At 42.6% G+C, this 115,343-nt stretch carries 123 protein-coding genes and 1 tRNA gene (2 of these 124 cut by a window edge); 68 read left to right on the top strand and 56 right to left on the bottom strand.

The features are described 5' to 3' along the window. From LLW17_RS02005 to LLW17_RS01995, 3 genes are all read right to left on the bottom strand, one after another. A protein-coding gene (locus tag LLW17_RS02005) for a HesB/IscA family protein (protein WP_228228593.1) crosses the window boundary here: on the bottom strand, positions 1-176 show its 5' portion. It extends 154 nt beyond the left edge of the window; 176 of the gene's 330 nt are visible here — the first part of the coding sequence; the start codon lies at positions 174-176; its stop codon lies off the left edge, out of view. A gap of 144 nt (positions 177-320) precedes the next feature. Further along, positions 321-1,655: a hypothetical protein gene (locus LLW17_RS02000; protein WP_228228592.1), complete on the bottom strand. Its 1,335-nt coding sequence runs from the start codon at positions 1,653-1,655 to the stop codon at positions 321-323. Position 1,656: 1 nt separating this feature from the next. Next, the gene (locus tag LLW17_RS01995) at positions 1,657-2,889 is read right to left on the bottom strand and encodes a choice-of-anchor B family protein (RefSeq protein ID WP_228228591.1); all 1,233 of its coding nucleotides are present in this window, start codon (positions 2,887-2,889) and stop codon (positions 1,657-1,659) included. A 129-nt stretch (positions 2,890-3,018) separates the two neighbouring features. Between LLW17_RS01995 and thiL the strand changes: the two genes are divergently transcribed. Next, positions 3,019-4,071: a thiamine-phosphate kinase gene (gene thiL, locus LLW17_RS01990; RefSeq protein WP_228228590.1), complete on the top strand. Its 1,053-nt coding sequence runs from the start codon at positions 3,019-3,021 to the stop codon at positions 4,069-4,071. On the opposite strand, the gene LLW17_RS01985 is transcribed toward thiL, so the two are convergent. Then, positions 4,072-4,314, bottom strand: coding sequence for a DUF1660 family phage protein (locus LLW17_RS01985; protein WP_228228589.1), 243 nt, complete (start codon positions 4,312-4,314; stop codon positions 4,072-4,074). Positions 4,315-4,513: 199 nt separating this feature from the next. Then, a complete protein-coding gene (locus LLW17_RS01980; protein ID WP_228228588.1) occupies positions 4,514-5,281 on the bottom strand; it encodes an alpha/beta fold hydrolase in 768 nt (255 codons plus the stop codon). Positions 5,282-5,317: 36 nt separating this feature from the next. Between LLW17_RS01980 and brnQ the strand changes: the two genes are divergently transcribed. From brnQ to LLW17_RS01965, 3 genes are all read left to right on the top strand, one after another. Continuing rightward, entirely contained in the window at positions 5,318-6,610 is a 1,293-nt protein-coding gene (gene brnQ, locus LLW17_RS01975) for a branched-chain amino acid transport system II carrier protein (protein ID WP_228228587.1), read from the top strand. Beyond that, the gene (locus LLW17_RS01970; protein ID WP_228228586.1) at positions 6,610-6,759 is read left to right on the top strand and encodes a hypothetical protein; all 150 of its coding nucleotides are present in this window, start codon (positions 6,610-6,612) and stop codon (positions 6,757-6,759) included. The genes brnQ and LLW17_RS01970 overlap by 1 nt, the downstream gene beginning before the upstream one ends. A gap of 63 nt (positions 6,760-6,822) precedes the next feature. Continuing rightward, positions 6,823-7,422 (top strand): DUF2652 domain-containing protein, encoded by a 600-nt coding sequence (locus LLW17_RS01965; protein ID WP_228228585.1) that lies wholly within the window; start codon positions 6,823-6,825, stop codon positions 7,420-7,422. A 21-nt stretch (positions 7,423-7,443) separates the two neighbouring features. Here LLW17_RS01965 and LLW17_RS01960 read toward each other — a convergent pair whose 3' ends face one another. The 4 genes from LLW17_RS01960 to LLW17_RS01945 all read right to left on the bottom strand — a co-directional run bounded on the left by LLW17_RS01960 (position 7,444) and on the right by LLW17_RS01945 (position 10,466). Beyond that, the gene (locus tag LLW17_RS01960) at positions 7,444-8,910 is read right to left on the bottom strand and encodes an MFS transporter (protein ID WP_228228584.1); all 1,467 of its coding nucleotides are present in this window, start codon (positions 8,908-8,910) and stop codon (positions 7,444-7,446) included. 264 nt (positions 8,911-9,174) lie between these two features. Then, positions 9,175-9,681 (bottom strand): GreA/GreB family elongation factor, encoded by a 507-nt coding sequence (locus LLW17_RS01955; protein ID WP_228228583.1) that lies wholly within the window; start codon positions 9,679-9,681, stop codon positions 9,175-9,177. Between the two features lie 73 nt (positions 9,682-9,754). Further along, positions 9,755-10,315, bottom strand: coding sequence for a DUF427 domain-containing protein (locus LLW17_RS01950; RefSeq protein WP_228228582.1), 561 nt, complete (start codon positions 10,313-10,315; stop codon positions 9,755-9,757). A gap of 71 nt (positions 10,316-10,386) precedes the next feature. Then, positions 10,387-10,466 (bottom strand) — tRNA-Leu (locus LLW17_RS01945). A gap of 132 nt (positions 10,467-10,598) precedes the next feature. Here LLW17_RS01945 and LLW17_RS01940 point away from each other — a divergent pair. From LLW17_RS01940 to LLW17_RS01865, 16 genes are all read left to right on the top strand, one after another. Then, a complete protein-coding gene (locus LLW17_RS01940) occupies positions 10,599-11,540 on the top strand; it encodes a ribose-phosphate pyrophosphokinase (protein WP_099644507.1) in 942 nt (313 codons plus the stop codon). A gap of 26 nt (positions 11,541-11,566) precedes the next feature. Beyond that, on the top strand, positions 11,567-12,205 hold the full coding sequence (locus tag LLW17_RS01935) for a 50S ribosomal protein L25/general stress protein Ctc (protein ID WP_099644506.1): 639 nt from the start codon (positions 11,567-11,569) through the stop codon (positions 12,203-12,205). Between the two features lie 747 nt (positions 12,206-12,952). After that, positions 12,953-13,573 (top strand): aminoacyl-tRNA hydrolase, encoded by a 621-nt coding sequence (pth, locus tag LLW17_RS01930; RefSeq protein WP_228228581.1) that lies wholly within the window; start codon positions 12,953-12,955, stop codon positions 13,571-13,573. Between the two features lies 1 nt (position 13,574). After that, positions 13,575-14,510, top strand: a complete 936-nt coding sequence (locus tag LLW17_RS01925) for a bifunctional riboflavin kinase/FAD synthetase (RefSeq protein ID WP_228228580.1) — start codon at positions 13,575-13,577, stop codon at positions 14,508-14,510. Beyond that, positions 14,503-15,852: an HTTM domain-containing protein gene (locus LLW17_RS01920; RefSeq protein ID WP_228228579.1), complete on the top strand. Its 1,350-nt coding sequence runs from the start codon at positions 14,503-14,505 to the stop codon at positions 15,850-15,852. Before LLW17_RS01925 ends, LLW17_RS01920 begins: the two co-directional genes overlap by 8 nt. Positions 15,853-15,938: 86 nt before the next feature. Then, entirely contained in the window at positions 15,939-17,210 is a 1,272-nt protein-coding gene (serS, locus tag LLW17_RS01915) for a serine--tRNA ligase (protein ID WP_228228578.1), read from the top strand. Positions 17,211-17,356: 146 nt separating this feature from the next. Next, positions 17,357-19,138 (top strand): tetratricopeptide repeat protein, encoded by a 1,782-nt coding sequence (locus LLW17_RS01910; RefSeq protein WP_228228577.1) that lies wholly within the window; start codon positions 17,357-17,359, stop codon positions 19,136-19,138. 16 nt (positions 19,139-19,154) lie between these two features. After that, a complete protein-coding gene (locus LLW17_RS01905; protein WP_228228576.1) occupies positions 19,155-19,481 on the top strand; it encodes a DUF4286 family protein in 327 nt (108 codons plus the stop codon). A gap of 48 nt (positions 19,482-19,529) precedes the next feature. Then, the gene (rsmA, locus tag LLW17_RS01900; protein ID WP_228228575.1) at positions 19,530-20,402 is read left to right on the top strand and encodes a 16S rRNA (adenine(1518)-N(6)/adenine(1519)-N(6))-dimethyltransferase RsmA; all 873 of its coding nucleotides are present in this window, start codon (positions 19,530-19,532) and stop codon (positions 20,400-20,402) included. Positions 20,403-20,594: 192 nt separating this feature from the next. Then, on the top strand, positions 20,595-21,944 hold the full coding sequence (mgtE, locus tag LLW17_RS01895; RefSeq protein WP_228228574.1) for a magnesium transporter: 1,350 nt from the start codon (positions 20,595-20,597) through the stop codon (positions 21,942-21,944). 122 nt (positions 21,945-22,066) lie between these two features. Continuing rightward, on the top strand, positions 22,067-22,333 hold the full coding sequence (locus tag LLW17_RS01890) for a type II toxin-antitoxin system ParD family antitoxin (RefSeq protein ID WP_228228573.1): 267 nt from the start codon (positions 22,067-22,069) through the stop codon (positions 22,331-22,333). Between the two features lie 119 nt (positions 22,334-22,452). Continuing rightward, on the top strand, positions 22,453-22,860 hold the full coding sequence (locus LLW17_RS01885) for an acyl-CoA thioesterase (protein WP_099644496.1): 408 nt from the start codon (positions 22,453-22,455) through the stop codon (positions 22,858-22,860). Between the two features lie 9 nt (positions 22,861-22,869). Further along, positions 22,870-23,808, top strand: a complete 939-nt coding sequence (locus LLW17_RS01880) for a 2-hydroxyacid dehydrogenase (RefSeq protein WP_228228572.1) — start codon at positions 22,870-22,872, stop codon at positions 23,806-23,808. An 80-nt stretch (positions 23,809-23,888) separates the two neighbouring features. Next, entirely contained in the window at positions 23,889-24,515 is a 627-nt protein-coding gene (locus LLW17_RS01875; protein ID WP_228228571.1) for a MarR family winged helix-turn-helix transcriptional regulator, read from the top strand. Between the two features lie 42 nt (positions 24,516-24,557). Continuing rightward, positions 24,558-24,908 (top strand): TM2 domain-containing protein, encoded by a 351-nt coding sequence (locus LLW17_RS01870; protein ID WP_228228570.1) that lies wholly within the window; start codon positions 24,558-24,560, stop codon positions 24,906-24,908. Between the two features lie 57 nt (positions 24,909-24,965). Continuing rightward, positions 24,966-25,457, top strand: coding sequence for a GNAT family N-acetyltransferase (locus tag LLW17_RS01865; RefSeq protein ID WP_228228569.1), 492 nt, complete (start codon positions 24,966-24,968; stop codon positions 25,455-25,457). On the opposite strand, the gene LLW17_RS01860 is transcribed toward LLW17_RS01865, so the two are convergent. The 4 genes from LLW17_RS01860 to LLW17_RS01845 form a co-directional block, all read right to left on the bottom strand. Beyond that, a complete protein-coding gene (locus tag LLW17_RS01860) occupies positions 25,444-27,276 on the bottom strand; it encodes a GNAT family N-acyltransferase (RefSeq protein WP_228228568.1) in 1,833 nt (610 codons plus the stop codon). The two genes, LLW17_RS01865 and LLW17_RS01860, sit on opposite strands and share 14 nt — an antisense overlap. A 133-nt stretch (positions 27,277-27,409) precedes the next feature. Next, complete coding sequence (locus tag LLW17_RS01855; protein WP_228228567.1) at positions 27,410-28,666, bottom strand: aspartate kinase; 1,257 nt, start codon at positions 28,664-28,666, stop codon at positions 27,410-27,412. Positions 28,667-28,669: 3 nt separating this feature from the next. Beyond that, complete coding sequence (locus LLW17_RS01850; RefSeq protein ID WP_228228566.1) at positions 28,670-29,158, bottom strand: GNAT family N-acetyltransferase; 489 nt, start codon at positions 29,156-29,158, stop codon at positions 28,670-28,672. 111 nt (positions 29,159-29,269) lie between these two features. Then, entirely contained in the window at positions 29,270-29,695 is a 426-nt protein-coding gene (locus LLW17_RS01845) for a tellurite resistance TerB family protein (protein WP_228228565.1), read from the bottom strand. A 620-nt stretch (positions 29,696-30,315) separates the two neighbouring features. Between LLW17_RS01845 and LLW17_RS01840 the strand changes: the two genes are divergently transcribed. The 7 genes from LLW17_RS01840 (at position 30,316) to LLW17_RS01810 (ending at position 38,293) form a co-directional block, all read left to right on the top strand. Continuing rightward, the gene (locus LLW17_RS01840; RefSeq protein WP_228228723.1) at positions 30,316-31,341 is read left to right on the top strand and encodes a ligase-associated DNA damage response exonuclease; all 1,026 of its coding nucleotides are present in this window, start codon (positions 30,316-30,318) and stop codon (positions 31,339-31,341) included. Positions 31,342-31,392: 51 nt separating this feature from the next. After that, entirely contained in the window at positions 31,393-33,003 is a 1,611-nt protein-coding gene (locus LLW17_RS01835; RefSeq protein ID WP_228228564.1) for an ATP-dependent DNA ligase, read from the top strand. Between the two features lie 148 nt (positions 33,004-33,151). After that, positions 33,152-33,517, top strand: coding sequence for an endonuclease domain-containing protein (locus LLW17_RS01830; RefSeq protein ID WP_228228563.1), 366 nt, complete (start codon positions 33,152-33,154; stop codon positions 33,515-33,517). A gap of 120 nt (positions 33,518-33,637) precedes the next feature. Then, a complete protein-coding gene (locus tag LLW17_RS01825; protein WP_228228722.1) occupies positions 33,638-36,106 on the top strand; it encodes a ligase-associated DNA damage response DEXH box helicase in 2,469 nt (822 codons plus the stop codon). A 109-nt stretch (positions 36,107-36,215) separates the two neighbouring features. Continuing rightward, positions 36,216-36,623 (top strand): VOC family protein, encoded by a 408-nt coding sequence (locus tag LLW17_RS01820; protein WP_228228562.1) that lies wholly within the window; start codon positions 36,216-36,218, stop codon positions 36,621-36,623. Positions 36,624-36,725: 102 nt separating this feature from the next. After that, positions 36,726-37,361 carry a ligase-associated DNA damage response endonuclease PdeM gene (gene pdeM / locus LLW17_RS01815; protein ID WP_228228561.1) on the top strand — a complete coding sequence of 212 codons (636 nt, stop codon included), beginning with the start codon at positions 36,726-36,728 and terminating at the stop codon, positions 37,359-37,361. Between the two features lie 134 nt (positions 37,362-37,495). Further along, a complete protein-coding gene (locus LLW17_RS01810) occupies positions 37,496-38,293 on the top strand; it encodes a TspO-related membrane protein (RefSeq protein WP_228228560.1) in 798 nt (265 codons plus the stop codon). Here LLW17_RS01810 and LLW17_RS01805 read toward each other — a convergent pair. From LLW17_RS01805 to LLW17_RS01790, 4 genes are all read right to left on the bottom strand, one after another. Further along, on the bottom strand, positions 38,283-38,741 hold the full coding sequence (locus LLW17_RS01805; RefSeq protein WP_228228559.1) for an RES family NAD+ phosphorylase: 459 nt from the start codon (positions 38,739-38,741) through the stop codon (positions 38,283-38,285). The two genes, LLW17_RS01810 and LLW17_RS01805, sit on opposite strands and share 11 nt — an antisense overlap. Beyond that, positions 38,741-39,160 (bottom strand): Xre family toxin-antitoxin system antitoxin, encoded by a 420-nt coding sequence (locus tag LLW17_RS01800; RefSeq protein WP_228228558.1) that lies wholly within the window; start codon positions 39,158-39,160, stop codon positions 38,741-38,743. The genes LLW17_RS01805 and LLW17_RS01800 overlap by 1 nt, the downstream gene beginning before the upstream one ends. 69 nt (positions 39,161-39,229) lie before the next feature. Then, complete coding sequence (locus LLW17_RS01795; RefSeq protein ID WP_228228557.1) at positions 39,230-40,585, bottom strand: dihydrolipoyl dehydrogenase family protein; 1,356 nt, start codon at positions 40,583-40,585, stop codon at positions 39,230-39,232. A gap of 5 nt (positions 40,586-40,590) precedes the next feature. Further along, a complete protein-coding gene (locus LLW17_RS01790) occupies positions 40,591-41,373 on the bottom strand; it encodes an SDR family NAD(P)-dependent oxidoreductase (protein WP_228228556.1) in 783 nt (260 codons plus the stop codon). A gap of 219 nt (positions 41,374-41,592) precedes the next feature. Here LLW17_RS01790 and mfd point away from each other — a divergent pair, with 219 nt between their 5' ends. Next, positions 41,593-44,970 carry a transcription-repair coupling factor gene (gene mfd, locus LLW17_RS01785; protein WP_228228555.1) on the top strand — a complete coding sequence of 1,126 codons (3,378 nt, stop codon included), beginning with the start codon at positions 41,593-41,595 and terminating at the stop codon, positions 44,968-44,970. 107 nt (positions 44,971-45,077) lie between these two features. On the opposite strand, the gene LLW17_RS01780 is transcribed toward mfd, so the two are convergent. Together LLW17_RS01780 and LLW17_RS01775 are read right to left on the bottom strand one after the other, a co-directional pair. After that, positions 45,078-45,434 carry a YraN family protein gene (locus LLW17_RS01780; RefSeq protein ID WP_228228554.1) on the bottom strand — a complete coding sequence of 119 codons (357 nt, stop codon included), beginning with the start codon at positions 45,432-45,434 and terminating at the stop codon, positions 45,078-45,080. 12 nt (positions 45,435-45,446) lie between these two features. Further along, positions 45,447-46,355 (bottom strand): S66 peptidase family protein, encoded by a 909-nt coding sequence (locus tag LLW17_RS01775; RefSeq protein ID WP_228228553.1) that lies wholly within the window; start codon positions 46,353-46,355, stop codon positions 45,447-45,449. Positions 46,356-46,490: 135 nt separating this feature from the next. Here LLW17_RS01775 and metG point away from each other — a divergent pair, with 135 nt between their 5' ends. The 8 genes from metG to acs all read left to right on the top strand — a co-directional run bounded on the left by metG (position 46,491) and on the right by acs (position 57,077). Continuing rightward, positions 46,491-48,572, top strand: a complete 2,082-nt coding sequence (metG, locus tag LLW17_RS01770) for a methionine--tRNA ligase (protein ID WP_228228552.1) — start codon at positions 46,491-46,493, stop codon at positions 48,570-48,572. Between the two features lie 109 nt (positions 48,573-48,681). Beyond that, positions 48,682-50,817, top strand: coding sequence for a Tex family protein (locus tag LLW17_RS01765; RefSeq protein WP_228228551.1), 2,136 nt, complete (start codon positions 48,682-48,684; stop codon positions 50,815-50,817). Then, on the top strand, positions 50,810-51,712 hold the full coding sequence (locus LLW17_RS01760) for a histone deacetylase family protein (protein ID WP_228228550.1): 903 nt from the start codon (positions 50,810-50,812) through the stop codon (positions 51,710-51,712). Before LLW17_RS01765 ends, LLW17_RS01760 begins: the two co-directional genes overlap by 8 nt. A 133-nt stretch (positions 51,713-51,845) precedes the next feature. Further along, positions 51,846-52,364, top strand: a complete 519-nt coding sequence (locus tag LLW17_RS01755; RefSeq protein WP_228228549.1) for a hypothetical protein — start codon at positions 51,846-51,848, stop codon at positions 52,362-52,364. A gap of 143 nt (positions 52,365-52,507) precedes the next feature. Then, the gene (locus tag LLW17_RS01750; RefSeq protein ID WP_228228548.1) at positions 52,508-52,768 is read left to right on the top strand and encodes a DUF4212 domain-containing protein; all 261 of its coding nucleotides are present in this window, start codon (positions 52,508-52,510) and stop codon (positions 52,766-52,768) included. A 60-nt stretch (positions 52,769-52,828) separates the two neighbouring features. Continuing rightward, positions 52,829-54,601: a sodium:solute symporter family protein gene (locus tag LLW17_RS01745; protein ID WP_228228547.1), complete on the top strand. Its 1,773-nt coding sequence runs from the start codon at positions 52,829-52,831 to the stop codon at positions 54,599-54,601. A gap of 21 nt (positions 54,602-54,622) precedes the next feature. After that, positions 54,623-55,006 carry a VOC family protein gene (locus tag LLW17_RS01740; protein ID WP_228228546.1) on the top strand — a complete coding sequence of 128 codons (384 nt, stop codon included), beginning with the start codon at positions 54,623-54,625 and terminating at the stop codon, positions 55,004-55,006. A 160-nt stretch (positions 55,007-55,166) separates the two neighbouring features. Further along, positions 55,167-57,077: an acetate--CoA ligase gene (acs, locus tag LLW17_RS01735; RefSeq protein ID WP_228228545.1), complete on the top strand. Its 1,911-nt coding sequence runs from the start codon at positions 55,167-55,169 to the stop codon at positions 57,075-57,077. Between the two features lie 463 nt (positions 57,078-57,540). On the opposite strand, the gene LLW17_RS01730 is transcribed toward acs, so the two are convergent. Together LLW17_RS01730 and LLW17_RS01725 are read right to left on the bottom strand one after the other, a co-directional pair. Next, positions 57,541-57,678 (bottom strand): GIY-YIG nuclease family protein, encoded by a 138-nt coding sequence (locus LLW17_RS01730; RefSeq protein ID WP_228228544.1) that lies wholly within the window; start codon positions 57,676-57,678, stop codon positions 57,541-57,543. 215 nt (positions 57,679-57,893) lie between these two features. Next, positions 57,894-58,226, bottom strand: a complete 333-nt coding sequence (locus LLW17_RS01725) for a single-stranded DNA-binding protein (protein WP_228228543.1) — start codon at positions 58,224-58,226, stop codon at positions 57,894-57,896. Positions 58,227-58,609: 383 nt separating this feature from the next. Here LLW17_RS01725 and LLW17_RS01720 point away from each other — a divergent pair, with 383 nt between their 5' ends. The 5 genes from LLW17_RS01720 to LLW17_RS01700 all read left to right on the top strand — a co-directional run bounded on the left by LLW17_RS01720 (position 58,610) and on the right by LLW17_RS01700 (position 62,299). After that, positions 58,610-59,995 carry an aminotransferase class V-fold PLP-dependent enzyme gene (locus LLW17_RS01720; protein WP_228228542.1) on the top strand — a complete coding sequence of 462 codons (1,386 nt, stop codon included), beginning with the start codon at positions 58,610-58,612 and terminating at the stop codon, positions 59,993-59,995. A 58-nt stretch (positions 59,996-60,053) separates the two neighbouring features. Further along, complete coding sequence (locus LLW17_RS01715; RefSeq protein WP_228228541.1) at positions 60,054-60,581, top strand: YfiT family bacillithiol transferase; 528 nt, start codon at positions 60,054-60,056, stop codon at positions 60,579-60,581. Positions 60,582-60,614: 33 nt separating this feature from the next. Next, positions 60,615-60,962 (top strand): hypothetical protein, encoded by a 348-nt coding sequence (locus tag LLW17_RS01710; protein ID WP_228228540.1) that lies wholly within the window; start codon positions 60,615-60,617, stop codon positions 60,960-60,962. 94 nt (positions 60,963-61,056) lie between these two features. Further along, positions 61,057-61,533 (top strand): DMP19 family protein, encoded by a 477-nt coding sequence (locus LLW17_RS01705; RefSeq protein ID WP_228228539.1) that lies wholly within the window; start codon positions 61,057-61,059, stop codon positions 61,531-61,533. Between the two features lie 4 nt (positions 61,534-61,537). Further along, complete coding sequence (locus LLW17_RS01700) at positions 61,538-62,299, top strand: CDP-alcohol phosphatidyltransferase family protein (RefSeq protein ID WP_228228538.1); 762 nt, start codon at positions 61,538-61,540, stop codon at positions 62,297-62,299. 17 nt (positions 62,300-62,316) lie between these two features. Here the strand turns inward: LLW17_RS01700 and LLW17_RS01695 are convergent, their stop codons facing one another. From LLW17_RS01695 to LLW17_RS01680, 4 genes are all read right to left on the bottom strand, one after another. After that, the gene (locus LLW17_RS01695) at positions 62,317-62,661 is read right to left on the bottom strand and encodes a hypothetical protein (RefSeq protein WP_228228537.1); all 345 of its coding nucleotides are present in this window, start codon (positions 62,659-62,661) and stop codon (positions 62,317-62,319) included. A gap of 4 nt (positions 62,662-62,665) precedes the next feature. Next, the gene (locus tag LLW17_RS01690) at positions 62,666-63,289 is read right to left on the bottom strand and encodes a hypothetical protein (protein ID WP_228228536.1); all 624 of its coding nucleotides are present in this window, start codon (positions 63,287-63,289) and stop codon (positions 62,666-62,668) included. A 60-nt stretch (positions 63,290-63,349) separates the two neighbouring features. Beyond that, entirely contained in the window at positions 63,350-63,838 is a 489-nt protein-coding gene (locus LLW17_RS01685) for a PLD nuclease N-terminal domain-containing protein (RefSeq protein ID WP_228228535.1), read from the bottom strand. Positions 63,839-63,960: 122 nt separating this feature from the next. Continuing rightward, positions 63,961-64,422 (bottom strand): CBS domain-containing protein, encoded by a 462-nt coding sequence (locus LLW17_RS01680; protein ID WP_228228534.1) that lies wholly within the window; start codon positions 64,420-64,422, stop codon positions 63,961-63,963. A 227-nt stretch (positions 64,423-64,649) separates the two neighbouring features. Here LLW17_RS01680 and LLW17_RS01675 point away from each other — a divergent pair, with 227 nt between their 5' ends. Together LLW17_RS01675 and LLW17_RS01670 are read left to right on the top strand one after the other, a co-directional pair. Further along, complete coding sequence (locus LLW17_RS01675) at positions 64,650-66,956, top strand: M20/M25/M40 family metallo-hydrolase (RefSeq protein WP_228228533.1); 2,307 nt, start codon at positions 64,650-64,652, stop codon at positions 66,954-66,956. 29 nt (positions 66,957-66,985) lie between these two features. After that, positions 66,986-67,786, top strand: coding sequence for an SDR family oxidoreductase (locus tag LLW17_RS01670; RefSeq protein ID WP_228228532.1), 801 nt, complete (start codon positions 66,986-66,988; stop codon positions 67,784-67,786). A 193-nt stretch (positions 67,787-67,979) separates the two neighbouring features. Here LLW17_RS01670 and LLW17_RS01665 read toward each other — a convergent pair whose 3' ends face one another. Continuing rightward, the gene (locus tag LLW17_RS01665; RefSeq protein WP_350355189.1) at positions 67,980-69,308 is read right to left on the bottom strand and encodes an aspartate kinase; all 1,329 of its coding nucleotides are present in this window, start codon (positions 69,306-69,308) and stop codon (positions 67,980-67,982) included. Between the two features lie 97 nt (positions 69,309-69,405). Between LLW17_RS01665 and LLW17_RS01660 the strand changes: the two genes are divergently transcribed. After that, positions 69,406-70,047: a hypothetical protein gene (locus LLW17_RS01660; protein ID WP_228228531.1), complete on the top strand. Its 642-nt coding sequence runs from the start codon at positions 69,406-69,408 to the stop codon at positions 70,045-70,047. Positions 70,048-70,195: 148 nt separating this feature from the next. On the opposite strand, the gene LLW17_RS01655 is transcribed toward LLW17_RS01660, so the two are convergent. From LLW17_RS01655 to LLW17_RS01635, 5 genes are all read right to left on the bottom strand, one after another. Continuing rightward, on the bottom strand, positions 70,196-72,262 hold the full coding sequence (locus tag LLW17_RS01655; RefSeq protein ID WP_228228530.1) for a M13 family metallopeptidase: 2,067 nt from the start codon (positions 72,260-72,262) through the stop codon (positions 70,196-70,198). A gap of 29 nt (positions 72,263-72,291) precedes the next feature. After that, positions 72,292-72,792 (bottom strand): nuclear transport factor 2 family protein, encoded by a 501-nt coding sequence (locus LLW17_RS01650; RefSeq protein ID WP_228228529.1) that lies wholly within the window; start codon positions 72,790-72,792, stop codon positions 72,292-72,294. A gap of 10 nt (positions 72,793-72,802) precedes the next feature. Continuing rightward, a complete protein-coding gene (locus tag LLW17_RS01645) occupies positions 72,803-73,393 on the bottom strand; it encodes a hypothetical protein (protein ID WP_228228528.1) in 591 nt (196 codons plus the stop codon). Positions 73,394-73,471: 78 nt separating this feature from the next. Further along, positions 73,472-73,915: a hypothetical protein gene (locus LLW17_RS01640; RefSeq protein WP_228228527.1), complete on the bottom strand. Its 444-nt coding sequence runs from the start codon at positions 73,913-73,915 to the stop codon at positions 73,472-73,474. 174 nt (positions 73,916-74,089) lie between these two features. Continuing rightward, positions 74,090-74,692: a hypothetical protein gene (locus LLW17_RS01635; protein WP_228228526.1), complete on the bottom strand. Its 603-nt coding sequence runs from the start codon at positions 74,690-74,692 to the stop codon at positions 74,090-74,092. A gap of 251 nt (positions 74,693-74,943) precedes the next feature. Here LLW17_RS01635 and LLW17_RS01630 point away from each other — a divergent pair, with 251 nt between their 5' ends. Next, a complete protein-coding gene (locus LLW17_RS01630) occupies positions 74,944-75,237 on the top strand; it encodes a TIGR03643 family protein (protein WP_228228525.1) in 294 nt (97 codons plus the stop codon). An 80-nt stretch (positions 75,238-75,317) separates the two neighbouring features. On the opposite strand, the gene LLW17_RS01625 is transcribed toward LLW17_RS01630, so the two are convergent. Continuing rightward, a complete protein-coding gene (locus LLW17_RS01625; RefSeq protein ID WP_228228524.1) occupies positions 75,318-75,677 on the bottom strand; it encodes a toxin-antitoxin system YwqK family antitoxin in 360 nt (119 codons plus the stop codon). Between the two features lie 266 nt (positions 75,678-75,943). Here LLW17_RS01625 and LLW17_RS01620 point away from each other — a divergent pair, with 266 nt between their 5' ends. Next, positions 75,944-78,196: an inorganic phosphate transporter gene (locus LLW17_RS01620; RefSeq protein ID WP_228228523.1), complete on the top strand. Its 2,253-nt coding sequence runs from the start codon at positions 75,944-75,946 to the stop codon at positions 78,194-78,196. Between the two features lie 31 nt (positions 78,197-78,227). Here the strand turns inward: LLW17_RS01620 and LLW17_RS01615 are convergent, their stop codons facing one another. The 5 genes from LLW17_RS01615 to LLW17_RS01595 all read right to left on the bottom strand — a co-directional run bounded on the left by LLW17_RS01615 (position 78,228) and on the right by LLW17_RS01595 (position 84,700). Then, positions 78,228-79,067, bottom strand: coding sequence for a CPBP family intramembrane glutamic endopeptidase (locus LLW17_RS01615; RefSeq protein WP_228228522.1), 840 nt, complete (start codon positions 79,065-79,067; stop codon positions 78,228-78,230). A 108-nt stretch (positions 79,068-79,175) separates the two neighbouring features. Further along, complete coding sequence (locus tag LLW17_RS01610; protein ID WP_228228521.1) at positions 79,176-81,701, bottom strand: ribonucleoside-diphosphate reductase subunit alpha; 2,526 nt, start codon at positions 81,699-81,701, stop codon at positions 79,176-79,178. Positions 81,702-81,847: 146 nt separating this feature from the next. Continuing rightward, positions 81,848-82,834, bottom strand: a complete 987-nt coding sequence (locus LLW17_RS01605) for a ribonucleotide-diphosphate reductase subunit beta (RefSeq protein WP_228228520.1) — start codon at positions 82,832-82,834, stop codon at positions 81,848-81,850. A 409-nt stretch (positions 82,835-83,243) separates the two neighbouring features. Further along, complete coding sequence (locus tag LLW17_RS01600; protein WP_228228519.1) at positions 83,244-83,924, bottom strand: HD domain-containing protein; 681 nt, start codon at positions 83,922-83,924, stop codon at positions 83,244-83,246. Beyond that, positions 83,921-84,700 (bottom strand): lysophospholipid acyltransferase family protein, encoded by a 780-nt coding sequence (locus LLW17_RS01595; RefSeq protein WP_228228518.1) that lies wholly within the window; start codon positions 84,698-84,700, stop codon positions 83,921-83,923. Before LLW17_RS01595 ends, LLW17_RS01600 begins: the two co-directional genes overlap by 4 nt. Before the next feature lie 148 nt (positions 84,701-84,848). On the opposite strand from LLW17_RS01595, the gene LLW17_RS01590 reads away from it, so the two are divergent. Continuing rightward, complete coding sequence (locus LLW17_RS01590) at positions 84,849-85,208, top strand: hypothetical protein (RefSeq protein ID WP_228228517.1); 360 nt, start codon at positions 84,849-84,851, stop codon at positions 85,206-85,208. On the opposite strand, the gene LLW17_RS01585 is transcribed toward LLW17_RS01590, so the two are convergent. The 12 genes from LLW17_RS01585 to LLW17_RS01535 form a co-directional block, all read right to left on the bottom strand. Further along, positions 85,209-85,895 carry a TVP38/TMEM64 family protein gene (locus LLW17_RS01585; protein WP_228228516.1) on the bottom strand — a complete coding sequence of 229 codons (687 nt, stop codon included), beginning with the start codon at positions 85,893-85,895 and terminating at the stop codon, positions 85,209-85,211. It lies immediately after the preceding gene. 11 nt (positions 85,896-85,906) lie between these two features. Beyond that, a complete protein-coding gene (locus LLW17_RS01580) occupies positions 85,907-86,104 on the bottom strand; it encodes a helix-turn-helix transcriptional regulator (protein WP_099644440.1) in 198 nt (65 codons plus the stop codon). A gap of 146 nt (positions 86,105-86,250) precedes the next feature. Beyond that, on the bottom strand, positions 86,251-86,640 hold the full coding sequence (locus LLW17_RS01575; protein ID WP_228228515.1) for a hypothetical protein: 390 nt from the start codon (positions 86,638-86,640) through the stop codon (positions 86,251-86,253). Positions 86,641-86,743: 103 nt separating this feature from the next. Then, the gene (locus LLW17_RS18920; protein WP_350355188.1) at positions 86,744-86,902 is read right to left on the bottom strand and encodes a cupin domain-containing protein; all 159 of its coding nucleotides are present in this window, start codon (positions 86,900-86,902) and stop codon (positions 86,744-86,746) included. 28 nt (positions 86,903-86,930) lie between these two features. After that, the gene (locus tag LLW17_RS18915) at positions 86,931-87,215 is read right to left on the bottom strand and encodes a cupin domain-containing protein (protein WP_350355187.1); all 285 of its coding nucleotides are present in this window, start codon (positions 87,213-87,215) and stop codon (positions 86,931-86,933) included. A 138-nt stretch (positions 87,216-87,353) separates the two neighbouring features. Further along, the gene (locus tag LLW17_RS01565) at positions 87,354-87,626 is read right to left on the bottom strand and encodes a hypothetical protein (protein WP_228228514.1); all 273 of its coding nucleotides are present in this window, start codon (positions 87,624-87,626) and stop codon (positions 87,354-87,356) included. 321 nt (positions 87,627-87,947) lie between these two features. After that, positions 87,948-88,721: a hypothetical protein gene (locus LLW17_RS01560; protein ID WP_228228513.1), complete on the bottom strand. Its 774-nt coding sequence runs from the start codon at positions 88,719-88,721 to the stop codon at positions 87,948-87,950. Positions 88,722-88,979: 258 nt separating this feature from the next. Further along, the gene (locus tag LLW17_RS01555; protein ID WP_228228512.1) at positions 88,980-89,429 is read right to left on the bottom strand and encodes a hypothetical protein; all 450 of its coding nucleotides are present in this window, start codon (positions 89,427-89,429) and stop codon (positions 88,980-88,982) included. 383 nt (positions 89,430-89,812) lie between these two features. After that, positions 89,813-90,688: a hypothetical protein gene (locus LLW17_RS01550; protein ID WP_228228511.1), complete on the bottom strand. Its 876-nt coding sequence runs from the start codon at positions 90,686-90,688 to the stop codon at positions 89,813-89,815. A 25-nt stretch (positions 90,689-90,713) separates the two neighbouring features. Beyond that, positions 90,714-93,911, bottom strand: a complete 3,198-nt coding sequence (locus LLW17_RS01545) for a type I restriction endonuclease subunit R (protein ID WP_228228510.1) — start codon at positions 93,909-93,911, stop codon at positions 90,714-90,716. Then, entirely contained in the window at positions 93,908-94,867 is a 960-nt protein-coding gene (locus LLW17_RS01540) for a restriction endonuclease subunit S (RefSeq protein WP_228228509.1), read from the bottom strand. Before LLW17_RS01540 ends, LLW17_RS01545 begins: the two co-directional genes overlap by 4 nt. A gap of 450 nt (positions 94,868-95,317) precedes the next feature. Beyond that, positions 95,318-96,001 carry a S24 family peptidase gene (locus LLW17_RS01535; protein WP_228228508.1) on the bottom strand — a complete coding sequence of 228 codons (684 nt, stop codon included), beginning with the start codon at positions 95,999-96,001 and terminating at the stop codon, positions 95,318-95,320. A gap of 81 nt (positions 96,002-96,082) precedes the next feature. Between LLW17_RS01535 and LLW17_RS01530 the strand changes: the two genes are divergently transcribed. The 19 genes from LLW17_RS01530 (at position 96,083) to LLW17_RS01440 (ending at position 108,517) form a co-directional block, all read left to right on the top strand. Then, a complete protein-coding gene (locus LLW17_RS01530) occupies positions 96,083-96,289 on the top strand; it encodes a hypothetical protein (RefSeq protein WP_228228507.1) in 207 nt (68 codons plus the stop codon). Continuing rightward, the gene (locus LLW17_RS01525) at positions 96,282-98,387 is read left to right on the top strand and encodes a hypothetical protein (RefSeq protein ID WP_228228506.1); all 2,106 of its coding nucleotides are present in this window, start codon (positions 96,282-96,284) and stop codon (positions 98,385-98,387) included. Before LLW17_RS01530 ends, LLW17_RS01525 begins: the two co-directional genes overlap by 8 nt. A 1-nt stretch (position 98,388) precedes the next feature. After that, positions 98,389-99,336 carry an AAA family ATPase gene (locus LLW17_RS01520; protein ID WP_228228505.1) on the top strand — a complete coding sequence of 316 codons (948 nt, stop codon included), beginning with the start codon at positions 98,389-98,391 and terminating at the stop codon, positions 99,334-99,336. A gap of 7 nt (positions 99,337-99,343) precedes the next feature. Further along, positions 99,344-100,051, top strand: a complete 708-nt coding sequence (locus tag LLW17_RS01515; protein WP_228228504.1) for a hypothetical protein — start codon at positions 99,344-99,346, stop codon at positions 100,049-100,051. A 3-nt stretch (positions 100,052-100,054) separates the two neighbouring features. Further along, a complete protein-coding gene (locus LLW17_RS01510) occupies positions 100,055-100,393 on the top strand; it encodes a hypothetical protein (RefSeq protein ID WP_228228503.1) in 339 nt (112 codons plus the stop codon). Between the two features lie 101 nt (positions 100,394-100,494). Next, positions 100,495-100,884, top strand: coding sequence for a hypothetical protein (locus tag LLW17_RS01505; protein ID WP_228228502.1), 390 nt, complete (start codon positions 100,495-100,497; stop codon positions 100,882-100,884). Then, on the top strand, positions 100,884-101,570 hold the full coding sequence (locus LLW17_RS01500; RefSeq protein ID WP_228228501.1) for a DUF3164 family protein: 687 nt from the start codon (positions 100,884-100,886) through the stop codon (positions 101,568-101,570). Before LLW17_RS01505 ends, LLW17_RS01500 begins: the two co-directional genes overlap by 1 nt. Beyond that, a complete protein-coding gene (locus LLW17_RS01495; RefSeq protein ID WP_228228500.1) occupies positions 101,570-101,722 on the top strand; it encodes a hypothetical protein in 153 nt (50 codons plus the stop codon). Before LLW17_RS01500 ends, LLW17_RS01495 begins: the two co-directional genes overlap by 1 nt. A gap of 141 nt (positions 101,723-101,863) precedes the next feature. Beyond that, the gene (locus tag LLW17_RS01490; RefSeq protein ID WP_228228499.1) at positions 101,864-102,064 is read left to right on the top strand and encodes a hypothetical protein; all 201 of its coding nucleotides are present in this window, start codon (positions 101,864-101,866) and stop codon (positions 102,062-102,064) included. A 170-nt stretch (positions 102,065-102,234) separates the two neighbouring features. Next, on the top strand, positions 102,235-102,534 hold the full coding sequence (locus LLW17_RS01485; protein WP_228228498.1) for a hypothetical protein: 300 nt from the start codon (positions 102,235-102,237) through the stop codon (positions 102,532-102,534). Continuing rightward, positions 102,531-102,686 (top strand): hypothetical protein, encoded by a 156-nt coding sequence (locus tag LLW17_RS01480; RefSeq protein ID WP_228228497.1) that lies wholly within the window; start codon positions 102,531-102,533, stop codon positions 102,684-102,686. Before LLW17_RS01485 ends, LLW17_RS01480 begins: the two co-directional genes overlap by 4 nt. Further along, positions 102,683-102,838, top strand: a complete 156-nt coding sequence (locus LLW17_RS01475) for a hypothetical protein (protein ID WP_228228496.1) — start codon at positions 102,683-102,685, stop codon at positions 102,836-102,838. The genes LLW17_RS01480 and LLW17_RS01475 overlap by 4 nt, the downstream gene beginning before the upstream one ends. A gap of 1 nt (position 102,839) precedes the next feature. Then, positions 102,840-103,145, top strand: coding sequence for a hypothetical protein (locus tag LLW17_RS01470; protein WP_228228495.1), 306 nt, complete (start codon positions 102,840-102,842; stop codon positions 103,143-103,145). Next, a complete protein-coding gene (locus LLW17_RS01465) occupies positions 103,142-103,714 on the top strand; it encodes a hypothetical protein (protein ID WP_228228494.1) in 573 nt (190 codons plus the stop codon). The genes LLW17_RS01470 and LLW17_RS01465 overlap by 4 nt, the downstream gene beginning before the upstream one ends. Beyond that, entirely contained in the window at positions 103,695-104,318 is a 624-nt protein-coding gene (locus LLW17_RS01460; protein WP_228228493.1) for a hypothetical protein, read from the top strand. Before LLW17_RS01465 ends, LLW17_RS01460 begins: the two co-directional genes overlap by 20 nt. 403 nt (positions 104,319-104,721) lie before the next feature. Beyond that, entirely contained in the window at positions 104,722-105,774 is a 1,053-nt protein-coding gene (locus LLW17_RS01455) for a DNA cytosine methyltransferase (RefSeq protein ID WP_228228492.1), read from the top strand. 13 nt (positions 105,775-105,787) lie between these two features. Then, positions 105,788-107,668: an ATP-binding protein gene (locus LLW17_RS01450; protein WP_228228491.1), complete on the top strand. Its 1,881-nt coding sequence runs from the start codon at positions 105,788-105,790 to the stop codon at positions 107,666-107,668. A 1-nt stretch (position 107,669) separates the two neighbouring features. Continuing rightward, the gene (locus LLW17_RS01445; protein WP_228228490.1) at positions 107,670-108,182 is read left to right on the top strand and encodes a hypothetical protein; all 513 of its coding nucleotides are present in this window, start codon (positions 107,670-107,672) and stop codon (positions 108,180-108,182) included. A gap of 89 nt (positions 108,183-108,271) precedes the next feature. Further along, positions 108,272-108,517, top strand: a complete 246-nt coding sequence (locus tag LLW17_RS01440; protein WP_228228489.1) for a hypothetical protein — start codon at positions 108,272-108,274, stop codon at positions 108,515-108,517. Here LLW17_RS01440 and LLW17_RS01435 read toward each other — a convergent pair. Together LLW17_RS01435 and LLW17_RS01430 are read right to left on the bottom strand one after the other, a co-directional pair. Further along, positions 108,514-108,966 (bottom strand): hypothetical protein, encoded by a 453-nt coding sequence (locus LLW17_RS01435; protein WP_228228488.1) that lies wholly within the window; start codon positions 108,964-108,966, stop codon positions 108,514-108,516. The two genes, LLW17_RS01440 and LLW17_RS01435, sit on opposite strands and share 4 nt — an antisense overlap. Then, a complete protein-coding gene (locus tag LLW17_RS01430; protein WP_228228487.1) occupies positions 108,963-109,511 on the bottom strand; it encodes a phage virion morphogenesis protein in 549 nt (182 codons plus the stop codon). The genes LLW17_RS01435 and LLW17_RS01430 overlap by 4 nt, the downstream gene beginning before the upstream one ends. A gap of 21 nt (positions 109,512-109,532) precedes the next feature. Here LLW17_RS01430 and LLW17_RS01425 point away from each other — a divergent pair, with 21 nt between their 5' ends. Next, on the top strand, positions 109,533-109,715 hold the full coding sequence (locus LLW17_RS01425; protein WP_228228486.1) for a hypothetical protein: 183 nt from the start codon (positions 109,533-109,535) through the stop codon (positions 109,713-109,715). Here the strand turns inward: LLW17_RS01425 and LLW17_RS01420 are convergent. From LLW17_RS01420 to LLW17_RS01400, 5 genes are read right to left on the bottom strand one after another with little or no spacing between them, the layout of a single operon-like run. Then, positions 109,712-111,145 (bottom strand): minor capsid protein, encoded by a 1,434-nt coding sequence (locus LLW17_RS01420; protein WP_228228485.1) that lies wholly within the window; start codon positions 111,143-111,145, stop codon positions 109,712-109,714. The two genes, LLW17_RS01425 and LLW17_RS01420, sit on opposite strands and share 4 nt — an antisense overlap. Positions 111,146-111,168: 23 nt before the next feature. Continuing rightward, positions 111,169-112,395 (bottom strand): phage portal protein family protein, encoded by a 1,227-nt coding sequence (locus LLW17_RS01415; RefSeq protein ID WP_228228484.1) that lies wholly within the window; start codon positions 112,393-112,395, stop codon positions 111,169-111,171. Between the two features lie 2 nt (positions 112,396-112,397). Next, positions 112,398-112,844 carry a phage protein Gp36 family protein gene (locus LLW17_RS01410; RefSeq protein WP_228228483.1) on the bottom strand — a complete coding sequence of 149 codons (447 nt, stop codon included), beginning with the start codon at positions 112,842-112,844 and terminating at the stop codon, positions 112,398-112,400. Positions 112,845-112,847: 3 nt separating this feature from the next. Continuing rightward, positions 112,848-114,377 (bottom strand): hypothetical protein, encoded by a 1,530-nt coding sequence (locus LLW17_RS01405; RefSeq protein WP_228228482.1) that lies wholly within the window; start codon positions 114,375-114,377, stop codon positions 112,848-112,850. Then, positions 114,377-114,892, bottom strand: coding sequence for a terminase gpP N-terminus-related DNA-binding protein (locus tag LLW17_RS01400; protein ID WP_262908919.1), 516 nt, complete (start codon positions 114,890-114,892; stop codon positions 114,377-114,379). Before LLW17_RS01400 ends, LLW17_RS01405 begins: the two co-directional genes overlap by 1 nt. Before the next feature lie 201 nt (positions 114,893-115,093). On the opposite strand from LLW17_RS01400, the gene LLW17_RS01395 reads away from it, so the two are divergent. Continuing rightward, positions 115,094-115,343: the 5' end (the start) of an HK97 family phage prohead protease gene (locus tag LLW17_RS01395; RefSeq protein WP_228228480.1), read on the top strand. It continues 707 nt past the right edge of the window; only the first 250 of its 957 coding nucleotides appear in the window; it begins with the start codon at positions 115,094-115,096; its stop codon lies off the right edge, out of view.

The following is a 115,343-nucleotide window of genomic DNA, read 5'->3' as shown; positions in this document are numbered from 1 at the left end:
TCTTCAAAGAGTTTATCTTCTGCATCCTTGCTTTTATCAAATTTAAGTTCATACGACAAACCACTGCAACCGCCGCTCTTTACACCCACGCGCACGTAGTCTGCCACAGCATCATAACCCTCTTCGGTCATCAAAGCGGTTATCTTCTTTTTTGCGTCTTCACTTACTTTAATCATATTAATTCTAAATTAGTGCAAATATACCATTTAAGTAGGGTTTTACCATACAACCTTACATTAAACTATCTTATCAAATGATAGGCTGCGCCAATATAAAACGCTGTTGAAATAAGAAATAGATATAGTACCGGGAAAAGTAAGTTAACGCAGCTGAAGGAGGATCAGATCATCTTTCCCAAAACCGGAAGCCGATTCAACAGAAGAACTTGCGGTGGTAGCCAGAACATAAAGTATTCCTTTTTCAGAATAAACGGCGTCTGTCCCGAGATCAATACCTTCACCTCCCCATGTTTCCTGCCACAGCAATTGCCCTTCAGAGTCAACCTGAAAAACCCAGATATCGTTTGCACCCGCGTTTCCGTTGGAAGTAGTATCAGCGCTTCGGCTATTTCCAATTATAAAAAAGCTGTCATCAGGTCCCGGCGTAATGCTCCGGGAAAATTCAAAATCGGTTCCACCAAAACTGCGCTGCCATTTCAGATTTCCGGCGGCGTCGATGCGCATTACCCAGGCATCGAAGTCTCCGTTTGAAGCAGTCACATCCCCGTCTGTACTATTGCTTTGGCCCACAATAAGACAATCGCCATTGGACAAAAACACAGCATCGTAAGCGATGTCAATACCCGAACCGCCAAAGGTCTTTTCCCACTGCATACCTCCGGTTTTGCTGAGTTTTACAATCCAGTAATCATAACTGCCGTGGGTTTGAGAGATGTCAAAATCATCACTTTCGGTAAAACCGATCAACATAAACCCGCCATCAGGAGTTTGCAAAGCTTTGTAGGAACGGTCATTATTGCTTCCACCAAAATAATTACGCCACTCCAGATTGCCTGAAGCGTCTAATTTCTGACCCCAAAATTCCCCAACTCCGTGTTTAGAGTTTTCATTTCCGGCTCCACCTGAAGCCGTAACATCGAGATAGCCTGCGCTAAAATAGCCGCCGTCTTCAGTTTGAATTACAGAATACGAATGATCGTGGCCGGCAAAACCATAACTTTTTTCCCATTCAATACCTCCCGAAGCATTGGTTTTAACAAACCAGGTATCGTGAAAGCCTTCATTTTTACTGGCATCCCCATCTGCACTCATACTGTAACCTCCCATCAAAAAGCCGCCATCTGAGGTAGCGATTAAATCGGTGGCTACATCACCATCGTTGCCACCGAAAGTTAAAGATTGAGATATATTACCCGAATCATCCAGACGCAACAGCCAGTAATCTTCACCTGCTCTGGTTTTGCCGGCGAGCATCCCGTCAACACTTTGCGCGGTTCCCAAAACCGCAAAACCACCGGCATCGAGACTTACGAGCGCCGCTGCCCGATCATCAAGACTCCCGCCGTAGTGTTGCAGACTCACCAATTGGCCCCTAAATGAATTACTCGAAGCAGCATCCAACTGCGTATCGTCTTCGGCGCAGGCGACAGTAAGCAGGAACAAACTGAAAATTCTAAATGCAGTGCGAGCCTTCAACCTAATTTGATTTTTTGATTACGAAAAGACCCCCTTCTATATCGCTGATGATAATGTTTCCGCTGGCGAAATACGGATAATTGCTCCAGGCCCCTTCAAAACCGGTCACATTGGAAGAAGGATAGGTGTCAAAAAAACCGGTTTCCATAAAATTGGCGTTACCAATATCGCTTATGTCTAAAATGCGTAGGCCTGCGGAATAATTGCTGAGGTAAAGCGTGTTGCCTTTTACATAATAATTGTGATCAATAGCCCGGGTGGGACCCGCATAAGTCCCCACTTCAACCGGGTTATCCAGATCAGAAAAGTCAAAAACAAGACTGCGTGTATTGAAACCCACCCGCAATTCGTCCAGCTCATCATTGGCTATAAAGTAACGCTGATCTTCAGAAAACCAGCCCTGATGCGTGTAAAAAGCATTGGCATATTCCATTTTTGATATAAAAACAGGATTTGCAGCATTGGTTACATCAATGATGGTAACGCTGTCTTCGTTACTGGCCACACAAATTTGGCGACCGGTATAGTCTAAATCGGGACCTGAGTAGGTGACTACCTGCGCATCGTGGGTATAACCGTCGCCATCATATCCCCCCAGGGTTGTTGGATTTTGAGGGTCTGTGACATCGATAATATGAATACCTCCCTTGAACGTTTCGGCACCCACAACATAAACCCGGGCCTCATCTTCGTTAATAACCACGTTATGAGCACTGCCAAAGTCAAGATTCACAGCATCGGCTGTAAAGGTTTGTGCGGCAGTAAGGTTTCTCAGTCGCGTGAGGTCAAAAACCTGCAAACCGTGATTGGGTGCCTCGCTGACGATATAGGCGTGATTGCCATAAACTTTTATATCGCGCCAGGGAGAAGCTACAGTCCGGGTGGGTAATTTGCCTAAATAAATCGGGCTTTCAGCATCTGAAATATCAACAAAAGTGGTTCCGTTATCGACTCCCATTAGTGCATATTCCTTTCCTGAAACCGGGTCTGTCCAGCCCCAGACATCGTTGCCCGAAGCTCCCTGTAAGCGTCTTAGCGGAATTCTGCTCTGCAAATCATAGCCTGAACATGGGTATTCCCCTGCAAATCCGTTTTCACACGGAGTGGCTGTACCCTGCGTAAGCCCATCGTCTCCGGCGTCAATCGCAGGAGGCAAATCTGCATCATCTGTACGCGAACAAGCCGCTAAAAAACACATAGCAAACAAAGCGGGGAGCAGATGATCAAATTTCATAATCGTTGATTTTAATAGAACAACAGCCTCTTTTATTTCTGAAGGCAGCCTTCTAAAATAGGTTAAACGTTTAAAACACCTAAGTATTTCGAGTAATTCCCGTTAACTTTGCACCAAAATACAGGAGTTATGTTTGAAAACAAAGAGCAAAGCCGAACCTCGCTGAGTGAGCTGGGTGAATTTGGACTCATAGACCATCTGATCAAAAATTTTAGCATTAGCCAGGAAACCACTGTTAAAGGTATTGGGGACGATGCCGCTGTAATAGATACGAAAGGTAAACACCTTTTGGTTTCGACAGATTTGTTAATTGAAGGGGTACACTTTGATTTGGCGTTCATGCCCTTAAAGCATCTGGGCTATAAAGCGGTGATGGTTAATCTTTCAGACATTTACGCGATGAATGCCAAAGCCACGCAAATCACCGTTTCGCTGGCTGTTTCAAACCGTTTTCCGCTAGAAGCTCTTGAAGAATTGTATGCCGGTATTGAACTGGCTTGTTCAATTTACAAAATAGATCTCGTAGGTGGGGACACCACTTCGAGTACCAAAGGCCTTTTGATAAGTGTAACAGCAATGGGAGTTGCAGATGCCGATGACATCGTTACCCGCTATGGTGCAGGCGAAGGTGATTTACTCGTCGTTTCAGGAGACCTGGGCGCTTCGTATATGGGTTTACAGGTTTTGGAACGCGAAAAACAGGTACATCAGGTAAATCCCAACGCACAACCTGATCTTGAGCCGTATTCTTATCTCATTGAGCGCCAGCTTAAGCCTGAAGCCCGAAAGGATATTGTAGAACTGCTTGCTGCTCTGGAGGTTAAACCCACGGCTATGATAGACATTAGCGACGGTCTATCTTCAGAAATTATACACCTGTGCAAAAAGTCTGAAGTAGGATGCAGACTCTACGAAGAAAAAATACCTCTTGATCCCCAGCTCATTAATGTATGTGAGGAGTTTGAAATTGACAGTACAACTGTTGCCCTAAGCGGCGGGGAAGATTATGAGCTGCTCTTCACCATCAGGCAGGAGGATTTTGAAAAGATCAAGGGCAATCCCAATTTTAGCATCATTGGGCATATGACCGCAGCTAATGACGGTATGAATTTAATTACCCGTGCAAATACAGCAATACCAATAGTTGCCCGTGGATGGAATGCACTTCAGAACGAGGAGTAATTATGCCAACTGGCGTGCGTGCCTGAAAATGTAGAATTTTTCCATCACCTCATTAATGCGACGCAATTTTGGGGTTAGGGGCTGTAATTCACCGTGGTCATTTTCGGTAAATTGCTGACGGCATTTACAGCACTCATATTCTTTTTTGTTAGTTTGATAAGACCGAAGAACCTGATACTTGTGGCCAAATAGCTTACATAGAATCAGGTGATAGGGGTTTTTGGAGAAGAACGAATAATTCATTTTTAGGGTTTTTGAAATTAGGTAGTTAAATTTAACAGAATTATTCGTTAAAAAAAATTTTAATCGCCAAAACGCACATTTTATCAGCTTAAAGCACATAATTGAAGATTTTTTAATCTTTTCCTCTATTTTATGTGTAAAACTCAATAAAAAGCCCGGTTATCAACAAATGTTGAAAACTTTTTTCCGCCTAAAATCATTAAAAACCGACCAATAAACTCACAACTTCCGTAAAATTCTCAATATGAAGCATATGCCCGCCGGTTAAAACGTCAATTTTCACCCCCTGAGATGAAAACTTTTGCTGCATTTTACCGGGATCAATAAGACCATCATCACTGCCTAAAATCATGCCTTTTTTAAACCTTGCACGTTCCCAAAACTCCGAATAATCAGGTCGTTTGCTCATCGCCTTTTGGCAGGCTATGTACGCTTCTGCACTAACCTGGAGGGCTTCGGCTTTTGTTTGTGCAATTTCCTGTTCCAGGGCCGCTCTCTTCTTTGATGAAAACAAATTGGTTACAGACATTGAGATGAGGGCTTCATAATTACGCCCGGCCATATCCACAGCATGATTGCGCATTTCCTTCCGCTCTGCGCTATCTGCTTCAGGCGTAGAATTAAGCAATAAAATCCCTTTTGTTTTTTGAGGATAGGCTTCCGCGAATACGAGTGCCACATAGCCACCCATAGAATGACCTACAAATTTCACCTCGGTAAGCTCCAGTTTTTCGAGAACTTCTTTTACTGCCCCGGCCATATCAGAAAGCGTCATCTCATCATGAGCAAGATTTGAATTTCCATGACCCGGCAAATCGATCACCAGTATGTGGTAGTGCTTAACGAGTTCGTCAAGCATAGGCTCCCACATCAGGTGATTCTCCAAAAAACCATGCAGCAGGCATAAGGTTTCACCCTTGCCGTAGTGCTTATAAAATAATTGTCCCTCGCCTTTCTTTGCGTTCATTTTAGTTTATCTTTCGGCCGGAAAGATACAGTTACTATGCGATTTTCTAAAGGAACACTCGTTACGGGTTTCGCTATATTTTCATTGTTTTTTGGTGCCGGAAACCTCATCCTGCCTCCCTATCTGGGTTATACAGCAGGATCAAACTGGTTTTGGGTAAGCATAGGATTCTGCGTATCAGCAGTGTTAATACCTCTACTGGGTATTTTTGCACACGCCCGGGTTCAGGGAAGTATGCTTGATTTAGCCAATAAAGCACACCCAATCTTCAGCGTTATTTTTTGCGCTCTGGTCTATCTCGTAGCCATAACCCTGCCCGGACCCAGAACTGCGTCTGTAACTTATGAGATGGCCATCGAGCCCTATTTTGAGATCAGTTCACTTACCTCGAGTGCTATTTATTTTGGTCTTGCCCTGCTATTTGCACTGAACAGGTCGAGGGTCCTCAATGCTTTGGGGAAATACCTTACCCCGCTGCTGTTACTTATTCTCACCACGATTATCTGTATTGCACTTTTTGCACAATTACCTCCGGCAACCGGCTCAGAAATGCTCAGCCCGGTGACCTCGGGTCTTTTAGAAGGCTATCAAACCTTTGATGCTATTGGGGCTATAGTTATAGGGGCAGTAGTGGTTATTTCTCTTAATCTGGTAAACCCCGACAGCCATCAGGTGAAAAAAAACCTGATGATACAGGCCGGAAGCCTCGCCGGACTTGGATTACTCCTTATTTATATAGGTATGATTTACGTGGGCTCTCTTTACGGAAGCCAAACCGACCTCACTTCCCGTACCGACTTACTGGCTTTCCTGAGCTATGACACCCTGGGTTCTGGAGGGCGTATTCTGCTTTCTATTCTGGTGGGTCTCGCCTGTTTCACTACCGCAGTAGGTATCGTCACCGGGACTGCCGACTTTGTAAAAGGTCTTTTTAAGAATTCACAAAAAGCCTATGTACTTACCGCGACGGTTGCCGCCGCGCTTGGCGTACTTATAGGTCAGACCGGCGTTGCCTATATTATTGCAGTAGCCGTACCCGCATTAAGTTTTATTTATCCTTTAGTCATTGTATTAATTGTTTTGAACTTATTTTCAGATCGTTTTGTATCTATTCTCATTTTTAGACTGGTTGCGATTGTGACTATCGTATTTAGTATTCCCGATTTTCTGGTAGCCCTTAATGCCGAAAATTATGAAGGTCGCTTTACGTGGATTCCTTTTTCAGATTATGGAGTGGGCTGGATTTTGCCGGTTCTGCTCACCTTTGTATTCGGAAAGAGTATTGAGCATTTCTATCTTAAATCAAATACTCCTAAAACCGAAAACTAGTGGCCAAAAAAGGAACTCCCAAAAACGGAAAAAACAAAGCGAAACACTCGAAGTTACTCAAACGCAAAAAAGACAAACTGCGTTCTGAAAAAGAAGCTCGCGCTCTTAAACTCAAGGAAATCATCAAAGCAGCACAATCTAAAGAATAGATTTGAGCCAAATATTTATTAAAAATGATTTTACATTATCTTGAATGATAGATATTTGCAGCTATGAAAGCAGAACCCACATTAATTTGCATCCCCGATATAAGCGGTTTTACCCAGTTTATGCGGGAGGCCAACTTTGATCTTACAGCACAGGTCATACCTGCACTGCTCAATGAGATTATTTATGCCAATACCATAAATCTGCAGGTTTCTGAAATAGAGGGTGATGCGGTACTTTTCTTTAGGAGCGGCGAGTTACCGGCTATTGGAGAACTGGTAGAACAATGTAAAACCTTCTACAAAGAATTCTACAAACGTATAGACAAGTTGTACAAAGAGCATAAAAACGAGGAGGATGCCCGCAGCATCTCTGAAATTTTAGGTCTTAAAATCATACTTCACTACGGCGAAGAAATTGCCATGGTACCCATAGGTAATCGTATAAAACTGATGGGAGAGGATGTCATTACCGCGCATCGTATGCTTAAAAATGATATTCCTATTGAGGAGTACATCGTATTTTCAGAACAGGTGTATAGCAAATTTGATGAAGATGAGTTCGCCGGTTTTTGCAACTGGTCTGAAATACACGAAGGGCATCTTGACATTGAGCATCTGGGGGTTCTCAATTACAAATATGTAGACCTTAATCCGCTGAATTAAAAACTGTTTCTCTCTTAAAACTTACTGTTTACTTAACCTGCGCTGTTTTAGATCCTGCTCAATTTGTGTTTCCTTGGCTTTGTTGATTTCATAGAAGAAAAGCAGCGCCACACCCAACAAGAACGGGATAGAAGGATAAATGCTTACCAATAATTTTGTGCCCTGTATTGCTGTTTCGGGCTGTATGATATCTTCTACGGCTACCGTAGCGGCTTCTTTGGTTATGTAATTGTACAGACCCAAAATCCAGGCAACCAGTGCTCCACCAATACTAAGACCTCCTTTAAGCCCCACCATCATTGCCGAAAATATTATAGCGGTGGCTCTTCGGTTATTTTTCCATTCGGAATAATCAGCAACATCTGCGATCATTGCCCAAAGCAGGGGAATCGTGATTCCGTAGAAAAAACCGTGTGAAATCTGAGATACAAACATAAGGATCACGGCGTCTTTCGGAAAAAAATAAAACGCCAGAATAAAAAGCGTGGATATAAATAAGGCTACGCCGAAAACATCCCGCTTCCCATACTTATCTGCAAATCGCTTTGAAAATGTGATACCTACAATCATAAAAATGATTCCGCCCGCGTTAAAAAGACCGAAGCCCGCAGAAACCGGATTTTCACCAAAAAAATTAACGCCGATAGCTTCAAGTCCGCTCAAAATGGGTTCTATAAAGGTTGTAAGCGAGGTTGGATCTACATAATTTTTGAAGTAATAGACATACGAACCCCCTTTCATCGCGAGGGTAATGAAAACCAACGTTGTAAGCACAAGCATGATCACCCAGGGCTTATTTTTAACCAAATCACTCAGGTCTTCTTTCAAACTCGATTCCTGATCTATGGTAGGAACTATACGTTCTCTTGTGGTCAAAAACGTAATGATCAGCATTACGGTACCTATAATAGCCAGCCAGGTCATAACGATCTCAATACCTACAGCCTGATCTCCACCACCGGCAGACTCAATAATGGGCAACATAAATACCTGAACAAAAAATTGGGCAAACATAACCGCGACAAAGCGATAGGAAGACAAGCTGTTGCGCTCACCCATATCACCTGTAATCACACCACTCAAGGCCGAATACGGCAGGTTGTTGGCAGCATAAAGCAGCAACAACAAGGTGTAGGTAACTACCGCGTAAATTACTTTGCCCTTGTAGTCAAAATCAGGTGTTGTAAAGGCCAGCAATGCTACTACCCCCAGAGGAATGGCCGTATAGAGAATCCACGGTCTGAATTTACCGTAGCGGGAACGCGTACGATCTGCAAGCGCACCGATTACGGGATTAAAACCAAAAGCCGCGATCATCCCCACTATAAATATAATCACCGAAGCATCATTGGCCTTCAGACCGTAAATATCGGTGTAAAAATAAGCGAGGTAGGTCATTAAGGTCTGAAACACGAGGTTTGCAGACAAATCGCCCAGACTGTAACCAATTTTTTCTTTAATGGATAATTTTTGGGATTGCGTACTCATAGATAACGGGCTAAATGAATTCTGTATTAATCTACGATACCGACCTGCCTTAATCTTAAGGAAATCGATTGCGTAAAAGCTATTTTAGATTTTAAGAACTAAAGTAAAAAGATAGCATATATTCTTTTGGACTATAAGCTAACAGCGACCCAAGATACTACCTTTGAACGACAATAAAAAAATTAAAAGCCTCCGAAATGAGGCTTTATTCACTTTTAATCAAAAATCTATGGCCGTTTTACAACTCGAATTCGAAATGAACAGTCAGTCTTTAGCAGAATAGCTAATTTCCTGAATGCAAATTCGTCTGCTTTGATCACCCAGCTGCAGCGTAGTTTCCTCTCCCGGCTTTTTACCCATCAAGGCACGTACTACCGGAGCTGTGAACGCAATTTTCTGTTTTTTCACATCAGCCTCATCAACTCCCACAATCTGTAACGTTACCGGTTTATTGGCCCCTGAGATAGTGTAAGTCACCCGTGCGCCAAAACGCACCTCATCGGTATCTACTTTATCCAGCAGTCTGGCACTTGCAAGTCGCTCCTTAAGTAAATTAAGTTTTCCATTGAGTACGGCCAGTGCTCTGCGCCGCTCCCGCTCATCGGGCTCTTCAAGATCTGAGATTTCGCGCAGTAACTCCTCCTGCTCCTCTTTTATTGCCTGCAATCCGGCCGGAGTCACATAATTGGTCGCACCGGCAGGCAAAGCCGCCCTTGGCGGAATTATAGGCGTTTCTTCCTGATCGTCTTCTTTTACAAATCCTCTGCTCATAGTTCAAGTTCTAAACCTAAAAGCTAGGTATTTTAAAAGGGAACGGGTATTAAATAAAATATAATGTTGGACTTCACCAATGCTCAGTACCTTTTTCCCCTTTAAACGGACCTGTTAAATCTGGCGTGATCCAACCCGCATAAAATGCACTGTCCTGTGCTTTTACCTGTTTCCCATCTACAAAGCACTGGAGATTTTGCGGATAGAAAGCCAGATGCTCTTTTAAAGCTTCAAATTCCGGGAAAGGATTCGGGTACGACCAGGCGACCGGTTTACCGGGGTTATCTTTCAAAGCCCAATAGGTGGCGCTGCCTTTCCATTCACACATCGAAGACTTGCCTTCCATCTTTATCAATAAGCTGGTGTCGATATCCGAGTTTGGAATGTAATAGGTTGGCGGACTTGCAGTTTCCAGAACTGCCAGTGCCTTTTCAGACTCGGCTAAAATGTGATCCTGATGCTTTACCAGTACAGGTTTAGTTACCTTTTCAATGAGCGGAGGGCGCGGAAAATCCCATACCGAACGCTGCCCGGGCTTGGGAATTACAGCAAAGGATGGTCTTTTAGATCCGTTATTGCTCCAGCCTTCTCGTGACTTTTTTAACCATTCGGGCACCTTTCTTTCTTTTGACATAGCTACAAACTGTTTTTCTGAAAGGTATGAGATCTAAACAAAAAAAGCCCAACATTACTGTTGAGCTTTTGTACCCCGGGTGGGAATCGAACCCACACTCGTAAGAACTGGGTTTTGAATCCAGCGCGTCTACCAATTCCGCCACCGAGGCAATTGGAGGGCAAAAATACTAAAAATTCTATTTTACCAAGCAAAAAAGACATCAAATAAATCTCTCAAAGCCAATTTAATTTATACTTTTGCACCCTCTTATAAATTGAGGAACTCTAAACATAAGATAACCATGTCAGTATCAACGCCTGAAGCCAAAATTTTTCCGTGCACACAAAGCCGGGATTTAGCCGAAAAAATAGCTAAAGCTTACGGGCAACCTCTGGGCAAAATCATCACGTCTACTTACAGCGACGGCGAATTTCAGCCTTCCTTTGAAGAATCGATACGCGGTACACGGGTATTTATTATAGGTTCAACCATGCCCAGCAGTGAAAACCTGATGGAAATGCTCCTGATGCTTGACGCAGCAAAACGCGCTTCGGCACGTCATATTACCGCGGTGCTTCCCTACTTTGGTTGGGCACGCCAGGATCGTAAAGACAAGCCACGCGTACCTATCGCTGCAAAACTGGTTGCCAATTTATTAGAGACCGCAGGTGCGACACGTATTATTACGATGGACCTGCACGCCGATCAGATTCAGGGCTTTTTTGAGCGTCCCGTAGATCACCTGTTTGCATCAACGGTGTTTCTGCCGTATTTGCGCTCACTCAACCTGCCCAATCTCACCATCGCATCACCCGATATGGGTGGTTCTAAACGGGCTTATGCCTATTCAAAAGCTTTAGATTGTGATGTGGTAATCTGTTATAAACAGCGCGAGAAGGCAAACGTCATCAGCTATATGGAATTGATAGGTAGCGTTGAAGGACGCAACGTCATTCTTGTAGATGATATGGTAGACACCGCCGGCACTCTTACCAAGGCAGCAGATTTGATGATGGAGCGTGGTGCCTTGAGCGTACGTGCGATTTGTACACACGCCCTGCTAAGTGGCAACGCTTACGAGCGACTCGAAAAAAGCAAATTGCAGGAATTGATTGTTACAGACAGTATTCCTCCAAAACAACAAAGCGATAAAGTGCGCATCGTAAGCTGCGCAGATTTATTTGCAGACGTGATGCACCGGGTGCACAGCAACACCTCAATCGCGTCAAAATTCTTAATGTAATTTATTAATACTTAATATATATTTAAATGAAGTCAATCACGATCACAGGATCTAAAAGAGAAAGCGTGGGCAAAAAGGCAACTAAAGCCCTACGTAATGCTGGAGAGGTTCCTTGCGTACTTTACGGAGGGGATGAACCAGTGCACTTTAACGCGCCGGAAATTGCGTTTAAAGATTTGGTTTACACTCCAGATGCGCATACCGCGACGTTGGAGCTTGACGGAAACACCTATATGGCGATCCTTCAGGACATCCAGTTTCACCCGGTAACAGATCGCATACTTCACATCGATTTCTATCAAATCTTTGAAGGTAAAGAAGTAGCTATGACCGTACCGGTACACTACGAGGGTAACTCTCGCGGGGTACGTAACGGGGGTGTATTGCGTAAAACCTACCGTACACTACGTGTTAAGGCTCTTCCTAAAGACCTTCCAGATTACGTTACGGTTAACATCAGCGACCTTAAAATTGGCGATAAGCGTTCAATCTCTGAGATCGAGCAAGGTCCCTGGAAATATATGCACCCGGAAGACACCATCGTTTGTCAGGTACGTACTTCACGTAACATGGTTGAAGATCTTGAAGACGAGGAAGAAGAAGGTGAAGAAGGAGAAACTGCTGCTGCAGAAGGAGAAACTGAAGAAGCAAAAGCTGAAGAGTAGACCCTGTTTCCTTTTACAAATCAAAGAGGTTGCCCCTTCGGCAGCCTCTTTTTTTTTGCTTTATACTAATCGTGTTTTGGGCGTGACCACAAGGGTCGGGCCATCCGTTGCAATTCCTCGTCCCGATCTTTCGGGACTGCGGGATTTCCACTACTGTCCCTCACGCACGGAAAATCAAGTCATTCGCACCGGCTTCCTCTATAAAAACAATACCAAACCGCGCGATACAATCGCGCAAAAGCAAACACCATACATCACGTAAAGCAAAATTTCTGATTTCTGATTTCTTTTCGATTCAGTTAACTAAGATCGCCTACTCCCAGGAAGAGATGTATCGGCAACTCCAGTCTGATGTGATTTCTCAGTTGCTTAGGGCTCCTTCGAAATGACTGTCTGACTAGTTAAAAATGCGGAATGCTGAGTTTTTTGACTTTTACTTCTTACTTCATACCTTCCACCTTTTACCCGCCAACTGAAAACTGAGACTGCCTACTAATTCTGAATGCGGAATGCGGAATTCAGAGTTAAATCAACTCCGAACTAACCTACTACTTCTCACTCTTAATTGCCAACTGAAAACTGAGACTGCACACTCACTAAAACTATTTCTAATTTCATTAAGACGCACTCCCATTCAAAATGTTAACTTTGTCCCGTGCCTATGAACCGGGTCGCTTCCCGTAATGCTTCGGGCGTGACGCGGGCACAAAAAATTAGGATGTAAGCACTTCATACCCGTAATACCGTATGATTTCATTTTTCGGAAAACTTTTCGGCACAAAACAAGAGAACATTGACCCCATGAAAAAATTCCTCATAGTGGGATTGGGCAACATTGGCCCCAAATATCACAACACCCGCCACAACATCGGCTTTAAAATACTGGACGCCTACGCGGCAGAAAAAGAAGAAACCTGGGCTACCGAAAAACTTGGAGATATCGCCCAGCTCAAAGTGCGCGGTAAAACCGTGATTTTGCTTAAGCCCAATACGTATATGAACCTCAGTGGTAAAGCGGTAAAATACTGGATGCAAAAAGAAAAAATAAGCCTGGCGACCCTGCTCATCATTACAGACGATCTCAATCTCGATTTTGGCACCATTCGCGTAAAGACCAAAGGCAGCGACGGTGGTCATAACGGCCTAAAAGACATTCAAAACCAACTGCTCACTTCAAACTACAACCGCTTTCGGTTTGGCATAGGCGATCGTTTTAGCAAAGGCAAACAAATCGATTACGTTTTAGGCGAGTGGGACAGCGAAGAAGAAAAAGACATGCCCGAAAGACTGGATATCTCGTGCAAGGTTATAGAAAGTTTTATAGCTTCGGGGATTACAAATACGATGAACGCGTATAACGGCAAATAGTTTGAGACAGCATACATCAGCACAAGAATTTAACGGTACAAAAGGTACGGTAGTCACCATTGGCACTTTTGACGGGGTGCATTTGGGCCATCGCAAGATCATCAAGCGTTTGCTGGCCAGTGCGGCCGGTAACGACCTGGAATCTGTGGTACTCACCTTTTTCCCACATCCCAGGATGGTCCTGCAAAAAGAAGCGCAGATCAAACTCATCAATACCATTAACGAGCGCATCGCTTTGCTTGAAGCCACCGGTCTTGACCATCTGGTGATTCACCCGTTCACCCAGGAGTTTTCAAGGCTTACCGCAGAAGAATTCGTCAAGGATATTCTGGTAGATCAACTCAAAGCCCGCAAAGTCATCATAGGCTACGACCATCGTTTTGGCCGTAACCGAAATGCCAATATAGAAGATTTAAAAGCCTTTGGGAAGCAGTATGATTTTGAGGTGGAAGAAATTTCCAAGCAGGATGTGGATGATGTTGCGGTGAGTTCGACCAAAATACGCAAAGCCCTGCTTGAAGGCGATCTCGATCGCGCCAACGAATATCTGGGCTACCCGTTTATGCTTAGCGGAACCGTATCTCGCGGCAAAGGCCTAGGTCGTAAGTTTAATTATCCCACTGCCAACCTAAAAATCGCAGAGGACTATAAAATCATTCCCGCAAAAGGGGTTTACGTGGTACAGTCTGTTATTGCTAACCGAACGGTCTTTGGGATGATGAGCATAGGCACTAACCCTACCGTGGGCGGTAGCGATCTCAGCATTGAGACCTTCTTCTTTGATTTTGAAGGCGACCTGTACGAGCAGCATCTGGAGATCACCCTGCTTACCCGTATCAGGGATGAAAAAAAATTCAACGGAGTTGATGAGCTTATTACTGCTATGCAAGAGGATGAAGGGTTTTCCCGGGATTATATCGCAAAATTGAATGCTTAATCAATGGCTCTATAAGCAGGTTGACAACAGCGCGCTGGTCGTGTTTAGGGTCATCTTTGGCTTTTTGATTACCTGTGAAGCCTGGGGTGCCATCGCAACAGGGTGGATACGCACCACACTCGTAGAGCCCCAGTTTACTTTCAACTTTATAGGTTTTGACTTTTTACAGCCGCTTCCCGGCGACCTGATGTATTATTACTATGGGCTGATGGGGCTTTTTGGTGTACTAGTAATGCTGGGCTACAAATACCGTTTTAGTGTCCTCGCTTATGGCGTGATGTGGACCTGCGTGTATCTGATGCAAAAATCCTCCTACAACAACCATTATTACCTGCTGATGCTGCTTTTGGGCATCATGGCCTGCTTTCCGGCGAACCGGTATTTATCGCTTGACGCAAAACAAAACCCACAGATTAAACAAAATCATATGCCCCGCTGGGTTTATATTGTCATCATCGCCCAGTTGTGGATTGTCTATACCTATGCTTCGGTGGCCAAAATATACCCGGACTGGTTAGATGCCAGCGTTGCCGGCCAGCTGATGCAATCAAAAGCCGATTACTGGCTGGTGGGCGAAATGCTTCAGCAAAAATGGGTACACTGGTGCATCGCGTATTTCGGGATCTTTTTTGATCTGCTCATCATCCCGGCCCTACTTTGGAAACGCACCCGAAAGACGGCATTTATCATTTCGATATTCTTTCACCTGTTCAATTCGTTTATTTTCCACATTGGGATTTTTCCGTATTTGTCACTGGCTTTTACACTGTTTTTCTTTCCGGCAGAAACCATACAACGTATTTTTCTGCCTAAAAAAACCTTTTACGATACCGGTGAGATCATCAGACCTAAACATTACAAACCCATTCTGGTGGTGTTTGGCCTGTACTTTTTGGTACAAATCGCGCTACCCTTACGCCACTGGTTTATACAGGATAATGTACTCTGGACCGAAGAAGGCCATCGCCTCAGCTGGCGCATGATGCTGCGTTCTAAAAGCGGAAGGATTCATTTTAAAGTGGTTGACAAAAGTACCGGAAAAGAACTACCCTTTAATCACCGCGACTGGCTATCCACTAAAGAACTGCGCAGTGTGAGTGTAAAACCGGATTGTATCTGGCAGTTTTGCCAGCGTGTAAAAGAAGATTATGCTGCAAAAGGCACCGATGTTGCGATTTATGTAGATTGTAAAGTAAGCGTCAATGCCCGTCCCTACCATCCCCTTATCAATCCCGAAGTGGATATGGCTGATGCCAAATGGGATTATTTCTGGCACAACGACTGGCTGATGCCTTCACCTGATTTGAGTAAACGAGAGGTTAAAGAGCATGTCCTGGATTAATGCTTCACTTATTTAAGTGCAGACATGTCGTTTTAAACACTCTTTTAAAGCCCAATTCCGTATTTTTGCCGTCTAAAATTTAAGCCATGCTACACGTTAACGACATTCGTGAACACAAAGAAGCCTATATTCAAGCACTTACAAAACGGAATTTTGAGGCTTCCGCCATTTTCGATCAGGTACTTGACCTGGACGAAAAACGCCGTAGCACCCAGGCTTCGCTAGACAATACGCTGGCTGAAAGCAATAAACTTTCTAAAGAAATCGGGATGCTGTTTAAAAACGGCGAACCCAAAAAAGCCAACATCCTCAAGGAGCGCACCGGTAAACTGAAGGAAGATTCTAAAAATCTTCAGGAAACCCTGGCCGAAACTATCGCAGCCCTTGACCAATTGCTGTACACCATCCCAAACATCCCGCAAAAGAGTGTGCCGGCAGGGAAAAGTGATGCCGATAACGAAGAGGTCTTTAAAAAAGGAGACATTCCCGTTTTGGCTGAAGGCAGCCTGCCCCACTGGGAACTGGCTAAAAAATACGACATTATCGATTTTGAGCTGGGTAACAAGATTACCGGCGCCGGCTTTCCGGTTTATAAAAATAAAGGCGCACGTTTACAACGGGCTTTGATCAACTATTTTCTGGATAAAAACACCGCTGCGGGCTATACCGAGTATCAGGTGCCGCACCTGGTAAATGAAGCTTCCGGCTTTGGTACCGGTCAATTGCCCGATAAAGAAGGCCAGATGTACCACGTAGGCCTTGACGACTTGTACCTCATCCCAACTGCAGAAGTACCGGTGACCAACTTATTCCGCGATGATTTGCTGGAAGATAAAGACCTGCCTATTACCTGTACAGGCTACACCCCGTGTTTCCGTCGCGAGGCCGGTTCATACGGGGCTCACGTGCGCGGACTTAACCGCCTGCATCAGTTTGACAAAGTCGAAATCGTGCGCATCGAACGCGCAGAAGACAGTGACGCCGCTCTTGACGGAATGGTAGAGCACGTAAAAGGTATTCTTGATGAACTTAAATTGCCTTATCGTATTTTGAGATTATGTGGAGGCGACCTGGGCTTCACTTCTACCCTTACTTACGATTTTGAGGTGTTCTCAACCGCACAGGATCGCTGGCTCGAAATCAGCAGCGTGTCTAACTTTAAAACCTTTCAGGCAAACCGCTTAAAACTGCGTTACAAAGACAAAGACGGCAACAAGCAACTGGCACACACCCTTAACGGAAGCGCTCTGGCCCTGCCCCGCGTTCTCGCCGGAATTCTGGAGAATTACCAGACCGAAGACGGCATCAAAATCCCTGAGGTTTTGGTTCCGTATTGTGGTTTTGATAAAATAGACTAGCCGCGTACGTTTTACACAGGTATTACGTTTAGTACAGGAGTGTTCTGGCACATCTTTAGTATATTTAATGGGGTGCTTTTAATTTGTACCTCAAATTTGCCATTGACATCAATCCCGGTTTTTCCGGGTAAAATCAAAAAAGCGTGTTGCGTAAAGTTGTTCTCTTAGCGGTAATTCTGATTTCAGGCGTTAGTGCTTTCGCACAAAACGAGCTGCTTGCCCGTAATTATATGGAGCAGGGCGACTATGATAAAGCTGTTACCGTGTTTGAAAGTCTGGTCAAAGAAACGCCGGGTAACTTCACCTTTGTAACCGGTCTGGTTGAAGCTTATCAGCAAACGGAAGCCTATTCCAAAGCAGATAGCCTGCTGCTTAACACTCTGGAAAATACCCGAAACAAACCCGTTCTTGAGGTTGAACTGGGTTACAACAAACAGCTGCAGGGAAAGGAGACCGAAGCACAGGCTCTTTACAATAAGGCCATCGCGGGCATAGCTGAAAACCCGGGTTATGCCAGTGGCGTAGCCCGCACTTTTCAAAAATACAGTTTGCTGGAAGAAGCTATAAAGTCTTATGAAACCGCGCAGGAGATTAATCCCGCAAACCGTTTTGATTATCAATTAGCTTCATTATACGGTGAGCTTGGAGATTATGAAACCATGTTCCAGATGAACCTGAATATGCTGGAGCAGGGTGATAATCAAACCCTAAATGCTCAGCGCAATATCAGCCGATTTATAACCGACGACAATACAAACCTAGCCAATCAAACCCTGCGAAAAGTTATTTTAACCCGTATGCAGGACAACCCAGACCTGCTCTACAATCGTATGCTCAGCTGGCTGTTTATTCAACAAAAAGAATACGACAAGGCTTTTATACAGGAAAAAGCAATCGCAAAGCGCAGCGGTAACTTTTCGGGGATCGCTACCCTCGCCATTGTCGCCGAACAGAATGAAGAAGATACTTTGGCTATTGGCATTTTGGAGTATTTGATTAACGAAACCATCGACGAGGAACAGCGCCTTTTTGCCCGTCAAAAATACCTGGAACTTAAACTCAAATCTGCAAATCCTGAAGAACTAAAGGATATCGACGCGCAGTATGCCTCCCTGCTTGAAACGTATGGTAAATCGGCTTTAACTTTAGAGCTTCAGGCAGATTATGCGCATTTTTTAGCCTTCCGCTTTGCGAAAAAAGAACAGGCAACAAACCTGCTTGAAGAAGCGCTCAACCTTCCACTTAATAACTTTCAGGAAGCCCGTATCAAAATGGAACTGGCAGATATTCTGGTACTTGAAGAGCGCTTTAATGCCGCATTGATTTACTATTCGCAAATTCAGAAAAAGCTTAAGGACAACGTCATCGCTCAGGAAGCCCGTTTTAAAGTGGCCAAAACCAGTTATTACAAAGGCGATTTTGAATGGGCCAAGACCCAATTGAAGGTTCTTAAATCTTCCGCAGAACAACTTATTGCAAACGATGCTCAGGATTTGTACCTGCTTATCACAGACAATACCGTTAACGATTCGACCCAAACCGCTTTAAAAACCTACGCACAGGCCGATTTACGCAGCTACCAGAATCGCGATGAAGATGCTATTGCCATCTACGACCGGGTTTTAAAGGATTTCGCGGGCGAAAAAATTGAAGACGAAGCCCTACTGGCTCAGGCCCTGCTTTTTGAAGATAAAAAAGAATATCAAAAAGCAGCAGACAACTACCTGAAAATACTGGAAAGCCATGGTAGCGATATTCTCGCAGATGATGCCCATTACCGGCTTGCAAACCTCTATGCCGCTCAACTCAACCAGCCCGAAAAGGCAAAAGAGCAGTACGAGCAAATCCTATTTAACTTTGCAGACAGCATTTTTTATGTAGATGCCCAGCAAAAATACCGCAGATTGCGCGGTGACGCAATCAACTAAAGACAAAACAAACCCTATGATTATTTACAATGTAACCGTAAATGTTGACGACAGCATACACAAGGATTGGCTGTACTGGATACGCAATGAGCACATCCCCGAAATGCTCGCAACCGGGAAGTTTATTAAAGCCCTGATGACCAAAGTACTCGTAGAAGAAGAAATGGGCGGTCAAAGTTATTCCATTCAATATACCGCAAAAAGCAAAGATGCTCTCGCCCGTTTTTACAAAGAAGACGTGAATCGTCTGGACGGCGAAGCCGGAAAATTTGGTGATAAAGTGCTGTTTTTCAAAACCGAACTGGAGATCGTTACCGAACAAACCGAATTTAATCCGCATTAAACCGAAGCCGGAAGCTTTAGTTTTGCTCAAATCGCTATTTTACGGGTAATGAAGAAAAAGTTCAAAAAGACCGAAAACCAACACCGGGCAGACGATCCCGTAAAAGCTAAAAAACATCTGGGGCAGCACTTTTTAAAGGACGAAACTATCGCCCGTAAAATTGCCGAAACCCTTTCCTACACGGGCTATTCAGATATTTTGGAAATTGGTCCGGGCACGGGAGTGCTTACCAAATATTTACTGCGCAAAGACATGAACATCACCGCGATGGACCTCGACAGCGAGTCTATCGTGTACCTCAACCACAGCTTTCCGCTGGAGTATGCCGAGCAAATGGAAGGCTGCAATCTCGAGGTGGTAGAAGCCGATTTTCTCAAAGTTGACCTCAGCACCTTGTTTAGCGACAAGCCTTTTGCGATCACGGGAAACTTTCCTTATAATATTTCGACTCAAATCGTTTTTAAAATGCTCGAGTGGCGCGATCAGGTGCCCGAGTTTACGGGGATGTTTCAAAAAGAAGTCGCCCAGCGCATCTGTGAGCCCGAAGGCAGCAAGGCCTACGGGATTCTTTCGGTTTTAGCCCAGGCTTTTTACGATGCCGAATACCTGTTTACCGTACCTCCTTCGGTCTTTAATCCACCGCCAAAAGTAGACAGCGGCGTTTTACGGCTTACTCGAAAGGAAAACTATAAAGATTTGGCCTGCAGTCCCGAAGCCCTTTACAAGGTGGTCAAAATGGCCTTTCAGCAGCGACGCAAAACCCTGCGCAACAGCCTGAAGCAGCTCGAACTCAGCGAAGCCTTTCGCGAAAGCGAAATTTTTAACCTTAGACCTGAACAACTGAGCGTTACCCGGTTTATAGAGCTTACCCGGGCCATTGAGAATGATCCGGGGTTAATTAAATCACAAAAATCTCTCTAAATCTCCCTTGAGCTAGAGACTTTAAAGTTCCTGGCCTTTGAAGAGAAGATGGCAGGGGATGTTTCGCTCTCAAGTTAAATTTAGACCTGCAACCACAGCGGTAAATCTATCCTAAAGCGGCAGAGCGCATGGCCTAGTTTGATTATATTTGCACGACTTTAAACGAGTATTAACCCCGATACAGTAGCGACTATGGCTTTTGAACTTACCGAAGACCTTATAGAGCAGATTGAAAACTTTATCGAGGTTGGCGACAATCAGAGTCTTCTTGATCTTCTCGACGACGTGCACCACGCTGATATCGCCGAGATTCTGGACGAGGTCACTACCGAAGAAGCTACCTATCTGGTAAAACTTCTGGATAGCGAGACCACTTCTGAGGCGCTGATGGAGCTGGATGAGGACTACCGGGAAGAAATTCTTGACAACCTCTCTCCACAGGAAATTGCAGACGAACTTAACGAACTCGACACCGATGACGCGGTGGATTTCCTATCTGAACTGGATGAAGAGATTCAGCGGCAGGTAATCGACGCCATTGAAGACGAGGACCATGCCCGGGATATTGTTGAGATGCTTCGGTATGACGACAATTCTGCCGGGGGTCTTATGGCAAAAGAATTGGTGCGCGTTCGCGAAACCTGGACGGTTGCAGGCTGTGTGCGGAAAATGCGGGCGCAGGCTCAAAATGTAACCCGGGTACATTCGGTTTATGTGGTAGATCGCACCGATAGATTGATAGGCAGACTTTCACTCAAAGACCTGCTTACTGCTGATGCAAAATCCAAAATTTCAGACATTTATATTCCCAATGTAGACTCGGTAAACGTGCACGACACCGCAGAAGATGTCGCACGACTGATGCAAAAATACGATCTGGAGGCCGTGCCTGTTGTCAATGACAACGGTATACTGCTGGGACGTATTACCGTTGATGATATTCTCGATTTCATTAGAGACGAGGCCGATGAAGATTACCGTATGGCCGCCGGTCTTTCGCAAGGCGTTGAGGCCGATGATACGGTGTGGGAACTTACCCGTGCCCGCCTGCCCTGGTTGGTTTTGGGTCTTGTAGGAAGTTTGGGAGCCGTGAATATTATGAAAGGTTTTGAAGGAGCTTTAACAGTACATCCCGAACTTTTTTTCTTCACACCGCTCGTTGCGGCGGTTGCCGGTAATGTAGGGGTGCAATCAAGCGCCATTATCGTACAGGGTCTTGCTAACGATAATGTGACCGGCAGTATGTGGCTGCGTCTGGTTAAAGAAATAAGTATTGGTCTTATAAACGGCCTGGCGCTTGGTATTTTGGTAGTAAGCTTCGGGGTTATTTTTGGTTTTGGCTGGCTGCTGAGTTCAACCGTAGCGGTGGCGATGCTTTCGGTGATTATCGTGGCAGCTCTGGTAGGCACCTTTGTCCCTATTTTGCTCGACTGGCGTGGGATTGACCCCGCTATTGCAACCGGACCCTTTATCACCACCAGCAACGATATTTTTGGTATTCTTATCTACTTCAGCCTGGCGAAACTAATTCTAGGATTTTAAGAACCTTTGTTTCCCATTCCCGAGTACCCGTTCCCGGTAAATTCCTTAGACCTTAAATCCACACGTCATTCTCGCAGAATTGAGTTATATTTAAGTCAATTGTATGATAATTGATTTTTGATATGGGTACCGTATGCAAAACCATTACCGTTACTGAAAAGTACGACGACTGGATTAAGGAGCAAATCAGCAAAGGTGATTTTACCAATGAAAGTGAGTACATCAGATCGCTCATTCGCCACGAACAGCACAACAACTCTCAATTTTTAAATCTAAAGTCGAAGATAGACAAAGGTTTGGAAAGTGGTTTAAGCTCCAAAAGCGTTGAAGAAATATGGGATGCGGGCAAAAAGCGCTTTGAAGAAAATCAGAAGCGTAAAAATGCTTAGTATTCAGATTTCATGTGAAGCTGAAAATGATCTTGGAACTCACCTCTAAACCTTCCCAAATAATTCTCAAAATCCATTCTTCTATCCGCTTCGCCATTTTTGTTTCCTATTTTTGAAAAATGAATGCGAAAACTTTTACCCTTGACGTTACCATTCCCGCCGAAGCCATTGACGGTTTGGGTCACGTAAACAATGTCATTTATCTGCAATGGGTGCAGGATGTAGCCGAAGCACACTGGCAGCACAATTCAACCCCAAAAATGCTAAAACAATATGCCTGGGTTGCTTTGGAACACACCATAAAATACCACGCGCCTGCTTTTGAGGGCGAACAGATCATCGTTGAAACCTGGGTTGAGAAGTTTGAAGGCGTGCGTTCTATTCGGCATACCAAAATTCACAGACCGGCAGATGAGAAAGTGCTGGCCACAGCGGTAACAAACTGGTGCCTGCTCGATATGCAAACCCGAAAACCCCTGCGTGTACCGGCATCCTTTACCGCGTATTACGAAGAAGTGAACCAATAAACTATTCTAATGAAAATACTCCACATAGACAGCAACCACGCACTTATGATTCAACAACTGGCCGCTGCAGGTCACACCAATCACGAGGATTATACTTCTAGCAAAGAGGAAATCGAAGCAAAAATAGCCGATTATGAAGGTGTGGTCATTCGAAGTAGATTCAAAATTGACAGGCAATTTCTGGATGCCGCAACAAACCTCAGGTTTATTGCCCGCGTAGGTGCAGGCCTCGAAAGTATTGACATCCCGTATGCCGAATCAAAAGGCGTACACCTCATCGCTGCTCCCGAAGGAAACAGAAATGCCGTAGGCGAGCACGCTCTGGGAATGCTCCTGATGTTATTCAACAAACTGAAACAGGCAGATGCCGAAGTGCGTAACGGCCAGTGGAACCGTGAGAAAAACCGGGGTCTCGAGCTCGAGGGCAAGACGGTAGGACTTATAGGCTATGGCAATATGGGTAACGCATTCGCGAAAAAATTACAGGGTTTTGATTGTGAGGTACTTTGTTACGACATCAGACCTGATCTGGGTAATGCCAATGCACGCCAGGTTTCGCTTGAAGAATTACAGGAAAAAGCAGATGTTTTAAGCCTGCACACACCCTGGACACCACTCACCGATAAGATGGTTGATGCCGATTTTATAAAGGGCTTTAAAAAGTCGTTTTGGCTCATAAATACCGCCCGGGGAAAAAGTGTGGTCACCGCAGATCTGGTTGAAGCCCTGAAAAGCGGAAAAATTCTGGGCGCAGGTCTCGATGTTTTGGAGTACGAGAAGCTTTCGTTTGAAAACCTCTTCACAGATGCTGCTCAAATGCCCGAACCTCTTAAATACCTGATCACTGCTGAAAACGTGGTGCTCACCCCGCACATCGCAGGGTGGACGGTGGAAAGCAAAATCAAACTGGCACAAACTATTGTAGATAAAGTTTTGGCGATGCCCTGATACTTCGGTTTCCTGACTTTAAGGAATGAGATGCCTATTTGCAAGGTTTTTAGTATTTTAGAAGAACCTAAGACCCTAATATGCAACACCTCTACGATCCTGCTTACCAAAATCAAAGTCTCGCCTTGCGCACCACCGCTGCGCTCGATAAACTGGCAGACGTTTTTAAAACGCTGCTTTGGGAAAGTCAGAAAGAACATCAGCTTTCACCTTTACAGCAAAAGCTTTTGATTTTTGTAGCCAGCCATAAACCGGAAGAAAATACAGTAAGCAATCTGGTGCAGGAATTCAATCTGACTAAGGCCACGGTAAGCGACTGCATCAGCACTTTGGTTTCTAAAAAATGGCTCAACAAACAGCTCAATCACAAAGACAACCGCAGGTTTTACATTGAGCTTACGGCTCAGGGCGGAGAAAAACTCAAGGGTCTAACCGACTTTTCCGAACCACTTCAAAAAGCTATAGCTCAGGATTCTGAAGAGAACCTCAAAGAGCTATACAAATCGCTGTATAATTTGCTGGGTCGCCTCAATCAACCACAACTTGCCACGCTAAACCGCTCGTGTTTGGACTGCCAGGCTTACCGCTCAGACCCACTGAATTATGCATTTTGTATGCAACTACGCATACAATTACCTCCTGAAAACAGAAGGCTTGACTGCCCGGAGTACATTTCAAAAAAAGATAAGAGTTTATCTATCAAATAGTTAAAAATGCTAGATTTAACAACACTAATCAATACATAATCTATGGACACTAACGACAAGAACTTTGAAGATCAGGCGAAGGAAACCGCCAAAAATCTCGAGCAGGAAGCTCAAAAAACGGCTAATGAATTTAAAGAAGGTTGGAATCAAGCCACCAACAACACCAATAACCTAAAGCTGGTTTGTGGCTTACTAGGCATATTTCTGGGAACCTTTGGCATTCATAAATTTGTTCTGGGATATACTAAAGAAGGCGTCATTCAACTTATTGCAGGTATTGTAACCTGTGGTTTTGCCGGAATCATTGGTCTGATTGAAGGTATTATTTACCTTACCAAAACCGATGAAGAATTTTACCAGACCTATCAGGTAGGGAAGAAACCCTGGTTCTAATTCGATTAGAAAAATCTCAAATCTCACGCGTCCAAAAGACTTTTGGCTTCAACCCGTATGAATATCAGTATACGCCCGTTTCAGGAATCAGACTATCCCGAGGTAGCGGTGATTTACCAGCAGGGTATTGATACCGATATTGCGACATTTGAAGTACAGGCTCCTATATATAGCGACTGGGATTTGAGATTTCATAAATCCTGCAGACTGGTCGCGGTAACAGAAAATAAGGTTATTGGCTGGGCTGCTTTGAGTCCGTTTTCAAAACGACAGGTATATAGCGGAGTGGCAGAAGTTACACTTTACGTCTCGCCGCTTCATCAGGGTAAACAAGTTGGCTTTCGGTTGCTTTCGGCACTTATTGATGCCAGCGAAGACGCCGGTTTCTGGACGCTGACGGCGCATATTTTTCCGCAGAATAAAGCAAGCCTGGCCTTGCATCAAAAGTTGGGTTTCCGCATCCTGGGGGTACACGAAAAAATTGCCAGGCGCAACGGCAACTGGCAGGACAATACTTTTTTAGAGCGCCGAAGTGCTAAGATCTATTAGCTGCATCTTCTTCCTCCCGTTTAGACTGCTCGAGTTTAAGCTCCAGTTCGGCCTGAAATTCTTCCATCACGGGTTTTACCGTACTTTCCGGAAGGTCTGCAATTTTGATATACATTAGTCCGTCTACCGCATTATTGAATAGCGGATCTACGTTGAACGCAACTACTTTCGCGTTTTGCTTGATGTATTTTTTGATCAAAACCGGGAGACGCAGGTTTCCGGTTTCCATTTCTTCGATGATTTTATCAAACTTATTCAGGTCTGCTTCGGTCTCATCAAATACAAATTCCTTATCGGCATCCTTCAGCTTCACCTTAAATTCCTTTTTCGGCCTCACGTATTGCGCTACATAGGGATCGTAATAATGCGACTTCATAAACTCAATCATCAGCGATTTGGAGAAATTGGAAAACTGGTTGCTGATGCTTACCCCGCCAATTAGGTATTTATGCTCCGGAAAACGCAGCGTGGTGTGTACAATACCGCGCCACAGTAAAAACAGCGGCATTGGTTTTTGCTGGTATTCTTTAATCACAAAAGCCCTTCCCATCTCGATGCTTTCGCCCATCATTTTGTGCAATTCGGGCTCAAAACGAAACAGACTTTGCAGGTAAAACCCATTAATACCGTGTTCTGGCATAATATGCGAGCCCAGTCCCATACGATAGGCACCGGCTATTTTTTTGGTATCCTCATCCCACAAAAATAAATGATGGTAATGGTGATCGTAGGGATCCAGATCGGTAGGCTCATTAGTACCCTCACCTACCTCGCGGAAGGTAATTTCGCGTAAGCGCCCTATTTCTTTAAGGATATTTGGAATATTTTCGGCAGAAGCCAAAAACACCTCATAGTTTTTACTTTGCAACAGACGCCGGTCGTTTTCCCGAAGATTATCTACTTCCTGCTCAATGAATTCGCCTTTGATTTCTTTTACTATTTTCTTGGGTTCCTTAGGCACTTTTAAAGACTGCGGAATCGTACTCAGAATCGACTTTTTTTCAAAAGTTTTAGCGAGCATATAGGTTTTCTTCCGCAGGAAATCGGTGAAATCTTCGAGGCTTTCGTGCTCTTTTTGGGCATTAACACTAATAGGGTTACCTATACGCACATGAATCACGCGATTTTTTTGCGTAAGCAATTCTGAAGGCAATTTGGCCGTACGCAAGGTGTCGCTTATGCGTGAAAGCTGGTAAAATAACCTGCTGTTTTTCGCGTGGAAATAAATAGGAACTACGGGAACTTCAGCCTTTTTGATGAGCTTCATCGCGGCCTCTTCCCAGGGTTTATCTATGATGAGCTTGTCATCTCTATAGGTAGAAACCTCACCTGCCGGAAATATCCCGAGCGGATGCCCGTCGCGTATATGCCGAATCGCCTGTTTAAAACCGGCAATGCTAGACTTGGCGTCTTTATGCTCCTCAAACGGATTAACCGGCATCACATAAGGCTTCAGCGGCTCTATGCGGTGCAGGAGAAAGTTTGCTATGATTTTAAAATCAGGACGCTGCTCAATCATTAGTTTCAGCAGCAAAATCCCGTCTATTCCGCCCAGCGGATGATTGCTTATGGTGATGTAACTGCCGGTTTTGGGCAGACGCTTTAGATCCTCTTCGGGGATTTCAAAATTGATTTGAAACTCACCCAGAATCGCATTTAAAAACTCCAGATCACTCAGGTGCTTGTTGCGGTCGTAGATCTCGTTTGCCTTTGAAATTTTGAGAACCTTCATCAGGGACCAACCTAAAAAAGTACCCGCAAAACCATATTTATCTACATTGATTGCTTTGGCAACTTCTTTTGCTGTTACTAATCCCATGAATATTGAAATAAAGCGATTGAGCTACGAGAAGGCAGGCCAATCAGGGTTTGATATCAAAAAACCGATTTTAATTTGGTCAAAAAACCGATGGTGTATACGGGCAAATATAGCAAAAAACGACTTGAAGCGCTTACAGGCTTACCAGTTGAACGGTATTTTGGGTCACCTGCTTTAACAGGATTTCTTTATTTTCTTCTAACTGACTTACCGCCGCCTGATTAGGATGCCTCAGAGTATACAGGGAAACCTGCTCATAGACCGTTACCTTATAATCAGCTTTGAGCCGGGCCACCAGCTTCTCCAGATTTCGGTATTTATCTTCCACACAGACCGAAAAGCTGATGGCTGAATTTTGAATCAAATCAACCTTAAGCTTATAATAACCCAGAAGTTTGAAAATTTCACCAATGTTTTCTTCATCCATAAACGAAAAATCCAGTGAAGAAAGCGAAAGCAAAATTTGCTGACGTTTCAGAATATAGCAGGGCACCAGCGGATTTATGGGTTCGCCCAGACATACCTGCGTGCCGCTTGCCGTGGGATTCGCAAATGATTTTACCAGCAGGGGTATTTCTTTGCGTTGCAGGGGCTGTAAGGTTTTTGGGTGAATGACCGATGCCCCGTAAAAAGCCAATTCCACAGCTTCGGTATAAGATATGGTGTTTAGTAAAACCGTGTTTTTAAAATACCTGGGGTCTCCGCTTAAAACTCCGGGAACATCCTTCCAGATCGTTACGCTTTCGGCATTGAGGCAATAGGCGATAATCGCTGCGGTATAATCACTGCCTTCGCGCCCCAGTGTAGTGCTAAAACCGTTAGGATCTGATGCGATAAAACCCTGAGTAACCTGCAGACCTTGTTTTGGTATGTTTCGGCTCAGATTGCGCATCGTGATCTCCCAATCTACCTTACCTTCCCGATAGCGGGTATTCGTTTTAATATACCGGCGCACATCGTGCCAGGTATTAACTAAACTGATAACATTAAAGTAGGCACTTACAATGGTAGTGCTCAACAACTCCCCATAAACAACAACCTGATCGTAAACAAAGTCATAATCGGGAGATTTATTTCGCTTTAGAAAGTCGGTAAGCTCATTAAAGAGCAGGTTTAGTTCTTTAAAAACAGAGTGCGAGGTGTTTTCAAAAAGATCTTTTGCGATATTGAGGTGAAAACTAATCAAGGGTTCAAGCGCGTCGGTAATACGGTCTTCACGGCTAAAATAGGCATCAACCAACTCTTCAAAAGCATTGGTCATTTTACCCATCGCACTAACCACAACAACCGCATCAGTTGCACCGGTCTCCCTAATTACGTGAGCTACATTGCGCACTCCTTCGGCATCTTTAACCGAGGCACCTCCAAATTTATAGACTTTAAAACCCATAGACTAGACCAGGCCTTTTTGAGCGAGAAAGGCTTTCATCGCCGCAGCATCCATCTGTACCGTGTTCCATTCGGTCATCACATGAGCTCCCGAAGCCTCGTAAAAATCAACAGCAGATTTGTTCCAGTCAAGCACCACCCATTCCAATCTTTTAAGACCTAACTCGTGTGTGTATTTGATCACTTCGGTATACAGAGCCATCCCAAGACCCTGACCGCGGTATTGCTGGCGTACAATAAGATCTTCCAGATGAATGGTGCGCCCTTTCCAGGTAGAAAAGCGATAATACACCAGAGCAATACCCAAAATTTCCCCGTCACGATCAGCCACAAAACAGGTAAACTGGGCGTCATCACCGGTTCCGTAAGCGATAAGATCATCTACAGTAACCTCAACCGCATCGGGCTCCTTTTCATAAACAGCCAGTTCTTTGATAAGGCGTAAAACCTGAGCCATATCATTGGCATCGGCCTTTCGTATTGTTGCATCCATAAAAACGTATTTTCAAAGCTAAATATACAGTTTTCAAAATGCATGCCCTGCATCCCAAAAACAAAAAACCCACTGCCGCAGCAATGGGTTGATTTATATTTATTTGGCTTTTTACTTCTTATTCAAAAGATACACATAATCTTCAAAGTCAACGCCACCCTGAAAAATCTGAATGGAACGCTCTATCAACTTTTTAGACTGCTCGGCACTAAAACCAAGACCTATCGCATATTTTTCGATTAAAAAACGCTCGTGATCATCAATCTCATGATCGATAAAAATCATTTTAAAAAGATCGTGCAAACGCTCCAGACGTTTTTCTGAAGTATTTGGCGGATTGATGGGGTATTTGCGTGCATTTTCAACGATATCAACGTACTCATCCTGGTCTATATCCAGTTTAACTGCAAAACGTTTTAAAAGTTTGATTTCTTCGGCATTCAATTCACCATCTACGGTGGCCATATTTGCGATAGCTGCGAAGTGCCCAAGGTTGCGTCTGTGCTCGCCGCTATCAAATAAATCTGTAAAAGACATGGTTGTAATTTTAAGTTGTCAAAGATACTATTTCCCAAATCTTAACAAAAAAGAATAACAATAATTTGGGGGATTGCCCGAGCGGCAACAAGGCCGCACGGGCACCGGGCTATCCGCGCTACTTGGTAGCCTGCTCCTATCCCTATCCCGTTTATCAGTAAGCAGTGGCAGTGGCAGTTGTTAGTTAGTAATAATACTAATTAGTGGGCAGTGGCAGTTTTCAGTAAAGAGTAGGTTTTTTGTTTTCCGTTTACGGTTTGCGGTGGAAGCGTGGAAGCGTGGAAGCGTGGAAGCGTGGAAGCGTGGAAGCGTGGAAGCGTTTAAGAAAAAAGAAATTCCCCGTATCACTTCCAAACTTTAAGTTTTCAACATTGAATCTCAAATTCGGAGGACTGCCCACTGAGACTACTTACTTCCAAAAGATAGCTGAGTGATTTTTTGGCTCTGCCAAAAAATTGTACCGAAGCTAATGTTTTCTTAATCACCCAACCACATTCTATCACCCTTTGTAATTTTAAGCATAACCAATAGGTCATAAGCAAAAGGTCTTCTCTGAAATTTTCAATTTGGAAAAGTCCTAAATCTGTTAAATCTCGATTATCGAGGAAAACGCTACAATCATCGCAGAACCACTTTTACAATTTAACGACAAGGGTATTTATTGTGCCGCTGCAGATGTGTATCTCGATCCGTGGAGGCCGGTAGATAAAGCCATCATTTCGCACGGTCACGCAGATCACAGCCGTTGGGGACACAAGGCCTATATAACCCATCACACCAATATCCCCATAATCAGCCATAGGCTGGGAGACATCAACGTTACCGGCAAAGAATGGGGCGAGACTTTTGTGATCAACAACGTCAAATTCAGCCTGCATCCCGCCGGGCATATTATTGGCAGTTCGCAGATACGCGTAGAGCACAAAGGCGAAGTCTGGGTGTTTACAGGAGACTATAAAACCGAAGATGATGGCATCGCCGTTCCCTACGAACCCGTAAAATGCCACACCTTTATCACCGAATGTACTTTTGGGCTTCCGGCATTTAAATGGCGGCCGCAAAGCGAAGTATTTACCGATATCAACAACTGGTGGGCAGAAAATAAAGCCGAAGGCAAAACCTCGGTGATTTTTGGCTATTCTCTGGGCAAAGCCCAGCGCCTGCTGCGCTATCTTGATACCGATATTGGTAAGATTTATACCCACGGCGCCATCGAAAATATGACCGAAGTCATAAGGCCACTTACCCCAATGCCCGAAACTACCCGGGTAACCCGCGAAACCAAAAAAGAAGAACTTAAAGGCAACATCGTTGTTGCGCCGCCCAGCGCCCACGGCAGCACCTGGATTCGCAAAATGGTGCCGTACGTTACCGCTTCGGCCAGCGGCTGGATGACCTTTCGCGGAGCGCGCAGAAGACGTGCCATTGATAAAGGTTTTGTACTGAGCGACCACTGCGACTGGCAGGGACTTTTAGAAAGCATCAAAGCCACCGGCGCCGAAAAAATCATCAGCACCCACGGCTACACCGATATTTTTACCCGCTTTTTACTGGAGCAAGGCTATGACGCCCGCACCGAAGCCACCCAATACGAGGGAGAACTCGGCGAAGAAAACAAAAAAGAAGAAGTAAGTGAAAAGGATTAGATATAAAGATATTCTCTCCCTTGGGGAGAGATGTCCGAAGGACAGAGAGGGATGAGGGATTTTGCAGAACTGATACGTAAAATAGACAGTACCAACAAGACCAACGTCAAGGTTGATGCGCTTACGCAATACTTTCGCGAAGCGCCTCCCAAAGACAAGGTCTGGACGATTGCGATTTTGTCGCACCGCCGTCCGCCTCGGCCGGTCAATACTACCTTATTAAGAACCTGGGCTACCGAACTGGCTCAGATTCCCTTGTGGCTGTTTGAAGAAAGCTATCACATTGTAGGCGATCTGGCAGAAACCATTGCGCTGATTATTCCCGCTTCCGAAGAGCATACCGATAAAAGCCTCACGCAGTTTTGTGAAGAAATTATCGCCCTCAAAAAAAAGCCCGAAGACGAAAAACGCGAATACCTGCACGAAAACTGGACGCGCCTCAATTATTACGAGCGTTTTGTATTCAGTAAACTCATCACCGGTAGTTTTCGCATTGGCGTAAGTCAGAAATTAATGACCCGTGCGCTGGCAAAGGCTACAGATATTGATGTTGACGTGCTGGCCTATAAACTGATGGGCGATTGGGATCCCAAAACAATCAGTTTTCAAAAACTCATTTTAGAAGAAAATAAAGCCGATTACCTCAGCAAGCCCTACCCCTTTTATCTGGCCTATGCGATTGAGGACACTCCGGAAGATTTGGGCGATGTAAACGATTGGTTTGCCGAGCATAAGTGGGACGGCATCCGCTCACAGGTCATCATTCGCGAAGACGAGCTGTTTGTCTGGAGCCGAGGTGAAGAACTGGTAACCGATAAGTACCCCGAGTTTGAAGCCTTCGTGGAGGCTATCCCAAATGGGACGGTGCTTGATGGTGAAATCCTTCCGTTTAAAAAAGGGGTGATTGGTACGTTTAACGATTTACAAACCCGCATCGGGCGTAAAAATATTACCAAAGCCCAACTGAAAAAAACACCCGTGATTCTCAAAGCCTACGATATTCTGGAATGGGAAGGCAAAGACATTCGCGATCTGGCTTTCGCCGAAAGGCGGAAATTATTAGAAGAATTATATACTCAGGTTAAAACCGAAGAGTTACCGCTACACCTTTCTGAAACCATCGAGTTTTCAAATTGGGAAGAGGCCGCCGTAGAACGTGAACGCAGCCGCGAGGTGATGTCTGAAGGTTTGATGCTCAAGCGGAAAGATTCGCCCTATCTGGTAGGTCGTAAAAAAGGCGACTGGTGGAAATGGAAGGTTGACCCGCTCACTATTGACGCGGTGCTCACCTACGCGATGCGCGGTCACGGCCGCCGTAGCAATCTGTTTACCGATTATACATTTGGACTTTGGGATGAAAACAAGGAAGAGCTCGTCACTTTCGCCAAAGCCTACTCCGGCCTTACCGATGCCGAGTTTCGCAGTCTGGACGCCTGGATCAAGAAGAATACATTGGAGCGCTTTGGCCCTGTACGCAGCGTGACACCGCATCACGTTTTTGAAATTGCCTTCGAGGGAATCGCCCTCAGCAAGCGCCACAAAAGCGGTGTCGCCACCCGTTTCCCGCGTATGCTGCGTTGGCGTAAAGACAAAAAGATTGAAGATGCCAACACTTTAGAAGACCTCAAGCAATTGATTCCGAAGCCGGGCAAAGCCGGCTGAAGGAATCTCATGATGCAAGCTAAATGTTGATTGAGGTACTATTTGTAAATTGGACTGGAATTAAAAGCTTTAAAAAGCTCCCCTCATTAGAAAAGGAGGGGAAAATTTTGACCTGTCAAAATTGGGGTGGTTATAATCCCGCTGGTTTATGAAAAAACAAATACACAACTTAAAAATACTGGAGAGCAGAAGAAAGTATTTACGATCACACCTAACTCCTGCCGAAGCTTTTTTATGGAGACACTTACAAAGATCTCAACTGGCGGGTAGAAAGTTCAGAAGACAACACAGCATTACCTACTTTATTGTTGACTTTTACTGTCCTTCAGAAAAACTGATTGTAGAATTGGATGGCCAGTATCATCAAAATCCCGATGTTGCTGAATATGATGCCTACAGAACTGAAAAATTAAATGAACTGGGCTTTAATGTCATACGTTTTGAGAATAAAATGGTTTTTGACTTTTTACCCAGTGTATTGAAAGAGATTGAAGATAATTTTAAAAAGAAGTGAACCACCCCGTCCCGATTTATCGGGACACCCCTCCTATACTAAGAGGGGAGCTATAAGCTCCTTCCCTTAGTAAGGGAAGGTGGTTTGTCGAAGGCAAAAACGGACGGGTTCGTGCCCCTTATGACAAAAAACCAACTCCATAAACTCGCGCAATCCTGGTTTAAAAATCAGGGATGGAAACCCTTTGCATTTCAGGAAGAGACCTGGGGGGCTTTTTTGGAAGGTAAAAACGGTCTGCTCAACGCGCCTACAGGAAGCGGGAAAACCTATGCCCTTTGGGTAGCATTTGTTTTAGATTACATCAAAAACAATCCTGATTATAAAACCAAACACAAACCGGGACTTAAAGCGATCTGGATTACGCCTTTACGAGCGCTTTCAGTGGAAATTGCGCAGGCGGCAGCGCGTTTTGCAGATGGTTTGGAAACCCAACTAACCGTAGGTATACGCACCGGTGACACGCCTCAGGCGGAACGGGCAAAGCAAAAACGCAAAATGCCCGATCTGCTCATCACCACGCCCGAAAGTCTTCAGCTTTTGCTGACGAGCAAAGACTATAAGAAAGTTTTTAAGAATTGTACGGCTATCGTGATTGACGAATGGCACGAACTCCTGGGCAGCAAACGCGGGGTACAAACCGAACTCGGACTCTCCCGGCTTAAAGCCATTGCCCCAAAACTGCGTATCTGGGGAATTTCAGCAACCATAGGCAATCTCGATCAGGCACGCGAAGTACTACTGGGACCCGATTCTAAAGCCTTTAAAAATTCGGTTTTGGTCAAAGCCAATTTGGGAAAAACCTACAAGGTTGAAAGCATCATACCTAAAACTATGGAGAAATTTCCATGGCGCGGACATATGGGATTGCACCTGTTGGAAGAAGTCGTACCTATCATCAACAACAGCAAAACCACACTTTTGTTTACCAATACACGGGCGCAGTGCGAACTCTGGTTTCAGAAAATGATGTACAAGCACCCGGAGTATGCCGGTGAACTCGCTATGCATCATGGCAGTATCAATAAAGAAACCCGGCTCTGGGTAGAGCAGGCCATAAGAAACGAAAGCCTGAAAGCTGTGATTTGCACCTCAAGTCTCGATCTGGGTGTTGATTTTGCGCCGGTAGAGAGCATCATCCAAATTGGTGGTCCCAAAGGCGTTGCCCGTTTTTTACAACGTGCCGGCCGCAGCGGGCACCAGCCCGGGAAAGAAAGTGTAATCTACTTTTTACCTACGCACGCAATTGAACTCATAGAAGCTTCGGCGCTGGGGAAGGCAGCGATTAATCAGGTGGTTGAAGACCGTATTCCGTATCTGCTGAGTTTTGATGTCTTGATTCAATATTTAACCACGCTTGCAGTCGCAGACGGTTTTTACCCGGCAGAAATCTGGAAAGAAGTCAAACAAACTTTTTGTTTTCAGGCGATGAGCGAAGAGCAATGGCGATGGATTCTGAATTTTATCACCAAAGGCAGTCAGTCGCTGCAAGCCTACGACGAGTATAAAAAGATTGAAATTGAAGAAGACGGCAAGTTTAAGGTAAATAGTAAAGCCGTCGCGATGCGCCATCGGTTGCAGATCGGTACCATTGTAGGCGATGCCGCCTTGCAGGTCAAATATTTAAAAGGCGGCTACATTGGCACCGTTGAAGAATGGTTTATCTCTAAACTTTCGCCCGGCGATGTGTTTACGTTTGCAGGGAAAAACCTCGAACTCTACCGCATCAAAGGCATGCAGGTTTTGGTGAAAAAGGCTAAAACCAAAAAGCAGGCAAAAGTGGTGAGTTGGATGGGCGGTCGGTTGACGCTTTCGGCACAAATGAGCGAGTTGCTGCGCGAAGAATTGTATTCGGCTAATTTGCCTTTTGAGCAACAAACCCGAGAGCTTCAGGCGTTAAAAGACATCTTCGACCGGCAGCGTTTGGAATCTATCGTTCCCAATAACGATCAGTTTTTGATTGAAACCTTTAAAAGTCGCGAAGGTTTTCACCATATATTTTACCCCTTTGAAGGCCGCTTTGTACACGAGGCTTTAGGAAGTTTATTAGCCTACCGAATCAGTTTACTTTCGCCCATAACCTTCAGCATCGCATTTAATGATTACGGTTTTGAGATACTTTCAGACCAAAAAATCGATATGCAACAGGTGCTCGACAACGACTTATTTACGGCTCGTTTTTTAGTAGAAGACCTGCAGAAAAGCCTGAACAGCACCGAAATGGCCCGGCGGAAATTCCGTGATATTGCAGTCATCAGCGGGATGGTGTTTACCGGTTTTCCGGGGAAAATCGTCAAAAACAAGCATCTGCAAAGCAACAGTCAGTTATTGTTTGAAGTTTTTAGAGATTACGAACCTGAAAATTTGTTGTTTCAGCAGGCATATCGTGAGACTTTTGAACATCAATTGGAAGAAGGTCGTTTGCGCCTGGCACTGGAGCGTATAGAAAAACAGGAAATTGTGATCAAAGCCTGCGAAAAAGCCACGCCCTTCTCCTTCCCTATTATTACAGACCGACTTCGGGAAAAACTGAGCAGCGAAAAGCTGGAAGACCGCATAAAAAATATGCTGCGCTACCTGGATAAGATTTAGCCCTGCTCTTAACAGACTTTAGCCTTTGATTAAGAACAATATAACACGTAACAGCAGGAATAATGAGGGTTGAGGCCGTATCTTTAAGATAACTTAAAAATCAAAAATTATGACAACTGTAAAACCATATTTAACATTTAGAGGAGAATGCCAGGAAGCGCTGAATTTTTATCAGGATTGCTTTGGTGGTGATATCATCAATAAAGAGACTTATGAAGGGAAAGAAATAGATATTCCCGGAAATTATCGCAATAAACTGCAACACGCAGAACTGAAAGGGAAAGGAATTCACCTGATGGCCTACGATGCTTCCCCAGATACTCCGGTGCAACAGGGTAACACGGTACAATTGGGCGTGGATCTGGACAGCAAGGAAGAAGTAAGCGAACTGTTTAAAAAGCTTTCTGCTGAAGGGCAAAGCCTGGCAGACCCGCAAGAAACAAGCTGGAATGCCTATTATGCCCGCGTACGCGATAAGTACGGAATAAGCTGGATGCTGAATGCCGACTTAAACTAATCAGTTGCTATCGAAATAGATTAAAATGCCGAAGTTAATGCTTCGGCATTTTTTTGTTGCAGCGTTGACTAGCCCGCTAAAATGACTGAAATTTGCAGTGCTATGAATCAGTCGCTTTCCATTTTAGACCAAAATTTTGTCTTGCATCCTTCGGGTGGGATTTTTTGGACCGAAAAGTCAACCTTGCTCATTGCCGATGTGCATTTGGGGAAAGTTTCGCATTTTAGAAAACACGGAAGCGCTGTTCCGTTTAAGGCCGTGGCCGAAAATTTTAAGCAGCTGACCCGTATCGCAGATGCTTTTGAGGCCAACAGCATTTGCTTTTTGGGCGATTTGTTTCACAGCAGTTTAAATACGGAATGGCAACTCTTTGAAGATTGGGTTAAATCGCGAAAGGAAAACGTGATTTTGGTTGCGGGTAACCACGACATCATCAATCCGTTAAAGTATGAAAAGCTGGGTATCGCGATCTACTCTGAAATCATAACCGAAGGTTTTTTACTCACCCATCATCCGGAAGAACGTGAAGGCCTGTTTAATTTTTGTGGACACATACATCCGGGAATCCGTATGGGCGGATTAGGCCGTCAGGTACTGAAACTTTCATGTTTCTTTAAGACTGAAAATCAGTTGATTTTACCCGCATTTGGTACATTTACGGGAAATTACTATTTGGAACCCAAATCAGGCGATCAGGTATTTGCCGTGACCAGGAATGAGGTGATCCGGGTTTGTTAAACCCTCAATTAATGTCACATTGAGCTTGTCGAAATGCTAGCGATGATGTTGTAGATTTTTAATTATTTAAGTTGTCTTCGACAGGCTCAGACTGACAGCAATATCTATTTCGTTTGATACCGAAAATTAATACTATGAAAAAGAAACTTGCCATCCTCAACCTGCTTTCAGTTGTACTGGTACTTACCGTAAACGGACTTTCACAGGCACAGCGCTGGAATGACACCACTATTGGTGAAATGAGCGCGCGTTACGACAATTTGTTTACTCCTGCCGGTTACGCCTTCTCGATCTGGGGATTGATTTTTTTGGGATTGGTGGGTTATGCACTTTTCGGTATCAGACGGGCATTTTTCAGCAAAAAGGACACTCCGCATCTGGAGCAGACCGGCTATTGGTTTGCGATTGCTAATGTGCTCAATGCCGGTTGGGTGCTTGCTTTTATTTACGACCAGATTTGGCTTTCAGTCCTGATTATGCTGGGAATACTGGTTTCGCTTCTAAAAATCATTCTCAAAACCAATATGGAACGCTGGGATGCACCCATTGAGATCATTGCATTCGTCTGGTGGCCCATTTGCTTTTACAGTGGTTGGATTGCAGTTGCTACCATCGCCAATATTTCCGCTTTCCTTATAAGTCTCGGGGTTGAACTTTCACAACTCACGCAAATAATACTAACGATGGTACTTATAACCATCGCAGTCTACATCAACAATCTGATGATCAATTTGCGCAATATGCGGGAATTCGCAATGGTAGGTGCCTGGGCGCTTTTTGCCATTTTCATCAGACATAATGGGACAATCCCGGCAATTGCCTATTATGCACTGGCGGGAGCAATTGTACTTAGCGTCGCCGCAGGATTACACGGCTATCGCAATCGGGCGACTAATCCTGCTGAGAAGTGTAAACAGCGTTTTAGTAATTAAGCTGAAAGGGAACATCTTCTTCACTAACCAATCTGATTTTTTCTAAAAACTCCGGGTGAAAAGGATTGATCAGTAAATTATATTCTTTCGGAAATCGGCTTAACGGAAGTCGTGCAGAAGGCACAGCCAAAGCCAATGATTGTCTTTGTAGAGCCCAGCGGCTTCCAATTTCCTGAGTGCTTCGGGGATGTGGGCGAAAATCCCAATCTCCTGGCAAATCAGTAACATTAACAAAATGAGGAGTAACGTCGAGTTCAAGTGTGGCGAGTTTCCAGTTCAATTTTGATACGGAAGCCCCTCGTATAGAAAGATGCTCAAGCATAGATAAAGAAACCTGACTGCTGGCATAGATTACCGGAGTAAACGCTTTGTTCCAGCGAGCTCCTGCCGGTCCGTAACCCAGCGCAGTGTAGCCTTCCTTATCTATGTAAATCCGATAAATCTGCATTAAACTACAGCTCCCCAGGCCAGGGCATCTAAAGCTTCATCAACATACTCCATCCCATTGGGATCCTGAATCATTTCTTTAGGGGTGACATTACCTAAAGCGTGATTAGGGGTTTCAAGCCATTTTAAAAATAAATGCTCTTCTCCAAAAATCGAAATCCCTTTTTTGATAAGCTCGTTTACATCATAAACCATTTTTGAACTCAACTTACTCAACTTGCCGTTAGAGGATTTCCAACGGGAAATGGTAGAAGGATTAACGTCTAAAAAATGAGCACTCTCTTCCTGATTAAAATCTAAAAAATCAAGAACAGGCTTTGCTTTTTGGTAGGGTAAACTTTCCTGCCTCCAGTAGGCGACCGCAGCTTCATTGACATCAGCAGCGATAAGGAACTCTTCAATAGATTTATAAGACTTCATAATAATATCCTTCAATTGCAAATGCAATATACAAAATTATCAAATACAATATAAACTAAAAATTATCCTTTATATCATTGACTTGATGTCACTTGCCCAACTCGGATAGGTAAACACCATCCCTTTCAAGGTGTTCACATCGAGCCTTCCGCACATCGCCATTACAAACATATTGATGGTTTCTGCCGCGTCCCAACTGAGGAGATGCGCTCCTAAGATGTAACCCGTTTCTTTATCAACCAGCGTTTTATAGGCATAACAGTTTTGATTCATCCGCTTGGAGTTATACCAGTCCGGTACATTTTGCTCATTTACCACAAAATCATAACCTGCTTCGCGGGCCTGCTTTTCATTCATACCAACCATAGCCAATTGAGGCTGGGTAAAGACCACGGATGGCGTAGGTGGCACGTCGAGTTTCATATAATTCTCGCCTTTCAGAATATTTTTAGCTGTAATGCGCGCCTCCTGATGAGCGATGGGTGTAAGCGGTAATTCTCCTGTATTGGCCACATCCCCGCAGGCATAAACATTGGGGTTGGTAGTGCTTTGGGTATATTCATTTACCGTAACTCCTTTAGGCGTGTAAGACACGTTGCCTTTCTCCAAATCCAGATCAGCCACAGCAGGTACCCTTCCGGCTGTATTGAATACCAACTCGGCCTTGATCTCCTGTTCTTTGCCATCAACCTCAAGGGTAACACGGTGATTTTTGCGAAGCTTTTCAACCCCCACGGCTCGTGCATTGAAAATAAATTTGATGCCCAGCTGCTCCGAATTTTCCTGAAGATACAGCGCGAGCCCTTCATCAAAATTGGATAAAATGCGTTCGTTTACATCTACTAAAGTTACGTCTACCCCACACCGGGCAGCGATGTGGGCAAACTCCATCCCAATGTAGCCGGCGCCGATAAAAATCATACTTTCCGGCAGTTCTTCAAGCTCCAGAAAATCATCGCTGATGAGCAAATGCTCTCTCCCGGGAATTTTCAGTTCAAGCGGAATGTTTCCGGTAGCGATAACGATCTTGTCTGCCGTTACCGTTTTTCCTTCTACAGACAAGGTGTTTTCGCCCAAAAACTTAGGCGATTGATGATACAGTTTGATGCCTAAATCTTCCAGTTTTCGCTCGGTAGTAAAAGGAACGGCTTCTGTAAAGGTTTTTTTAAAGGCCATAAGATCTTTCCAGTCTATCCTGGGCAAATCACAAACGCCCTTACCCTGCATGTCGATGCTGCGTTCTAAGACTTCTGTGATCCCCACCAGAACTTTTTTGGGGTCACAACCGCGGTTTGCGCAGGTACCGCCGTACTCGCGATTGTCTGCAATGGCAACCCGTAAACCCGCATCAACCGCATCGTAAGCCACGTGCTTTCCGGCATTACCGGTTCCTATTATAAAAAGATCGTAATGTTCAATTCCCATAATTTCTAGATGATTTTTACACAACCGCCGTCTACACGCAGGCTGGCGCCGTTAGTTGCGGCAGATTTAGGACTCGCCACATAAGCAACCATATTGGCCACTTCCTGAGGTTCTGCAAAACGCTGAATGAGTGAAGTAGGTCGCTCTGTGGTAAAAAATTCTTTTTCCACTTCTTCGCGGGAGGCGTCTTCCCCAATGTTTGCAAATTCGCGCACTCCTTCAGACAAGGTAGGACCGGGCAACACACTGTTTACGGTAACGCTGGTTCCTTTTGTAGTCTCGGAGATTCCTCGCGAAATAGCCAGTTGCGCGGTTTTGGTCATCCCGTAGTGCACCATTTCTACCGGAATATTCAATCCGCTTTCGCTCGAAATAAAAATGATACGCCCCCAGTTTTGTTCCAGCATTGCAGGAAGCAACGCCCGTGACAACCGCACGCCGCTCATCACATTGATATCGTAAAAACGCTGCCAATCCTCGTCAGGAATTTCCAAGAAATCCTTCGGTTCAAAAACGCCTACGTTATTTACGAGAATATCAACGTTTCCCAATTCCTTTAGTAACGCATCTATCTCTTCAGGCTTGGCGAAATCGCAAGGGATTCCGGTAATTTTAGCCTGTGGCACTTCAGCCTTAATAGTTTTGATCGCTTCATCAATAGAATCCTGAGATCTGCCGTTGATGATAACCTCTGCTCCTTCTTCCGCCAGGGTTTTAGCAATCGCGCGTCCTATTCCTTTAGTAGAGCCCGAAATAAAGGCTCGTTTTAAGTTGAGTTGTAAATCCATAGTAGTTTTTAGTGGAAAATTAATGAAGGTGGCCTGTTTCGGCTTTTCTCAAAAATAGGAAAGCCTTTGCCCGTCTTGTGTTACAGAAATGATAAATCACTTACCGCCATTGTGAAAGAAAGCCTTAAGCCCTTATCTTTGCGCTCCGAAAATGCTTCGTTCTGCAATTGCAGATTAACTGATACTAACGGGACTTAGATCCCGCTTTAATCGATACGATTGAGTAGTTCAAAAATTACAAAGCCCATTTCACAGGCTCTGCAACTGCAGAATCTGCAAAATGCTATTGCCGGTTCTCAAAACCGCATCAACCTGAATGGCCTTATTGGCTCTTCGCTTTCTCTGGTTATTGCCGAAAGTTTTAAGGAAGCCACAAAACCTTTTCTGGTCATTTTAAATGACAAGGAAGAGGCGGCATACGTGTTGAATGATCTGGAACAACTGGTCAAGGAAAGCAATGTACTCTTCTATCCCGGAAGCTACCGCAGACCCTATCAAATTGAAGAAACAGATAATGCCAATGTATTGTTGCGCGCCGAAGTGCTCAACCGCATCAACAGCCGCAAAAAACCGGCACTCATTGTCACCTACCCTGATGCGCTTTTTGAAAAAGTCGTTACCCGCAAGGAACTCGACAAAAGCACGCTTAAGGTAAAACTGAGTGATAAGCTTTCGCTCGATTTTGTAAACGAAATGCTTTTTGAATACAAGTTCAAGCGTGTGGATTTTGTGACCGAACCGGGAGAATTTTCGGTACGCGGGGGAATCATAGATGTGTTCTCGTTCTCGCACGACGAGCCGTATCGCATTGAGTTTTTTGGAGACGAGGTAGACAGCATCCGCACCTTTGATGTGGAGACGCAGCTTTCGGTCAACAAAGTGAACAAAATAAGCCTGATGCCCAATGTGGAGCATAAAATGCTTCAGGAAAAACGCGAGAGTTTCTTTAAATACATTTCGGCAGACACGGTGGTTTTTGCACAGGATCTGGAGCAACTTTCGGCACGTATCGATACCAATTTTGAAAAAGCCCAGGAAGCTTATAACAAGCTGGACAGCGAAATCAAACGCACCGATCCGGGCGAACTTTTTTGCGATTCGGCACTAATACGTAAGCAACTGCTCGATTTTCAGCTGGTGCGCGTCAACGACACCAACGCAAGCGAGTCGTCAGGCGTTACGATTACCTTCAATCAGCAGCCACAACCGGCTTTTAATAAGCAATTCAACCTGCTTATTGAAAACCTGAATGAAAATTACGAGGCTGGTTACACCAACTATATTTGCTGCGCCAGCGAACAACAGGCCAAACGTTTTCAGGATATTTTTGACGATGCAGATCTCAACGTCAAACAGTACGAAACCATCATTATGTCGCTGTACCGCGGATTTATTGATGAAGATTTAAAGATTGTTTGCTATACCGATCATCAGATTTTTGAACGCTATCACAAGTTTAAGCTGAAAGACGGCTACGCCAAAAAGCAGGCGATTACTTTAAAAGAGCTGACCAGCCTCCAGATAGGCGATTACGTAACGCATATTGATCACGGGATCGGGAAATTTGGCGGACTCCAGAAAATTGAAGTTGAAGGAAAGCGTCAGGAAGCCATCAAACTGATTTACGGCGAGCGCGATGTGCTCTACCTCAGCATTCACTCGCTGCACAAAGTCACTAAATACAACGGTAAAGACGGCAAACCGCCCCAGATTTACAAGTTGGGCAGCGCCGCCTGGAAAAAACTGAAGCAAAAGACCAAAACCAAGGTCAAGGAGATCGCTTTTAACCTCATAAAACTGTATGCAAAACGCAGGCTTGAAAAAGGTTTTGCTTTTGGGCCCGACACCTATTTGCAAAACGAACTCGAAGCCAGTTTTATCTACGAAGACACGCCCGATCAAAGCACGGCCACCGAAGCTGTAAAAGCAGATATGGAAAGTACCCGCCCCATGGATCGCCTGGTTTGTGGCGATGTGGGCTTCGGTAAAACCGAGGTTGCCATACGCGCCGCATTTAAAGCGGTAGATAACGGCAAACAGGTTGCGGTTTTGGTTCCCACGACGATTTTGGCCTTTCAGCATCATAAAACCTTTAGCGAGCGGCTTAAAGATTTACCCGTTACGGTAGATTATCTCAACCGCTTTCGCACAGCGAAAGAAAAACGGGAAACCCTGGAGCGACTCGCTAACGGAAGAGTAGACATCATCATTGGCACCCACCAGCTCACCAGTAAAAACGTGAAGTTTAAAGATTTGGGATTGCTCATTGTTGATGAGGAACAAAAGTTTGGCGTAGCCGTAAAAGACAAGCTTAAGACCATCAAAGAGAATGTAGATACGCTCACGCTTACAGCCACACCTATACCGCGCACCCTGCAATTTAGCCTGATGGCCGCGCGCGATTTGAGCACGATTACCACGCCACCGCCCAACCGTTATCCCATTGAGACGCATATCGTTCGCCTTTCTGAGGAAGTGATACGCGATGCGATTTCTTATGAAATACAACGCGGCGGACAGGTTTTTTTCATTCACAACCGCCTGCAAAACATCAAGGAAGTTGCGGGAATGATACAGCGTCTGGTTCCGGATGCCAAGGTAGGAATTGGCCATGGCCAGATGGACGGCAAAAAGCTGGAAGAGCTGATGCTGAAATTTATGGACGGGGAGTTTGACGTTTTGGTCTCTACCACGATTGTGGAAAGTGGTCTTGATGTGCCGAATGCCAATACGATTTTCATCAATAACGCTAATAATTTCGGGCTTTCAGACCTGCACCAAATGCGGGGTCGTGTGGGCCGAAGCAACAAGAAAGCCTTCTGCTATTTTATTACTCCGCCACTTTCGGCAATGACCGAAGATGCGCGTAAACGCATGACGGCTTTAGAGCAATTCTCAAGTCTGGGCAGCGGTTTTAATATTGCTATGAAAGATCTGGAGATTCGTGGCGCCGGAGATTTATTAGGTGGTGAGCAAAGCGGCTTTATCAATGAAATAGGCTTTGATACCTATCAAAAAATCCTCAACGAGACCATTGAAGAGCTTAAAGAAAACGAGTTCGCCGATCTGTATGCCGATCAAAATGCGGATGATGAAAATAAAGAATACGTCAAGGATACCGTGATTGATTCCGACTTCTCATTGCTTTTCCCCGATGATTATATCAATAACATCACCGAGCGTTTAAATCTGTATACCGAACTCAACAGTCTCAAGACCGAAGAAGAACTTGCAGCTTTTGAAGCCCGCCTGATTGACCGTTTTGGTGAATTACCCTCACAAGCCGAAGATTTACTGAATTCGGTACGCATCAAGTGGGTTGCCACCCATTACGGACTCGAAAAAGTGGTGATGAAAAACAAAAAGCTTATCGGCTTCTTTATTGCAGACCAGCAATCTAAATTCTACCAGAGCACTGCGTTCTCAAGAATGCTTCAGTTTGTGCAAACCCACGCAAACCGCGTTACGCTTAAAGAAAAGAAAACTTCAAAAGGATTACGATTACTGCTTACCGCTCCCGGTATTTCCTCAGTGAACAAAGCTGTAGAGTTGTTGAAGCCTTTGATGCCGAAGAAAGTTGAGGCTGTTGAAAAGTAATTATTTTAAAAGTTTTTCAAGAAAAAATCGGCAAGTAACCCTAATTCTGTTACAAAATATAACGAAGTCTCTTCATCTAAGATAAGACAGGTTGTGTGTTCATTCCCTTAAAAATGATAAAACGCATTCTCAAAATGCTCCAGTTCTTCCTGCCTGGCGTTTTTTAAAATGGCGATGATATCAAAACGGGTTTCGATATCCAGATCGTTTGAGATGATGTACTCGTTTGCGGCTTTGACCAGTAGTTTTCTTTTAGAAGGCTTTACAAATTCCTGCGGGTCGCCGAAAAAATCTGAGTTACGGGTTTTGACCTCAACGATAACGAGCTGTTCTCTGTGCCTGGCGATGATGTCTATTTCGGCTTTATTAAAAAACCAGTTGCGCTCGAGGATTTCGTAGCCATTTCGCAACAAATAATCTGCCGCATACTGCTCTCCCCAAATGCCCAACTCGTTATGGTTCATAGCTTACCGTGTCTAGCTTTCGGCCTCTTCAAAATAGATTTTAGCGCCACGCTCATTGACTTCAAAAGAAGTGTCGCGCCCAAAAATCAGGGCCCGGTTATCGTCCAGATGACCCGCCGGAAAATCAAAACACACCGGATATTCGTATTCGGCCACTGCATCCAGTACGATTTCCTGTGCAGTCTTTCCGAAAGGAATTGAGTTGTCATGCATTTTGGTGAGTCCGCCCACGATAAGTCCTCTAAGATTGCGCAGCATCCCGTTACGCTTCAGGTTTACCATCATACGGTCAACGTGGTAGAGGTATTCGTCAAGATCTTCTAAAAAGAGGATCTTATTATCGGTATCTATAGAACTCGCGCTTCCGCAAAGGGAGTACAAAATAGATATATTTCCACCTACCAGTTCACCCCTTCCCTGCCCAAGACGGTTAAGCGGCGATGCCGGGATGTGATAGTGCAAGGGCTTACCAAACCAGGCATTCTCAAGCGTTTGTTTCGACAAAGCGGTATTCTTTGCGATTCCTACCGGCATCACCGCGTGAATGGTCTCAAAACCCAATTTATGAATCTGAGAATGCAACACCGTTATATCGCTATACCCAATAATCCACTTCGGGTATTTAACAAATTTATAGAAGTTGATGGCATCTATGATACGTACCGTACCATAACCGCCCCGTGCACACCACACTGCGCGTATTTCTTCATCATCAAGCATATTTTGCAAGTCCTGGGCACGCAAGGCATCATCACCCCCAAACTGATCATCTTTCGCTCCAATAGTCTTACCCAAAACCGGGACCAAACCACAACTTTTAAGCATTGCAATACCATCTTCGAGTTCGTCACGATCAATTTTACGGGCGGTACACACAATACCTACTTTATCTCCGGCTTTTAAAAAGGGTGGGGTCAACATACATTTCAGTTTTAATAGAATCAAAAATAAAGATTCCCGTCAAAACACTAATATACGCACTTTGTATTTGTAGCTGTAGCGGTTAGTAGGTTTAATCGCATAATGGTATCTTTGCCGCACAAAATTTTGAACCTTATGGATCCTAAGAGATATACCATCACTGCTGCTTTGCCCTACACAAACGGCCCTATACATATAGGCCATTTGGCAGGTGTTTATGTACCCGCCGATATCTATGCACGCTATTTGCGTGGACTTGATAAAGATGTCGCCTATATCTGCGGAAGCGACGAGCACGGGGTGGCCATAAGCATCAAAGCAAAAAAAGAAGGAATTTCTCCGCAGGAAGTGGTAGATAAATACCATAAAATCATCAAAGATTCTTTTGAAGAATTTGGGATTTCGTTTGACAATTATTCCCGTACCTCAGCGCAGGTACATCACGATACGGCTTCAGACTTTTTTAAGACCCTTTATGAAAAAGGAGACTTTATTGAAGAAGTGACCGAGCAACTCTACGACCCGGAAGCCAATCAATATCTGGCAGACCGGTTTGTGACCGGCACCTGCCCAAAATGTGGCCACGAGGAAGCCTACGGCGATCAGTGCGAAAATTGCGGTTCGTCGCTTAACGCGACCGATTTGATCAATCCCAAATCAACTATTTCAGGCGCTAAGCCGGTTTTAAAGGAAACCCGTCACTGGTTTTTACCTTTGGAACGCTATGAAGATTTTCTGAAGCAATGGATTCTTGAAGACCATAAAAAAGACTGGAAATCGAATGTTTACGGCCAATGTAAATCGTGGATCGACGATGGTCTACGCCCACGTGCGGTGACCCGCGATCTGGATTGGGGAATTCCCGTACCGGTTGAAGGCGCAGAAGGCAAAGTACTTTACGTGTGGTTTGATGCACCTATTGGTTATATTTCATCAACTAAAGAATGGGCCGCGCGCGAAGGCAAAAACTGGGAAGACTACTGGAAAGCCGATGACACCAAACTGGTACACTTTATCGGGAAAGACAACATCGTTTTTCACTGCATCATTTTCCCAAGTATGCTTAAGGCGGAAGGCAGTTACATTTTGCCCGATAACGTGCCTGCAAACGAATTTTTAAACCTGGAAGGCAATAAGCTTTCGACCTCCAAAAACTGGGCGGTATGGCTGCACGAGTATCTTCAGGATTTCCCGGGACAGCAAGACGTGTTACGCTATACGCTCACCGCAAATGCGCCCGAGACCAAAGACAACGATTTTACGTGGAATGACTTTCAGGCGCGTAACAACAACGAACTCGTGGCGATTTTTGGGAATTTCATCAACCGCGTGGTGGTATTGACCAATAAATATTACGAAGGGAAAATTCCACAGGCTTCAAACTTTACCGAAGAAGACGATCAGGCGCTGGCCGAAATGAAAGCTTATCCCGCGGTTATTGCGAGTTCGATAGAGCGGTACCGTTTCCGCGAAGCGCAAAACGAACTGATGAATGTCGCCCGTTTAGGAAACAAATACCTTGCTGACGCAGAGCCCTGGAAAACTGTAAAAACCGATGCGGAACGCACCCAGACCGTGATGTACGTTGCCCTGCAAATCGCAGCGACACTGGCGGTTTTAAGCGAACCCTTCCTGCCTCATACAGCAAAAACGCTGAAAGATATGCTCAATATCGAAAGTGAAAATCCGTTGATGCGTCTGCCAAAGCCTTTAAGCTGGAAGTGTCTTGGCGAAAAAATAGACCTGCTTCCGGTAGGTCATACCATTAATGCCGCCGCCCTCTTGTTTAGCAAGATTGAAGACGAACAAATACAAAAACAACTCGATAAACTCGAAGCCACCAAAATGAGCAATCAAGCCGAAAATACAGCAGTAACACCGCAAAAAGACACCATTCAATTTGATGATTTTACCAAGCTCGATCTGCGTGTAGGTACCATTTTAGAAGCCGAAAAAATGCCAAAAACCAAGAAATTATTGGTTCTAAAAGTTGACACCGGTATTGATGTACGCACTATAGTTTCAGGTATAGCCGAAAGCTTTAAGCCGGAAGATATTATTGGCAAACAGGTAACCGTTTTGGTAAATCTTGCCCCTCGTCCCTTACGCGGCGTAGAAAGTCAGGGTATGATCCTCATGACCGAAGACGCACAGGGTAAACTGGTGTTTATGAACCCAGATACTGCCGGGGTTAAGAATGGTGGGGTGATTAGTTAGATTTAAAATGCTCCCCTCCTTAAAAAGGAGGGGAAAATTTCAGCTTTGCTGAAAGAGGGGTGGTCCTCTACGCCACAGTGAGCGCCACCAATAAATAATATCACACAACATGCCCACCATCCTCTCCTACCTAAAATCTGTAACCAACTTACCCGAAGCAGGTATTAAAAACACCCTTCAACTGCTGGAAGAAGGCGCTACCATTCCTTTTATTTCGCGCTATCGGAAGGAGCGCACGGGAAATCTGGATGAGGTACAGTTGGGCGAAATCGTCAAGTTTAAAGAACAGTTTGAAGCTTTAGAAAAGCGGAAAACTTCCATCTTAAAAGCTTTGGAAGAGCAGGAGGTATTAACGCCCGAACTTCAAAAACAAATAGAAAACACCACCGATGCTACGGTTTTAGAAGACTTATACCTTCCGTATAAAAAGACACGAAAAACCAAAGCCGATACCGCACGCGAAAACGGACTCGAACCGCTTGCCAAAATCATTATGGCCCAGAACGCCCGTGATCTGGAGAGCACCGCGCATAATTATCGTGGTGAAGCTGTAACTTCGATTGAAGAAGCACTGGAGGGTGCACGCCACATCATTTCAGAATGGATTAACGAGCGCACAGATATTCGTAATTATCTACGCAATCAAATAGAACGCCACGCCCAGATTATTACCAAGGTGGTCAAGTCTAAAAAAGACGAGGAACAGGCGCTGAAATACAAAGATTATTTCGACTGGGATGAATCATTGTCCCGCATACCCTCACACCGCTTTCTGGCACTCACCCGGGCGGCCAATGAAGGTTTTATTCGCTTAAAACTGGAGATTGATGAAGAGCGTGCGTTACAAAACATAAGCAGTCGAATTGTTAAATCAAAGGGCGCCTGTGCAGAGCAAATCGAACTCGCCGCAGCTGATGCCTACAAACGTTTACTGTTTCCGGCGCTGAGTAATGAGGCTTTAGGTCTTGCTAAGGAAAAAGCAGATGCCGAGGCGATTTCCGTTTTTGCCAAAAACCTCCGCCAACTCTTACTGGGTTCGCCTTTGGGCGAAAAACGCATCCTGGCAATAGATCCCGGTTTTAGAACCGGTTGTAAAGTGGTGTGTCTGGATGAAAATGGCGGACTTCAGCATAACGAAACCATCTACCCGCACCCGCCCAAAAATGACACCAAAGGCGCGATGCGTAAAATCAGTTTTTTGGTAGATGCACACAAGATAGAAGCCATTGCTATTGGTAACGGAACCGCTAGTCGGGAAACCGAACAGTTTATTAAACGCATGCAATTTAATCGGGACCTCGAGGTTTTTGTAGTGAGCGAGGCCGGAGCCAGTATTTATTCGGCTTCAAAAATCGCCCGCGACGAGTTTCCCAATTATGATGTGACCGTGCGGGGTGCGGTATCTATTGGTCGTAGGCTTGCAGATCCACTCGCCGAATTGGTAAAAATAGACGCAAAGTCCATTGGTGTGGGGCAATACCAGCACGATGTGGATCAAACCAAATTAAAAAGCGAACTCGACCGCGTGGTAGAAAGCTGTGTGAATACGGTAGGTGTTAACCTCAACACCGCCAGTGTGCCGCTGCTCAGTTACGTTTCGGGCATTGGGCCTAAACTCGCCGAAAATATTGTGAGCTATCGGGATGAAAACGGGGCTTTCGCTTCGCGAAATCAAATCCTCGATGTTCCCCGATTGGGCGCAAAAGCCTTTGAGCAGGCCGCCGGTTTTTTGCGCGTTAAACAGGCTGAAAATCCACTCGACGACTCCGCCGTACATCCCGAGCGTTACGAAGTGGTGGAAGATATGGCATCTAAACTGAAGGTTTCCGTGAGTGAACTCATTGGCAATACGGCTTTATTGAAAAAAATCAACCTCAACGATTTTGTGACCGATGAAGTGGGGCTGCCTACGCTGAAAGATATTCTTGACGAACTCGAAAAACCGGGTCTCGATCCGCGCGAACCGGCAAAAGCCTTTACCTTTAATCAAAACATTCGCAAAATTGAAGATCTCGAGATAGGACAACTGCTTCCGGGAATTGTGAATAACATTACCAATTTTGGGGCTTTTGTAGATATCGGCATCAAAGAAAGCGGGTTAATTCACATCTCCAATCTGGCTGACGGCTTTGTAAGCGATGTCAACGCCCACGTGAGTCTTCAGGAACAGGTTGTTGTTAATGTGCTTGAAGTTGATATCAAGCGGAAACGGATTCAGCTTAAATTGCATAAATTGAATGCTTAAAATCGCCTACCATCCCATCTACCGCCATCCGTTACCCGAAGGGCACCGCTTCCCGATGGAAAAGTATGAACTGCTCCCCAGGCAGCTCCTGCACGAAGGCACCTGTACGCAGGACAACTTTTACGAGCCGGGCTTCCCCGAAGAACGCTACATCACGGCCGTTCATACAGAAGAATACGTAACCAATCTAAAAGCCCTGAATCTGGACAGGCGCGAGGCGCGAAAAATTGGTTTTCCGTTGTCTCAGGAGTTGGTAGATCGCGAGCAGATTATTGCACAGGGTACCATTTTGGGTTGCGAGTTTGCCTTAGAACACGGCATCAGTTTCAATATTGCCGGCGGCACCCACCACGCCTACAGCGACCACGGCGAAGCTTTTTGTTTGCTTAACGATCAGGCGATTGGTGCGCGTTACCTGCAGTCAAACGGTCTTGCAAAACAAATCCTTATCGTAGATCTTGATGTGCATCAGGGCAATGGTACGGCAGAGATTTTTCAAAACGACGCTTCGGTCTTTACCTTCAGTATGCACGGCGCGGGGAATTATCCGTTTAAAAAAGAGGTTTCAGATTTAGACATCGCTATTCCCGATAAAAGCGGCGACGACTATTATTTAGCAAAGCTGAAAGAAACCTTGCCTCGCCTGATTGAGCAGGTAAAGCCCGATTTTATTTTCTACCTCAGTGGTGTTGACATTCTGGAAACCGATAAACTCGGAAGGCTGTCGTGCACCCCCGAAGGTTGCAGGGAGCGCGATCACTTTACGCTGAATTGTTTTCGCGAAAGCGAAATCCCGGTACAGGTGAGTATGGGCGGCGGCTATTCTCCCGATATTAAAATCATCATCGAGGCCCACGCGAATACCTATCGTCTCGCGCAGGAAATCTATTTCTAAAAATGCAATAAATACCTGATTTTAAACAGACAACCTTAAAAATGCGGTGATTTTTCCCCTTTTTTAGTGTAGTGCTTGTACAATAAAATGGATGCGCTATTTTTGTTAACGAATTTAACAACCCAAATGTATTATGAAAACCTTAAAAACCTTTTTTGCCCTTAGCCTATTCGCCTTGACACTTAACTCGTGTGATGCCATTGAAGATGCTGCACCAGATATAACTGTTGAAGATGATTTTAAAACCTCTATAGCAATAGATACTCAGGGTGAAAACTCTATTGACACCAACTTTAATATTGATGCTTCCGGTAATGCAGATTTTCAGAAGTATAAGAGTAAAATCAAATCTGTAGACATTACCGGTTTTACTTACGAAATAACTGCAGTCACAAGCGGTGAAGGTTCTGTTTTAAATGGTGCTTTGACATCTGACGGTAAAACAGCTGCGATTAGCAATTTAACTATTGCTGTTGGTGAAGGGGGTACGATTACCCAGGCGCAATCTGATTTTTTCAATGCTTTGGCACAAGATCTTAAAGCAGATGGCAAGGCATCTGTAGCCGTAAGCGGATCTCTAAATAATGAAACTGGTGCAAAATTTACATTGCTTATCACACCAACAGTTAAGTTTATCTTTTCTGTTTTATAAGCATCCTCATTGTCAAAAAAATCAACCTGTTAGTTTTTCTAGCAGGTTTTTTTATGCCTTGTTTTTTCTTAAAACGGGTAAGTGCGGTTAGCACACTTATAATTAATGAATTATATTAGTAAAAAATTAACAATAATCCTATTATGGCCATTCCTGAAAATGCCCGAAAATACTGGCGTGCCAATCTCAAGTATTTAGCTGTCTTACTCCTCATTTGGTTTGCAGTTTCCTTTGGCTGCGGCATCCTTTTTAAGGATTTTCTCAATCGATATAGTTTAGGTGGTTTTAAACTGGGCTTCTGGTTTGCGCAGCAAGGCAGCATTTATGTTTTTGTCATACTCATTTTCGTTTACGTCTGGCTGATGAACCGTCTTGATAAAAAACACGGATACAACGAGAAATAAGTCTGTGTTTCACACCAACCCAATATCAATTCCGCTTTGCGGATCAAAAACAACCCAATTATGAGCGTTCAACTCTGGACCTGGATTTTAGTAGGAATCACTTTTGCCCTGTATTTTGGGATCGCCATCTGGGCACGTGCCGGCTCTACAAAAGAATTTTATGTTGCTGGTGGCGGGGTTTCCCCGCTGGCTAACGGGATGGCAACCGCTGCCGACTGGATGAGCGCCGCTTCTTTCATTTCCATGGCAGGTATTATCTCATTTGCCGGTTACGACGGTTCGGTTTATCTGATGGGCTGGACGGGCGGTTACGTTTTGCTGGCGCTTTTACTGGCGCCCTACCTGCGAAAATTTGGCAAGTTCACCGTACCCGATTTTATAGGTGACCGGTATTATTCAAATACCGCGCGTACCGTTGCGGTAATTTGTGCGCTTATCGTTTCGTTTACCTACGTGGCCGGGCAGATGCGCGGCGTGGGTATTGTTTTTTCGCAGTTTCTTCAGGTTGAGATTACCACCGGCGTAGTTATAGGCATGGCGGTGGTTTTGGTTTTTGCTTTTTTAGGCGGAATGAAAGGCATCACCTACACGCAGGTTGCACAATATTGCGTGCTGATTTTCGCATTCATGGTACCGGCGATTTTTATTTCCATCCAAATGACAGGTAATATTATACCTCAGATCGGGATGGGCGGTCGCGTGGAAGACGGCACCTATCTGCTCGAAAAACTAGACAGCCTACACACCCAATTAGGCTTTAAAGAATATACCGAAGGCACCAAATCTACCTGGGATGTTTTTGCCATTACACTGGCTTTAATGGCCGGGACGGCGGGTCTTCCACACGTAATCGTACGGTTTTTTACCGTGCCTAACGTAAAAGACGCCCGTAAATCTGCCGGTCTTGCGCTTTTGCTGATCGCCATTTTATATACCACCGCTCCTGCTGTTTCGGTTTTTGCCCGTACTAATTTAATCGAAACCGTGAGCAATCAGGAATATACTGCTTTGCCACAATGGTTTAAAAACTGGGAAGACACCGGTCTTATCGCCTGGAGCGATAAAAACGGGGACGGAAAAATTCAATATGTAAACGGGGAAGCCACCACCGGAAAACCCGAATTTACCGAGGCGCGCGGTGCCAGCGGAGAACGTCTTATCGCAAATGCTTCAGCCGAAACCAATGAACTTTATGTAGACCGGGATATTATGGTATTGGCCAATCCGGAAATTGCACAATTGCCCGCCTGGGTGATTGCTTTGGTTGCTGCCGGCGGACTGGCCGCTGCGCTTTCTACCGCAGCCGGACTTTTATTGGTTATTTCAACTTCAGTCTCTCACGATCTGATCAAAAAACAATTGAAACCCAATATTTCTGAAAAAGGGGAATTGATGGCCGCCCGCATCAGCATTTTTGTGGCCATTATCGTCGCAGGCTTATTTGGGATTTATCCGCCGGGATTTGTGGCCGCGGTTGTGGCCCTGGCTTTTGGACTTGCGGCTGCTTCATTTTTCCCTGCAATCGTTCTGGGTATTTTTGATAAACGCATGAACAAGCAAGGTGCCATTAGTGGGATGGTTGTAGGTATCATCCTGATGCTGTTTTATATGATACGATTCAAAACCGGCCTCATCGGCGTTATGGAACCGCTTCCGGCTTCAGAATGGTGGTTTGATACTTCGCCAGAAGGTTTTGGAACTGTAGCTATGACGGTTAATGTGATCATCTCAGTAATCGTTTCCAGACTCACACCGGCACCACCCGAGAGCGTTCAGGAAATTGTGGAGCACATTCGTATTCCCAGCGGTGCGGGAGAAGCGCAGAGTCATTAGCTTTAACTAGGAATAGGATTAATGTCAAAGTTTACCTTCAACCATATCGCCCTTTCCGTAAAGGATGTTGATACTGCTGTCTCCTTTTATCAGCAGGTATTTCAGTTTCCCGAAATTGAAAATACGACTTCCAAATCAAAGACACGCTGGTTATCGCTGGGAGAACACCGGCAATTGCATCTGATACCCAGACCTGATGCTGAAATTAAAACCAACAAAGCTGTTCATTTTGCTTTGGCAACTCCGCGTTTAGACAAATTCATAGCCCACTTAGAAGCGCTGGGCATTGCCTATTCAGATTGGAAAGACACTCCTCAAAAAAATTACATCCGCAACGATGGAATTCGGCAGGTGTATTTTCAGGATCCTGATGGGTATTGGATCGAGGTGAATGAGGCCGTTTAGTTTTAAAATCGCACGAATTTTTAGATATTTTTATAAAAAAATTAAGCAATTACAGGACTTCTAAGCAGAATTGTTCAAAGGGATTCGATATCGATTTAGTAATTTTAATGCTGAAAACTAAAACTACTAAGCCTTTTAAATACCAATTAAGACTACAACCATGAGTAATTACCATATCAAACATTTAGAAGAATATTTTCAAGTCTATCGCAAATCGGTGCGCAATCCTGAAAGTTACTGGGAAGAAATTGCCGAAGAGCATTTTATGTGGCACAAACGCTGGGATAATGTGTTGAGCTACGACTTTGAAAAACCCGAATTTAAATGGTTTGAAGGTGCTCAACTCAACATTACCGAAAACTGCATCGACCGGCATTTACGCACGCGAGGGGATCAAACGGCTATTTTGTTTGAACCCAATAATCCGGACGAAGAAGCGCTGCACATAACCTACAACGAACTGCACGACCGGGTGTGTAAAATGGCTAATGTTTTAAAGGTCGAAGGCATTCAAAAAGGCGATCGCGTTTGTATTTACTTGCCGATGATCCCGGAGCTGGCAGTTGCGGTACTGGCCTGCGCGCGTATAGGTGCTATTCATTCGGTGGTGTTTGCAGGTTTTTCTTCAACCGCGCTTGCCACACGTATTAATGATTCCAATTGTAAAATGGTAATTACCAGCGACGGATCTTTTCGCGGTAGCAAAACAATCGATTTAAAAGGAATCGTTGACGAAGGATTGAAAAAATGCGATAGTGTAGAAACGGTTTTGGTTGTTAACCGAATTGATTCCGGAGTAGAGATGAAAGAAGGCCGCGACAAATGGTTGCAACCCCTTCTCGATAAGGCCGAAGCCACCTGCGAACCCGAAATAATGGATGCCGAAGACCCGCTGTTTATTCTCTACACTTCAGGCTCAACCGGAACGCCCAAAGGTATGGTGCACACCACCGCCGGCTACATGGTTTATACCGCTTTTACGTTTAAAAATGTGTTTCAATACCGCGATGGTGATGTGTACTGGTGTACGGCAGACATCGGCTGGATCACCGGTCACAGCTATATTGTCTACGGTCCGCTGGCCAATGGCGCCACCACGGTAATGTTTGAAGGCGTACCCAGTTATCCCGATTACGGGCGTTTTTGGGAAATCGTAGACAAGCATAAAGTAACGCAGTTTTATACTGCGCCTACCGCAATACGCGCTCTGGCCAAAGAAAATCTGGAACACGTGGAGAAATACGATTTGTCTTCGCTGAAGGTTTTGGGCACTGTGGGCGAACCCATTAATGAGGAAGCCTGGCACTGGTATGATGAAAATATCGGGAAGAAAAAATGCCCCATTGTTGACACCTGGTGGCAGACGGAAACCGGCGGTATTATGATCTCTCCCATTCCCTACTCCACCCCTGCAATCCCAACTTTTGCGACCTTGCCGTTGCCGGGAATTCAGCCCGCGCTTATGGATGAAGAAGGAAAAGAGATCAAGGGCAATCAGGTTGATGGTAGATTGTGTATCAAATTCCCCTGGCCATCTATGGCACGCACCATTTGGGGCAATCACCAGCGGTACAAAGACACCTATTTTTCCGCCTTTAAAAATATGTATTTTACAGGGGACGGGGCCTTACGCGATAGTGTAGGCTATTATCGTATTACCGGTCGGGTAGATGATGTGGTGATCGTAAGCGGTCACAATCTGGGAACCGCACCCATTGAAGATGCGATTAACGAACACCCCGCAGTGGCCGAAAGTGCCATCGTGGGCTACCCGCACGAGGTAAAAGGAAACGCGCTTTACGGGTACGTGATTCTGAAAGAAACCGGAGAAACCCGAAATCAGGACAATCTGAGAAAGGAAATCAATCAGTTGATTTCAGACCGTATTGGCCCAATCGCAAAACTGGATAAAATTCAGTTTACCAGCGGCCTCCCCAAAACCCGAAGCGGTAAAATCATGCGTCGTATTTTGCGTAAAATCGCTTCAAACGATACTTCAAACCTGGGCGACACCAGCACCCTGTTAAACCCTGAAGTGGTTCAGGAAGTAATGGATAATGTGATTAAGTAAATGCCCGTGCTTCGATACAAATGCCACAAGGGCATTCACTCAGCAACCGGCATTTATTTCTCGAAAGAAAAAAATCACTCAGCTATCTCTAATTGTAACTGAGTGATTTTAATATTGGAAATTATTGAAGAGAATTCGGGGATTCGACAAAATCACGATAAATTGGTTTATATACAAATGCCCATTGGGCATTCACTCAGCTACCGGCATTTATTTCAGGAAGTAAAAAACAAAATCACTCAACTACACGAAAAAGGTAGCTGAGTGATTTTTAGCGATTGCAAATCGTTAAAAATTGTATCGAAGATACAGTGGTTCACTAAAATCCTTCTTTGCAAGTAAAACAAGATCAGTTGTTTGATTAGAAATTAAAGCCTCTTTCTTTTTGCGACTCCAGCCCTGTATTTGTTTTTCTCTGTAAAAAGCGACGTCAATACGACTATGGCACTCGTGATATACGAGTTTAACCGGAATATGTTTGGCTGTAAACCGAGCTCCTTTTCCTTCCTGATATTGTTTTCAAACGCACCTCCAGATTTTTAGTACTTCCTGTATAATAAGAGCCGTTTACACATTCCAAAATATAGGTGTATCCTGCCATAAGATTTGGATTTTAAAAGAACTACTTGGTTTTTAGTATGAGCTATTTCTGAAATTCTTTAGCATAAATCCCGGTGCTTCGATACAAATGCCCTTAGGCATTCACTCAGCAACCGGCATTTATTTCAGGAAGTAAAAAACAAAATCACTCAACTACACGAAAAAGGTAGCTGAGTGATTTTTGACGCTTAAAAGTCAATTAAAATTGTATCGAAACTATTTACTTAATAGCAACAATTCGTCGCATACGATCTCGGTGATGTAACGCTTCTCGCCTTGTTTAGTCTCGTAAGAACGCGACGTCAGTTTACCTTCTATGGCAACCTCTTTTCCTTTGGTAGCGTAGTTTTCGATAATTTCCGCGGTTTTACCCCAGGCAACTACATTATGCCATTGTGTATCTGTGACCCGCTCGCCCTTGGTGTTTTTGTAGGTTTCATTGGTCGCAATGCTGAATTTCGCCAGCTTTTTGCCTGACTCCAGATTTACGATTTCAGGATCATTTCCTAAGTTTCCGATCAACTGTACTTTGTTTCTTAATGTGCTCATGATTTTTGTTTTTACGTTAAACAGTTAATATATTTTTTCCGCGAAGGCGGAAATCTCATTTGTCCTCGCTACAGGTCGTTTGCTGTAACTGATTGACGATGCAAAGATTAGACAGCCACCAAAAAACATTCGGTAGTTAAGCGGTTACTTTCGTTTATAGTCGTTTGTAAGCATTTGCAAACGGATAAATATTCCGCCCAACATCAGTTAATACGGCATTTGCCCTATGTTTTGGTCTAAAAAAGCAAACCACCTTTGAAAAGTTATTCTGCACGCGTTTTTGTGTAGAACCCCTTTGTTAAAAGGGAAAATAACCCCTTGACTGTATTCTGAATAAATTTCAAATTGGCACCCACTAACAGACTATTTCAAAATCAATACGCATGCTGGCCTCCCTATTTAAACGAAAATCTACCGTACTCCAGACGGCTGAACTCCTGGATGAGTCATTCTTCAACAGTTTACGCAAAGCGGAATACAGCCGCCTTGACGAGCACAACCACGTCTATCTGGATTACACCGGCGGCAACTTATATGCGGCGAGTCAGCTTGATGCGCATCATAAAATCCTCAAAGAGCACACCTTTGGGAATCCGCATTCTACAAATCCCACATCTACACACGCCACCCGGCTTGTTGAGGCTGCACGCCAGCGCGTGTTGGACTACTTTAATGCACGCGACTACTTCTGCATTTTTACCCAGAATGCTTCCGGTGCTTTAAAAATTGTGGGGGAATGCTATCCGTTTCAGCCCGGCTCTGAATATTTGTTGTTTGCAGACAATCACAACTCGGTTAACGGAATTCGGGAATACTGTAAAAGCAAGGGAGGCAATTACCGCTATGTGCCTATGCAAATTGAGGATCTTCGCGTTGAAAGGCAATTTCTTGAAGAAGCCTTATCTATACCGCATACCGGTTCTAACCGTCTTTTTGCCTACCCGGCGCAGTCTAATGTTTCGGGCGTGCAGCACGATTTAGGATGGGTGGCAAAAGCCCAGCAAAAAGGCTGGGATGTTTTGCTTGATGCGGCTGCTTTCGTAACGAGTTCCAGACTTGATTTACAGGAGGTTCAACCCGATTTTGTGTCCATTTCGTTCTATAAAATTTTTGGATATCCCACTGGTTTGGGTTGTCTTTTGGTCAAAAAAAACAAGTTCAACAAACTCTGTAAGCCCTGGTTTGCCGGAGGAACCGTGACACTTGCCAGTGTTAAGTCGCCCCATCATTTTCTGGCCGGCAATCATGAGCGTTTTGAAAACGGCACCCTCAATTACCTGGATATCCCCGCACTTAAAATAGGCCTTGATCACATTGATGCGATTGGTATTGAGCGCATCAACGCCCGGGTTAATTCGCTTACCCGCTATTTGTTTACGCATCTAAGAGCTCTAAAACATCCAGACGGAAGTCCTAAGGTGCGCATTTTTGGTCCTGCAGACCGCGAGCAAACCGGAGGCACGCTTATTATGAATTTTTACGATGCCCACGGCAGAACACTTCCGTTTGAAGAGGTTGAAGAAAAAGCCAATGCCTGCAACATCTCACTCCGTACCGGCTGTTTCTGTAATCCCGGGATAGACGAGATCAACAACGACCTTTCTTCCGAAGAACTGGGTGAATTTTTCAGCAGCAATCTGCACGGCGGCTATCGTGAGATTATCAATGCGCTTCAAAAAATGCGAGGGGCCATACGTATCTCGGTAGGAATTGCAACAACTAAGGCCGATCTTGATTATTTTATCGCTTTCGCGGAAAAATTAAGCTGAAAGCAAGGGCTTGCGCAGGCAAAAATGGTTAATTTCAGACTATATAACGAAACCAACGATGTCTGATATTGAACATTTAAAATACCCTATTGGCAATTTTCAAAAGCCGGAAGTTATAACCGCAACCCACCTTACCGGCTGGATCGAGACCATTCAAAACTTTCCTGAAAACGTTAGCCAGCTCTTAGCCGATGCCACAAAAGAAACCTGGTCCAAGACCTACCGTCCCGAGGGCTGGACCATCCTGCAACTGGTGCACCATTGTGCAGACAGTCATATGAACGCCTTCATTCGTTTTAAGCTTGCCCTTACCGAAGAGTCCCCAAAAATAAAACCCTATCATGAAGACCGCTGGGCGCTGTTGCCCGATGTGACTTCGGTAGATGCGCAGGTCTCGATAAACCTGCTTAAAAGCCTGCACGCCCGCTGGGTTGTACTGCTTCGGTCCCTGCACAGCGATGACCTGGCACACGAATACATTCATCCTGAGCACGGCAAGCGATTCAATCTCGCCGAAGCTGTGGGTATGTATGACTGGCATTGCCGGCATCATTTGGAACATATGAAAATCGCGCTTAAATCCTAGAAAATCATTATTTTAGAATGAATTACAACGATTATGAGCAAGACCTGCCCCGAATGTGGTGATAAGATCATTGGCCGCGCCGATAAAAAATACTGCAGCGACGCCTGTCGTAACGCGGCCAATAACAAGCTGAATAGTGATCAGCACAATCTGATACGCAATACCAACAATCAGTTACGCAAAAACTACCGCATTCTCGAAGAGCTCAATCCCGAAGACAAAACCAAAACCACCCGAGACAAGCTCGCCATATTGGGTTTTGATTTTAACCTCTTTACCAGCATTTACACCACAAAAGCCGGTACCGTTTATTACTTTGTGTATGATCAGGGCTATTTGCCGCTTGAAGGCGATTATTATGCGCTGGTGAAACGGAAGTGATAATTACTTCTTTATGACCTATCTTTGCAGCAGAAGAGCACCGGTGTAGTTTGGCGCTCAAAAACCTTTCTTAAAAGGTTTAGTTCTTATTTGCATGCATAATCCCGATTCTGTTTTTTCGCTTGAAGACAATCAGGCGCTTATTCTGGCCGTTGGCGAAATCATCACTCCAAAAATCAAACAACGCGATCAGTTTGAACACCTCAACCCGGCAGAACAAACCTTTATTTATCTCGACGTCTTTGAAGCTGCCTTACATACCGGCAGTTTGGAGTCCTTTTTTGTGAATTCCGGGCAATTTACACACGAGATCATTGAAGCCTATTCCAACATCAAAGCTTATAAAACCGTGCGCCTGCTGGAACAGGCCGTTAGCGTTTTTCCGGATAAAAAAGTGCCCAAAAATAAGGCCGAACGTCTTTCAATTATCAAAGCTTTCCACGCAAGCACCCGCAAACACTGGGAAAATCTATTCACCCAACTGTTCGAAAGTGGAGAGCCGGTAGCCGATTTACTGGCGACCTACATTCGTGAGAATCAGGAGCAGTTTATACCTTCCTCTAATCTGTAGCGCGATGTCTAAACTCCCACCACAATACGCATTTACAGATCTTTCCGATTACGGAAGAACTGCAGGAAGATCTATCGCCGAACGCTTTAAAGAAACCTCGTGCACACCCATTCATCTTACTTCAGCTTTTGTTGTCGCGGGACTTTCGGCTGTGATTTGCATCAGCTACGGGTATTACCTAAGCGCGGCATTGTTGCTTATTTTAAAATCGATACTCGACGCGTCTGATGGCGAACTCGCACGTCTTAAAAATACGCCCTCCTATACCGGGCGCTATTACGATTCGGTGGCAGATATCGTGCTCAACTTTATCCTGCTCACCACTCTGGCGCTCATTACCGAAACACATCTTTGGCTCGCTTTTCTGGCATTTTTAGGCTTGCAACTGCAAGGCACACTCTACAATTATTATTATGTGATTTTGCGTAATCGTCATAATGGGGACACCACCAGCCGCATTTTTGAAGACTCCAGACCGCTTGCCCTCGCCGGCGAGAGTCAGGTTGCTGTAAACACCATGTATTTTCTATACACCCTGCTCTACAGCAGTTTTGATAAAATCATTTACAGGCTAGATCCATGTGCCGTAAAAAGTAGTAAACTGCCCGGCTGGTTTATGACCCTGGTGTCGGTATTTGGTTTAGGGTTTCAATTGCTGCTAATCAGTATTTTACTGGCCACAGGATTGGAGGAATTTGTGATCCCGGTATTTTTAGGAATGACGTTGTTGATTCCTGTTTTTATTGGGGTAAGGAAGGTGATTTGAAATTTCTCCTTAATTACCTATTGCATTTCAGTTTGAATTAGCCAATAATAGAGAATTGCAAGAATTAGGATCATAATGAATTCTTTCAATCTGATATAGGAATAGGAGAATTTTGTGAATGGGGTTTGTTGATTTTTATCTTTTTTAGGTTGAGCCAAAATATCTAATTCAGAAATTTCAATACAGGTTGGACCAATGTCTGAAGATTTTGTCGCTTTGTATTTTTTAAAAAAATGTAATTTCAGAAATACCAGAAACAAGACCACAATCGCCAAATAGATCCTAGGTAGATCAATTGCAGATAAATGACCTTGAATCTCTTCTGGTCTGGGTACTTCTCCTAATAATCGCAGTGCTATCATAGTATCAATCTTTCCAAATTCCAAACTGATTTCTTAGAAGGGAAATCATTTCACAAACATACATAAGCTCATCTACTTCGGGATAAATTTTGAGATAGCTTTCCGGGTTTGAATAGTGAAATGTATTCGTTTTATTTAAATCTTTAAACTGGAATGTATAACTGGTACCATCCAAAATGGATGTTATAGTTTTCACATAGTTGTATTCAGAATAAACTTTACCTCTAACCTGATTCTCAATTAATTTAACAGGATTTCGCTTTGCGAATTTCCAATTAATTTTGTCATCACTCGGGATATTCTGAATATTACTACGTAATAAATTTTGGAATACATATTCGAAATCAGTTTCCGGTTTTAATTTTCGCTTTTCCACCCTCAAACCAGAATGATTAGGTACAGCAGCAAAATGTTCACAAAACTCAGCTTTCCAGCTATCCGATTCGTTTTTGAACATTCTAAATACAGATGTATAATTTGTTATCCCAAAACCTTGATAGACCCTAATTTCTACAGAATTGGTCAAAGAGTCTGATAAGCCTAAATTCGTATTTATTCTGGTCAATTCTTGAGTAAATCCATTGAGAGAATAAAGAAAAAGTAAAAAAAGTAAAAAGTTTTTCATCATAAATTACCATATACCTATTCCCACTCTTCAATGAGTTTTTCAGATTAAAACATTTTCGTTTTAAGATTTCCGTTTTGTTGTTAAATAGATAATTGGCCCAAAAAATGGAAAGAAAATTGAAATAATGGCGTGAAGAATTTTCTCTGTATGCTCTATTTCAGATTTAATTATTTTCCTGAGAGCAATCCACAGTAGAATAATATGAGCAGGAATTATAAGCGGCAAAAATAGTAAGGACATCAAAACATCCAAGATAATACTTGTTTCAGGAGCAAGGTATTTGACCAAAACCGCTCCATTCTTCGATCTTATTTCATCTACTAAATCATCTAAAGAGTGTGATGATAAATCACTAATCACGTAATACTTATTCTCATTGGTGTATATGTGTATCTTCTCTTTATTTTCTATTTCCAAACTGGTTATTTTTTGATCTTGAAGAACAGTATTTATAAATTCAGATTTAGAAATTTCTTCATAATCATCACTGCAGGAGGTGAATAAGATTGAGATTAAGACAGGTATAATTAAAAATACTATTCTGGGCATATCATAAGTTTTACAGTTAAAAATAAAACAAAACAAAAAGACTGACTTACGGTTTTCCTTAAAATCCGTAAAAAAAGCGACTGGCCGCCCAATCGCTTATCTGTTTCCAATTGTAGTTTTAGTTATTTCCACGTGTTTCCTTTCAGTTGTAAGGCGGCTTTAATCACATCCATCTGGCTGATCTGACCTACCAGTTTACCGTTCTCCACGATAGGAAAACGCCGGTGCTTTCGTTCTATAAAAAAACGGGCGGCATCAAAAACATTCATATTCCCATCTATGGTTTCTACATCAATCGCCATATTTTGACCCACGGTGGCATTGTCCATAGGCAAATTGTGATACCGGCTGTCTGAAATATGCTTGATACAATCCCCTTCTGAAATCACGCCCAGCAGTTCATAATTCTCGTTGACCACCGGCGCACCGGAGATACGGTGTTTGATCAGCTTCTGCATTACATCCATAATCGACTGGTCTGGCGTAAAGGTGATCAGTTTGGTAGACATATAATCCGATACTTTAATGTTTACTTCTTCGGCAACGGCTTTAGACCGCTTACCCATAAAACTCTTGATTCCCATATAGTTAGATTTTAGACTCTTTAAATTAGGCATTTTATTTGAATTCTCGAAAACGTTTTCATTAACCTAGCGTCAAATTTGCCCGTATCTTGTTTAAAAGCGAAAGAGCCACTACCTTTAAACCCATACTATTTCCAGGAAAGCCTAAAATGGGTGTTTCATAAATAGTCAATACCTACAGGTGCAAGCAAACAGGGATTATCTGTAGATTATAAAACTTTAACCAGATGAAAACCAACTACGCTGCGATACTCTCCTTTTTGCTCCTGATGGGGCTTACCTATTTCAGTTTTTACACCCACAAACCCCAAAGCGTATCAGGTCCTGACACCCCGCTTACCGAATTCTCAACCGCCCGTGCGATGGTCTATGTTGATTCATTGGCTCAAAAACCCCACGCTGTAGGAATGCCGGCACACGGAGAGGTGCAGAACTATATCGTACAAACGCTTGAAGAAATGGGACTTGAGGTTGAAGTGCAAAGCGATTTTGCCTACAAGCCGGGTTGGGGTGCTTTAAGCCGGGCCGAAAACATCATCGCCCGCATTCCCGGTAGCGTGGGCGAACAGACCCTCCTGCTGATGTCACATTACGACAGCGCGCCGCACACCGCTTCTCACGGAGCCAGCGACGCCGGCAGCGGAGTTGCTGCAGTTCTGGAAAGCATCAGAGCTTTTCTTGCACAGGATGCACCTGCTAAAAACAACATCATCATTCTTTTTACCGATGCCGAAGAACTGGGTCTTAACGGCGCTTCGGTTTTTGTAAATCAGCATCCCTGGGCGAAAGATGTTGATTTAGCTTTAAACTTTGAAGCCCGCGGAAGCGGTGGCCCTTCAAACATGATTGTAGAGACCAATGGCGGCAACGGCGGCCTTATCAAGGCGTTTGCCCAGGCCAACCCCTCGCATCCCTACGCAAACTCCCTAATGTACAGCGTTTACAAACTTTTGCCTAATGATACGGACTCTACCGTACTGCGTGAAAATGGAGATATTGACGGGTTTTTCTTCGCTTTTATTGGCGATCACTTTGACTATCATACGGCCAATGACATCGCCTCGCGCCTCGATCGGGAATCGCTGGAGCATCAGGGACGTTATCTTACTGCCCTGCTCGATTATTTTAAAGATGCAAACCTCAATTTAAAGGCCGATCAGGATTACGTCTATTTCAATGTACCCCTCCTGAAAATGGTCTATTATCCCTTTAGCTGGATTATCCCTATGCTTATCCTCGCCTGGATTTTATTTTTTGTGGTGCTCATTTACGGCCTGCGGAAACAACAACTACGCATTATGGGAGTGCTTCGCGGCTTTTTACCCTTATTCATTTCCCTAATTTTGGCCTACGGAATCAGCTGGGGTTGGAAAGCCATTCTGGCTCTCGATCCAGCACAGTCCGATATTTTACAGGGCTTTCCATACAACGGCTATGAACTACTAGCGGGTTTTGTTGCACTTACACTTGCCGTTACTTTCTACGTTTACAAACTTTTTTACCGGCCTAACGATGCGGCAAGCCTCAGTTTTGCTCCTGTCTTCTTCTGGCTGCTTATCGCAACCGGGGTGGGAGTCTATCTGGAAGGCGCCTCGTTTTTTGTGATCCCCGTGTATTTTGCGCTTTTGGCCGTATTCCTCATTTTGCGCAGCAACAAACCAAATTTGTTCCTGCTCACGCTGCTTTGTGCTCCGGCTTTATTTATCGTAGCACATTACATCAAAGAATTTCCGGTAGGTTTGGGATTAAAAATGTTGGTTGCTACCACCGCTTTAAGCGTTTTGCTTTTTGGATTATTGCTTCCGGTGATGGGCTATTACAGGATGAAAGGCCGCCTCGCCAACTTGTTCCTGTTAGTAAGTATCGGCGCATTTATTTCGGCTTATGCCAAAAGCGACTTTACCGAAGAACGCCGCTTTCCGTCAAGCATCAATTATGTAAACGATTTGACCAGTAACAAGGCATTTTACGCGACTTATAACACGCATATCGACTCCTGGCTTGCTGAAATTTTGGGCGAAAATCCAAAGCCAGCGTCCGAAATTTTTGACAGTCCGGGATCGGGTAAATACGGCAGTCGCTTTAGCTATGCTAAGGAAACCGAAATCCAGTTTGTAGCGCCTTCTCAGGTTTATACTGAAACTGATACGGTAATCAACGGTGAGCGTAACCTGCGTTTTACGGTATTTCCGCAACGAAATGTGGGCGATATGATCCTCCTAAGCCCGAAAGAAACCCGGTTTATAAAACTAAATTTCAACGGTCAGGAAGTTGAAGCCCGTGAGGGCGAAGAAGCTCCGTTGGCTGATCGCAACTCAGACTATTTATTGAGCTACCGTCTGAGCAACAGGGAGCCGCTTGAGGTAAGTCTCACCATCGCCGAAGCCGATTCGCTACGCTTTACGCTGCTTGATTTCAGTTATGATCTTTTAGAAAATCCCGACTTTGGCCTACCTTCGCGCCCCGCAAACAGCATGCCGATGCCCTTTGTAAATACCGATGCCCTGATTACCATTCAGGATATTCAGTTTTAAAAGTTTTATTTCGGTAAAAAGAAAAGATTATGAGCACAATTGCCATCGCCGGTATGGGCTGGCTGGGCTTGCCATTGGCCGCCCGCTTGCAGGAACTGGGACATCAGATAAAAGGATCGGTTACCTCGCAGTCCAAACAAGAGGAATTAAAAAGCTACGGTTTTGACATTTACCGTGTTGAGATCGCAGAAGACGAAATCCGCGGAGAGATTCAGGGTTTTTTAGCGCAAAGCGAAATCCTGATCATTCTCATTCCGCCCGGTCTGCGTCGCAACACCGGTCACAATCATGCCCTGCGTATGGCTCAATTGCTTGATGCGGTCGAAAAATCAGACGTTAAAAAAGTAATTCTCAGCAGCACCACCGGGGTTTATGATGATGCTCAGGGCAAAGTCACCGAAGCAGATGCTCCGAAACCTCAGGATGATAAAGGCAAACAGCTTGTGGAAGTCGAACAGTTGTTCTTTACTTCGCCTGCAGTTAAAACCAGTATCATTCGTTTTGGCGGACTCGTAGGCGGTACGCGCAATCCGGTGAAATACCTGGCCGGCCGCAGCGGACTCAGCAATGGCGCAGCGCCGGTAAACCTGATTCATCGCGAAGACTGTATCGGAATTATTCTGGCTGTAATCTACAAAAACGCTTTTGGCCACATCATCAATGCCGTTCACCCAGAGCATCCCACTAAAGAAGACTATTACACACAACAGGCAAAAGCACTCAATCTGGAGCCGCCGCAATACGACAGCGAAGAGGAAGAAACCTTTAAGCAGGTAGATTCGGTTAATTTAAAGTCGGTATTGGGATATAGCTTTCAGGTACAGCCTTAAGTCTTCCTGGCTTAAGCCTGAAGCGTCTGTGAAAAAGTAATATTTCAGTATTAAGGCTAACTGATAAAAAATAGCTGTGTGTGGATTTTCGCCTTTGGCGCAGCCAATAAAAAAACCCGGCAAGCACACACCGGGTTTTTCATGTTAATCTCCTGGTTGGTCAGAAGAAAGGCTAACACTAACTAACAAAAGTTTAAGCTATTGCTCCCTGTAACTGGAACAATTGCGCATTTAAATACCGCAAGGCATTAATTTTCTCCCGCGTAGGTACTAACAACGAGATATTATTATTACTACCACCATACGCAATCATACGCACGGGGATTGAATTCAGTATTCCAAAAGCTTTATACGACTCCTGATCGGCAATCAGGTTTTCACCCACGATACAGATGATACTGTGATCTTCTTCAACCGTAACTTCAGCAATTACCGAAAGTTCATTTTTTATCGCCTGCAGGTTTGTGGTATCGTCGATGGTAAGCGAGATCGCAACCTCAGAAGTGGTAATCATATCAATGGAGGTCTCGTGACGGTCAAAGACTTCAAAAATGGTGCGCAGGAAACCGTGTGCACCCAGCATTCGGTTAGAGCGGATTTTGATCGCGGTAATACCATCTTTAGCCGAAATAGCTTTGAGGCCACGATTGTGATACTCATTGGAGATTTTAGTCCCCGCTGCTGAAGGCTCAAAGGTATTTTTCAACCACACCGGGATGTCACGGTCAATAACCGGAGCCACGGTTTGCGGGTGTAATATTTTGGCCCCAAAATAAGCCAGCTCAGCCGCCTCATTATAGGTTAAATGTTCAATAGGATTGGTTTCTTCCACATAACGCGGATCGTTATTGTGCAATCCGTCAATGTCTGTCCAGATTTGTACACCTTCCGCATTAACCGCAGCAGCGATGATCGTCGCGCTAAAATCACTTCCACCACGCTTTAAAGTGGCCAGAGACCCACGGTCATCACGACAAACAAAGCCCTGAGTAATATAAATCTGTGAAGGGTTTTGCTCCAGTTGAGGGACTAAAGCTTTAGAAACTGCTTCAATATCCGGGTTTTCAACAGTACCTACGTTCATAAAGCTGCTTGCATCAAGCAATACGTTAGAAACGCCTTCCTGAGTTAAATAGCGCGAAAAAATCCAGGTAAGTATGGTCTCACCGTAAGTAACCAATTCTGCATAGGTGGTAAGCGTGCGACCCGAGGTAGCAATTTGCTCAATATTGGCTAAAAAACTATCTATTTGCGCCTGTGCTTCAGGCTGATTTTCTGCCGAAAATAAATCTGCAATCGCTTCATAATGTTTGGCTTTTAATTGCCCCAAAACCTCCTGTATCGCTGTAGTATTTTTATCGATACTGGCCTGATTAAGGCTAACTAACATATTGGTAACGCCAGACATTGCTGAAAGTACCACGATTTTTGGGTTTTCAGTAACTCCAAGTATTTCTACTACTTTTCTAATATTTTGAGCACTTCCTACTGAGGTGCCCCCAAATTTTAAAACGTTCATCATCTTCATTTTAGTGGTGCATAGATACAGCCAATAAAATGAAGCTTAAAAAAATTCAACAATTTTATATAAATTTGTACAAATTGTTAAATATATAACATTGAAAACCATAACCTCTGTGGTTGAGCAGCTTATCAAGCACCAGCCGTATACCGAAGACGCTCTGATGCGTAAAATCATTAATTACAGTGCCCTGGCCGAAGATTTTCAACCCCGTATTGAAAAAGAACTGGGCAAGCCCGTAAACGTGGGTTCTATTGTAATGGCCTTACGTCGGTATTATCCCCAGAAACGCCTTGATGAGCGTATGATGCGCGATCTGGGTGATATTGTGGTGCGCAGCGGGATTACCGATTTTACCTTTCTCAACTCCAATACGATTTTAGAAAGTCAGTCGCGGTTACTGGAAGAAACCAAGCGTATTCCCAAAGCCTATTTGACCTACTCGAGCACCTTTCACGAGAGTAATATTCTGGTCTCCAATGATCTTACCGATATTGTAGAGCGCTGTTTTCAAAATGAAACCTGCGTGATGGTCAAGCACGATTTATCTTCGCTTTCCATTGCGCTTCCGGTCAATAACTCAAAAACAGTAGGTCTTTACTTTTATATCTTTAAGCTGTTAGCGTATGAGGGCATTCCTATTTTTGAAGCGATTTCTACCTCTAACTATTTCACGCTGTTCTTAGAAAAAGAATATGTAAACCAGGCCTTCGCATTGGTTAATGAGATAAAGGGCTAGTAAACTGCTTTCCGGCAAGAGAACGAAGGTATTCAGAAGCAAATTTTGACTTTTCCGCAGGCCTCCAAGCTATTAAACCTGGAGGCAGTGCCAATAAAAAACCCGAGAGCAAAAGCTTTCGGGTTTTCAATTTTAAAAAAATATCGAATTACCAGATGCGTACCCGGTCTTCTTTTGGAACAAACATGGGGTCACCCTCTTTGATATTGAAAGCTTCGTAAAAGGCATCAATATTTTGAAGCGGTACGTAAGCACGATACATTCCCGGAGAATGCGGATCGGTCTTGATACGGGTGCGTAAGGCATCATCCCGCATTTTGGTACGCCAGATGGTTGCCCAGCTGATAAAGAAACGCTGCTCCGGGGTAAAACCATCTATTTCGCCCGGCTTTCCGTTTTTCTCATAAAACTTCTGCAAACCGCTGTAAGCAGCAAGTAAACCACCCAGGTCACCAATATTTTCACCTAAAGTGAATTTACCGTTAATATACAGGCTGTCTGCCACTTCAATAGCGCTGTATTGATCTGCCAGTGCTCCACTACGTGCGGTAAAAGCTTCAAGGTCGGCATCACTCCACCAGTTCTTTAGGTTACCATCACCGTCGTAACGCGAACCACTGTCATCAAAAGCGTGAGAAATCTCGTGCCCGATTACTGCGCCTATTCCACCATAATTTACGGCTTCATCAGCCTGATAATTGTAAAACGGAGGCTGTAAAATCGCAGCTGGGAATACAATCTCGTTAAATGAAGGATTGAAATACGCATTTACAGTCTGTGGAGACATCCCCCATTTGGTTTTATCAACCGGCTCCTTGTAATCTGCATTGTTTTCTTCAATTGCCCAGGCTCCGACAGCTAACTTGTTTTCAAAAAAGTTTTTATCTGCTGAAATTTCAAGCTCCGAATAATCTTCCCACTTATCAGGATACCCAATCTTTACGGTAAACTTATTCAGTTTATCTATTGCGCGCATTTTCGTGGAATCGGTCATCCATTCCAGGTTGTTAATACGATCCCTGAAAGCTTCCTTAATATTGGCAATCATAGCTTCCGCTTTTTCTTTCGCCTCCGGCGGAAACATTTTATCTACATACAGCTTACCTAAAGCCTCACCTAAAGCACCATCAACGGTTGCAAGGGCGCGCTCATCGGCAGGTTTTTGCTTTGGCGTACCGTTCAGGGTTTTGCTGTAAAATTCCCAGTTTGCATATTCCATTTCGGTGGTTAACGCATCTGCCCAACCGTTTAAGGTTGCCCAACGCATTAAAAGTTTTAAATCGTCAATCGGAGTCTGAGCTAACACCTTTTGTAAAGCTGTCATGTATTTTGGCTGAAGTACAATAACCGTATCTACCTCTTTAGTAAGCCCCTGATTGTCAAAAAATGCTTTCCAATCAACGGCCGGAGTCATTTTTTGAAGCTGCGCTACACTACGCGGATTGTTCATATTACGGGCATCTCTTCGGGCGACTTTATCCAATTGAGGTTCTGCCAACCTGGTCTCTAAAACCAATATACGAGCTGCTTCATCCCGGGCAGTAGCTTCATCATCACCGGCATACTGAAGCACCCAGCTGATGTAATCTTTATACTGCTCGCGAATCTCTTTAGACTTTGCATCCTGCTCCAGATAATAATCCCGATCGGGCAAACCTAATCTTCCCGTAGTAATGTAACCGGCGTTCATATTGCTGTTTGAAAAATCTGAAAACACGCGGAAGTTAAAAAACGGAGTTCCCGTGCCATTATGCAACTGCCCTACCCGCTGAATATCGCTTACGCTGTTAATCGCTGCAATACTGTCTAAAGCAGGTTGCAAGGGCTTAAGGCCGGCTTCGTTACGAGCAAGCGTGTCGAGTTCGCTCTCAAAAAGCGCCAGAGCTTTGGCCTGATCAGAATCTGGAGCGTAGTTATTAGACTTACGGGCTTCCTCGATAATTGTCAATACATCTTCACGCGTTTTTTTACGCAACACGCTAAAACCACCCCAAACCGATTCTTCCTCAGGAATCTCGGTGGTTTTCATCCAGTTTCCGTTTACGTAATTGTAAAAATCGTCCTGAGGCCGCACCAACGTATCCATATTGGTAAGGTCTAAAGCCGGAATTTTCATTTCGGCAACAGCCTCTTCATTTTTTGGCTCGTCTTTGCAAGCTGTAAGGCTTAAAATCCCGATTGAAACCGGAATCATTGTTTTAAAAAGTGATTTCATAAATAAATATAAAGGGGTTGTAAATTTTCTTAATTAGATCGCATCTGCTTAATCAGTGCGCTGTCGTGCTCGTTTTTAAGTTCCGTTAATTCAGACACGTTTTCATTAGGAACAGCTATTGAAAGTACATAATGCTGCACCTTCCATTCTTTACCGTCGAGACGCATCACGCCTGAGCCTCTGCAAATACCCATCTGCGTTTCTAAAAGCTCATCAAACCATGCGATCTTTGATTTCTTCGGATGATAAATGGTGCGCTCCAGGGTTTTAAAAGTCCAGGCCTTGCCCGCATCAAAATAGGGTTTTGAATAGGCCTTAAAATCATCCAGCTGCCAGTTTTCTTCTGCATCGGTACCTATAAACACGCCGTCTTTAGTCATCAAATCAAAATACGCGTCAAAATCTGCATCTGCGGCAGCTTTATGCCAATTTTCAAGTTGGGTGTTAATCGCCATCTCTGTTGCATCGCGATCCTGCGCCTGTAATCCAAAAACAACGAGAAGCAGCAGTAAGCTTATTTTAAATTTCATATCTGTAATTTTAATTTTCAATAGGATTTAATGTGCCTCTTTGTGCCCTTCCGCTTATTAACGTGTCACGGGCAGTAGATAGGGAATCGGCTTCAATATCATATTCTTCCAGAATTTCTTCAATAGATTTCTGGTACTTGAGATTGAGCTGAAGTTTAAGATTTTGAAAGGCATTGTACAATTCGGTACCCTCCTGAGAAACGGCCAGGGTATCAACCTGAATCTTTGAAGCTTCCTGTATGGTGGTATTCATTTTAGAATAGACTACCAAAAGCCTCGCTCGAATCGCATTGTTTATTAACGAATCTGGTGATTTGGTTACCAAAGCAGCAGCATTATCTAAGTACTTTTTAGAATTCAATCTTAGATATTGCAGCCTCACGGTATCGAGGCTTCGTATGTTGGCAGTTAAATCGGAAAACTCATCCCAGCCTGCGATCGCATCCTGAGTGGGCGGAGTAAGAATGATTTCGGGTTTTTTAAAGTCTAAAAAAGAAATCTGCAGCGTGTCTGTCAGGTCACGGGGATCTTGAAGTTGCTTTTGCTCTTCTTTACAGGCAAAAAGCAGGAGGCTCGTAAGCAAAAAAAGGAGTATTCGCATGCCGTAAAAATAAGCAATGCTTTTGATTAAAGTTTTAAGATTTTGGGAAGCTGAACTTAAATGTTGGTCGCGGTATTCTTAAAAGCTGCGATTAAGCTCTTTGTTTAAAGTGTCAAAAGCTTTGACCAGCGTCTCAATATGCTGCTCAACAACCCATTCGCGGGTTTCGCTACGGTTGACATTTGCGTAAAAGTCATTTATTTCGGTGTCAATACGCTTTACCTTTTTCAGAATTGAGGGAGTAGCCAATGTTTCGGGAATGCCTATAGCCATCTGATTGCTGTTTAAAGCCAGATCATCAAGCATATCTATAGCATTGAGGGCATTGGTATTTGTAATTAAGGCCAAATCTTTCTCCAATTCTCTGTACCCTATCCAATTTTTTACGGCCCTCGAGGCTCCCCGATCTAAAGAAACCACCGGAACTTTTAAATCGAGACTGGACACATCTGACTCATCTTCGTTTTTACACGAAGTGAGGACAATTAGAAAAGCCAGTATGCAGGTGAAATAAAGTTTCAATCTTTGGGGTTTTTAATTGGGTAAAATTAAGAAGATTAGGCAGTTCTGAACCCGAGAGGTATGATAAGCTTTCCTTAAAAAATATCATATTCTCTAAAAAAAGCTATAAAATTTCGCTTTGGTCAAAAAAAAATCCTGTCACAGGGACAGGATTTTAAGAATCAAATGATTCAATTATTGATTGTCATCTAATAGACTTACGCCTTTTTTTGAAGCAGTTTCCTGAAGTTCTTCATTTAAATCATCGTAAGCTTCGATCAACTCCTCAACCTGGTTACCAATTTTCTTCTCATCGGTACCGTATTTTTTTAGGACCATTCTTAAGTCTGCGACTTCTTCACGAATGTCTTTAATGTCTTCCTGAACTTCTTCGGTCATCACCGATGCAGGAATGGTATTTTGAAGATTATTTGCTTCCTGCTCAAGACGCGTCATATAATCTGTTATTTCTTCCTGAGGAACTTCATTAAGGCCTAAAGATTTCACCGAAGCTGAAAAGGTGTTGTAATCATTCCAACCCTCGATATCGGCACGCATTTTAGGATCTGATTCTACAGCATCCCAATCTATTTCATAATTCTGAGGAAGTCTGGGTCTTTCGAGTCCTGTATCTGTATTTTCGGCATAACGCAGTCTCTCTAAATCTGCAGAATCCTTTTCAACCTGTTGTTCTGTCTCGTTACGCTCTTCAACCTGAGCTTCTTTTTGGTCATTTTTACAGGAAATCAATGCGCCGGCAAGCAACACCGTTCCTAAAGCAAATTTTATCGTTCTCATAATTTGATTTTAAGTTTAATACAGCACTGATTTTTAAAACTAAACCGGTGCTTTAAGTAGACAAAATTAACGGTCTTTTAAATTATCACGTATAGCGCCGACGATAAATAAATCATAAACTTTAAGACTGATTACAAAGAATTTACTCCCTTGTGTTAAAGCCGGGATTTAAACGTTAAGTTTTTACAAATGCGGGGGTTACATTTCTGTTTTACAAAACAAGGTTATAAACTTGCAATAAAGATAAAGTTATGAGTACCAATCCCTATTCTGAACGTTTTACCGAGCGTGAATTAGATCGTATTATTGAAATGGCGTGGGAAGACCGCACTACGTTTGATGCGATAGAATTTCAGTTTGGATTAAAAGAACAGGAAGTTATTGAATTAATGCGCAGGCAAATGAAGCCTTCAAGCTTTAGGATGTGGCGCGAACGTGTACAGGGTCGTGCTACCAAACATGCAGCTCTGCGTAATTTTGACAAAGGAACCTTTAAGAGTTCACGACAAAAACAAATCACGCACAATAAAATTAGCAAACGCTAATACCGGTTTAAAATGAAAATGCCTGTTGAAAAATCAACAGGCATTTGTTTTTTTGATTTGTTTCCTGATTCAGGACTTGCTTACTCATTGCTTACTACACGCTCACCTTCAATCTTCCAGGTATTAACACTGGTAATTCTTGATTGACTGTAATCTACTTCGCGTAAAGTGTCATTTTCCCAGAAAAACCATTTTCCGGTTTTCTTTCCTTTTGTGTAATTAGCTACTGCAGTTTTCTTTCCATCTGCATCATAGCTAACCCACTCTCCGTGCAATTTACCATCTGCTGTGTAGTAACCCTCTTGATTTACTTGTCCATTATCATAAAACAAAGTAGCCTTAATCAAATTACCTTCTTTCACGTACGTATTCTTTTTTTCTTGTGCAGAAACAAAGCTTACAGCACCTACAAGGGCAACGATAACAAGTAACTTTTTCATAATAATAGGTATTTAGGGTTAAACTTTACTTTACAAATATACATGATATTTAAATGTAAATTTACATTTAGGTAACATTGAATTAACATTAAAAATGTAAAACACTAATATACAATGCTTTATATTTTAAATTTAACATTATTAAACACTCATTTTAAGCTAATTATGCCCAAAATAGGCCCTAATTACCCCTTACTTATAACTTTTGCGTAACATTAGACCGTAAAATAAATATCAAATTTGCACATTTAAAGATTCCCTATTTTATGGATAATATATACCTGATAATGCTAATCGCTCTGGCCATTCTCGCCATTGCAGATCTGGTAGTAGGAGTAAGTAACGACGCTGTTAATTTCCTCAATTCGGCTATTGGTTCAAAGGCTGTAAGCTTTAAAACCATTATGATCGTTGCCAGCGTGGGTATAGCCTTTGGCGCCCTCTCCTCAAGCGGAATGATGGAAGTGGCCCGTAAAGGTATTTTTGTTCCTGAAAAATTCTATTTTGACGAGATCATGGTCATTTTCATGGCCGTCATGCTCACCGATATTTTACTCCTTGACTTTTTCAATACGCTGGGTCTGCCTACTTCTACCACGGTTTCTATAGTTTTTGAATTACTCGGTGCTGCTTTTTGTATGACCTTCATTAAACTTTCAGGGAACTCCGATACACTTTTACACCTGGGAGAATACATCAATTCAGACAAAGCGATCGAAATTATAACGGGTATTCTCCTCTCGGTCGTCATAGCCTTTACAATCGGAGCGCTGGTGCAGTTTTTAACGCGCCTGTTGCTCACCTTCAACTTTTCTAAGCGCCCTACCTGGTATGCTGCGGTTTTTAGCGGTATATCTACGGCAGCCATTGGCTATTTCATCATTATTAAAGGTTTAAAGAGTGCAGATTTTGTTCAGGGTGCTTTTATTGACTGGGCTAACAACAACTTATGGCCATTTCTCGGCATTAGTTTTATTGTTTGGTTTATAGTGTCTTATATACTTATCAAGGCTTTTAAACTCAACGTCTACGTGATGATTATCGTTCTGGGAACTTTTGCCCTGGCGATGGCCTTTGCGGGTAATGACCTGGTGAACTTTATCGGCGTGCCTATGGCCGCTTACAATTCTTATGACATCTGGCTTGCCAGTGGCGAACCTGCCAGTTCATTTACAATGGAATCTTTGGCTGAAAAAGTACCCACACAGCCGTTGCTGTTACTCGTTGCAGGTCTGGTTATGATCTTAACCCTTTGGTTTTCCAAGAAGGCACGTCGGGTTGTTAAAACCTCAGTTGATCTTGCCCGCCAGGACGAAGGACACGAGCGATTTAAAGCCAATGCCATATCGCGCTCACTGGTACGCGGAGCCATGAAGCTCAACGCTGCCTTTATGACCATTTTACCACAACGTTCTAAAGATTATATCGAAGTCCGCTTTGCCAAAATAACACCGGCGACCCGCGTGGCCCGTATAGATATGCCGGCTTTTGACCTCGTGCGTGCCGCGGTAAACCTTATGGTTGCCAGTGTGCTGATCTCAATGGCTACTTCACTCAAATTACCTTTGAGTACTACCTATGTTACTTTCATGGTGGCAATGGGTAGTTCACTTGCCGACCGTGCCTGGGGAAGCGAAAGCGCCGTTTACCGGGTTGCGGGTGTGCTTAACGTAATTGGCGGCTGGTTTATGACCGCAATAAGTGCCTTTACCGCTGCGGGTGTCATGGCTTTCGTATTGTATAAAGGCGGAAGCGTTGCCCTTTTCCTTTTATTTGCCGCTGCTATCGCGATTCTCGTACGTAATTATATGAATCACCGCAAGCGTTCTGAAGCCGAAGCTGAAGAAGGCCGTTTACTACGTGCGGTGAGCAGTTCTATTCAGGGGATTATCAATGAGAGTACGACCAACGTTGCTTCTGCCTTTAAACGCGGAAACAAGGTTTATGTAGGTACCATTGAAGGTCTGGCCAAAGTAGATCTGGGCAAACTGCGTAAGAGCAAAAAAGGGATTACCAAGCTTAACGACGAGGTCGAAGAATTGCGTAATAACCTGTATTATTTCATCAAAAATCTGGATGAAAGCCATGTACAGGCCAGTAGGTTTTACATTGATGTTTTAGGTTATCTGCAAGACGTGACCCAGTCTATCGAGTTTGTCACTACTGCAAGTTACGATCACCTCAACAACAATCATAAAGGCTTAAAGTTTACACAGCTCAAAGACCTTAAAGAGATCGAAACCAAACTCAACAAAGTCTTCTCAAAGATTGAAGATACCTTTAAGGCTAAGAATTTTGAGGAGATCGTCTCGATTCTTGAAGAAAAGCAAAGCCTGCTCGAAAGTATATCGGTGAAGATTGAAAAGCAGGTAGAACGCACCCGTAACAGCGACTCAAGTCCTAAAAATACCATGCTGTATTTCAGTATCCTTCAGGAGACGGAAGATCTGGTTAAAGCTACTATGAACCTGCTGGAGCATTATTACATCGAGAATAAAAAGCACAGGGTAGGCAAGTAAAAACCGGGTAGGTCATTTTATTTTAAAGTATTTAAATCAGACTGTTTTGCCGTCGTTTTTGATAATAGCTAAAGAGTAAGCCTATCAGCAAAAGCTGGATAATAACGGCCAGTACAGAGCCCTCAAAGCCAAAATAACCGCCGTTTAAGATATTTGCTTCCGGCAATTCAAATTTGAAGATTGAATAGAAATCCTGGCCGCTTACGTTGAAGCCAAAATAAGACTGAAAGAGATTCCAGCTTAAGTGCAAGCCAATCGGAAACCAGAGGTTTTTGGTGAATATATAAGACGTTCCCAGAAGTATTCCCGCTAAAAACAGGTTAAGCATCCCCAATACGTCTAAATTGGGGTTTAAGCCGTGCAATGCTGCAAATAACAAAGAGGAAAGCGCGAGTGCACTATATTTACTGAAACTCAGCATCAAATTGCGCAACACATAACCCCGTAAAAGCACTTCTTCTCCTACAGCTACCGCCGTAAATAGAAGTATGGAAGCCAGAGCACCGCTAGCATCAAAGTCTACCGACTTAAAAATCAGTTCGCGGGTTAGCAGCAGAAAAACAAACACAAACCCCATTATAACTGCCCCTAATACGATTCCGGCTAAAAATTCCTGACTTCTGCCTTTCCACGAAAATCCCAAATCTACAAACGGACGTTTATCAACATAGTTCATAAATATCCATAAGACGAGAAACATACCTACAAGCTCAAACAGCTTCAGAAAAAACCGATCAAAATACGTTTTATCTTCAGACTGAAAATCTATTCCCATAAGGTATGCCCCTAATAATTGTACTCCGCCCGCTATGAAAATATAGGGCAATACAAAAAGTAAAATGCGCAACCAACCTCGTTTCGCTTCTTCCATAATTTTCTACAAAAATTTGCCTTTCAGCCTTAAAATAATACCGAATCAATAAAAAAGCCCCAACCAAAAATGGTCAGAGCTTTTTAAGATTCACTTACTTAAATCGTTCTATGATCCGCACATCAGGCAGTCGTCATCGCCTTCTGCGGCTTTAGCCTGTGCGATGATTGCCCGCATTTCTTCGGCAGTCATCGGCTGGGTATCTACCTGTTTTGCAGCTGCTGCAACCTGTACTTTAACCTCCTGCCCTTCATACGGCTCTGCACGCTCTTCAACAGAATCTGGACGGTGCACGGGTGTCTTAGCCTTTAAGGTTTCGGCAGCCCGCTGTGCAACCTGACGCTCTGCTACCGGTTCGCTTTTCGTTTCCTTGCTTAGGGTAAACTTAATCGCATCAACGGCAGATTTGGTACGCAGATAATACATTCCGGTTTTTAAGCCGCTCTTCCAAGCATAAAAATGCATTGAAGTAAGTTTTGCAAAATTTGCATTCTCCATAAACAGGTTAAGCGACTGCGACTGGTCTATAAAATACCCGCGATGGCGCGACATATCTATGATGTCTTTCATACTCAGCTCCCAAACGGTCTTGTACAATTCTTTTAAATCTTCTGGAATACCATCTATGTGCTGAATAGAACCATTGGCACGCATAATAGCCTGCTTCAATTCTTCATCCCATAAATCAAGAGCAACCAGATCTTCAAGCAGGTGTTTGTTTACCACGATAAATTCACCCGAAAGCACGCGTCTGGTGTAAATGTTTGAAGTATAGGGCTCAAAGGCCTCGTTATTTCCTAAAATCTGAGAAGTTGATGCTGTAGGCATTGGCGCTACCAGCAGGGAGTTACGCACCCCGTGCTCCATCACTTCCTTACGCAATTTTGCCCAGTCCCAACGACCGCTTAATTCTTCATCTTTTATGCCCCACAGGTTGTGCTGAAACTCTCCTTTTGAAATAGGCGATCCTTTAAAGGTTGAATAGGGACCTTCTTCAATAGCCATTTCTTTGGAAGCTGTAACTGCAGCAAAATAAAGGGTTTCAAAGATTTCCTGATTCAGTTTTTTAGCCTCGTCTGAAGTAAACGGAAGCCTTAATTTAATGAACGTATCTGCAAGCCCCTGCACACCAAGACCAATAGGTCTGTGACGCATATTGCTGTTTTCGGCCTCTTTTACAGGATAGTAATTGCGGTCGATCACCCGGTTTAGGTTGCGGGTAACACGCTTGGTGATTTTAAATAATTCTTTGTGATCAAACTGCCCGTCTTTGATAAACATAGGCAGCGCGATAGACGCCAGGTTACACACTGCAACTTCGTCGGGGCTGGTATATTCTAAAATCTCAGTACACAGGTTTGAAGAACGAATGGTTCCTAAGTTCTGCTGATTGGACTTGCGGTTTGCTGCATCTTTATACAGCATATACGGCGTACCGGTCTCGATTTGTGATTCGAGAATTTTCTCCCAAAGCTCCCGTGCTTTAATGGTTTTACGACCACGGCCTTCAGACTCGTACTGTAAATACAGCTTTTCAAATTCCTCGCTGTGTACGTTGAAGAGATTGGGGCACTCATTAGGACACATCAAGGTCCACTCCTCGTTGTTTTGTACACGCTCCATAAACAAATCGGGTATCCACATGGCATAGAATAAATCACGTGCACGCATCTCTTCTTTCCCGTGGTTTTTCTTCAGGTCTAGGAAGTCAAAAATATCGGCATGCCATGGTTCGATGTACATTGCAAACGAACCTTTACGCTTACCGCCACCCTGGTCTACATAACGCGCGGTGTCGTTATATACACGCAACATAGGCACAATACCGTTAGAAGTACCGTTAGTACCGCCAATATAAGAGCCGGTTGCACGCACGTTGTGAATAGAAAGACCTATACCACCGGCGCTTTGTGAAATCTTCGCGGTTTGCTTCAGCGTATCGTAAATACCATCTATACTGTCGTCCTGCATCGCGAGTAAGAAACACGAAGACATTTGAGGTTTAGGCGTACCTGAGTTGAATAGCGTAGGTGTTGCGTGGGTAAAGTATTTTTTCGACATCAACTCATAGGTCTCTTTTACAGACTCCAGATCATCGAGGTGAATACCTACGGCCACACGCATCAACATATGTTGCGGACGCTCGGCAATTTTACCGTCTAGCTTGAGTAAATACGAGCGCTCCAGAGTTTTAAAACCAAAGTAATCATAACCAAAATCCCTGCTGTAGATAATTGAAGAATCGAGCTCTTCTTTATGTTTCATAATCACCTCATACACCTCATCTGCTATAAGCGGTGCCTTTTGTCCTGTACGCGGGTTGATGTACTCATACAGGTCTGTTACAACTTCACTGAAGGATTTTTTGGTGTTTTTATGCAGGTTAGAGACCGAAACACGTGCCGCCAGTTTTGCATAATCAGGATGCGAGGTGGTCATCGTTGCCGAAACCTCTGCTGCAAGATTATCGAGTTCACTGGTAGTTACCCCGTCATAAAGCCCTTCGATTACGCGAAGCGAAATTTTCACAGGATCTACGAGTGGGTTTAAACCATAGCAAAGCTTTCTGATGCGTGCTGTGATTTTGTCAAACATTACGGGTTCTTTGCGGCCGTCTCTTTTTACTACATACATAGGTCTTTGGTTTTTAAGGCATTTCTATAACGATCTCGCTTTCGTTTTTAGAAAATAAAGGTTACCGGCAACAGTTTCACAACTGTTGCCCTGTTCAGGATAAAAGGTATTTGATATTGGCTTACGCCAAATTGAAATTATTCGATTTAAAAGTCGGCGTCAAAACTGATTTTTGAGCCTTCTTTTCCGCCGCTGCCACTGGCCACACCCGCTTTCTGGTATTCTCCCACTCGCTTTTCAAAGAAATTGGTTTTCCCCTGAAGCGAGATCATATCCATAAAATCAAACGGATTGGTCACATTGTACTCCTTCTCGCAATCCAGCTCAACCAAAAGGCGATCGGTTACAAACTCCAGATATTGGGTCATAAGCTTGGCATTCATACCTATCAAACTTGCAGGAAGTGATTCGGTAATAAACTCACGCTCAATATTAAGTGCATCGATGATGATCTCTTTGATGCGCTCTTTAGAAACTTTATTAATCAGGTGGTGGTTGTGCAGGTGTACCGCAAAGTCGCAATGCACGCCTTCGTCACGGGAAATCAATTCGTTAGAAAAGGTAAGACCCGGCATAAGTCCGCGTTTTTTCAACCAGAAAATCGAACAAAAAGCACCGGAGAAGAAGATACCTTCAACAGCTGCAAAAGCGATCAAACGCTCAGCGAATGAAGGGCTCTCAATCCACTTCAATGCCCAGTCTGCTTTTTTCTTGATAGCCGGAAAGTTTTCGATCGCATTAAACAGCATATCTTTTTCTTTCTCGTCTTTCACGTAGGTATCAATAAGCAGTGAGTACGTTTCCGAGTGGATGTTTTCCATCATAATTTGGAAACCATAGAAAAACTTGGCTTCAGAATATTGCACTTCATTTACGAAGTTTTCTGCAAGATTTTCATTTACAATACCGTCTGATGCAGCAAAAAAAGCAAGAATATGCTTGATGAAATAACGCTCATCGTCATTGAGCTTTGAAGACCAGTCTGTAAGATCCTGGTGCAGGTCGATTTCTTCAGCGGTCCAGAAACTGGCTTCCGATTTCTTATACCATTCCCAGATGTCTGGATGTTGAATAGGAAAAATGACAAATCGGTTACTGTTTTCCTGTAAAATCGGCTCTACTGCATTACTCATTTTCGGTAAATTTTTTGGTTAACTTTTCTAATCACTAGGGACTAACAAATTTGGAAAAAAAATGAAGAGTAACCCTCAAAAAAGAAGCTTCGTTTTCAACAAAGTTGTCAACATGGTTGATTTGAAAAGCCGTTCTGAAGCTTTAACTTTTTTAATTTAAAAATCTAAAAATCAATTAGTTGTATAAGTAATTATTTTAAATTATGAAGCTGGTTCAGAAGTCTTCACGCCTTTATACACAGGCGTTAATGCGATTTTAAAAATGAAAATTAAGAAGCCTTGAAAAATACAAAAGTTGTCAACTTTTGTAAACTTTTTGAAATTTTGGCCGGAAAAAGTTGTCAAAAAAAACAGTGAAAAATAGATTTTCTGACTTTGAAAAAATAAGGACGTCTAAGTTAGGACAAACTTACTTAACACCTTCCCATTCGGAGTAAAATTGTTCTAAAAAACCTTCCATATATCTATGACGGTCTGCAGCGATTTCTTTTGCAGTCGCGGTATGCATCTGGTCTTTAAGAAGCAGCAATTTTTCGTAGAAATGATTAATCGTTGGGGCCTCAGACTTTTTATAATCTTCGGCAGTCATTTCGAGATCGGGTTTTATAGTGGGGTCGTAGAGTTTCCGGTTTTTAAAACCGCCGTAATTAAACGTACGGGCGATACCTATGGCACCAATGGCATCCAGGCGGTCTGCATCCTGCACAATTTGCAATTCGAGGCTGGTATAGTCACTTTTCTTATGTCCGCCCCGGTAAGAAACGTTTTCAATAATTTTTACAACCGCTTCAAGACGCACTTCATCTACGTGATTTTTTGCAAGAAAAGCCCTGGCCATTTTTGGCCCCTTCTCCTCATCACCGTTGTGAAATTTAGAATCGGCGATGTCGTGCAGCAGGGCAGCCAGTGCCAGGGTGAGCACGTCTGCACCAGACTCTCCCTTGGCAATATGAAGGGCATTTTTATAAACCCGCAAAATATGAAACCAGTCGTGACCGCCTTCGGCATTAGCCAGTGTTTCCTGTACAAAATCACGGGTGCGCTCTATGAGCTTCAGATCTTCGGGATGCAGGGATACGGTATCGGTCATGGCCTGGTTTGTGGAATTACTGATTTAGACTGATGCTTGCGTACCTCGGGAAAGGTACCCAAAACCACATCCTGCACCTGCTTAACCAGAGCCTCAGGATCTGCCCCCGCAACCGGAATAGGCTCGTGCACCGTATGTTTTACGTGAACGCCAATATCCTGCGGAAAACCACCCCAGCGCATCAGTTTATACGAATTTTCAATAGTCACCGGCAACACGATCGCCGTAGGCATTGCTTTAAAGAGGGTTATGAGTCCGCCGGTTGCAAACTCTTTAGGCACGCCATCTTTACTGCGGGTTCCTTCCGGAAAAATCACCACAGACCTGTTGGTCGCATTAAGGGTACGGGTTAAATCGCGGATGGCGAGTATAGACTGTCGCTTGTCTTTTCGATCTATAAGAGCCGAACCGCCCTTTCGCAGGTTGTACGAGATACTGGGAATGCCTTTACCTAATTCGATCTTGCTGATAAACTTGGGATGAATTCGGCGCAGATACCAGATAAGCGGCGGAATATCCCACTGCCCCTGATGATTGGCCACTATAATGATAGGCTGATCGCGCTTTATAGTATACGGGTTGGTAAACGTAAAACGCGTGCCCAGCAAATTGAGGCAGCGCATAATGCTAAAATTGAGGTAATCAACACTTTTTTTATGTGCCTGATAGCCAAACCAATTATAGCACACCCATTGAATGGGGTGAAAAATGCAAATGGTAAGACCAAAAGCCAGATAAAACAACACGCTTAGCGGATAGGCGAAAATCTTTCTCATTCTGATTTAAAAGATACAAAGTAACGCATTCACAAGCTATAACGCCAATTTTAAAAGCAGGTAGTTTTAAGAACCTTTTAAGATTATGGGGGAAATTCCCCTTACCCCGACAGGGCTATACCGCTACATTTGTATCAAAGCTTTAGGTATGAATAACGCACTTTGCATCCGCCTTACCTTGCTGTTTATTGCATTAAACAGCATTGCCTTTATGGTTAATTGCTGCGGAATTTCACCACGGTTTGATTTTCAGAAAAATCACAGCTGTTTTGAATTTTTCTTATTAACCGATACCTCCAAAGAGTCTCCTGCTCTTAGTAAAGTTGGGCCACGTGAGCAGGAACTTGATGGGTTTTGGCCTTTTGAAAACTTTTATGTGGAAATTCCGGCGGAAGATGCGCCTGCAACACGCCGATTCCGCGGATTGTTTGCCGGTTTCGAAACAGGCGAATTTATTTTCTACAGCATTCTTATTGCCGCAGTGTTTCTGTTTTTGAAATTGTGGTAATTAGCTGTTGCGCTTCCGCTTACTCCACCACACGTAAAACCCAAAGATTACCAGACTTACTAAAGATCCCCAGAGCATTCCGTTTTTCAGTCCGTCTGTGCTTTCGCCCATAATAGCGATAAAAAGGGTTAGCGGGGCAATCCCAGCAAGCGTAGCACCTATAAATTTGAGGTAATTCATTTTTAAAATTCCGCCTACAAAACTGATGGCGTCATTAGACAGAAACGGATTGAGCCGGGTGATAGCTATAGCCCAAAAGCCAAAATCGTCAATAAAATCCTCGAGTTTATCTTCGGTTTTAGAACCCACCAGATTGCTGATAAGGCCTGCCCCGAAAACTTTTCCCAGAAGATACCCGATGCTGGAGGCCGAAAAAATACTGACAAAAACCAGCAAACTGCCCCAGATGGGACCGTAAGCCAAAATACAAACCACCATAAGCGCCACCGAAGGAATCACGATCAAAAACATCTGCGCGATCATAGCGGCGATGAGCACCAAAGGACCTGCCCAGCCAAAGCCCGAAACCCATTCTTCAATACGCTTTTCGTCCCCGCTTGTCAAAACAGACCAGGCTTCATTAAAAAATTCTTTGGCCTCCGGAATGAAGAAATACGACAGCACCAGGCCCACCACCAGTAAAGCCGAAAGGATTTTAGGAAGCAGGCTTAGTATGTTTTTTTGCATAGTGCTTGGTCTTACTCAGCCTCGAAGCGAAACAACTCCTCGATGCTGCATTTAAAAACAGCCGCCAGGCGAAATGCCGTAGGCAGACTGGGGTCAAATTTACCCTTTTCAATCGCATTAATGGTCTGGCGCGAGACGTTTATGGTTTGAGCCAGATCTTCCTGCGTCATATTGAAGCGGGCACGGTAGTCTTTTATCGTATTCTTCAATTGCGAAATTTTAAGTTAGAGACCGGTTCCCATTGATTTGAATTAGTGCTTCGGTCAGGCACTAAATTTTGTAGGTGCTCCCAAAGAACTGGTTTTCGAAAGGCTCAGACTGAACATCTCACACTGAACCCTTCCTGAATTAGTACCTAAGAATACTTACGGGCATTGAAGAATACACACAAAATGTAGGTGATCCCCATAAACAAAATAAGAAAGGCGATCTCGGCGTCCTGCTTGATCAGGTTTGTGGTGTCTAACTGCGAGTACGCGATACCGCACACCACCGAAAGTCCCAGGGTTAAGCCCATAGACTCCAATTGTATTTTGCGTTGCAGCTCGTCACCGGCATTCACAAAATCACGGTTGGCCAGGACCATCCCGATGCCGACTGCCAGACTTAAGAGGATCGCGATAATGGTGATCCACCGGGCTTCCCATAAAAACTGGGAGCCAAAAGTGACTAAAGCCGTGGTCAACACCCAGGCGATTGACCATTTAGCCAATTTGTTACGGGAGGCAATTACTTGAGTATTCATAGAGTTTGATTTTTGATTAATGTAAAGTGTACTTGACAAAAATACTCAAAAATAAATGTAAAGCAAGCTTTACATTTAAAATTTTTAGAATGGCCTCCCGGTTTTAGTTTTTGGAGAGCTGCTCTGCAACCTCGTCATAGGCATCGCGGGTTAAGACTTCGGTCCAGACGGTGGGTTGCTCGCCGTAAATCGCCAGATAGGTCACATCGTGATACTTTGACGACGCATGCCAATGCTCGGTGTCTTTTGCACATTGAATCACATCACCGGCTTTCATAAGTATGGGATCTTTACCCCCGCTCCTGGTAATAACCGGCGCCGTCTACCACCACCAAAACCTGCGACGTGGCATGTTTATGCCAGTCAAGGGTAGAGTTGGCCTTAAAGGTTGCTTTGGTGATGTTATACTCGAGATCGCCTTCCGCACGCACCAGGCTGTTTAAAAAAGCTTCACCCAGATAATGCGTATTGGGCGCTTTGGTCCCTTCTTCGTTATAGGAAGTTACCGTATACGCAGTGCTTTGTGCGCTTACCCATACCGGAAGCGCAAGGAAAAGGAATGCAAGTTTTTTCATAGGGAATGATTCAGGAGTGAGAAATTAAGGAATTGGGATGAGATAAGAAAAGATAAAAAATCCTAGCTATGACATTATTATTGGAATTACTCCCTATATTTTGAATTAGAAAACAAAAATTAAATTTAAGAAGTCAGACTAAGTTATATACTTAAAATATAATTGTATATGTTCATTATAGACGACCAACTCAATTATGAGTTCGTTAAGTAACCACCTGCGTAAAGTCGAATTTAATAATAAACTTTCTTCACTTTTAAATTCACTTCTACCATGTTCATCATCGCCCAAATAATCTGTCAAAACTTTTACAAGTTCAACCAATTCTTCAAATAAGATAAAATACTTTGTATTTGCAGTCATTTCTTTGCCTAAAACAACAATAGGATTAGCACTATTGTTGTTAGGCAAGTATATCTTATTGAAAAAATTGAACAGATAGAATTCAGTGTCTAATTCATATATGTCGTCGCCAGATGCAGACTCAGCTTCAGAGAGATAAAATGAGGAATTATAGTCTAAAAGATTTTTATTCTAGAATAAAAATCCTCAAAGTCACGATCACCCAAAAAAGTAGCATAATGCTCATTAAAACCCTTTGAATTTAAGATTTTGGTTTTAATGCCTAAATATTCATAGACTGCTTGAGTTTTGTCTCCCCCTTTCTATCGTCAGTTATATAAAATTCACACCTTAAAGCAAATGCGGCGTGATATGCGTCATTCAGAAGGTTTAAAAAGTTTGAGATTTTCTATTATTGACATTGATAGAGTCCGATCTGTAACCACAAAAGTCTAAAGTTAAATAGAGACTAACAATCTGATCAAACCATTCATCCTTTTCCATCTTAAATGCGAACATAGTTTCGCCCATATCCCCATACCCTCTTTCTTCAAATATCTTTGCTAAAACCTTTAAAGGGTTCTGATTTGAATGGAAGCTCTTATGACTAATACCCGTCTTTTGAAAGCCAGATCTCATTCCTTTGAAACTGTCTGTAGTAGTAAGATCTATATATGAATCTGCTGAAAACTTTAAAAAATCATCTAAACTATTCGATTTATTACCCTCAAACAAATTATAATCAAGAAGTATATCCGGTAATTCGATCCGCCTTAACTCTTGTTTAATTTTATCAAAAATATCTTGATATTCTGGAGCATCAAGGGCATCAAATATAGCGTCGAGATTGAAGTTATTAATTAAATTATCCTGAATCTCTAGAGAATCTAGATACTCCTCAGGATTGATTATACCAGATTGCACCAAACCAGTTGCCTCTCTAAACAAGCAACGATTATTAGTTAGGTGGCTCAAGGTTTTTAATTCATTACGAGTGTATTCATTAATACCACCATACTTTACAATCGACTTTCTGACATCAGAAAGGTGATAGATTGAGTATATTAGAATTAGATTACTCTGATTGAGAATATTATACAACTCATCATTTTCGCCCTTTGCTAAGTAAGAGTAAATATTCCAGTCTAAGTAAACTTTTGGCATCAGGATAAGTTTAAGCTTAAAATAAATAAAGATCCTATTTTCTACAAAAGAAACTATTTGGTACAAAACCAAACCACCTAAAAACAAAAAAGCCTCAACTACAAGTAGTTAAGGCTTCACTTTGCTCCCCCTCTTGGGCTCGAACCAAGGACCACAAACGCAGTAAAACCAACTACTCCAAGAATATAAAATGTTCCCGGTACCGACAAGGGCACCCTATTACAGTATTAAAACTAGTAAAAATATTATCTTGGATACTTACTTCAAAGCTATTAATTCGACTATGAGAAGTCCACAGCCTCCTATCGCTGCGGCAACAGCAGCTATCACTAGGATGGTATCATAAATAAATTGCCTTCTTACCAATGACTCAGCTTTTTTAAGCAGTAACTTCTCTTTCAGATATGCCTGTGTGTATCCACCGGACTGCAAAAATACCTCACCGTCGAAGTTTATTGCATAATGCTTAACATCGCCCTGAACACCGTCGGCTCCTTGAAGGGTCATTCTTAAATAGCCATCACGATGGAGTTTTTCAAGAATATGTAAGAGCTCCCTTTGAGTGATAGTTATTTCTTTTGATGAAAAGCGATAGGTAAGCGGCAAACGGTACCAGTAAAAACAGCTGGAAACATCCTTCCGATCATTTAAATGACTTAGTACTGCGTCGCATTTTTCCGTCGGAAGTATCTTTGCTTGAGATTTCATATTGCTTGCTGCGTATGGTTTGAGTATTTGTTCAAAATTATAAGTTATCACCCGTGTTTTGCAAAAAAACACGCTATCTGTTGGCAAATTGCAATACTCGAACTAAAGATTTCAGATACAAAAGTCTATATCAATATTAATGATCTTTTATAAGAGTGGTCTTAATACAGGTCGAATACTTGCGCATTCAACATGCACCATACTTACACCTATCACGTAGATGTAAATATTCTCTACGAGAATCAATCAAGAATATTTCAAGTTTGCTTTTTCTTATTAAGCACTTCGATAACTATGATATTGCAGCTCAAAAAATTTATAAAAAGGCATTAGTCTGACTTTTATAAGACCTGTTTACCACCTTGATTCATTCGCATACAATTTCAAATGTCTTCAGCATTTTTTAGTCTCATCGAATCATTACGTTTCTTTGCAGATTCAAATTGATCCTGTTTCAGTTTTTCTTCGGCTTTATAATCTGTTAGGTCAAAATATGACACAACAGTTTTGAAGTCGCAACAACGCATATAAATTTGAACAATCCTTTCATCCGTTTTTAGGATGTAGATATTCTTATCGTAAGTGTATTCGTTAAAATCAAAAATTGGGTCATCCGATTCTGTTGAACTTTCAATCTTACTAAAGACTCCATATTTTTCAACATAAAGTTCTTTTAGAGCTTTATTGAAATTAATTTCTTCATTGTAAGGGCGCTTTTTGGTCTCATCTGAATTTAAAGAATGTGAAGAAAAGTAATAATTAGGACCAACAAGTCTTACTGAGTAAAGACCATTTGTATTGAATTGAGGTAACACCTCTAGATAGTAAGTTTTTGAACCTACAACCAATGGGTAATAAACCCCTGAAGCAAAGGACAGAGTAAAATAGTTTAGTTCAGGTATATTGAAATTTTTAAAAGTTTCAGAATCTATAAGTTTGCCTTCAAGCCAAAGCTTCCCTATTTCACTGATCGTATCCAAACTAAAAAGTTCTTTAGATTGAATCTGTTCAATAACGGATGACTCAAAATCCTTAAAGCTCATGCCTTTATAAATGTTCTTGAATAGCTCTAAAGAATCTTTATACTTTTCGTTTAAATCTGTTTTATCTTCTAAACCTTTCGCTATTTTAGGGTTTGCTGGTGAAGAATTAGTTGTCTTACTTTCACACGAAAAAAAGGAAGAAACAATAAGAATCACGGCTATTAACCGACCTAAAGGTATCAATTGCTTAAATAAATTTTCTGCGACTTCATTCATATAAATCCGATTTTACACACAAAGCTCACGCCGAATAACTATGATACTGCAGCTCAAAAAAGTTATAGAGCAACTCGGTCTTAACTGCGATGTCGCCATCCTCGTACGTAGGATAGGGCAATTTGCTGTATAGGTAGTCATTAATAGCTTTTCTCACAGCAGCTTTAGTCTGACTCTTTTCAGACCAGTTAACGACCTTAAACTCGTTCTCCTGAAGTTTCTTTAGCAAATTTCTAGCGGCTTCTTTTACTTCTGCTTTCTCCTTGTCGGTAATGGTCTTACCCTTGTTCAGCATATCGAAAACCGCAAGTTCATCTTCGGTCAGGCTCTCTGCGCCGGAGCGCTTTTCCTCCTCATTTAAATCTCCGAAGAGCTTGATCAATTCATCAAAAACTTCCTTTATAGATTTGTATTCCTTGCCAAGATTATAGTCTTCTATAATCTGCTCGTACCGCTCGTAATAATTAACGCGCAGTGGATTTTTCTTCACCAGGGCATCAAGCTTCTTCTTTACGCGCTCCTGAAGGGTTTTTACCGCTATGCTCTTATTGCTTTTGAGTTGATTGAACTCTTCCTTGATACGATCAAAATCCAATTTGCTTATGTCTACCTGCTTACCATAGTCATCAACCTTATCAAGTTCCGTATTATATGTTTCGATAGACTCATTTACTTCATCCTGAACTTGCTTCACCAGATACGTAATATCTGAATCTTCAACCTTGTCCTGAATCAAGTTGTAAAGCCCGTTAATGGCATCTCTTTGCGATTTGAACTCGTATATCGCTTTATTCGGCATTAATGCCTTGTACTTCTTAAAAACCTCCCTGGCAAGGACGTTGAATTTATTTCGTGTGTCCTGAGTTTCACAAACGGCATTGTACCCCTCCTGCAAGTATTTTATACGGTAGATCGTGTCATCTGCTTCTGCGATAAGTTTGAGATCAAAATCACAATCATGTTTCAGAAATGACTCCATCGCATCAATGGTTTCCCGGAGATCCTCGATCAGATCTTCAAGAGGCTTTACCGGCGGTTCATCTATAGGAGGGTCATTCGTATCAGGCTTTCCTGAACCTCCTCCTCCGTAAATAGCTAAAGCTTTAAGTAAGGCTTTGTAGGTCTCGATGTAATCGACTATCAAGCCGTTATTTTTACCGGTGTGCACCCTATTTGCCCTGGCGATAGCCTGCATAAGGGTATGCGATTTTAGAGGCTTATCAATGTAGAGGGTAGATAGACTCTTTACATCAAAGCCGGTGATCCACATTGCACATACAATCGCCAATCTGAATGGATTATTCTCATCTTTAAATTCACTCTCCAGGTCCCGGGTGTTCATCTTCTCACGATGCGGTTCAATATCTAATCCCCAATCCCTAAACTTTTTAATCTCATTCTGTTCAGAACTTACGATGACTGAAATCTCAGTCTCTTTTACCCATTTTAAGTTTCTGTAAGCCATTAACTGTTCCTGCTCGTCCTTAAGTTTTGAAGCCTCTTGCTCAAGCTCCTCAACGTAGTTATCCCAGGCTTCAGAAATAAAGTCATACATTTTGACTGCAGTGACCTTATCAATCGCTATAAACAATGCCTTCCCCCGGTACCCCCGAGTATTAAAATGTTCCACGACATCTTTGGCAATAGCCTTTAATCGTTTGTTTGCTGTAAGAATCGGGTACTCGCGAGCAAAGAGCTGCTTCAGCTTTTCTTCCTGGTTGTCATCCAAGTCAAACTCGGCTATCTTATTTTTGATATTCTCATCAATCTGCGGATTTTCTAAACGTAACTTCTCCCCTCTGTTTTCGTAGTATAGAGGTACCGTAGCCCCATCTTCGATTGACCTTTTAAAATCATACTTTGATACGTAATCTCCAAAGATGCGCTTGGTAAGCTCATCATCCTTAAATAAAGGCGTACCTGTAAAACCAATGAATGACGCATTTGGCAAAGCTTTGCGCATATTCATTGCCAGGCTCCCTCCCTGAGTTCTATGCGCTTCATCTGAAATCACAATAATGTCATCTCTCAGGCTCAGCTCTTCTTCAAAATTGAACTTATGAATTAAAGAGAATATGTATTTGTTATCGGTCTGTAGAAGCTGTTTTAAATGAGCTGCAGACCTGGCTTTAGCTTTCTTATTCTTTACAACCCCTACCCCATCATACGTACCGTAGATCTGGTCATCAAGCTCTGTCCTGTCTGTGAGAAGCACAAAGGTGTATGTACTGCTTAACGTCTGAAGAATTTTTTGAGTCCAAAAAACCATCGAATACGACTTGCCGGAGCCCTGAGTATGCCAGAAGACTCCTAAACGTTGCGATTCTTCTCTCGATATCAACCCTGCTTTGAACTTTGACTTCAAGTCCTGGAAGTGGTTATACGCCTTATTTACCCCAAGGAATTGGTGGTTTCTAGCGACCAGCTTGGCGGTTTTATCTAAGGAGTCATCGTAGAGTATATAATTTTCAAAGATATCCAGGAGATTACTTTTGTCACAGGTACCTTTGATTACCGTTTCTAAACTGATTATGCCCTCTTCTTCTTCTCGGATACGCTTCCACTCGTGGTAATGCACAAATTTTGAGGTCAGCGAGCCTACCTTACTCTCTATACCATTACTGAGTACGATAAAAGCATTGGTGTGCCAGAGCTTTGGTATCACATCTTTGTAATCGCTTATGTTTTTCTCATACGCCTGCCGGATGGGTATATGATGCGCTTTGAGCTCTATAAACACTAATGGAATTCCATTGACAAAACCCACAACATCTGCGCGACGCTTTCTACCGGAAACCCCCGCAACCCAAAGCTGTTGTACAGCAAGGAAATGATTGCTCGTAGGGTTATCAAAATTGAAGACCTTTAATTTCTTCTCTCTGATAAGCTCTCCTTTATCATTCTTGTAGGTGACCGGTATGCCCCGCTTTAGAAGCTCATATTTGTCTTTATTAATATCAATAAGTGTCTTGCTTAGCTCTGCCTTAGAAATCTGCTCATAAGCTTGTATATACGCAGCACTGGGCAGGTCTGGGTTGAGCTCTTGAATCGCTTTAAGAAAAAGATGCTTTAGTATAACCTGATCCTGACTATCTCTGCCTATCGTGCCGTTAGCGCCAAAGGATTCATTATAAAACACATTAGCTGTTTCCCACTCAAGATCTGCAAAAAGTCTCATAGTGGTTTTCTCGATTAAGCTGTCTTCGGAATAGTCGTTGCTCATACTTCAATGGTTCTATTCATAAATCGGGGTAGTAACAAGTCTCTGCCTTCTTGGAGGTTTTGATTCTGTTTCTTTAAATGAAGAATCTGGCTAAAAATCCCTGATGTTTTGATATGAAAATATTTTAACAAGTCATCTGACGGGCACAACATTTTAATTCTTTCAAATTTTCCTTTATTGACATTGACCATAGTTGCTCCATTGCTTCCCAAAGCTTCTAAATGTACCTTTAGGGATTTAGCAAAAAAGTAGAAATAAATATGCTTATATACTTCTTCAAATCTTACAGCATTTATTTGCTGATTGAATTGAGCAGGCTCAGAATTAATTGCAACGATTCCTGCAGTACCAATACAACTAACCAAAACAGAATTTTTAGGTAATAGCTTTTTTTTCTGTGTTTTACTGCCTTCTTCTGTTAAAGTTAAACTTGTCTTTAGAATATAATTACCATCATGCATATCCGGAGTTTTTATGAATGGTATTTTTCCGTGATAAAATTCCCTTTTCTTAGTGGACGGAGTTTTACCTGTCACAACATCTCCAAAATCAGCAATCTCAATGTTTCTCCAACCCTCAGGCAAACCAGTTTCAGGATTTATGGGCGTGTTTTCGTAGTTGGGGAATTTGAAATCTACAAACCATTCTTTATAAATACGCTGGGCTGCTTCTTCTAGAAGCTTGATGCGTTTAAGGTTGTTTTCGATTAGATCATCATAAGCGCTGAGAATGGAGGCTATTTTTTTTTGGGTTTGAAGGGGTGGTATTGCGATTCTTTGGGAATAGGCATTTTCTCTATTTAATCCCGGTACAGCGGCATCTGAATTCAACCTTTCCAAATTACAGGTCTGCAGGTTGTAGAATAAAAATTTTAAATCATAACCAGGACCTTTCACTACATATACCCCCCATAAATTAAAAAGCCCACAATAAAAAAGAGCCAAAAAAGGGCTCATTCATAGTAAAATAAGCGCCTACGGGCGTTTTTTTGTTTTTATAGGCATTCATTCCAGATGTACACTAAGAGTTATTTACCGTTATTATAGCGATATTTTAAACTCAATTGAAATGCAGTTTAAATCATATACCGCTAGAAACATCTAAAAATAGGCTAAATGCACTAAAATAAGGCACTACCAAGCATTTAAAAAGCCATTTACACATACTAACACCGTAAACATCCTGAGTTTGAGAGACATTTTGATTTTTAGTGATTGATTATGATGGGCGGACAACTGGGCGGACAGATGGGCGGACAATGATAGATAATTTTCTACTAAGCAACTACACCCGAAACATACCATAAATTAAAAAATGAGGCTAAAACAGTGTATTAAAATAACCCGTATTAGCTTTTTTTCTACTATATAAATTAGCTAATATCCTAGTTTATAGCATTTTAATATTTATCCCATTGAATTAATCCTAATAGTAGCCTTGATTAAGGCTATTGCCCTTACTTTTTCAAGGGGAACATCTTTGGGTTGATGGTGCGCATTCTGGCTCACTAATTTGATGTGTGAATCTCCTTTCTCTGATTTTTGAACGTACTTGACGCTTATATACTCCTCACCTTCAAAGTCAATAGATATTAAGTACATCTCACCCCAGTATATATTATTCTGTATGTCATTGATTTCTTTATAGGCAACAATATCGCCACTCTTAAGTAGTGGGTACATACTATCACCAGTGACATACACGGAACCATCACACTTGGGAAGGCCGGGAATTCTTATAGTATCAACCGGGGTTGAATCCCCATTGTGCCGAAATAATTCTACCAATCCCGCAGAGGCTTCTATATCATAAAGCGGTATAGATTGATCATCTAAAAGCCTATCGGTTCTCAATGAATAAACTTTGGTTCTTTCTTGAACCGGGTCTACTTCTTTGATCATATTACCCTGACCGGTTATTAACCACGTTAAATTGATCTCAGGGTATTTGTAGCTTATTTTCTCAATAATATCAGAACGTATACTTCCTTCCTTGTCTAAATAACCGTTTGAAAGGGCGGTATCCTTATAAAATTGATAATTGCTGACCCCTTTATTTGAAAGGTATTCAGCTAGCCGTTGTCGTATCATAGAAAAAAAGCTATGTTTATATTTGGATTGATAGAAACTTATCTACTATATTTGTTTCAAATAAAAAACAGATTCTTTAAAATGAGTAAATCTACTAAAAAAAGCCAAAGCTATAATGAGGATATCCTTATTGCACTAGAAAAAAAGTATGGCGTCGGTAAAACTTTCATTCGGGCTTGTATAAGAGGAGATCGTGATGGACTACTTCCAGACACGATTAGCAAAGAATACAAAAAAGCTGACAACGCAGCAAAAAAAGCAATTGAAGACAAAATAACCAATGCCTAACCGAGAAACCCCGTACGAATACTATGACAATAAACTCGGAGTAAGAATTCAGTTTCTTATCTCTGATGTTGATGGTCAATACGAGCGACATAGCGAGAGTCTTAGACTTATTAGCTATGATGCGTTACAAAAACGCATGCGTCGTAAGTCTAGCTGTGAAAAAAGGCTACGTCGGGGCGCGCTCAACAATGAGACACTTATTTTATTCTCGTCACTTTCTCGAGAATGGAAGGATAGAATAACCACAAAGTTTGGCGATCCTAAGGAAGAAGTTAAAGAGAGTTGGTTTGCCCAACACTACTTCGCAGATCGTAAAGCCTTTGATTTTTATACACGCCATCGCTACGGTGAAAAAAACGAGCACAAGCTTGATCTAAAGCTTGTAGAACAATACACCTATAACGCTTCAGTATTGAATACAGTGCTGCAAATGAAAACCAACCGACGCGCATACGCAAAAGCGTTGGGAGGTGTGAAAATCGACATTTGGCAAAGCTTAAGCAATGACGTAAACGCATTTCGTGAGGTTCCTCATAACCTTCCTGCCACCCGTGACGGTTTAAGACGCAAAGCAACACGATACCAAAAAGAAGGATACCTCAGTCTTGTTTCGGGAAAACTGCAAAACTCTAACGCCAAGAAGGTGACTGAAAAAGAGCAGATGGCCCTGCTCGATGAGTTAATATCGAAGCACACCAACCTTGACAACGAGCTTATAAAGACTATCTACAACACAGTAGCTGAAAAAATGAACTGGCCAACTATTACGGCGATGACCGTTGGTAATAGAAAACAACAGAGCGGTCTAGTAACACATGCAGGAAGAAACGGTGTAAAATCATTACAAAACAAAAAGCTTATGCAGGTGAAGCGTAGCAAACCTAGCAGCCCAATGCTTTATTGGACTTTAGATGGTTGGGATGTTGAGTTATTGTATCAAGCTACGGTGGTCGATAAGGACGGTAAGAAACGCACTACTTACCATAACCGCTTAACATTAATTCAAGTTCTTGATCCACATAACAATTATCCTATAGGCTATTCAATAGGAACTAACGAAAGTCCAGAGCTTATTAAGAACGCATTGCAAAACGCAATGCAGCACACTAGAGAGCTTTTTGGAGAATTATATATGCCTTATCAATTGCAAAGTGACAACTACGCAAAAAAGGCGCTTTTATCAACGTATAACGCCATCACTCCAAACTTTACTCCTGCTCAAGTAGGTAATGCAAAAGCTAAAGTGATTGAGCCGTATTTCAGTATGCTCAACAAGAAGTATTGCAAGCTTCTTAATAACTGGAGTGGTTTTAATGTCGACAGCGGTTCAAAAAACCAACCTAACAGTGAATACCTTGATAAAATCAAGAAGTCATTTCCTGATCAAGCTGGTTGCATTAGTCAAATTGAAGCTATTGTAAACTCAGAACGCTCTAAGAAAATTGAAGAGTATAAACAGAACTGGTTGTCTACTAAGCCTGAGCATAAACAAATAATGAGCTTAGATAGTTACTTCCTCACTTTTGGAAGTACTACAGGAGCAACTAACAGGCTCACGGGTGAAGGTGTAAAGATCACCATTGAAGGTGAAAAACACTATTACGACAGCTTTGATATTAATTTTAGACATCAAGCACACCAAGACTGGGAACTACTCTACGATACAAACAATCTTGATCAAGTATTAGCAGTTTCTTCAGACGGTAAAGAGCGGCATTTACTTGAACGTAAGTATGTGCAGCCAATGGCTCTAGCTGACCGTAAGGACGGTGATTCTGAAGAATTACAGCGCGTCAAGAATTTCAATAAAGAGGCTGTAAATATGATCATTAACACTAGATCAGAAAACGCGCGGATTTTAGAACCATTCTTAGACACACCACAACTTAACGACACGCTTGCAAAACACCTGCTAACCGATAGCCTTGGTCAACACAAGAACCACAAATCACAGCAACGCATTGAAGCCGCAAATAACTCCAAAAAGCTTGTTGAGCGTACTGCTAAAAAAGAAGCTAAAAAGCAGGCTAAAACCTTTGCAGACGAGCAACGCGAATACTACGAATCTAAAGTGAATATTAACGAATACCTAGATTAAGATGAACCTACAAACCAAACAAACCATTGCCCTTGAATGCCGCAACTATATCTATGAGAATGGCCTTAGTCAATCAGACTTTGCAGCTAAAGCCGGTATGGGTAAAGAGTTTATTACTCACATCCTAAAAGAGGATTCAGACTTTACTTATTCAGCCGGTAAAAATAAGGTTGTGAATATAGCTGATAAGTACTTCACACGTATTGCTGAGTTTATAGGCTTGCAGCTTTCAAAATCCTATTGGGAAGTTCAACCTACCTCACAACTAACGGCAGCTATATCAATCCTTAAAGATGCCAAAGAGTTTGGAGCTACTAATCTTATCATAGGTGATACAGGTGCCGGTAAAACTCACGCTGTTGATCTATTCTACCGCAAAAACCCGGCAGACACATTTGTTGTGACCATAGGAAGCTCTGATAACCTAGCTGACATCATTGATAAAATCATAGATCAGCTAAAGATCACAACCGGTAAGACCAAATCAAAGAAGCTTCGTGATATAGCCTCAAAGCTTAGAAATCTTAAAGAAAACGGTGCAAATCCTCAATTGATAATGGATGAGGCGGAATATATGAAGATACCCGCTTTATGCGCTACTAAAGAGCTTTACGATTACCTGCACAAGCACGCCAGTATTATTCTTATTGGTACGCCTCAGCTCCTTAAAAACCTTGACAGCCTTCGCAAGAAAGATAAACCCGGCATCCCTCAGTTTTACCGCCGTATCAAATTTGGTATTCGTCAACTTCCTACTGTTGATAGATCATTTAAACTGTTTTTAAATGGCCTTTCAAAGCCGGTTCAAGCCTTCTTAACTCAAATATGCGATAACTATGGTGAGTTGCACGATGTGTTAGTTCCTGTACGTCGTGAGGCTGACCGAACTGGAGAGGAAATCACCGTACCATTTATCAAAAAAGTGTTGAACCTGTCAAACCAGTACTAAAGTATTTATGACCCCAACAAATAGCACCAATGAAAAAAGAACGAAGAGGCCAGCGCATAAGAAGTCCAGTCCTAAAAAGCCTATAAAGTTGAAAAAAGCTTTAACGGTTGCCAATATTCAAAACCAGAATGTTGAACGGGTACAATTTTCAGGGAAATGGTACCAAGCTTTTAAAAAACCTCAAACCAAGGGTGTCTGGTTTGTTTGGGGGTCTTCAGGAAGTGGTAAAAGCGCCTTTTTAATGCAACTAGCTAAAGAGTTTGCTCAAGATGAAAAAACCCTTTACAACCTCTTAGAAGAAGATACAGATGATAGCGATTACATAGAGCGTACAGAACTTTTTGCAATGAATGAAGTAGCAGACAACTTTTTAACGGTGAGCTATAGCTATGATGAGCTAATAATCTACTTGAAAAAGAAAGGATCAGCTAAGCGGGTAGTTATCGATTCAACCACCTACTTCACCAAGAGCTTTGAAGAGTATATGAACCTTAAACGTATGTTCCCTGATAAGATTTTTGTTTACAGCGGTCACGCAGATGGTAAGAAACCAAGAGCAAAAATTGAAGAGGATATTATGTACGACGCTAAGATGAAAATTTATGTAGAGGGCTATCTAGCAACCTGCAAAGGGAGAACCATCGGGCCTAATGGTGGTCAATTTATTATTTGGGAAGAAGGATATCAAAAATTACAAGGTGCAAACGCAAACTAAACCATGATGAAAAAAGCACTTATACAAAGATTACAGATTACACCAGAGCAATACAGCGATACGATTTTCAATGTATGGTTCCAGTGGTGTGCTTCAAAAACGATCAATCAGACCTCTTTACAAAAAGTACTGATTTGCCAACCGCTTCAAAACTGGTGGTTAAGAGAGCTTCACAAACTAGAAGCTCAATTTATGGAAGCCTCAGCGCCTTATGCATCTACAATGACAAGAAACGATGCATTGATACTATGGGCAGAGCATACCGAGGCGATTTACAACAGATTCTCAAAACCTTTAATCAAAAAAGCACATGAGCGCAAGACAATTGAACAACAAAATTGAAGACCTAAACTTTTGGCTTCAGCATAATCCCAACCATCCGGACTATTGCTTAAAGCATCAAGAGCGGGAACGCCTTAAACTTCAACAAATCAATTTTAAAAATGAAAACAACTTCAAATAAACCAGAACTGCGCTTTGATATCGAGAATATGATATCAGCCTATTTAGTGCGCGACCGCTGGCAAAATGAGGTTGAATATAACCCTAATATGATGAGTGAAATAGAAACAATGACAGAGCAGGAAAGTAACCTGCAGATCAAGCAATTTTTAAGCGAAGTGGAGCGCGTATTTACAGAGCGCTACGAGATCAAAACCACCTTTAACGATGAGGCTTTACCTACAGACGTAAAAATACTCACCCGGGAGACCTTAGACCTTGAGCAATTGGGGTTATTGGATAGCATCTGCGAAGGCTATCAGCTTAAATGCACATTCAACGGCACCGATAGAGGTCGATTATCAATAAATCTTAAACAATTTGAACAATAATGGAAGTAATAGACATCAACAAGCTCACACCAGAGCAAAGACAAAATTTAGCAGCTCAATTCCAAGCTGAAGAAGAAGCTACTAAAAAAGCACTAAAAGAGAACCGAGAGGCTTACAAAACAATGGTAGCCGATACGGTACCTGATATGTTTCGCGTATTGGCAGTTGCCAATGATCGCCTTCAGGAAGCAAAAAAGAAGGTTTTTGAAATGGCTCGTGATCTTATTGCACTTAAAAAAGATGCTTATGAGGTTAAAGACGGTCAGCAGTCTCACACTTTTTCAAGTGCAGACGGTAATCAAACAGTAACCATAGGCTATCGCGTTAATGATGGTTGGGATGACACTCTACCAACCGGAATGGAAAAGGTAAAGCAGTTCTTACAAGGTCGCTCCACAGATAAAGAAAGTCAGGAGATGGTTGAAGGGATCAACATCTTATTGAAAAAGGATAAGAACGGGAACCTTAAAAGCAGCCGTGTCATTGAACTCAACCAGTGGGCTGAAAAGATAGGCAACGAACTCCTAAAGGACGGTGTACGCATTATTATGGAAGCCTATAAGCCGGTAAAAACCTGTTATTTCATTGAAGCTTCATATACAGACGGTACCGGAAAAAAGCAAGGCTTACCGCTTTCTATTAGTACGGCTGATTTTCCTGAAGGTACTGAAATCGACTTTTTATAATGGGAGTGCAAATCAAAGCAGGTACAGAACCAGACACGTATTGGGTCAATGATAAATACGTGTATAAAGATGCTAGCGATAACTGGATCGCTAACACACCCCTAAGCCCTGAAGAGAAAGTAGCTTTTAGAAAGCGAAACACTCAAGACTAGTCTTTCACCCTTGGACCGCGCCTACTGCGATAAGTAGGAAAACACCGGGAACGGCAGCAGGCGGGTTCAAGCCCCGCACCCGGGTCAAAATATAGCCTCTAAAGGTTATAAAACTAAATATCGCCTATACAGGTTATAATTATGAAAGAAGCCATAAAAGGAATAAATGAGCGAATTGCAATCAAAGAGCAGCTTTTTAAATACGTGCAATTGGCTGAAAGCACATTTAGCGGCAATGGATCAGATGAATTTAAATACCGTCACCAACTAATCATTCAAGACCTAAAGGATGACGTCGCGGAACTCAAACGAGCTAAAGAAAAGCTTTTAAAAGATCAATAAAATGGGCGACATCAAAAAACTTACTAAAGAACACTACCGCACTGGTTTTCGTGCTGGTATTGCCATCGCCTCAGCCATTTGGGCTCTGCTATTACTAATCGTGTGTTACATCGCATACAGCGAAATCAACGCTACACTAGACCTTGCCAAAACCTTACTAAAGAATTGCTATGAAACCACAAGCCGCTAAACCCAAAACAGACCGCCGTAAGCTGTGGTCTTATTTTGACAAGTCAAACTCAAAACACAAGTACATCTTAAGCTTATGCATACAGTTTGGATGGTCAAAAGAGCATTACAAAACAGGCAATACCGTGGCAGATTTAGGCGCCTTGGATTCTTGGTTACGTGGAAACTCTACCATAGGCCAAAGCCCCGTAAAAAAGCCGCTTGAAGAAATGACCTCACAAGAGCTGAGCAAAGTGATTGCCGCTTTAGAAAGTATGACCGTTAAACGCTATTCAAAATGAAAAGAAGATTAATAATACAGGCTGCAGCAATGATTCTTAAAGACCTTGATTCAGAAAAAGCAAATGAACAGTCAAACAAGAACTGGCTAAGGCTTCATTCTGCTCAGGATAAAATTAAGGAAGCTATTCAAGAGGTTTTAAGTACGATATGAGTACACCACGCCCCTTTGAAACCATCTGCGAGCATCCAAAAGAAATGCGACGCATACGCCTTATTGCAACCTGCGCCACTTGTGAAACTACCGTAGTGCATTGCCGCCAATGCGGAACCGATATAACAGAACCAAAAACCGATTGTATTTAGAATGATAGACTGGATTGAAATATTAAAAACAGTTGACTACGCATTTGACAATGATTATGCGATTGCAACGGTAGATTATGAGCATCCGATATATGGCGAATTGAGCCTGTCTTATCAAGGGAATAAATCAAAAATTATGCTGGTTTGGAACGATTGCAACCACGTTTGCTTTTGCAAGGATAAAGACCCTCGATTAACATTTTGTGATTGTGATTGGGATGCGTTCCCAGAAGCTACACAGCAGCGTAAACTATTTACAAAAAAGCAATATCAGGAGTTAACGGCTCCAAATCTTTTCACCTTATGACCACCAACTACACCATATACATAGAAAAGCACAAGCTTAAGCTTAAAGTCGGATACCGCTCCGGGAAGTTCTGGAGGGTTGAGCGCGTCTCTGGTCAAATGACCGATACTATCCTTGACAGCTTTGGCATTGTGGTACCACTTCTAGAAAAGGAGCTGCAGCAATACCAGAATCGCTACGGGAAAAATGTCACCTATACCAAAATCGAAAAGAAGAAAAGCATCTATACGCAGTTCTCAGACGCGTGGTTTGTCTTTTACGAGCAGTTCGCGGGCATAGAACCCAAGTTTACCGGCGTTGAAGGCAAAGCGCTTAAACAGATTATAACCTACCTCAAAAAAGTCGCCGGTGACGATGCCGCCGCGCTCGAACTCTGGAAAGTCATTCTTAGCAAATGGAAACACCTTAGTGACTTCCACAAGCAAAACACCGACCTGAAATATATCAATTCAAAACTAAATATCATTCTCAATGAACTCAAAGCAAACACCGGCAAAAACGCAACAAGCGGGGGAACTGATGACCTCCGCGCAAAAACGGCAGAAAGACTTGGCATTATACGCTCCTAGTAAATGTTTTGAGCAAAGCGGAAAGCTTAAACGCGTAACCGATGCGCTAAGCGTTCCTGCTCCGCGACTTTCAGAACTGGCAAAGGCACACGGGCGCGACTGGATCATTGGTTACGTCACACTTTGGCTACTTGATCTTAACGATTACAGCACAGTTAAACGCAAAATGAGCGATGCCCAGATCGAACGTACAGCGGAGCGCATCTATGACGAGTACCCGCTTAAAATAACCGATTTGACACTGTTTTTTGACCGCTGCAAAGATGAATACTACGAGCCAAGTTTTGAAAGCGTTACAGGGCCGAAAGTACTAAGATGGTTACAAGAGTACTTTGATGAGCGTTGCGAGGCCGCAACCTACCTAAACGAAAAGGAAAAGAAAGGCTTTAATGCCAACACCGATAAGATGCATCCGGAAGTTGCCAAAAAGATGTTTGAAGGAGTAGGAATCACAAAGGTGAATTATAGGCGATCCGGTGGCGGCCTAGGAAGCCGAAAGCGCAACGAACTCAAACGCGAAAGCCCAATAATCGCCGAGATGTTTGAAGAGGCAGCAAAAGAAAAGCAAGAACCTAAAACAACCGACAATGATAATAGCAATTAAAATATTAATGCTCTGCTTGATACTGGCATTGCTTTTAGCAGCCTCTGGAATAAATAGCAAATAATGGTAACAGTCATCTACACACAGCACGGTGCTAAATATCCCTCGTGCTATTTATGCAAAACAGTCGAGGAAGCCTACACATTACTCTACGGCTTAAATATTGAAATGTACCACGATCCAAGCTTTATAAAGATCAGAACGCTCAAAAACTTTCAGCACATGTTTCAACTCCACAACCCCTTAAGACTTGATGTATCTTTTACGCACGCTCTGGGAACTTGTGTAGTTGTTCAAAGGCATAAAATAAAATCAAATAAACTTCTATCTCTATAAATCGTAAATTGAATATCTAATAATTGATTATAAACAATACTTTTGTGAGTATACCAAATTTTTGAAATTGAAAATAAAAAACAATAATATAAAAGCTGTGGACTTCTTCTGTGGTGGAGGGGGTATGAGCTACGGTATGCAACAAGCCGGAATTAATGTTTTAGGTGGAATAGATTTTGAAAAATCTTGCAAAGCAACTTATGAGGCAAATATTAAGGGTGCAAAATTTATTAATGAGGATGTTTTTGACCTAAAAGAGGAGGACTTAGAAAAAAAATTGCCAATTACTAGAAATGATGATAATTTATTACTTATCGGTTGCAGTCCTTGCCAATTCTGGAGTATCATAAATACGGATAAGGAAAAATCTAAGAAATCAAAAAACCTATTAGTTGAATTTGAAAGGTTTGTTCAATACTTTAACCCCGGTTATGTAGTTGTTGAAAACGTACCTGGGGTGCTTCGAAAGAAAGGTGAAAGTGGATTAGAATCTTTTATAAATTGGCTAAATCAGAATGGCTATAAAGTTCACTTTAAAGTTCACAATACAGTTGAATATGGAGTTCCGCAAAACAGGAAACGTTTTACGTTAATTGCAAATAGGGTTAATGAAAATGAACTCGAACCCGTAAAATCAGATTTCAGACTCACAGTTGCTGATGTTATTGGAGAGAAAAATGGTTTTGCAAAAATTACAGCAGGAACAAAAGACGAAACAGATTTTTTTCATACCGCACCGGGAATTAATGAAGTCACTCTTAAAAGATTAAAAAAAGTAAAGAAGAATGGAGGCAGTCGGTTTGGTTTTGCTAATGATCCAGAATTGCAATTAAAATGTTTTGTAGGTAGAGAAAACTCTTTTAGAGATACTTTTGGTAGGCTATGGTGGAATCGTGCTTCACCTACAATTACAACCAAATTTTTTAGTGTTTCAAATGGTCGTTTTGTACATCCTGATGAAAATCGCGCTCTTTCAATTAGAGAGGGAGCTACTTTACAATCATTTCCGAAAGATTATAAGTTTATAGGTACCAGTATTGCAAAAGTTGCAAGATTAATCGGTAACGCTGTACCTCCAGAGTATGCCAAAAGAATAGGACTAGCTATTGTTAATAATTAAAATAAATTAGTTTATGTCAATGAATAAAGCTACTGAAGAAGTGTTAGAAATGAAGTTTGATCCTAACACTATTGAGCATCTTGGAGTTAAGATGTATTCAACATTACCTCCAATAATTGCGGAAATTGTATCTAATTCATATGACGCAGAGGCTAAGAAAGTTCAAATATTTTTAAGGGATAAAGCTGCAAAAAAGTCAATATCAATTGAGGATGATGGTCACGGTATGACCTTTAAAGAAATTAACACTAATTTTCTAAGAATAGGTAGAAACCGTAGGGTTGATACTCAATCTCAGAAAAGCAAGAATGACTTAAGATTCGTTATTGGTAAAAAAGGTATTGGAAAGTTATCTTTTTTTGGTATTTCTGATCGTATTGAAGTCGTTACCATCGCAAATGGATTGGAGAACAAATTTATATTGGACTGGAATAAAATTAAAGGTTTAGGTAGCTCAGAAGAAAATTATAAGCCTGAAATCATTCATCAAGACAAGGAAGTTGATAAGGGTGATGGCACATTGATAACTTTACATAATATCAATAGAGTGACACAATTCGACCCAGAAAGTATAGCCTACTCTTTGGCTAAATCTTTTCAAGTTTTTGATGAAAATGAATTTGATGTGGTAATTTACCATAATGATAAGGCTAATAAAACTGAGGTTCAGAATGGTTTAATTTATAGCAACATTCACGAGCTTAAGTCTTGGGTTTTTCCGTTTCATAAAGATAGGAATCCAAAAGATTATTACTGTGAAGATTTAATTACTGGAAAAATTATTCTTTCAAAAGAAACAGTCCCCCACAATATGCGTGGTATTTCTTTATTCTCAAGAAATAAATTAGTTAACGAATATGAATTCTACGATCTGACTGCTACTAGCCACGGTTATTCTTATTTAACTGGATGGCTTAATGTAGATTATATTGATCTATTTGATCAGGATGTAATATCTACAAATAGGAGATCTTTAAATTGGGAAACGGACGAAACCAAACAATTACGACGTTATCTGGCCTCAGTAATTTCCAAAATTTATAATGAATCAAAAAAAATTAAAGAGGAGTTTAAAATTAAAGATTTCGAAAAGCAATCAGGTGTATCAATTGACTCTTGGGTGGAGAAACTACCTTCCTTGGAAAGAACTCTCGCCAGAAAAATGGTGACTTCAATTATAAATAGTGAAGGAATTGATAAATCTAAATCTACCGAACTGGTTAAATTTGTCAAAGACTCATTTCAATTTGAAGCGTTTAAGGAATTAGCAAATGACATTGATCAAAGTGATGTACAGGATATCGAAAAGGTGCTTGGTTTGCTTAAAGAATGGAAGCACATTGAGTCTCGTGAGATGTATAAGATAGCTCAAGTGCGATTGGAAGCCATTAAAAAATTTCAGGAGCATATAAAAGCAGATTCAAAGGAAGTACCAACAATGCATAATTTTTTAAAAGAATTCCCATGGATACTTGACCCTAGAATGATGGAATTTAAAGATGAGGTGACCTACTCAGACTTACTAAAGACGAAATTTGAAGAAGTCGAACTTGATGAGAAAGATAGAAGGATTGATTTCTTATGTTTAAAATTTGGTCAAGGAAAATTTATAGTAGAACTTAAGAGACCAAGTAAGACAATAAATGCTATGGATTTGGAACAAGGAATGGCATACGTATCTTTTTTAGAAGCTAGAATTCTAAATGAGCATCAAGGAGGTAAAGTATTTTGTTATGTTATTGGTAATAAACTTTCAGATAACCCTTTAGCAATAAAAAAAGCTAAATCTTACAGAGATAGTAATGACGTATACTTCAAATCATATCATGATTTACTTCAAGATGCGCTATCATATCACAAAGAATTTATTGACAAATATGATGAGTTCCAATAATATGAAAAACTTACTCTATACACTTTTATTAATTGGTTCCGTAAGCTTTGCCCAAGATGGTTATAGCTTAAAACCTGAAACCTATACTGAGATTAAAGCAAAGGTATTACAGCTTGACAGCTTAAGCGCTGCTGATCTAGCCAATGACATAGCTGGAGCAGCTGAGACAGATTACAGGCTTTTAAAGGCTGAGCAGGAAGACAATCACTTGAATTACTATTATGTACCTGCAAGCTTGTCTGAAGAGGCTTTTAATGAAGCTTTAGAGATGGGGTGTACAAGTTGTCTAGTCGTTTATTTTGACGTGTATGATACTGGAATACGCTTTAATAATGTTGCCGGTGACTATGAAGATCTTTTTGCTGTGTGGAAAGCAGAGTTCTTACCTTCAGTAACTGCTGAGCTTGCAGAATCAAGTTTTAAATACCGCGATGTAAAAGACAAAACTACCGGTGTTAATATTAGGCTCTCTAACAATGGCGCTCCTTGGGAAATAAGGAACAACACCTACTAAATTAAAAGCATTTTAAACCACCTTTAAACAGGTGGTTTTTTTATGTTCTGACACTTGACTTCATGAGGTATTTATGCTAAGTTTGCTGTATGCCAAAACGTCAGCGTCAAATTACCGGCACCCAACGCAATAAGCTCCTCCGCTATCAAAAAATCTTAGACCTGTATCATAAGCACAAGACTGAGGATAATAGTGTAATGACCGTATGGCGTAAATACATATACCCAGAGTGGGCAATCTCCCGTACAACACTTTATACAATTCTAGGTACCCCGGTTTCTAAAGAGCTTAAAGAAATTCAGGCTGAAGAAGACCGACAGCTATCTATTTTTTAAGCATCGGTCTCGCTAAATACATACATCAACCGGTATTCTTGTATTCCATCATCGCGTCTTATACGTTGTCTGGAGCGTCGCATAAATTTTCCACTCATTGGTGTGGCACTCCAACCCTGTAGCTTCGCATGTATATCTTCCATAATTGCCCAGATAGAACGTGCATTATTCTTTTGAAGTAAGGGAGCGCGGCCACTGGAATTGGTTAAACGCATATCTGCAACCGTTAGCGATAATACTTCATCACCCATTTGCCTATTCTGTGGTGTTTTGTTTCGGTCTTTACCTACGTCGCTAAAACTTGCATTTGCGATATCTATAAGCACACACGGCCATTTTACGGGCGGATTAGGGCTATAGTAGTCTAATTGCCCCCAATCTTCATCAACGTACTTTAAACCGGCTATTTCTTGCAGTCTGTTTTGAGTGTTTTCAATTACAGTATTCATTGCTTTAAGTCTTCAATTAATGATTTGTTATACTCCTGTAGGTTGTGATCAATAATGGTTTCAACCCGTTTATCAACTTCAGGATGCCAACCTATAAATTGGCGTTGTTCTATTTTCATTTTGGTACCAACCGGCATTAAGGCCATCGCTTTCCATTTTTTTGCCTCTGCAGTTAGCTTGATGTTGCGTTGGCTTTTACTTGCAGAACCATCGCGTCTCGTTGTAATTGCACCACTAGATTTATAATACATCGCCCAGAAGAACTTTTTCATTTTTGCTGTTACTTCAATTTCTCCACCTTCATTATGGATGGTAGCATAAGGCAATGAACTTCGCCAACGTATCTCACTTGATCCTTGTGTTTTATTTATTGACTTGCGCAGTTTACCACTGCGTAACATAAGTGAACCCCGGCTGTTTGGATGCTTGGTTTCTTTCCACTTATCAGTAAAAAAGGCTTTGCGTTCGAAGTTTCGGTCAAACTCTTGAGTGAGGTCTATACCGGTGTCTTGTACTATATTTTCAACGACTTCATTTAATTTCATAAAAATCAGTATCTTTGTATTATGTCACAGTCTAAAAAAAATCCATACGCTGATAAAAGCGGAAGACCCCTCTTGGGTAAATTCCAAGAGTTCTTCGCGTGGAATCGCGAGCAGGAACTTGAGCGCCGCCAAGACTTACCTAAGGGTGAGGTTGAGCGTCTTGAGGCTGCTGAAAACAATTTGGCTGCTAAAATGCAATCCTAAAGCTCTTCTAGGATTATATTGTATTTCCCATCAACTTCTACTGCTTCAATAACTTTAAACCGAGTTTCAGCTTTAAATAATATTTCTTGCTCATCTGGAAAAGATGAAATTTCTTTTACAGATTTTCCACTCTTAGATTTAACTTCAAAGAATGCATTACCGTTAAATATTTTGGTAGTATCAGAAGTTGTTGATAGATAAGCCGGTTCCGTAAACGGTTCATTGTTATCTTTCGCCTTTACATACTTTTCAAAATCTTTAGATTCTAGCTTTGTTCCCCTGTAACTATAGCCTTTGTAGCTCTTAATCCTATCAAGTCCACTGTTGGTTACACGTATATAACTTTCATAATTGGGCTTGTCTCTTTTTCCTGCTCTAAGGTATTCATTGATATCTTGATAGAACGTACCGGTATATCTTATTACTGAATAGGCCTCAACGTGTGTAATGCGCTTATGTGCTTTTTTAGCGTCTTTAATGCGCTGACTTCTGCTTACTGAAGCTTTGCTGGTGCCAAATATGGTCAATACTTCTTCCTCGTCTCCCGGTTGTTTTTTTAGTATTTGACCTTGAGAAATACTTACGGTAGCTTTCTTGGCGGCTGCAGCTCCCTTTACTTTATTGTAAGGATGCTTAGGCGGAAATATTACTTTTTGCTTTCCGGGGTTAAAACGGAATATCTCTAACTTATTCTTACCGTTTTTGCCCTCTTTGTACGTTGCAGCTTCGCCCGCTTCCTGAGCTTTGCTCGCATCACTTAATTTATTGAGGTATGCAAGTACCTGGGCAACGGTGCAACGACAACGCCAACCATTGGGCGGAAAGTATTTATCCCAAAAAGGATCTTCTTTTGGTAATGTGATATCATGCAAAGCTGCGTGACTCTCTCGCACCCTATCATCACTTGCGGTTCTGTACTGCAAATGATAGCGGTCACTATCGCTAAAGTTTTCCCATTTATCAGCCATCAAAACACTACCCACGGCAAAGTCATACTCAGCCTCCAGATAATTCTCGTTATAGTTCTTCTTGATGCTTTTTACATCATTCGAGAACGCCTCAAAAGATTTAATTTTCTTGTCTGAAGTGAGTAGCTGCTGTGAAGCTTCAAAAAGCTGAGCGTGCGTTTTAAGTCCACTAAATAAAAAGATATCTTCCTGTAAACTCTTAAGCATGGGTTCACTCAGATCATTGTCAACTAATGATCGAGAAAGAAACGCATTCGTTTTGGTAATAACCTCCCTAAACTCTTTTTGAGTGCCTAAGTCTTCAGGCTTATAACTTCCGTTTTTGTAGAGCTTTTTAAATGCTTTTTCAACGGACTTTAAAAGGCTTTTAAACTTTGGGTCTAGTTCCAGTTCAAGTTTTTCACTATTATGATTGCAGTGGCCACACTTGCAATCGTACAAGTGTGTTAATCTGCCATGCAATGCCCCAAAATAAACTTTGGGGCTTAGTCGAAAAAATCTAAACCAAGATTAAGGTTTTGTGCGGATGGCTGAACGCGATCCCCGGTAACTTGAATACCAAATTTGTCAATGAGCCATTTGTCATCAACATTTTTGTATTGCATTACTTCAGAGGTCATTTTCCAAAGCTGCTCTAAATCTTCGGTTTGCTCATAGCCATAGGTTACATCTCCCTTGATTACACCTAAAGCTTGCAATGCAGGAATCACCCGAGAGTTCCAGTACTTTTCCAATAATACTAGATCACCGTCAATAAGTGTTTGAAGAACCTCTCTGGAGCTTTCATCTTTAGAACGGCTACCGTTCTTTGTGTCCTGACCAATAATGGCACCACTAAAAAGCAATGAGTTCTGATTGTCGCATAGTGTGATGAGTTTGCTATATACGTCACCGCTTTGGGTAGCGCTTTGAGCAAATTCAAACTTTTCACTTTCATCAATAATAAACCAAGCTGCCGCGCCCATATCTCGCATCATCTTTTCACCGCGACGCATCATTGTTGGGTCTTGCGTATTGGTCTTAAGCACACGGGGTGGTATACCATTGATTTCGCATAATTCAGACCAACAGCTTTGAGCAAAGCGTTTAAAAAGTACATGCGGGACAGCATTGTTTAATAGCCCTAAATCGTCTTTCTCTCCGAATTCTAAAAGCCAAGTACCATACTCCCGAACTTCACGGTAGTCAATACTTTTGTCTTCCATATAATCCGGGTAAAACAAACCATCTCTAGGGTTTACGTTCTCTCTTGGTATTAGATCAACCTGTAGAATCCCGGCATCATTAAATGAAAATTCAAGTAAGGAATGACCTTCATAAATACTATCTAGAATGTGTTTGTTAATTTCATTACTCCAAACAGCATTATTCAGAAAGTCGCTTTGTTCTTGATCAATATCTCCGTTAGGCTTCTTCAGGATTATGGTTTCACCAAGAGCTTTAAGTGTGCGGTTCTTGTACTGGCTGGTTAGTAAGGCATCTTTACGAATGTCCTTATACAGCAATATTTGTTTCCACCACTTTGGGTTTTCTTCTAACTTGGTAAGGCGCTCGGCTTCTTTCCAAGTCTTAATATCTTGACGTGCTTGCGATATAGCCTTAGGAGCAATCATACCAGAGTAATTAGGCGCTTTACTCTTGGTGTTACTGCCTTGTGCTAAATTGTAGGATTGCTGTCTATAAGACTTTCCTTTTTTGCTGTTTCTAGCCATAATTACTCGTGGTTGAATTTTTCACGTGAACCGAAAGAAAACGGTTCGCGTTCGGTTACTTCCTGACTTAAGGTTGGTAGTGTTGATAGCGTGACATCTCCTTTGGCTAATTTGTTGAGCCAAGCAATTGCACGATCATAGCGTTCCTTGGCCTGCTCGTAGATGATATCAGCGTTGCACAGTTCCACGATCCACCATTTAGCAATAGTAACGGCGTGCTTAAGTATAAGAGCGTTACGGCTTTCTCCCTGAGCTGTTAAGATTGCATCAACATCATACTGGAGGCGCCCGTCTAGCCATTCTCGTCTATTATTGCCAGAAAGGTAACTGCGTACTTCTTCTTCAGCGGCTGCCATAGCCACATCAATAATGTCATCGTTGCCTTCGGTTATTTGTTCCATTTGATAGCCATACATTGCGCTGGGCATATCGTCTTTAGTTAAAAACATAGTCTAGTATTTGCGGTTATCAATAGCGCCTACGGCGTAGCTCATGTTGTGTTTTACTGCTCGGTTCTGGCATAACCAAGCGGCACCTTCTAAGGCATCGGGGCCGTCCATCATTTTCGCGCTTTCACTTACACCAATCATTTGATCGTGCATACGCACCATATTGGGTTCCTTTTGCTCTTTTACATTAAAAATGAGATTGCCCAAGCGGTTGAGTGGTTCTAGCGTTCCCTCTATCCTAAAGAACTTATCCGGTTTTTTGCGCTTGTCTTCCGTCACCGGTATCGTAAAGCCATACAGATCAGCTTTAGCATAAATAAGCGGCAGTAGTACTTGTTGATAGTGTGGGTCTTGTAGTGAGTTGTTTTCAATATAGATACGGTGTGTATCAACACCGGCCTCTTTAACGTACATATAGGCCTCATACAACCAATCAACAAACTTGGCGTTGCTGGTCTGATCTAGCCAGACTTTATATAAATAGCGTCTGCGACCTTTAGCCCCAAGAACCACAACTCCTTTGTAAGATGCCTGTTTATTGGCTCCACGGTCTTTATTTGAGGTAGAAGGATCGGCATAAACTACTACGTGATCACAAGAGCGCAAAGGCGGGCATTTCGAGTAAGTGATATCTTTAAAGGTATCACCCTCAGAAACGGGATTGTTGTAGTACTCTTTCTGTTGAGCGCTCCACGGTTGCTTTGATAAAGCTCTATCAATAAGTTCTTCAGTGTTTTTCTCTGGCCAAGTACTTTTACCTTCTTTATCCCGGATATTAATGATCTCGTGGTTGTCTGCAACCTTTGCCATTTCAGTTATACAGCTGTACTTTGCAATGATGTTACCGCACGCAATCCACAGTAAAGGCTCAGAAATAGAACGACACGCATAGAGTGCTTCAGTTAACCATTTAACCCGGCTTTTTACGCGTTCAGCATTGCGCACCAGTTCATCGGTATCAATATCATCTGAAAGTATAACGTCTGGACGTACCGCATCATTTTTAGTTCCCCTTGGGTTTTGTCCTGCTCCTAAAGCTCTAAAGCTTGCGCCCTTCTTTGTAATAAACTCCCCTGCTTCCCATTTACCAATACTTTCCTGAGTACCATAATCATTTATTATACGCTGATTGGCTTCAAGCTCACTCTTGTAAGGAAGCAGCAAGCGTATAGCATTACTTTCTGAATCGCTACAAAGAAGTATATTTCGCTTCCTTTTGGTCAATACTAAAAATAGTACTACCATCATAACCGAGGTTGACTTTGCTAATTCTCGAGACCAGCTAATCACTTCATACCATTCCGGGTTATTTATAATTCGTTTAAAAAACCGCTTATGAAATGGAGCTGATGGAGACTTACAATGATGTGGAAAATAGTAGTTTTTCCATTCCTCAGGATGCGCCTCTAAATGTTCAATACGCTTGCGTTTTTCAGCAGGGGTTTCCTTGAGATCAATAGGCGTAGCTCGCGCACTATTCTCACGGTATTGATTCCACAGGTCTAAATACTTTTTGTCTTCAGCTGTTGCCATTATACAAGCTTGGTATTAAGAAACCCGTCAAAGAATGGGATCAATGTTTTGTAGAGTTCAAAATCCTGAGGCTTTATGTAGTCTAAAAGCCCGGTACCTACTTCATAAATCTCACGAATAGAAAGTTCAGTCTCTAGCTTTTTGATGTTATTGGTAATGGTCATTTGAGTATTCGCTTCTTTTGAAGTAGGAAAGTTGCCCACTAATATTGGGTAGTCTTCTTCGTTGTACTCATCAAATACTAGCTCACTCTCGCCATCATCATTTTTAACCTTGCGACCATTGATCAAGTGATCAGGAACATCATATTGAATAGGTCGGGTTTTGATATGATTGTTAAGTGCCTCCAGTTGATCATAAAAACCTATGAGCTGTTCTTGTCTAGTAGTTAGAAGTGACTTCCTTAGTTTTTCCCATCCGTACTTTTTAATCCAGTTACCAACTGTATTCGGACGCACTCCCACGCGTTCTGCAATCTCTTTATCAGTAAGCTTATTGCGAGTGTCTAAATACAATGTTTTGGCGTGATCCTGCGCCTTGGTTTTTTTAACTCCCATGGGTTGATTTTGTGACAAAAGTGGCTATTTCGCGCGCGCAAGAAAAAAAAGTGTAAAGCGTGTAAACACTAGTGTTTAAGGGGTTTTCAGTTTGTTGCACGCTTGATTTACTCCCCTCATATTTGTCCTCTCAAATGCACTAAGCAACACTTAAGGTAGATGCCAAAACCAAGATTTGTATTTAACGACGAGACCAAGAATTCCTACGGTTTCATTATACCCACGGCCGGGATTAGTCTAGAGCGATTCAATAAGAATCCTATGATGCTAGACTCTCATTATAATAGCACTTGGAGTGTTATCGGTAAGTGGGAAGACATTAAAACAGAAGGAGCTGTTTTGTCTGGTGCGCCTGACTTTGATAGCGATGACGAAAACGCCGCTAAGATTGAAGGGAAGGTAGATCGTG

Source organism: Leeuwenhoekiella parthenopeia, assembly GCF_020782115.1.
Taxonomy (GTDB): domain Bacteria; phylum Bacteroidota; class Bacteroidia; order Flavobacteriales; family Flavobacteriaceae; genus Leeuwenhoekiella; species Leeuwenhoekiella parthenopeia.
This window is presented reverse-complemented; position numbering and strand designations above follow the sequence as displayed.

Bases quoted from the DNA above. Each gene is read 5' to 3' on its own strand.
- LLW17_RS01995 (WP_228228591.1), bottom strand. From the start codon at position 2,889: ATGAAATTTGATCATCTGCTCCCCGCTTTGTTTGCTATGTGTTTTTTA.
- thiL (WP_228228590.1), top strand. From the start codon at position 3,019: ATGTTTGAAAACAAAGAGCAAAGCCGAACCTCGCTGAGTGAGCTGGGT.
- LLW17_RS01985 (WP_228228589.1), bottom strand. From the start codon at position 4,314: ATGAATTATTCGTTCTTCTCCAAAAACCCCTATCACCTGATTCTATGT.
- LLW17_RS01980 (WP_228228588.1), bottom strand. From the start codon at position 5,281: ATGAACGCAAAGAAAGGCGAGGGACAATTATTTTATAAGCACTACGGC.
- brnQ (WP_228228587.1), top strand. From the start codon at position 5,318: ATGCGATTTTCTAAAGGAACACTCGTTACGGGTTTCGCTATATTTTCA.
- LLW17_RS01965 (WP_228228585.1), top strand. From the start codon at position 6,823: ATGAAAGCAGAACCCACATTAATTTGCATCCCCGATATAAGCGGTTTT.
- LLW17_RS01960 (WP_228228584.1), bottom strand. From the start codon at position 8,910: ATGAGTACGCAATCCCAAAAATTATCCATTAAAGAAAAAATTGGTTAC.
- LLW17_RS01955 (WP_228228583.1), bottom strand. From the start codon at position 9,681: ATGAGCAGAGGATTTGTAAAAGAAGACGATCAGGAAGAAACGCCTATA.
- LLW17_RS01950 (WP_228228582.1), bottom strand. From the start codon at position 10,315: ATGTCAAAAGAAAGAAAGGTGCCCGAATGGTTAAAAAAGTCACGAGAA.
- LLW17_RS01940 (WP_099644507.1), top strand. From the start codon at position 10,599: ATGTCAGTATCAACGCCTGAAGCCAAAATTTTTCCGTGCACACAAAGC.
- LLW17_RS01935 (WP_099644506.1), top strand. From the start codon at position 11,567: ATGAAGTCAATCACGATCACAGGATCTAAAAGAGAAAGCGTGGGCAAA.
- pth (WP_228228581.1), top strand. From the start codon at position 12,953: ATGATTTCATTTTTCGGAAAACTTTTCGGCACAAAACAAGAGAACATT.
- LLW17_RS01920 (WP_228228579.1), top strand. From the start codon at position 14,503: ATGCTTAATCAATGGCTCTATAAGCAGGTTGACAACAGCGCGCTGGTC.
- serS (WP_228228578.1), top strand. From the start codon at position 15,939: ATGCTACACGTTAACGACATTCGTGAACACAAAGAAGCCTATATTCAA.
- LLW17_RS01905 (WP_228228576.1), top strand. From the start codon at position 19,155: ATGATTATTTACAATGTAACCGTAAATGTTGACGACAGCATACACAAG.
- rsmA (WP_228228575.1), top strand. From the start codon at position 19,530: ATGAAGAAAAAGTTCAAAAAGACCGAAAACCAACACCGGGCAGACGAT.
- mgtE (WP_228228574.1), top strand. From the start codon at position 20,595: ATGGCTTTTGAACTTACCGAAGACCTTATAGAGCAGATTGAAAACTTT.
- LLW17_RS01890 (WP_228228573.1), top strand. From the start codon at position 22,067: ATGGGTACCGTATGCAAAACCATTACCGTTACTGAAAAGTACGACGAC.
- LLW17_RS01885 (WP_099644496.1), top strand. From the start codon at position 22,453: ATGAATGCGAAAACTTTTACCCTTGACGTTACCATTCCCGCCGAAGCC.
- LLW17_RS01880 (WP_228228572.1), top strand. From the start codon at position 22,870: ATGAAAATACTCCACATAGACAGCAACCACGCACTTATGATTCAACAA.
- LLW17_RS01875 (WP_228228571.1), top strand. From the start codon at position 23,889: ATGCAACACCTCTACGATCCTGCTTACCAAAATCAAAGTCTCGCCTTG.
- LLW17_RS01870 (WP_228228570.1), top strand. From the start codon at position 24,558: ATGGACACTAACGACAAGAACTTTGAAGATCAGGCGAAGGAAACCGCC.
- LLW17_RS01865 (WP_228228569.1), top strand. From the start codon at position 24,966: ATGAATATCAGTATACGCCCGTTTCAGGAATCAGACTATCCCGAGGTA.
- LLW17_RS01860 (WP_228228568.1), bottom strand. From the start codon at position 27,276: ATGGGATTAGTAACAGCAAAAGAAGTTGCCAAAGCAATCAATGTAGAT.
- LLW17_RS01855 (WP_228228567.1), bottom strand. From the start codon at position 28,666: ATGGGTTTTAAAGTCTATAAATTTGGAGGTGCCTCGGTTAAAGATGCC.
- LLW17_RS01850 (WP_228228566.1), bottom strand. From the start codon at position 29,158: ATGGATGCAACAATACGAAAGGCCGATGCCAATGATATGGCTCAGGTT.
- LLW17_RS01845 (WP_228228565.1), bottom strand. From the start codon at position 29,695: ATGTCTTTTACAGATTTATTTGATAGCGGCGAGCACAGACGCAACCTT.
- LLW17_RS01835 (WP_228228564.1), top strand. From the start codon at position 31,393: ATGAGGGATTTTGCAGAACTGATACGTAAAATAGACAGTACCAACAAG.
- LLW17_RS01830 (WP_228228563.1), top strand. From the start codon at position 33,152: ATGAAAAAACAAATACACAACTTAAAAATACTGGAGAGCAGAAGAAAG.
- LLW17_RS01825 (WP_228228722.1), top strand. From the start codon at position 33,638: ATGACAAAAAACCAACTCCATAAACTCGCGCAATCCTGGTTTAAAAAT.
- LLW17_RS01820 (WP_228228562.1), top strand. From the start codon at position 36,216: ATGACAACTGTAAAACCATATTTAACATTTAGAGGAGAATGCCAGGAA.
- pdeM (WP_228228561.1), top strand. From the start codon at position 36,726: ATGAATCAGTCGCTTTCCATTTTAGACCAAAATTTTGTCTTGCATCCT.
- LLW17_RS01810 (WP_228228560.1), top strand. From the start codon at position 37,496: ATGAAAAAGAAACTTGCCATCCTCAACCTGCTTTCAGTTGTACTGGTA.
- LLW17_RS01805 (WP_228228559.1), bottom strand. From the start codon at position 38,741: ATGCAGATTTATCGGATTTACATAGATAAGGAAGGCTACACTGCGCTG.
- LLW17_RS01800 (WP_228228558.1), bottom strand. From the start codon at position 39,160: ATGAAGTCTTATAAATCTATTGAAGAGTTCCTTATCGCTGCTGATGTC.
- LLW17_RS01795 (WP_228228557.1), bottom strand. From the start codon at position 40,585: ATGGGAATTGAACATTACGATCTTTTTATAATAGGAACCGGTAATGCC.
- LLW17_RS01790 (WP_228228556.1), bottom strand. From the start codon at position 41,373: ATGGATTTACAACTCAACTTAAAACGAGCCTTTATTTCGGGCTCTACT.
- LLW17_RS01780 (WP_228228554.1), bottom strand. From the start codon at position 45,434: ATGAACCATAACGAGTTGGGCATTTGGGGAGAGCAGTATGCGGCAGAT.
- LLW17_RS01775 (WP_228228553.1), bottom strand. From the start codon at position 46,355: ATGTTGACCCCACCCTTTTTAAAAGCCGGAGATAAAGTAGGTATTGTG.
- metG (WP_228228552.1), top strand. From the start codon at position 46,491: ATGGATCCTAAGAGATATACCATCACTGCTGCTTTGCCCTACACAAAC.
- LLW17_RS01765 (WP_228228551.1), top strand. From the start codon at position 48,682: ATGCCCACCATCCTCTCCTACCTAAAATCTGTAACCAACTTACCCGAA.
- LLW17_RS01760 (WP_228228550.1), top strand. From the start codon at position 50,810: ATGCTTAAAATCGCCTACCATCCCATCTACCGCCATCCGTTACCCGAA.
- LLW17_RS01755 (WP_228228549.1), top strand. From the start codon at position 51,846: ATGAAAACCTTAAAAACCTTTTTTGCCCTTAGCCTATTCGCCTTGACA.
- LLW17_RS01750 (WP_228228548.1), top strand. From the start codon at position 52,508: ATGGCCATTCCTGAAAATGCCCGAAAATACTGGCGTGCCAATCTCAAG.
- LLW17_RS01745 (WP_228228547.1), top strand. From the start codon at position 52,829: ATGAGCGTTCAACTCTGGACCTGGATTTTAGTAGGAATCACTTTTGCC.
- LLW17_RS01740 (WP_228228546.1), top strand. From the start codon at position 54,623: ATGTCAAAGTTTACCTTCAACCATATCGCCCTTTCCGTAAAGGATGTT.
- acs (WP_228228545.1), top strand. From the start codon at position 55,167: ATGAGTAATTACCATATCAAACATTTAGAAGAATATTTTCAAGTCTAT.
- LLW17_RS01730 (WP_228228544.1), bottom strand. From the start codon at position 57,678: ATGGCAGGATACACCTATATTTTGGAATGTGTAAACGGCTCTTATTAT.
- LLW17_RS01725 (WP_228228543.1), bottom strand. From the start codon at position 58,226: ATGAGCACATTAAGAAACAAAGTACAGTTGATCGGAAACTTAGGAAAT.
- LLW17_RS01720 (WP_228228542.1), top strand. From the start codon at position 58,610: ATGCTGGCCTCCCTATTTAAACGAAAATCTACCGTACTCCAGACGGCT.
- LLW17_RS01715 (WP_228228541.1), top strand. From the start codon at position 60,054: ATGTCTGATATTGAACATTTAAAATACCCTATTGGCAATTTTCAAAAG.
- LLW17_RS01710 (WP_228228540.1), top strand. From the start codon at position 60,615: ATGAGCAAGACCTGCCCCGAATGTGGTGATAAGATCATTGGCCGCGCC.
- LLW17_RS01705 (WP_228228539.1), top strand. From the start codon at position 61,057: ATGCATAATCCCGATTCTGTTTTTTCGCTTGAAGACAATCAGGCGCTT.
- LLW17_RS01700 (WP_228228538.1), top strand. From the start codon at position 61,538: ATGTCTAAACTCCCACCACAATACGCATTTACAGATCTTTCCGATTAC.
- LLW17_RS01695 (WP_228228537.1), bottom strand. From the start codon at position 62,661: ATGATAGCACTGCGATTATTAGGAGAAGTACCCAGACCAGAAGAGATT.
- LLW17_RS01690 (WP_228228536.1), bottom strand. From the start codon at position 63,289: ATGATGAAAAACTTTTTACTTTTTTTACTTTTTCTTTATTCTCTCAAT.
- LLW17_RS01685 (WP_228228535.1), bottom strand. From the start codon at position 63,838: ATGCCCAGAATAGTATTTTTAATTATACCTGTCTTAATCTCAATCTTA.
- LLW17_RS01680 (WP_228228534.1), bottom strand. From the start codon at position 64,422: ATGGGAATCAAGAGTTTTATGGGTAAGCGGTCTAAAGCCGTTGCCGAA.
- LLW17_RS01675 (WP_228228533.1), top strand. From the start codon at position 64,650: ATGAAAACCAACTACGCTGCGATACTCTCCTTTTTGCTCCTGATGGGG.
- LLW17_RS01670 (WP_228228532.1), top strand. From the start codon at position 66,986: ATGAGCACAATTGCCATCGCCGGTATGGGCTGGCTGGGCTTGCCATTG.
- LLW17_RS01665 (WP_350355189.1), bottom strand. From the start codon at position 69,308: ATGATGAACGTTTTAAAATTTGGGGGCACCTCAGTAGGAAGTGCTCAA.
- LLW17_RS01655 (WP_228228530.1), bottom strand. From the start codon at position 72,262: ATGAAATCACTTTTTAAAACAATGATTCCGGTTTCAATCGGGATTTTA.
- LLW17_RS01650 (WP_228228529.1), bottom strand. From the start codon at position 72,792: ATGAAATTTAAAATAAGCTTACTGCTGCTTCTCGTTGTTTTTGGATTA.
- LLW17_RS01645 (WP_228228528.1), bottom strand. From the start codon at position 73,393: ATGCGAATACTCCTTTTTTTGCTTACGAGCCTCCTGCTTTTTGCCTGT.
- LLW17_RS01635 (WP_228228526.1), bottom strand. From the start codon at position 74,692: ATGAGAACGATAAAATTTGCTTTAGGAACGGTGTTGCTTGCCGGCGCA.
- LLW17_RS01630 (WP_228228525.1), top strand. From the start codon at position 74,944: ATGAGTACCAATCCCTATTCTGAACGTTTTACCGAGCGTGAATTAGAT.
- LLW17_RS01625 (WP_228228524.1), bottom strand. From the start codon at position 75,677: ATGAAAAAGTTACTTGTTATCGTTGCCCTTGTAGGTGCTGTAAGCTTT.
- LLW17_RS01620 (WP_228228523.1), top strand. From the start codon at position 75,944: ATGGATAATATATACCTGATAATGCTAATCGCTCTGGCCATTCTCGCC.
- LLW17_RS01615 (WP_228228522.1), bottom strand. From the start codon at position 79,067: ATGGAAGAAGCGAAACGAGGTTGGTTGCGCATTTTACTTTTTGTATTG.
- LLW17_RS01610 (WP_228228521.1), bottom strand. From the start codon at position 81,701: ATGTATGTAGTAAAAAGAGACGGCCGCAAAGAACCCGTAATGTTTGAC.
- LLW17_RS01605 (WP_228228520.1), bottom strand. From the start codon at position 82,834: ATGAGTAATGCAGTAGAGCCGATTTTACAGGAAAACAGTAACCGATTT.
- LLW17_RS01600 (WP_228228519.1), bottom strand. From the start codon at position 83,924: ATGACCGATACCGTATCCCTGCATCCCGAAGATCTGAAGCTCATAGAG.
- LLW17_RS01595 (WP_228228518.1), bottom strand. From the start codon at position 84,700: ATGAGAAAGATTTTCGCCTATCCGCTAAGCGTGTTGTTTTATCTGGCT.
- LLW17_RS01590 (WP_228228517.1), top strand. From the start codon at position 84,849: ATGAATAACGCACTTTGCATCCGCCTTACCTTGCTGTTTATTGCATTA.
- LLW17_RS01585 (WP_228228516.1), bottom strand. From the start codon at position 85,895: ATGCAAAAAAACATACTAAGCCTGCTTCCTAAAATCCTTTCGGCTTTA.
- LLW17_RS01575 (WP_228228515.1), bottom strand. From the start codon at position 86,640: ATGAATACTCAAGTAATTGCCTCCCGTAACAAATTGGCTAAATGGTCA.
- LLW17_RS18915 (WP_350355187.1), bottom strand. From the start codon at position 87,215: ATGAAAAAACTTGCATTCCTTTTCCTTGCGCTTCCGGTATGGGTAAGC.
- LLW17_RS01560 (WP_228228513.1), bottom strand. From the start codon at position 88,721: ATGCCAAAAGTTTACTTAGACTGGAATATTTACTCTTACTTAGCAAAG.
- LLW17_RS01555 (WP_228228512.1), bottom strand. From the start codon at position 89,429: ATGAAATCTCAAGCAAAGATACTTCCGACGGAAAAATGCGACGCAGTA.
- LLW17_RS01550 (WP_228228511.1), bottom strand. From the start codon at position 90,688: ATGAATGAAGTCGCAGAAAATTTATTTAAGCAATTGATACCTTTAGGT.
- LLW17_RS01545 (WP_228228510.1), bottom strand. From the start codon at position 93,911: ATGAGCAACGACTATTCCGAAGACAGCTTAATCGAGAAAACCACTATG.
- LLW17_RS01540 (WP_228228509.1), bottom strand. From the start codon at position 94,867: ATGAGCCCTTTTTTGGCTCTTTTTTATTGTGGGCTTTTTAATTTATGG.
- LLW17_RS01535 (WP_228228508.1), bottom strand. From the start codon at position 96,001: ATGATACGACAACGGCTAGCTGAATACCTTTCAAATAAAGGGGTCAGC.
- LLW17_RS01530 (WP_228228507.1), top strand. From the start codon at position 96,083: ATGAGTAAATCTACTAAAAAAAGCCAAAGCTATAATGAGGATATCCTT.
- LLW17_RS01525 (WP_228228506.1), top strand. From the start codon at position 96,282: ATGCCTAACCGAGAAACCCCGTACGAATACTATGACAATAAACTCGGA.
- LLW17_RS01520 (WP_228228505.1), top strand. From the start codon at position 98,389: ATGAACCTACAAACCAAACAAACCATTGCCCTTGAATGCCGCAACTAT.
- LLW17_RS01515 (WP_228228504.1), top strand. From the start codon at position 99,344: ATGACCCCAACAAATAGCACCAATGAAAAAAGAACGAAGAGGCCAGCG.
- LLW17_RS01510 (WP_228228503.1), top strand. From the start codon at position 100,055: ATGATGAAAAAAGCACTTATACAAAGATTACAGATTACACCAGAGCAA.
- LLW17_RS01505 (WP_228228502.1), top strand. From the start codon at position 100,495: ATGAAAACAACTTCAAATAAACCAGAACTGCGCTTTGATATCGAGAAT.
- LLW17_RS01500 (WP_228228501.1), top strand. From the start codon at position 100,884: ATGGAAGTAATAGACATCAACAAGCTCACACCAGAGCAAAGACAAAAT.
- LLW17_RS01495 (WP_228228500.1), top strand. From the start codon at position 101,570: ATGGGAGTGCAAATCAAAGCAGGTACAGAACCAGACACGTATTGGGTC.
- LLW17_RS01490 (WP_228228499.1), top strand. From the start codon at position 101,864: ATGAAAGAAGCCATAAAAGGAATAAATGAGCGAATTGCAATCAAAGAG.
- LLW17_RS01485 (WP_228228498.1), top strand. From the start codon at position 102,235: ATGAAACCACAAGCCGCTAAACCCAAAACAGACCGCCGTAAGCTGTGG.
- LLW17_RS01480 (WP_228228497.1), top strand. From the start codon at position 102,531: ATGAAAAGAAGATTAATAATACAGGCTGCAGCAATGATTCTTAAAGAC.
- LLW17_RS01475 (WP_228228496.1), top strand. From the start codon at position 102,683: ATGAGTACACCACGCCCCTTTGAAACCATCTGCGAGCATCCAAAAGAA.
- LLW17_RS01470 (WP_228228495.1), top strand. From the start codon at position 102,840: ATGATAGACTGGATTGAAATATTAAAAACAGTTGACTACGCATTTGAC.
- LLW17_RS01465 (WP_228228494.1), top strand. From the start codon at position 103,142: ATGACCACCAACTACACCATATACATAGAAAAGCACAAGCTTAAGCTT.
- LLW17_RS01450 (WP_228228491.1), top strand. From the start codon at position 105,788: ATGTCAATGAATAAAGCTACTGAAGAAGTGTTAGAAATGAAGTTTGAT.
- LLW17_RS01445 (WP_228228490.1), top strand. From the start codon at position 107,670: ATGAAAAACTTACTCTATACACTTTTATTAATTGGTTCCGTAAGCTTT.
- LLW17_RS01440 (WP_228228489.1), top strand. From the start codon at position 108,272: ATGCCAAAACGTCAGCGTCAAATTACCGGCACCCAACGCAATAAGCTC.
- LLW17_RS01435 (WP_228228488.1), bottom strand. From the start codon at position 108,966: ATGAATACTGTAATTGAAAACACTCAAAACAGACTGCAAGAAATAGCC.
- LLW17_RS01430 (WP_228228487.1), bottom strand. From the start codon at position 109,511: ATGAAATTAAATGAAGTCGTTGAAAATATAGTACAAGACACCGGTATA.
- LLW17_RS01425 (WP_228228486.1), top strand. From the start codon at position 109,533: ATGTCACAGTCTAAAAAAAATCCATACGCTGATAAAAGCGGAAGACCC.
- LLW17_RS01415 (WP_228228484.1), bottom strand. From the start codon at position 112,395: ATGGCTAGAAACAGCAAAAAAGGAAAGTCTTATAGACAGCAATCCTAC.
- LLW17_RS01410 (WP_228228483.1), bottom strand. From the start codon at position 112,844: ATGTTTTTAACTAAAGACGATATGCCCAGCGCAATGTATGGCTATCAA.
- LLW17_RS01405 (WP_228228482.1), bottom strand. From the start codon at position 114,377: ATGGCAACAGCTGAAGACAAAAAGTATTTAGACCTGTGGAATCAATAC.